Source organism: Pseudoroseomonas sp. WGS1072, assembly GCF_049340465.1.
Lineage (GTDB): Bacteria > Pseudomonadota > Alphaproteobacteria > Acetobacterales > Acetobacteraceae > Pseudoroseomonas.
This window is the reverse complement of sequence record NZ_JBMPSU010000001.1, coordinates 1,083,660-1,196,973: the sequence shown is the minus strand read 5'-3', so window position 1 is coordinate 1,196,973 and position 113,314 is coordinate 1,083,660. Positions and strand designations below refer to the sequence as shown.

General features: G+C 70.0%; 99 protein-coding genes, 2 tRNA genes and 1 other annotated feature (2 of these 102 only partly in view). Of the genes, 68 read left to right on the top strand and 33 right to left on the bottom strand.

Features of this window, described 5'->3' with window-relative positions; genetic code table 11:
• From ACF3NH_RS05695 to ACF3NH_RS05675, 5 genes are all read left to right on the top strand, one after another.
• On the top strand, positions 1-647 hold the 3' portion of the coding sequence (locus ACF3NH_RS05695; protein ID WP_422922176.1) for a hypothetical protein. It extends 574 nt beyond the left edge of the window; 647 of the gene's 1,221 nt are visible here — the last part of the coding sequence; the start codon falls outside the window, past its left edge; it ends in the stop codon at positions 645-647.
• 114 nt (positions 648-761) lie between these two features.
• Positions 762-2,243, top strand: a complete 1,482-nt coding sequence (locus ACF3NH_RS05690) for a calcium-binding protein (RefSeq protein WP_422922175.1) — start codon at positions 762-764, stop codon at positions 2,241-2,243.
• A gap of 81 nt (positions 2,244-2,324) precedes the next feature.
• The gene (locus ACF3NH_RS05685) at positions 2,325-3,023 is read left to right on the top strand and encodes a phosphoribosyltransferase (RefSeq protein ID WP_422922174.1); all 699 of its coding nucleotides are present in this window, start codon (positions 2,325-2,327) and stop codon (positions 3,021-3,023) included.
• Positions 3,024-3,032: 9 nt separating this feature from the next.
• Positions 3,033-3,404 (top strand): DUF423 domain-containing protein, encoded by a 372-nt coding sequence (locus ACF3NH_RS05680; RefSeq protein ID WP_198367693.1) that lies wholly within the window; start codon positions 3,033-3,035, stop codon positions 3,402-3,404.
• A complete protein-coding gene (locus tag ACF3NH_RS05675) occupies positions 3,401-4,318 on the top strand; it encodes an SAM-dependent methyltransferase (protein ID WP_422922173.1) in 918 nt (305 codons plus the stop codon). Before ACF3NH_RS05680 ends, ACF3NH_RS05675 begins: the two co-directional genes overlap by 4 nt.
• 6 nt (positions 4,319-4,324) lie before the next feature.
• On the opposite strand, the gene ACF3NH_RS05670 is transcribed toward ACF3NH_RS05675, so the two are convergent.
• Complete coding sequence (locus ACF3NH_RS05670) at positions 4,325-4,669, bottom strand: hypothetical protein (RefSeq protein WP_422922172.1); 345 nt, start codon at positions 4,667-4,669, stop codon at positions 4,325-4,327.
• Between the two features lie 58 nt (positions 4,670-4,727).
• Between ACF3NH_RS05670 and ACF3NH_RS05665 the strand changes: the two genes are divergently transcribed.
• Both ACF3NH_RS05665 and ACF3NH_RS05660 read left to right on the top strand, forming a co-directional pair.
• The gene (locus tag ACF3NH_RS05665) at positions 4,728-5,702 is read left to right on the top strand and encodes an SPFH domain-containing protein (protein WP_198367690.1); all 975 of its coding nucleotides are present in this window, start codon (positions 4,728-4,730) and stop codon (positions 5,700-5,702) included.
• On the top strand, positions 5,702-6,115 hold the full coding sequence (locus ACF3NH_RS05660; RefSeq protein ID WP_198367689.1) for an NfeD family protein: 414 nt from the start codon (positions 5,702-5,704) through the stop codon (positions 6,113-6,115). Before ACF3NH_RS05665 ends, ACF3NH_RS05660 begins: the two co-directional genes overlap by 1 nt.
• A gap of 22 nt (positions 6,116-6,137) precedes the next feature.
• Here the strand turns inward: ACF3NH_RS05660 and ACF3NH_RS05655 are convergent, their stop codons facing one another.
• Together ACF3NH_RS05655 and ACF3NH_RS05650 are read right to left on the bottom strand one after the other, a co-directional pair.
• Positions 6,138-6,380 (bottom strand): DUF2171 domain-containing protein, encoded by a 243-nt coding sequence (locus tag ACF3NH_RS05655; RefSeq protein ID WP_422922171.1) that lies wholly within the window; start codon positions 6,378-6,380, stop codon positions 6,138-6,140.
• A gap of 72 nt (positions 6,381-6,452) precedes the next feature.
• A complete protein-coding gene (locus ACF3NH_RS05650; protein ID WP_198367687.1) occupies positions 6,453-7,436 on the bottom strand; it encodes a Bug family tripartite tricarboxylate transporter substrate binding protein in 984 nt (327 codons plus the stop codon).
• A gap of 184 nt (positions 7,437-7,620) precedes the next feature.
• Here ACF3NH_RS05650 and ACF3NH_RS05645 point away from each other — a divergent pair, with 184 nt between their 5' ends.
• Positions 7,621-8,760, top strand: a complete 1,140-nt coding sequence (locus tag ACF3NH_RS05645; RefSeq protein WP_422922170.1) for a PA0069 family radical SAM protein — start codon at positions 7,621-7,623, stop codon at positions 8,758-8,760.
• Between the two features lie 3 nt (positions 8,761-8,763).
• Here the strand turns inward: ACF3NH_RS05645 and moaB are convergent, their stop codons facing one another.
• The 6 genes from moaB to ACF3NH_RS05615 form a co-directional block, all read right to left on the bottom strand.
• Entirely contained in the window at positions 8,764-9,297 is a 534-nt protein-coding gene (gene moaB, locus ACF3NH_RS05640) for a molybdenum cofactor biosynthesis protein B (protein ID WP_198367685.1), read from the bottom strand.
• Between the two features lie 23 nt (positions 9,298-9,320).
• Positions 9,321-11,048, bottom strand: a complete 1,728-nt coding sequence (locus ACF3NH_RS05635; protein ID WP_422922169.1) for a diguanylate cyclase — start codon at positions 11,046-11,048, stop codon at positions 9,321-9,323.
• Positions 11,041-11,433 (bottom strand): response regulator, encoded by a 393-nt coding sequence (locus ACF3NH_RS05630; protein WP_198367683.1) that lies wholly within the window; start codon positions 11,431-11,433, stop codon positions 11,041-11,043. The genes ACF3NH_RS05635 and ACF3NH_RS05630 overlap by 8 nt, the downstream gene beginning before the upstream one ends.
• Entirely contained in the window at positions 11,430-14,030 is a 2,601-nt protein-coding gene (locus tag ACF3NH_RS05625) for an ATP-binding response regulator (protein ID WP_422922168.1), read from the bottom strand. The genes ACF3NH_RS05630 and ACF3NH_RS05625 overlap by 4 nt, the downstream gene beginning before the upstream one ends.
• 213 nt (positions 14,031-14,243) lie before the next feature.
• Positions 14,244-16,028, bottom strand: coding sequence for a lytic transglycosylase domain-containing protein (locus ACF3NH_RS05620; RefSeq protein ID WP_422922167.1), 1,785 nt, complete (start codon positions 16,026-16,028; stop codon positions 14,244-14,246).
• A gap of 211 nt (positions 16,029-16,239) precedes the next feature.
• Entirely contained in the window at positions 16,240-17,145 is a 906-nt protein-coding gene (locus tag ACF3NH_RS05615) for a uracil-DNA glycosylase (protein ID WP_422922166.1), read from the bottom strand.
• 88 nt (positions 17,146-17,233) lie between these two features.
• Between ACF3NH_RS05615 and ACF3NH_RS05610 the strand changes: the two genes are divergently transcribed.
• The 9 genes from ACF3NH_RS05610 to ACF3NH_RS05570 all read left to right on the top strand — a co-directional run bounded on the left by ACF3NH_RS05610 (position 17,234) and on the right by ACF3NH_RS05570 (position 33,563).
• Complete coding sequence (locus ACF3NH_RS05610; RefSeq protein WP_422922165.1) at positions 17,234-18,859, top strand: electron transfer flavoprotein-ubiquinone oxidoreductase; 1,626 nt, start codon at positions 17,234-17,236, stop codon at positions 18,857-18,859.
• Between the two features lie 173 nt (positions 18,860-19,032).
• The gene (locus ACF3NH_RS05605) at positions 19,033-20,766 is read left to right on the top strand and encodes a tetratricopeptide repeat protein (RefSeq protein ID WP_422922164.1); all 1,734 of its coding nucleotides are present in this window, start codon (positions 19,033-19,035) and stop codon (positions 20,764-20,766) included.
• 2 nt (positions 20,767-20,768) lie between these two features.
• The gene (locus ACF3NH_RS05600; protein WP_198367678.1) at positions 20,769-21,677 is read left to right on the top strand and encodes a 4-(cytidine 5'-diphospho)-2-C-methyl-D-erythritol kinase; all 909 of its coding nucleotides are present in this window, start codon (positions 20,769-20,771) and stop codon (positions 21,675-21,677) included.
• Positions 21,668-21,742, top strand: a tRNA-Gln gene (locus ACF3NH_RS05595). The genes ACF3NH_RS05600 and ACF3NH_RS05595 overlap by 10 nt, the downstream gene beginning before the upstream one ends.
• 85 nt (positions 21,743-21,827) lie before the next feature.
• On the top strand, positions 21,828-23,498 hold the full coding sequence (locus ACF3NH_RS05590) for a DUF6538 domain-containing protein (RefSeq protein WP_422922163.1): 1,671 nt from the start codon (positions 21,828-21,830) through the stop codon (positions 23,496-23,498).
• A 144-nt stretch (positions 23,499-23,642) separates the two neighbouring features.
• Positions 23,643-26,000 (top strand): replication endonuclease, encoded by a 2,358-nt coding sequence (locus ACF3NH_RS05585; RefSeq protein ID WP_422922162.1) that lies wholly within the window; start codon positions 23,643-23,645, stop codon positions 25,998-26,000.
• Positions 26,001-26,540: 540 nt separating this feature from the next.
• Entirely contained in the window at positions 26,541-29,018 is a 2,478-nt protein-coding gene (locus ACF3NH_RS05580) for a helicase C-terminal domain-containing protein (RefSeq protein WP_422922161.1), read from the top strand.
• Between the two features lie 1,546 nt (positions 29,019-30,564).
• A complete protein-coding gene (locus ACF3NH_RS05575; RefSeq protein ID WP_422922160.1) occupies positions 30,565-32,592 on the top strand; it encodes a MobA/MobL family protein in 2,028 nt (675 codons plus the stop codon).
• Entirely contained in the window at positions 32,562-33,563 is a 1,002-nt protein-coding gene (locus tag ACF3NH_RS05570) for a HEPN domain-containing protein (protein WP_422922159.1), read from the top strand. Before ACF3NH_RS05575 ends, ACF3NH_RS05570 begins: the two co-directional genes overlap by 31 nt.
• 25 nt (positions 33,564-33,588) lie before the next feature.
• Here ACF3NH_RS05570 and ACF3NH_RS05565 read toward each other — a convergent pair whose 3' ends face one another.
• On the bottom strand, positions 33,589-34,524 hold the full coding sequence (locus ACF3NH_RS05565) for a DNA N-6-adenine-methyltransferase (protein ID WP_422922158.1): 936 nt from the start codon (positions 34,522-34,524) through the stop codon (positions 33,589-33,591).
• A gap of 125 nt (positions 34,525-34,649) precedes the next feature.
• Here ACF3NH_RS05565 and ACF3NH_RS05560 point away from each other — a divergent pair, with 125 nt between their 5' ends.
• Positions 34,650-35,726, top strand: coding sequence for an IS5 family transposase (locus ACF3NH_RS05560; protein WP_422922157.1), 1,077 nt, complete (start codon positions 34,650-34,652; stop codon positions 35,724-35,726).
• A 169-nt stretch (positions 35,727-35,895) separates the two neighbouring features.
• Here ACF3NH_RS05560 and ACF3NH_RS05555 read toward each other — a convergent pair whose 3' ends face one another.
• From ACF3NH_RS05555 to ACF3NH_RS05535, 5 genes are all read right to left on the bottom strand, one after another.
• Positions 35,896-36,264: a hypothetical protein gene (locus tag ACF3NH_RS05555; protein ID WP_422922156.1), complete on the bottom strand. Its 369-nt coding sequence runs from the start codon at positions 36,262-36,264 to the stop codon at positions 35,896-35,898.
• 2 nt (positions 36,265-36,266) lie between these two features.
• Complete coding sequence (locus ACF3NH_RS05550) at positions 36,267-36,569, bottom strand: hypothetical protein (RefSeq protein ID WP_422922155.1); 303 nt, start codon at positions 36,567-36,569, stop codon at positions 36,267-36,269.
• A gap of 3 nt (positions 36,570-36,572) precedes the next feature.
• A complete protein-coding gene (locus ACF3NH_RS05545) occupies positions 36,573-36,890 on the bottom strand; it encodes a hypothetical protein (RefSeq protein WP_422922154.1) in 318 nt (105 codons plus the stop codon).
• 182 nt (positions 36,891-37,072) lie between these two features.
• A complete protein-coding gene (locus ACF3NH_RS05540) occupies positions 37,073-39,526 on the bottom strand; it encodes a class I SAM-dependent DNA methyltransferase (RefSeq protein ID WP_422922153.1) in 2,454 nt (817 codons plus the stop codon).
• Positions 39,520-40,077: a type IIL restriction-modification enzyme MmeI gene (locus tag ACF3NH_RS05535; RefSeq protein WP_422922152.1), complete on the bottom strand. Its 558-nt coding sequence runs from the start codon at positions 40,075-40,077 to the stop codon at positions 39,520-39,522. Before ACF3NH_RS05535 ends, ACF3NH_RS05540 begins: the two co-directional genes overlap by 7 nt.
• 255 nt (positions 40,078-40,332) lie before the next feature.
• Between ACF3NH_RS05535 and ACF3NH_RS05530 the strand changes: the two genes are divergently transcribed.
• Positions 40,333-41,561, top strand: a protein-coding gene (locus ACF3NH_RS05530) for an IS3 family transposase (RefSeq protein ID WP_422921654.1) whose coding sequence is annotated in 2 segments (ribosomal slippage) — positions 40,333-40,630 and positions 40,630-41,561 — 1,230 coding nt in all. Because the reading frame shifts where the segments join, the coding sequence is not laid out codon by codon here.
• Positions 40,617-40,733, top strand: a sequence feature (AL1L pseudoknot). Its footprint overlaps the gene before it by 117 nt.
• A 586-nt stretch (positions 41,562-42,147) precedes the next feature.
• Positions 42,148-43,071 carry a manganese catalase family protein gene (locus ACF3NH_RS05525; protein WP_422922151.1) on the top strand — a complete coding sequence of 308 codons (924 nt, stop codon included), beginning with the start codon at positions 42,148-42,150 and terminating at the stop codon, positions 43,069-43,071.
• 179 nt (positions 43,072-43,250) lie between these two features.
• Here the strand turns inward: ACF3NH_RS05525 and putA are convergent, their stop codons facing one another.
• Positions 43,251-46,958: a trifunctional transcriptional regulator/proline dehydrogenase/L-glutamate gamma-semialdehyde dehydrogenase gene (putA, locus tag ACF3NH_RS05520; protein WP_422922150.1), complete on the bottom strand. Its 3,708-nt coding sequence runs from the start codon at positions 46,956-46,958 to the stop codon at positions 43,251-43,253.
• 141 nt (positions 46,959-47,099) lie between these two features.
• Between putA and ACF3NH_RS05515 the strand changes: the two genes are divergently transcribed.
• Positions 47,100-47,585: an Lrp/AsnC ligand binding domain-containing protein gene (locus ACF3NH_RS05515; protein ID WP_198367675.1), complete on the top strand. Its 486-nt coding sequence runs from the start codon at positions 47,100-47,102 to the stop codon at positions 47,583-47,585.
• A 94-nt stretch (positions 47,586-47,679) separates the two neighbouring features.
• Positions 47,680-49,137, top strand: a complete 1,458-nt coding sequence (locus tag ACF3NH_RS05510; protein ID WP_422922149.1) for an aminotransferase-like domain-containing protein — start codon at positions 47,680-47,682, stop codon at positions 49,135-49,137.
• Between the two features lie 9 nt (positions 49,138-49,146).
• Here ACF3NH_RS05510 and ACF3NH_RS05505 read toward each other — a convergent pair whose 3' ends face one another.
• Positions 49,147-50,424: a hydroxymethylglutaryl-CoA reductase, degradative gene (locus ACF3NH_RS05505; protein ID WP_422922148.1), complete on the bottom strand. Its 1,278-nt coding sequence runs from the start codon at positions 50,422-50,424 to the stop codon at positions 49,147-49,149.
• 71 nt (positions 50,425-50,495) lie between these two features.
• The gene (locus tag ACF3NH_RS05500; RefSeq protein WP_198367673.1) at positions 50,496-51,476 is read right to left on the bottom strand and encodes a Bug family tripartite tricarboxylate transporter substrate binding protein; all 981 of its coding nucleotides are present in this window, start codon (positions 51,474-51,476) and stop codon (positions 50,496-50,498) included.
• Between the two features lie 177 nt (positions 51,477-51,653).
• On the opposite strand from ACF3NH_RS05500, the gene ACF3NH_RS05495 reads away from it, so the two are divergent.
• The 3 genes from ACF3NH_RS05495 to ACF3NH_RS05485 all read left to right on the top strand — a co-directional run bounded on the left by ACF3NH_RS05495 (position 51,654) and on the right by ACF3NH_RS05485 (position 56,552).
• A complete protein-coding gene (locus tag ACF3NH_RS05495; protein WP_198367672.1) occupies positions 51,654-53,951 on the top strand; it encodes an FdhF/YdeP family oxidoreductase in 2,298 nt (765 codons plus the stop codon).
• A 148-nt stretch (positions 53,952-54,099) separates the two neighbouring features.
• On the top strand, positions 54,100-55,590 hold the full coding sequence (locus ACF3NH_RS05490) for an amidohydrolase family protein (protein WP_422922146.1): 1,491 nt from the start codon (positions 54,100-54,102) through the stop codon (positions 55,588-55,590).
• Positions 55,590-56,552 carry a CobW family GTP-binding protein gene (locus tag ACF3NH_RS05485; RefSeq protein ID WP_422922145.1) on the top strand — a complete coding sequence of 321 codons (963 nt, stop codon included), beginning with the start codon at positions 55,590-55,592 and terminating at the stop codon, positions 56,550-56,552. Before ACF3NH_RS05490 ends, ACF3NH_RS05485 begins: the two co-directional genes overlap by 1 nt.
• Before the next feature lie 17 nt (positions 56,553-56,569).
• On the opposite strand, the gene ACF3NH_RS05480 is transcribed toward ACF3NH_RS05485, so the two are convergent.
• Positions 56,570-60,307 carry a PAS domain-containing protein gene (locus tag ACF3NH_RS05480; RefSeq protein WP_422922144.1) on the bottom strand — a complete coding sequence of 1,246 codons (3,738 nt, stop codon included), beginning with the start codon at positions 60,305-60,307 and terminating at the stop codon, positions 56,570-56,572.
• A 439-nt stretch (positions 60,308-60,746) separates the two neighbouring features.
• On the opposite strand from ACF3NH_RS05480, the gene ACF3NH_RS05475 reads away from it, so the two are divergent.
• Positions 60,747-61,733, top strand: a complete 987-nt coding sequence (locus ACF3NH_RS05475) for a Bug family tripartite tricarboxylate transporter substrate binding protein (protein WP_422922143.1) — start codon at positions 60,747-60,749, stop codon at positions 61,731-61,733.
• A 61-nt stretch (positions 61,734-61,794) separates the two neighbouring features.
• Here ACF3NH_RS05475 and ACF3NH_RS05470 read toward each other — a convergent pair whose 3' ends face one another.
• Positions 61,795-62,736, bottom strand: a complete 942-nt coding sequence (locus ACF3NH_RS05470) for a 2-dehydropantoate 2-reductase (protein ID WP_422922142.1) — start codon at positions 62,734-62,736, stop codon at positions 61,795-61,797.
• 134 nt (positions 62,737-62,870) lie between these two features.
• Here ACF3NH_RS05470 and ACF3NH_RS05465 point away from each other — a divergent pair, with 134 nt between their 5' ends.
• From ACF3NH_RS05465 to ACF3NH_RS05430, 8 genes are all read left to right on the top strand, one after another.
• The gene (locus ACF3NH_RS05465) at positions 62,871-63,779 is read left to right on the top strand and encodes a LysR family transcriptional regulator (protein ID WP_422922141.1); all 909 of its coding nucleotides are present in this window, start codon (positions 62,871-62,873) and stop codon (positions 63,777-63,779) included.
• Between the two features lie 109 nt (positions 63,780-63,888).
• Positions 63,889-64,797 (top strand): NAD(P)-dependent oxidoreductase, encoded by a 909-nt coding sequence (locus tag ACF3NH_RS05460; RefSeq protein WP_422922140.1) that lies wholly within the window; start codon positions 63,889-63,891, stop codon positions 64,795-64,797.
• Positions 64,790-66,331, top strand: a complete 1,542-nt coding sequence (locus ACF3NH_RS05455) for an aldehyde dehydrogenase family protein (RefSeq protein WP_422922139.1) — start codon at positions 64,790-64,792, stop codon at positions 66,329-66,331. The genes ACF3NH_RS05460 and ACF3NH_RS05455 overlap by 8 nt, the downstream gene beginning before the upstream one ends.
• Positions 66,321-67,058 carry a serine O-acetyltransferase gene (locus ACF3NH_RS05450; protein WP_422922138.1) on the top strand — a complete coding sequence of 246 codons (738 nt, stop codon included), beginning with the start codon at positions 66,321-66,323 and terminating at the stop codon, positions 67,056-67,058. Before ACF3NH_RS05455 ends, ACF3NH_RS05450 begins: the two co-directional genes overlap by 11 nt.
• Entirely contained in the window at positions 67,055-67,966 is a 912-nt protein-coding gene (locus ACF3NH_RS05445) for a VOC family protein (protein WP_422922137.1), read from the top strand. Before ACF3NH_RS05450 ends, ACF3NH_RS05445 begins: the two co-directional genes overlap by 4 nt.
• A 97-nt stretch (positions 67,967-68,063) precedes the next feature.
• On the top strand, positions 68,064-70,574 hold the full coding sequence (gene ligD, locus ACF3NH_RS05440) for a DNA ligase D (protein WP_422922136.1): 2,511 nt from the start codon (positions 68,064-68,066) through the stop codon (positions 70,572-70,574).
• Entirely contained in the window at positions 70,571-71,431 is an 861-nt protein-coding gene (gene ku / locus ACF3NH_RS05435) for a non-homologous end joining protein Ku (RefSeq protein WP_422922135.1), read from the top strand. Before ligD ends, ku begins: the two co-directional genes overlap by 4 nt.
• 136 nt (positions 71,432-71,567) lie before the next feature.
• Entirely contained in the window at positions 71,568-71,792 is a 225-nt protein-coding gene (locus ACF3NH_RS05430) for a hypothetical protein (protein ID WP_422922134.1), read from the top strand.
• A gap of 56 nt (positions 71,793-71,848) precedes the next feature.
• On the opposite strand, the gene ACF3NH_RS05425 is transcribed toward ACF3NH_RS05430, so the two are convergent.
• On the bottom strand, positions 71,849-72,046 hold the full coding sequence (locus tag ACF3NH_RS05425) for a hypothetical protein (RefSeq protein ID WP_422922133.1): 198 nt from the start codon (positions 72,044-72,046) through the stop codon (positions 71,849-71,851).
• A gap of 85 nt (positions 72,047-72,131) precedes the next feature.
• Positions 72,132-72,596 carry an MgtC/SapB family protein gene (locus ACF3NH_RS05420; protein WP_422922132.1) on the bottom strand — a complete coding sequence of 155 codons (465 nt, stop codon included), beginning with the start codon at positions 72,594-72,596 and terminating at the stop codon, positions 72,132-72,134.
• A 313-nt stretch (positions 72,597-72,909) separates the two neighbouring features.
• Here ACF3NH_RS05420 and ACF3NH_RS05415 point away from each other — a divergent pair, with 313 nt between their 5' ends.
• The 4 genes from ACF3NH_RS05415 to ACF3NH_RS05400 all read left to right on the top strand — a co-directional run bounded on the left by ACF3NH_RS05415 (position 72,910) and on the right by ACF3NH_RS05400 (position 78,056).
• Complete coding sequence (locus ACF3NH_RS05415; RefSeq protein WP_422922131.1) at positions 72,910-73,425, top strand: RNA polymerase sigma factor; 516 nt, start codon at positions 72,910-72,912, stop codon at positions 73,423-73,425.
• Between the two features lie 105 nt (positions 73,426-73,530).
• Positions 73,531-74,478: a FecR family protein gene (locus ACF3NH_RS05410; RefSeq protein WP_422922130.1), complete on the top strand. Its 948-nt coding sequence runs from the start codon at positions 73,531-73,533 to the stop codon at positions 74,476-74,478.
• A gap of 180 nt (positions 74,479-74,658) precedes the next feature.
• Positions 74,659-77,076, top strand: coding sequence for a TonB-dependent siderophore receptor (locus ACF3NH_RS05405; protein WP_422922129.1), 2,418 nt, complete (start codon positions 74,659-74,661; stop codon positions 77,074-77,076).
• A 116-nt stretch (positions 77,077-77,192) separates the two neighbouring features.
• Positions 77,193-78,056, top strand: coding sequence for a glycosyltransferase family 2 protein (locus ACF3NH_RS05400; protein WP_422922128.1), 864 nt, complete (start codon positions 77,193-77,195; stop codon positions 78,054-78,056).
• Here the strand turns inward: ACF3NH_RS05400 and ACF3NH_RS05395 are convergent.
• Genes ACF3NH_RS05395 through ACF3NH_RS05385 form a run of 3 tightly spaced genes read right to left on the bottom strand, consistent with a single transcriptional unit; the run spans position 78,050 to position 81,357 of the window.
• Positions 78,050-79,084, bottom strand: a complete 1,035-nt coding sequence (locus ACF3NH_RS05395; protein ID WP_422922127.1) for a glycosyltransferase — start codon at positions 79,082-79,084, stop codon at positions 78,050-78,052. The two genes, ACF3NH_RS05400 and ACF3NH_RS05395, sit on opposite strands and share 7 nt — an antisense overlap.
• 24 nt (positions 79,085-79,108) lie before the next feature.
• Entirely contained in the window at positions 79,109-80,164 is a 1,056-nt protein-coding gene (locus ACF3NH_RS05390) for a glycosyltransferase family 2 protein (protein ID WP_422922126.1), read from the bottom strand.
• The gene (locus tag ACF3NH_RS05385) at positions 80,161-81,357 is read right to left on the bottom strand and encodes a glycosyltransferase (RefSeq protein ID WP_370592062.1); all 1,197 of its coding nucleotides are present in this window, start codon (positions 81,355-81,357) and stop codon (positions 80,161-80,163) included. The genes ACF3NH_RS05390 and ACF3NH_RS05385 overlap by 4 nt, the downstream gene beginning before the upstream one ends.
• 298 nt (positions 81,358-81,655) lie before the next feature.
• Here ACF3NH_RS05385 and ACF3NH_RS05380 point away from each other — a divergent pair, with 298 nt between their 5' ends.
• The 4 genes from ACF3NH_RS05380 to ACF3NH_RS05365 all read left to right on the top strand — a co-directional run bounded on the left by ACF3NH_RS05380 (position 81,656) and on the right by ACF3NH_RS05365 (position 85,859).
• On the top strand, positions 81,656-82,825 hold the full coding sequence (locus ACF3NH_RS05380) for a zinc-dependent alcohol dehydrogenase (protein WP_198367655.1): 1,170 nt from the start codon (positions 81,656-81,658) through the stop codon (positions 82,823-82,825).
• The gene (locus ACF3NH_RS05375; protein WP_422922125.1) at positions 82,822-82,977 is read left to right on the top strand and encodes a hypothetical protein; all 156 of its coding nucleotides are present in this window, start codon (positions 82,822-82,824) and stop codon (positions 82,975-82,977) included. The genes ACF3NH_RS05380 and ACF3NH_RS05375 overlap by 4 nt, the downstream gene beginning before the upstream one ends.
• A 240-nt stretch (positions 82,978-83,217) precedes the next feature.
• The gene (locus tag ACF3NH_RS05370; protein WP_422922124.1) at positions 83,218-84,456 is read left to right on the top strand and encodes a tyrosine-type recombinase/integrase; all 1,239 of its coding nucleotides are present in this window, start codon (positions 83,218-83,220) and stop codon (positions 84,454-84,456) included.
• A gap of 704 nt (positions 84,457-85,160) precedes the next feature.
• The gene (locus ACF3NH_RS05365; protein ID WP_422922122.1) at positions 85,161-85,859 is read left to right on the top strand and encodes a hypothetical protein; all 699 of its coding nucleotides are present in this window, start codon (positions 85,161-85,163) and stop codon (positions 85,857-85,859) included.
• A 413-nt stretch (positions 85,860-86,272) separates the two neighbouring features.
• Here the strand turns inward: ACF3NH_RS05365 and ACF3NH_RS05360 are convergent, their stop codons facing one another.
• Entirely contained in the window at positions 86,273-86,431 is a 159-nt protein-coding gene (locus tag ACF3NH_RS05360) for a ribbon-helix-helix protein, CopG family (protein ID WP_422922121.1), read from the bottom strand.
• Between the two features lie 142 nt (positions 86,432-86,573).
• On the opposite strand from ACF3NH_RS05360, the gene ACF3NH_RS05355 reads away from it, so the two are divergent.
• The 19 genes from ACF3NH_RS05355 (at position 86,574) to ACF3NH_RS05265 (ending at position 99,671) form a co-directional block, all read left to right on the top strand.
• A complete protein-coding gene (locus ACF3NH_RS05355; RefSeq protein WP_422922120.1) occupies positions 86,574-86,948 on the top strand; it encodes a hypothetical protein in 375 nt (124 codons plus the stop codon).
• Positions 86,949-86,968: 20 nt separating this feature from the next.
• On the top strand, positions 86,969-87,352 hold the full coding sequence (locus ACF3NH_RS05350; RefSeq protein ID WP_422922119.1) for a hypothetical protein: 384 nt from the start codon (positions 86,969-86,971) through the stop codon (positions 87,350-87,352).
• On the top strand, positions 87,349-87,567 hold the full coding sequence (locus ACF3NH_RS05345; protein ID WP_422922118.1) for a hypothetical protein: 219 nt from the start codon (positions 87,349-87,351) through the stop codon (positions 87,565-87,567). Before ACF3NH_RS05350 ends, ACF3NH_RS05345 begins: the two co-directional genes overlap by 4 nt.
• Positions 87,568-87,685: 118 nt before the next feature.
• Entirely contained in the window at positions 87,686-88,303 is a 618-nt protein-coding gene (locus ACF3NH_RS05340; protein ID WP_422922117.1) for a hypothetical protein, read from the top strand.
• Complete coding sequence (locus tag ACF3NH_RS05335; RefSeq protein WP_422922115.1) at positions 88,303-88,629, top strand: hypothetical protein; 327 nt, start codon at positions 88,303-88,305, stop codon at positions 88,627-88,629. The genes ACF3NH_RS05340 and ACF3NH_RS05335 overlap by 1 nt, the downstream gene beginning before the upstream one ends.
• Positions 88,622-88,882, top strand: coding sequence for a hypothetical protein (locus tag ACF3NH_RS05330; protein WP_422922113.1), 261 nt, complete (start codon positions 88,622-88,624; stop codon positions 88,880-88,882). The genes ACF3NH_RS05335 and ACF3NH_RS05330 overlap by 8 nt, the downstream gene beginning before the upstream one ends.
• 115 nt (positions 88,883-88,997) lie before the next feature.
• Positions 88,998-89,201 carry a hypothetical protein gene (locus tag ACF3NH_RS05325; RefSeq protein WP_422922111.1) on the top strand — a complete coding sequence of 68 codons (204 nt, stop codon included), beginning with the start codon at positions 88,998-89,000 and terminating at the stop codon, positions 89,199-89,201.
• Entirely contained in the window at positions 89,198-89,698 is a 501-nt protein-coding gene (locus ACF3NH_RS05320; RefSeq protein WP_422922110.1) for a hypothetical protein, read from the top strand. The genes ACF3NH_RS05325 and ACF3NH_RS05320 overlap by 4 nt, the downstream gene beginning before the upstream one ends.
• Positions 89,695-90,129 carry a hypothetical protein gene (locus ACF3NH_RS05315; protein ID WP_422922109.1) on the top strand — a complete coding sequence of 145 codons (435 nt, stop codon included), beginning with the start codon at positions 89,695-89,697 and terminating at the stop codon, positions 90,127-90,129. The genes ACF3NH_RS05320 and ACF3NH_RS05315 overlap by 4 nt, the downstream gene beginning before the upstream one ends.
• Complete coding sequence (locus tag ACF3NH_RS05310) at positions 90,126-90,992, top strand: DUF7146 domain-containing protein (RefSeq protein WP_422922108.1); 867 nt, start codon at positions 90,126-90,128, stop codon at positions 90,990-90,992. Before ACF3NH_RS05315 ends, ACF3NH_RS05310 begins: the two co-directional genes overlap by 4 nt.
• Complete coding sequence (locus ACF3NH_RS05305; protein WP_422922107.1) at positions 90,985-92,769, top strand: hypothetical protein; 1,785 nt, start codon at positions 90,985-90,987, stop codon at positions 92,767-92,769. The genes ACF3NH_RS05310 and ACF3NH_RS05305 overlap by 8 nt, the downstream gene beginning before the upstream one ends.
• Positions 92,766-93,245 carry a hypothetical protein gene (locus tag ACF3NH_RS05300; protein WP_422922105.1) on the top strand — a complete coding sequence of 160 codons (480 nt, stop codon included), beginning with the start codon at positions 92,766-92,768 and terminating at the stop codon, positions 93,243-93,245. Before ACF3NH_RS05305 ends, ACF3NH_RS05300 begins: the two co-directional genes overlap by 4 nt.
• A 119-nt stretch (positions 93,246-93,364) precedes the next feature.
• Positions 93,365-95,071 carry a phage portal protein gene (locus tag ACF3NH_RS05295; RefSeq protein WP_422922104.1) on the top strand — a complete coding sequence of 569 codons (1,707 nt, stop codon included), beginning with the start codon at positions 93,365-93,367 and terminating at the stop codon, positions 95,069-95,071.
• The gene (locus ACF3NH_RS05290) at positions 95,064-95,600 is read left to right on the top strand and encodes an HK97 family phage prohead protease (protein WP_422922102.1); all 537 of its coding nucleotides are present in this window, start codon (positions 95,064-95,066) and stop codon (positions 95,598-95,600) included. The genes ACF3NH_RS05295 and ACF3NH_RS05290 overlap by 8 nt, the downstream gene beginning before the upstream one ends.
• Complete coding sequence (locus ACF3NH_RS05285) at positions 95,600-96,784, top strand: phage major capsid protein (protein ID WP_422922101.1); 1,185 nt, start codon at positions 95,600-95,602, stop codon at positions 96,782-96,784. Before ACF3NH_RS05290 ends, ACF3NH_RS05285 begins: the two co-directional genes overlap by 1 nt.
• A gap of 13 nt (positions 96,785-96,797) precedes the next feature.
• Entirely contained in the window at positions 96,798-97,190 is a 393-nt protein-coding gene (locus ACF3NH_RS05280) for a hypothetical protein (protein ID WP_198367637.1), read from the top strand.
• Positions 97,191-97,192: 2 nt separating this feature from the next.
• Positions 97,193-97,663, top strand: a complete 471-nt coding sequence (locus ACF3NH_RS05275) for an HNH endonuclease (protein ID WP_422922099.1) — start codon at positions 97,193-97,195, stop codon at positions 97,661-97,663.
• Entirely contained in the window at positions 97,660-98,061 is a 402-nt protein-coding gene (locus tag ACF3NH_RS05270; RefSeq protein ID WP_422922098.1) for a phage terminase small subunit P27 family, read from the top strand. Before ACF3NH_RS05275 ends, ACF3NH_RS05270 begins: the two co-directional genes overlap by 4 nt.
• A complete protein-coding gene (locus tag ACF3NH_RS05265) occupies positions 98,058-99,671 on the top strand; it encodes a terminase large subunit (protein WP_422922097.1) in 1,614 nt (537 codons plus the stop codon). Before ACF3NH_RS05270 ends, ACF3NH_RS05265 begins: the two co-directional genes overlap by 4 nt.
• Before the next feature lie 78 nt (positions 99,672-99,749).
• Here ACF3NH_RS05265 and ACF3NH_RS05260 read toward each other — a convergent pair.
• Together ACF3NH_RS05260 and ACF3NH_RS05255 are read right to left on the bottom strand one after the other, a co-directional pair.
• A tRNA-Arg gene (locus ACF3NH_RS05260) sits at positions 99,750-99,826 on the bottom strand.
• 59 nt (positions 99,827-99,885) lie between these two features.
• On the bottom strand, positions 99,886-101,253 hold the full coding sequence (locus ACF3NH_RS05255; protein WP_422922096.1) for an amidase: 1,368 nt from the start codon (positions 101,251-101,253) through the stop codon (positions 99,886-99,888).
• A 184-nt stretch (positions 101,254-101,437) separates the two neighbouring features.
• Between ACF3NH_RS05255 and ACF3NH_RS05250 the strand changes: the two genes are divergently transcribed.
• The 6 genes from ACF3NH_RS05250 (at position 101,438) to ACF3NH_RS05225 (ending at position 107,174) form a co-directional block, all read left to right on the top strand.
• Entirely contained in the window at positions 101,438-102,433 is a 996-nt protein-coding gene (locus ACF3NH_RS05250; RefSeq protein WP_232477326.1) for a TRAP transporter substrate-binding protein, read from the top strand.
• The gene (locus ACF3NH_RS05245) at positions 102,434-102,961 is read left to right on the top strand and encodes a TRAP transporter small permease (RefSeq protein ID WP_422922095.1); all 528 of its coding nucleotides are present in this window, start codon (positions 102,434-102,436) and stop codon (positions 102,959-102,961) included.
• 13 nt (positions 102,962-102,974) lie between these two features.
• Positions 102,975-104,255: a TRAP transporter large permease gene (locus tag ACF3NH_RS05240; RefSeq protein WP_422922094.1), complete on the top strand. Its 1,281-nt coding sequence runs from the start codon at positions 102,975-102,977 to the stop codon at positions 104,253-104,255.
• Positions 104,256-104,306: 51 nt separating this feature from the next.
• A complete protein-coding gene (locus ACF3NH_RS05235) occupies positions 104,307-105,146 on the top strand; it encodes an NAD-dependent epimerase/dehydratase family protein (RefSeq protein ID WP_422922093.1) in 840 nt (279 codons plus the stop codon).
• A gap of 4 nt (positions 105,147-105,150) precedes the next feature.
• Positions 105,151-105,990: an aldose epimerase family protein gene (locus ACF3NH_RS05230; protein ID WP_422922091.1), complete on the top strand. Its 840-nt coding sequence runs from the start codon at positions 105,151-105,153 to the stop codon at positions 105,988-105,990.
• Positions 105,991-106,070: 80 nt separating this feature from the next.
• Positions 106,071-107,174 (top strand): FAD-dependent oxidoreductase, encoded by a 1,104-nt coding sequence (locus ACF3NH_RS05225; RefSeq protein ID WP_422922090.1) that lies wholly within the window; start codon positions 106,071-106,073, stop codon positions 107,172-107,174.
• A gap of 39 nt (positions 107,175-107,213) precedes the next feature.
• Here the strand turns inward: ACF3NH_RS05225 and ACF3NH_RS05220 are convergent, their stop codons facing one another.
• The 5 genes from ACF3NH_RS05220 to ACF3NH_RS05200 form a co-directional block, all read right to left on the bottom strand.
• Positions 107,214-108,626, bottom strand: a complete 1,413-nt coding sequence (locus ACF3NH_RS05220) for a TRAP transporter large permease (RefSeq protein WP_198367627.1) — start codon at positions 108,624-108,626, stop codon at positions 107,214-107,216.
• Between the two features lie 31 nt (positions 108,627-108,657).
• Positions 108,658-109,206 (bottom strand): TRAP transporter small permease subunit, encoded by a 549-nt coding sequence (locus tag ACF3NH_RS05215; protein ID WP_422922089.1) that lies wholly within the window; start codon positions 109,204-109,206, stop codon positions 108,658-108,660.
• Positions 109,207-109,279: 73 nt separating this feature from the next.
• Complete coding sequence (locus ACF3NH_RS05210) at positions 109,280-110,380, bottom strand: TRAP transporter substrate-binding protein (RefSeq protein WP_198367625.1); 1,101 nt, start codon at positions 110,378-110,380, stop codon at positions 109,280-109,282.
• A 174-nt stretch (positions 110,381-110,554) separates the two neighbouring features.
• Positions 110,555-111,943, bottom strand: coding sequence for an FAD-binding oxidoreductase (locus tag ACF3NH_RS05205; protein ID WP_198367624.1), 1,389 nt, complete (start codon positions 111,941-111,943; stop codon positions 110,555-110,557).
• The gene (locus ACF3NH_RS05200) at positions 111,940-112,824 is read right to left on the bottom strand and encodes a dimethylarginine dimethylaminohydrolase family protein (RefSeq protein WP_422922088.1); all 885 of its coding nucleotides are present in this window, start codon (positions 112,822-112,824) and stop codon (positions 111,940-111,942) included. The genes ACF3NH_RS05205 and ACF3NH_RS05200 overlap by 4 nt, the downstream gene beginning before the upstream one ends.
• Positions 112,825-113,070: 246 nt before the next feature.
• Here ACF3NH_RS05200 and ACF3NH_RS05195 point away from each other — a divergent pair, with 246 nt between their 5' ends.
• Positions 113,071-113,314 carry the 5' end (the start) of a PadR family transcriptional regulator gene (locus ACF3NH_RS05195; RefSeq protein ID WP_232477323.1) on the top strand. Its footprint extends 260 nt past the window's final position, so 244 of the gene's 504 nt are visible here — the first part of the coding sequence; the start codon lies at positions 113,071-113,073; its stop codon lies beyond the right edge, outside the window.

Below are 113,314 nucleotides of genomic sequence, written 5' to 3'. Positions count from 1 at the left end.
AGTCGCAGCGCGTCGGCGGCACCGCGCGGGCCTATGGCCTGCCGCTGGCCGCCTCCTACACCTTCGGCGCGGACGGGCCCGAGGCCTATCTGAGCCTGCCGCTCGCTCTCAACGAGCTGGAGGGCGCCCGCGCCTATATGGGCTCCGCCGCGCTCGGCCTGCGAATTCCGCTGATCCGCGGGGAGGCGGTGCGCTGGGCCCTCTCCCCTGCCTATCGCTACGGCGCCGCCGGCTCCTACGACTCCGGCAATGTGGCGGCGGCGCATGGCCCCTCGCTGACCAGCGACCTGCGCCTGGCGCTGCCCGCCGGCCTCACCTTCGGCATCGGCAACACCTACGCCTATGCCGCGACCCGCCCGCTGGAGGTGGGCAAGGCGCGGATCGACTACCGCCTCGACAACAGCTTCTACCGCAACGGCGTCTGGCTGGCGCGCGGCCTCGGCACGCTGGCGGGGCGCCCGGTGACGGTCTCGGCGGGCGTGACCGACACGCGGGTGGCCGGCAGCCGCTTCGCCGTGCCGAGCTGGCAGGAGTACCGGCTGAGCCTGAGCCTCGGGCGGGAGGCGCCGGTGAGCGCGACCCTCGCCTACACGGACGGCCGCGCCGGCTACAGCGCGTGGCATCTCGGCCTCGCCATCGCCTTCTGAAAACCCGGCCCCGGGACACGAAAGAATCCAGTCCAACGGGTCCGGAACAAACCTCCCGTCAACCATTCCGCTTCATCCTCGCAACCGCAGAGAACTTCAACGGAGGGCCAAAAAATGGCTCAGTTCATCACCGGGGCTTCCGGCTTCGACGCCAATGGCAGCCTGATCTTCAACGCCCTCGGCGCGAGCTTCACGATCGTCTCCGCCTCGGCGAGCACGATCCGCATCGGCATCAGCTCGGCCGCCGTGCCGAACGGCATGCTGGAGATCCAGGGCTCGAACCTGAACCTGATCTCCTTCGGCGGCACCGTCGAGCGCTTCATCGAGTGGCATGGCGGCGAGGCCTATCTGGACATCAGCGGCCTCGGCCTGACCTTCCGCGAGGTGCTGAGCAGCAACGGCCTGCGCGCCCTGGCGAACAGCCTGACCACGGGGGACGACCACCTGTACGGCGCCGCCGCCGCCGATCGCCTGAATGGCGGCCTCGGCGATGACGTGCTCTTCGGAGCCGCCGGGAACGACACGCTGTCGGGCGATGCCGGCAGCGACTTCATCGATGGCGGCGCGGGCTTCGATGTCGCCACCTTCGCCGGCAGCGCGGGCCAGAGCGTCGTCACCTATCGCGGTCCCGTCGTCACCGTGACCAACACCGCGACGCATTCCGTCGATCACCTGATCAATGTCGAGCAGCTGCGCTTCAGCGACAGCGTCATCGATCTCTCCCACCTGCCCGGCTTCGATCCCCTGGCCTACCTCGCCAGCAACCCGGACCTGATCGCCCCGCTGGGCGGCAGCGTCGAGGCGGCGGCGCTGCATTTCGCCGAGAACGGCGCGGCGGAGGGGCGCGCGGCGGCGAGCTTCGATGCGCTGCGCTACCTCGCTTCGAACCCCGACCTCGCCGTCTTCGGCGATGATGCCACGGCGGCGATGCGGCACTACATCCAGTTCGGCGCGCAGGAAGGCCGCCCGCTCGATGGCTTCAAGGCCATGGAGTATCTCGCCTCCTATGGCGACCTGATCGGGGCGATGGGCGCCGACACCACCACGGCGACGCGGCACTACCTCCTCTTCGGACGGAACGAGGGCCGCGCCGCCGATTCCTTCGACAACGCCGCCTATCTGGCCGCCAACACCGACGTGCTGGCCGCCCTCGGCCCCGACATGGACGCCGCCGCCGCGCACTATGTCCACTTCGGCCATGCTGAGGGGCGCGCCACCAGCTTCGATACGCTGAACTACCTGGCGGTCAACACCGACGTCATCGATGTCCTCGGCACCGATCCGCGTGTTGCCACGCTGCATTATATGCAGAGCGGGTTTGGCGAGGGGCGGAGCACTGGCGGCTTCGATGTGGTGGACTACATGGCCGCCAACACCGACCTGATCGACGTCCTCGGCCCCGACCTCCAGGCCGGCCTGCGCCACTGGGTGCAGAACGGCCATGCCGAGGGGCGGCTGACCGAGGGCTTCAACGCCGCCAACTACCTGGCCAAGTACACCGACCTCCAGGACGCCTTCGGCACCGACCTGGAGGCCGCGACGCTCCACTTCGTCACCATGGGGCATGCCGAGCACCGCGACGACATCATCGTCTGACCGGCGGGGGCATCCCCGCGGCGCGGCCGGGGCCGGAACAAGGCCCTGGCCGAAACCGCCGCGCCGTGCCATCCGGCCGGCATGGAGTACTGGCAAGACTTCGTCGCGGCGCCTCCCGCCACGGCGGCGCACGACACCGACTATCCGGCGCCCCTGCCGGATGGCCGCTTCCTGATCCTGCCGCTGCGGGATTACGGCGAGGTGGCGGTCGCCGGCTTCATCGCCAACCAGGCCGCCTTCTCCGTGCTGCATCCGGTCGGCGGCTGGATGGCGGAGGCGGCCGCCCCGCTCCGGGCCGAGGTCGTGGTGGGGCTGCCCACCCTCGGCCATGTCCTCGGCGGCCCCGTGGCGGAACGGCTCGGCCACCCGAACTGGGTGGCGCCCGGCTATTCCCGCAAGCGGTGGTACGACCCCGAGCTGTCCGTCCCGACATCCTCCTCCACCGCGCCCGAGGCGCGCCGGATGTGGCTGGACCCGCGCCTGCTGCCGCGCCTGACGGGTCGGCGCGTCCTGCTGGTGGACGATGTCATCAGCACCGGCAGCTCGGCCCTGGCCGGCCTGGCACTGCTGCGCCGGGCGGGGGTCGAGCCCGTGGGCCTCTGCGTCGCCATGGCGCAGGGCGACCGCTGGCGGGCGGACTGGCCGGCGGGGCTTCCGGTCGCCGCCGCCTTCGCGACGCCCCTGTTCCGGCGCCGGCCGGAGGGCTGGGTACCGGATGCGGCGACGCGGCCCGCGGGTCTGTTGTCGCCCTCGCTGGCCGCCGGGCCGAACGCAGGCTAGATCCACGCCATGTCTCGCATCTGGCTGTTCCTTGGCGCCCTCTCCGGCCTTGTCGCCGTCGGCCTGTCCGCCTGGGCCGCGCATGGCCTGGCGCCCCGGCTCGACGCCGCGCGGGCCGGCATGGTGCAGAGCGCCCTGACCATGCAGGGCTGGCATGCCCTGGCCCTGCTGGCCACGGGGCTGCTGGCCGAGCGGCGCGAGGGGCGTCTGCCGCATTGGGCCGGCGGCTGCTTCCTGCTCGGCATGCTGGGCTTCTGCGGCGCCATCTGGTGGCTGGTGCTGCGTGGCGCCTCGCTGGGCATCGCGCCGCTCGGCGGCACCCTCCTGATGCTGGGCTGGCTGCTGCTCGCCCTGTCGGCGCTGCGGGCCCCGCGGGGATGAGCGGCATCCGGGCTGCCTATCTCGCCGCCGAGGGCTTCGAGCCGGAGCTGGAGGAGGAGCTGCGGCGGGCGGATGTCGCCATCGCCGCCTGGCACGGCCGCCTGGCGCTGACCGGGGCGGCGCCGGTGGCCTCCGCCTGGGCGCTGGATGTCTGGACCGATCCGCGCGAGATCCCCGCCCCCTCGATCAAGGCGGCGGCCGGGGCGTTGCGCGCCATCCAGCGCAACTGGGCGCTGGAGCCGGTGCTGCACCACCGCCGCGCCACGCTGATCCAGCAGGCGCTGCCGCCGGTCAAGGCGCGGCCGCTGCGCTTCCCCGAGCCGGCGCCGGCCGGGCATCTCGGCGCCTGGACCCTGCTCGCGCCCGACCGGCTGCTGGCCAGCCCGACCAAGACCAGCCCCTTCGTGAACGGCGCCGTGCGCTTCGAGGAGGATCGCGAGGGTCCGCCCTCCCGTGCCTATCTCAAGCTCTGGGAGGCGCTGACGCGGATCGGCCGCTGGCCCGGCCCGGGCGAGACCAGCCTCGACCTCGGCGCCGCGCCGGGCGGCTGGAGCTGGGCGCTGGCGCAACTCGGCGGGGCGGTGACGGCGGTGGACAAGGCGGCGATGGACCCGGCCGTGGCGGCGCTGCCCAATGTCACCATCCGCACCGAGAGCGCCTTCGGCCTGGAGCCGGAGAAGCACCCGCCGGTGGACTGGCTGTTCAGTGACATCATCTGCTACCCGGCGCGGCTGCTGGCGCTGGTGCGGCGCTGGATGGAGGCAGGGCGGGCGCGGAACTTCGTCTGCACCCTCAAGTTCCAGGGCGAGACCGACCACGACACGGCGGCGGAATTCGCCGCCATCCCCGGCGCGCAGCTTTTCCATGGCGCGCACAACAAGCACGAGCTGATGTTCTGCCGCCTGGCCGGCTGAGCGGGATCAGCCGGGCGGCGCGCCGTTCCGCCGGTAGGCGTCGAGGCAGTCGTTGCGCACCCGCGCGCCGATCACCGCCGCCCGCATGCTGAGCGCGCCGAGCCAGGGCTGGGCGGCCTCGGCGGCCTCTCCCTGCCGGATGCAGGCCAGTTCGGCCGCCCGGTCGCGGGCCGCCTGTCCGGGGCTGAGGGACGCGGCGGGGGCGGGCCGGCCACCCGGATAGAAGCGGGGCTCGTCGTCATAGGGGCCGGGCGGCGTCGGAGCGCCGCAGGCCGCCAGCAGGATCAGGAGCGCTATCCTTCGCATGCCGCCATCCTCCTCCGCCGCGATGCGGGCGGGAGGCCGGTCCATGCTATGCTGCGGGCCGGCCGCCCCGGCCCCGGCGACGGCCCCGGAGGGAGAACGCTTCTTGGACACGCCCGTTCCCGGCGGCCTGATCGTCGCCGTCATCCTGCTCGGCCTCGCCATTCTCACAGCCTTCAAGGGCATCCGCACCGTCAGCCAGGGGGAGGCCTGGACGGTGGAGCGCTTCGGCGCCTTCATCCGCGTGCTGCAACCCGGCCTGAACTTCATCATCCCCTTCATCGACGGCATCGGCCACCGGGTGAATGTGCAGGAGACGGTGCTCGATATCCCCGAGCAGGCGGTGATCACGCGGGACAACGCCAATGTCTCGGTCGATGGCGTGGTCTACTACCGCGTCATGGACCCCGAGAAAGCGGCCTATCAGGTGCAGAACCTGACCCAGGCGCTGACCGCCCTCTCCATGACCAATATCCGCGCCATCATCGGCGAGATGGATCTCGATGCCGCGCTCTCCTCGCGCGACAAGATCAACACCTATCTGCTTTCCGTGCTGGACGGCGCCACCGACCCCTGGGGCGCCAAGGTGACGCGCGTCGAGATCCGCAAGATCGAGCCGCCGGCCAATTTGGTGGCGGCGATGAACACCCAAATGACGGCCGAGCGCGAGCGCCGCGCCATGGTGGCCCGGGCCCAGGGCGAGCGCGAGGCGGCGATCGCCCGCGCCGAGGGCGACAAGGCGGCGCAGGTGCTGGAGGCGGAGGGCCGGCTGGAGGCGGCGCGGCGCGATGCCGAGGCGCGCGAGCGGCTGGCCCAGGCCGAGGCGGAGGCCACGCGCGTGGTCGCCGCGGCGGCGCGGGGCGGCGGCGAAGCCGCGTTGAACTACTTCATTGCCGAGCGCTACATCCGCGCCTTCGGGGAGCTTGCCGCCAGCCGCTCGGCCAAGCTGGTGGTGGTGCCGATGGAGGCCGCGGCAATCGCGGGCGGCATCACCGGCGCGATGGAGATGTTCCGCAACGGCGCCGCCGCGCCGCCGCCTTCCCCGCAGGGCTCCGTGCCCCAGGCCGGAGGGCGGGGCTGATGCCCTCCTGGCAGGTCTGGACCGGCCTCGGCCTGCTGGCGATGGCGGCCGAGTTGCTGCTGCCCGGCGCCTTCCTGATCTGGATCGGGGCGGCGGCGGTGGGCACCGGCCTGCTGGTGCTGCTGGCGGCGCCTGGCCCCGTCGGGTCCCTGCTGGCCTATGTCCTGTTGCTCGCCCTCGGCATCGGCCTCTCGCTGCGCTTCCTGCGCCCCCGCCGGGCGCGGCCGGACCGGGCGCTGAACACGCCGGCGGCCGGCCTGGTCGGGCGCCAGGGCGTGATGCTCACGCCGGAGCGCGTTCGCGTCGGGGATTCCGACTGGCCGGCGCAGGGCACCGGCCTCGCGGCCGGGCAGCCCGTGGCCGTGGTGGGCGTGGAGGGGATGACGCTGCTGGTGCGGCGCCACCCCGGCTGAGGCGCGTCAGGCCTCTTCCCCGTCAGGCCTCTTCCTCGAAGGTCACCGCCACATCGCCATTGGCGGAGAGCCGGACCTGGTTGCCCTCGACCTCCGCCACCAGGCCGAGGGAGATGAAGTGGTGGTGGCCCTTGTGCGAGCCCTCGCCACTGTCCTGCTTGGTGAGCTTGATGCGCTCGCCCTCGACACGGTCCACCGTGCCGACATGGACGCCATCGGCGCCGATGACCTCCATGTGTTCCCTGATCGCGCTGGCATCCGTCATGGCGGGATCTCCCTTGTGCCTGATCCGGTCAGGAGAACGCGGCGCCGCCGCCGGGGATGCAGCCGATCCGCCTCAGCTCTCGGCGTAGAGGTTGAGCCGCTCCGTCACCTGCTTCCAGTCCTCCAGATAGGCCGCCATGTAGGCCCGGAACTCCTGCGGCCCGAGATAGTCCGGCACCACGTCGATCTCGATCAGCCGGCGCTGCAGATCGGGGTCCTGCGCCGCCTTGCGGAAGGAAGCGGCGAGCTTGTCCAGGATCGGCTGGGGCACGGCCGCCGGCGCCAGCAGGCCGTTGAAGGAGGCGGAGCCGAATTCCTTCGGGTAGCCCAGCTCCAGCATGGTGGGCACCTGGGGCAGGGAGGGGATGCGCCGCTCGCCGCTGCAGGCCAGGGCCTTCATGCGTCCCGCCTTGAGGTGACCGCCGACCACGCTCGGGCTGTGGAAGCCGAAGGCGATCTGCCCGTTCAGGATGTCCATCGCCATGGGCGCCTCGCCCCGGTAGGAGACATGCTCCATGCCGAGGCCGGCGGTCTGGTTGAACATCAGCCCGAAGGCGTGGCCGATCGAACCCTGGGCGTAGGAGCCGTAGCCCATCCGCTTGCCCTTCGCCCAGGCGACGAATTCCTCCAGCGTGTTGGCCGGGGTTTCCGACCGCGTCACCAGCGCCAGCGAGGTGGTGCCCAGCCGCCCGATCGGCATGAAATCCTTGATCGGGTCATAGCTCCAGCGGCGCAGCACCACGGGGGCCTGGACATGGGTGGTGATCGTGTACAGCAGGTTGTAGCCATCCGCCGGGGCGCGGGCCGCCGCCTCGGTGCCGATCATGCCGGAGGCGCCGCCGCGGTTCTCCACCACGAAGGGCTGCCCCAGATCCGCCGCCATCGCCGTGGTGGCAATGCGGCCCCAGATGTCGGTGCCGCCGCCGGCGGCATAGGGGACGATGACGCGCACGGGCCGCGAGGGATACTCCGCCGCCGATTCGGCTCTGGCCGTGGTCCAGCCGCTGGAGGCGGCGGCGGCGCCCGCCAGGCCGAAGAGAGTGGTCCTGCGCTTCATCGTCTGCTCCCCTTGCTGTTCCGCCGCCGCATTCCGGCGGCGCCCTTTCCGAGGCCGCCATCCAACACCGGATTGCCCCGGGATGGCAGGGGCCATGGCGGCCCGGGGGTTCCGTTCATGAAGTGTTCTTGACGGCGACGGCGAATCGGCCACAGAGTCCGGCCGAACGGAAAGGGAACTGACGATGCCGGAGGGCAGCATCCGCGCCACCGCCTCTCCCTTGCTGGAAGGCGCGCGCAAGGGCCGCGGGGCGACGCGGAACCCGGCGGTGCGCTTCGAGCGCCTGGCCACCGAGGCGTTCGACGACGGCTGGCAGACGCTGGAGGAGAGCTTCGCCGACCTGCCCCCGCTGGCCACCACCCTGACGCGGGACGCGGCCCGCAGCGCCATCGCCTGGAACAATTCGCCCGACATCGGCTTCGACCGCGCGGTGAACCCCTATCGCGGCTGCGAGCACGGCTGCATCTACTGCTACGCCCGGCCGAGCCATGCCTATCTCGGCCTCTCGCCCGGCCTGGATTTCGAGACGCGGCTGCTGTTCAAGCCGGAGGTGGCGGCGCTGCTGGAGAAGGAGCTGCGCCGGCCCGGCTATGTGCCGCGCCCGCTGGCGCTGGGCTCCAACACCGATCCCTACCAGCTGGTGGAGCGCCAGCTGAAGCTGACGCGCGGCGTGCTGGAGGTGCTGGAGCGCTTCGGCCATCCCGTCACCATCGTCACCAAGTCGGCCGGCGTGCTGCGCGACCTCGACATCCTGGAGCGGCTGGCGGCGCGCAACCTGGTGCGCGTCTGCCTCTCCGTCACCACGCTCGATCCTGCCCTGGCGCGCATCCTGGAGCCGCGCGCGGCGGCGCCGGGGCGGCGGCTGGAGGCGATCCGGCAACTGACCGCCGCCGGCGTGCCCACCGCCGTCCTCGCCGCGCCGATGATCCCGGCGGTGAACGACATGGAGCTGGAGCGCATCCTCGAGCGGTCGGCCGCCTCCGGTGCCACGCGCGCCGCCTATACGCTGCTGCGCCTGCCGCTGGAGATCGCCGGGCTGTTCGAGGACTGGCTGCGCGAGCACATGCCGGACCGGGCCGAGCGGGTGCTGGCCCTGGTGCGGCAGACGCGGGGCGGCCGGGTCTATGACAGCGACTTCGCCCAGCGCATGTCGGGGTCCGGACCCTATGCCGAGATGCTGGCCAACCGGTTCCGCGTCGCGGCGCGCCGCCTCGGGCTCACGGCCCGGGGCGAGGCGCGCGGCGCGCTGGATTGCGGCCAGTTCAGCCCGCCGCCGGGTCCCGGCGGCACGCCGGCCGAGGCGCGGCAGCTGGCCCTGTTCTGAGCCTCAGCGCAGATGCTCCTGCAGCCGCGGCATCAGCTCGACCAGGTTGCAGGGCCGGTGCCGGGCATCGAGCTGGAAGCGCAGGATGTCGTCCCAGCCGTCCTTCACCGCGCCGGAGGAGCCGGGCAGGGCGAAGAGATAGGTGCCGCCGGCGACGCCGCCGATGGCGCGGGACTGCATCGTCGAGGTGCCGATCTTCTGGTAGCTCAACATGCGGAACAGCTCGCCGAAGCCCTCGATCCGCTTCTCCAGCACCCGCTCGAAGGCCTCCGGCGTCACGTCGCGGCCGGTGATGCCGGTGCCGCCGGTGGTGATGCCGACATCGACCTCCGGATCGGCGATCCAGCCGCGCAGCACGGCCTCGATCGCCGGCGTGTCGTCACGGACGATCCGCCGCGAATGCAGGCGATGTCCCGCCGCCTCGATGCGCCCGGCCAGCAGGGCGCCGGAGCGGTCCTCTGCCATGTCGCGCGTGTCCGAGACGGTGAGGACCGCGATGGAGACGGGCAGGAAGCGGAGCGATTCGTCGATCGGCATGGCGGTGCCCTTTCGGCTGCGGGTCAGTCGCCGGCCAGCATCACCCGGTTGCGGCCGGCACGCTTGGCCGCGTAGAGCGCGGCATCGGCCGCCGATATCATCGCCTCGGGCTGCGCGCCACCATCGGCGCCGGCGATGCCCGCGCTGAAGCTCGCGGTGAAGCAGCCCCCGGCGGCCTCGAAGGGCGCCTCGGCGAAGCGGGCGCGGATGCCGTCGATCGCCGCCAGGGCCGCTTCCGGGCGCGTGTTCGGCAGCAGCACGGCGAACTCCTCGCCCCCGTAGCGGCCGATCACGTCCGTGCGCCGCAGCCGCTTCTGCAGGGCGCGCGAGAGGGCGCGGATCACCCGGTCTCCCACCAGGTGGCCGAAGCGGTCGTTGACGCTCTTGAAGTGGTCGAGGTCGAGGATGGCGAGGCTGAGGGGGCTGCCGTGCCGCTCGGCGCGCGCCAGTTCCAGCGCCACGCGCTCCTTGAAGCGGGCATGGTTGAGCAGGCCGGTCAGGCTGTCGGTCTCCATCACCGCGCGCAGCGCCCGCGCGCGCTCGGCCCGCATCCGCACCTGCGAGACCAGGCGGTCGAGGTCCACCGGCTTGGGGATGAAGTCATCGCCGCCGAGGCGCCGGGCCAGCATCTGCCGCTGCTGGTCCTGCTCGGCGGAGAGGAAGAGGATCGGCAGGGAGAGGTGCCGCCGGGTCTGGCGGATCACGCGCGCCAGCTCGATGCCGTCGGTCTCCGGCATCTGCATGTCCATCAGGATCAGGTCCGGGCCGGTGGCGGCGATCGCCTCGATCACCTGCGAGGGGTCGGCCACGGTGGCGACCTGCATGCCGGCGCGGCGCAGGGCGAGGGCATAGGTCTCGGCCAGCAGGCGGTCATCGTCGACGATCAGGATCGAGAAGCCCGGATCGGAGCGGTGGCCGGCGAAGTGGTCGAGCCAGTCGGCCAGCTCGTTGACCTCGAGCGGCTTGGCCACCACGGCATCGACGCCCGCGCGGGCGGCGGCGAGGCGGGCCGGGAAGCCGATGTCGCCGGTCAGCAGCACCACCGGGCAATGCCCGGCCAGGGTCTGGCAGACCTCCAGCGGGGCCTCGAGCTCGTCATCCACCACGGCGGCGCAATGGCGCCGGCCGGGGGGGCGCTGCAGCGCCGAGGGCTCCCCCCCGACCCGCTCGATGCTGTAGCCCAGGCTGGTGATGACGGCGGAGAGCAGCGCCTGGTTGCGCGGCGTGGCGAAGAGGAAGATCGGCTCCGCCGTCTCGACGGGATGATGCGCGCCGCCCTCCGCCGCCTCCGTCATCTCGCCCTGCGGCCCCGCCTCCCAGGCGGCGCGGAGGGCGGCGATGAGCTGTTCCGCCTGGAGCAGATGGCCGGGCCGCGGGGCGGGGTCGTCGCGCAGGCCGAGCAGGATCAGCTCCAGCGGCGCGGCGGCGGCGGAGATGGCGGGGAAGCCGAAGGTTCCCCCCGAGCCGGACAGGCGATGCGCCGCGCCGGCCAGTTCGCCGAGGGCCTCCAGCAGGGTCTCCCCCGGGGCCTCCCCCAGGGTTTCCCCCAGGGCCTCCCCCGGGGCCCCCATGGACGCCTGCCCCGCCAGGAGGGGGGGGCGGACATCCTGCTCCCAGGCCCGGGCCAGTTCCTGCACCCGCTCGCCCAGGCGCTGCACGGCATCGGCGCGCAGCCGGCGCAGCGCGTCGCGCAGCTCGGCCTCGCCCGCCGGCATCTCGGAGGCCGGCATCCCGCCGGCGCGCTCAGCCATGCCGCCCCTCCCAGATCCGCCGCACCTGATCCGACAGCGTCATGGGATCGAAGGGCTTGGAGATGACGTCGAGCCCGCCGAGGTCGCGGTAGCGCCGAACCTCCTGCGGCTGCACCTTGGCGGTCATGAAGATCGCCGGCGCATCGGCCAGGCCCGGCAGCTCCCGCAGGCGCTGCAGGGTGGTCGGGCCGTCCATGCCCGGCATCATCACGTCGAGCAGCAGCAGCTGCGGCGCGAAGGCCGCGGCGCGGTCCAGAGCCTCCTGACCGGAGGCACAGGGCTCGATGGTGAAGCGGCCGAGCGCCTTCAGCGCCAGGCCGGTCACCTTCCGCACGTCCGGATCGTCCTCGACGTAGAGGATCCGCTGCAGCGCCGCCCCGCTCATGGCCGCCTGTCCGTTCGGTCATCGCCCGCCAGGGCGTGGGAAGAATCGCCCGCCAGGGCGTGGGAGGAATCGCCCGCCGGCGCGTGGGAGGAATCGTCCGGCGCCGGGGCGGGGGAGGGGCGTTCGATCAGGTGTCGGATGGTGTCGTGCAACTCGCGGTTCCCGGTACGGCTCTTGACCAGCGTGGCGGTGACGCTGCGGCTGGCCTCGGCATCGGCGTCGCTGGCGGAGAAGATCAGCACCGGCGGCGGGTGGCGCAAGGCGCGGAGGTCCTGCATCAGCGCGAGGCCGGGACCATCCGGCAGTTCGAGGTCGATGATCACCAGGGCGAAGCCGCCCTCCCCGGCCAGCCTCGCGCGCGCCTCGGCCAGACTGCGCGCCGGCACCATCTCGGCCGCGTCGCCCATGACGGCGGAGACGACGCGGCGGATGTCCTGGTCGTCCTCGACATGCAGGATGCGGGAGCTGCCGGCCTGCATGGCGTGCCGCAGGGCGTGGCGCAGCCGGTCCTGGTCGATCGGCTTCTCCAGCCAGTCCACCACGCCCATGGCATCGCCGTGCAGCGTGTCCTGCGCCGGGCCGCCTGCCCGATCGACCGCCTGGGAGGCGACGGCGGACACCACCACGACCGGCAGGGCCCGCCCGTCCTCGCGGGCGCGCAGGCGCCGCAGCAGGGAGAAGCCATCCTCGTCCGGCAGCATGAGGTCGAGGGTCAGGGCGTCGAAGCGGTCCGCGTCCAGCGCCGCGAAGGTCTCGGCGGCGCTGTGCGCGATCCGGCTGTCCCAGCCATGGCGGTCCAGCAGCATCTGCAACAGGCGGGCGACGTCGGCGTCGTCCTCGACGATCAGCACGCGGCGGCGCTCGCCTGGCCCGCGGGCGGGGGGTGGCGCCTGTTCCGGGGCGGCGAGACGGGGGAGGGTGAAGTGGAAGCGGGTGCCGCCCCCCTCGGCATCCTCGAAGCCGATGCTGCCGGCGTGGTGCTCGACGATGGAGCGGCTGATCGACAGGCCGAGACCGGTGCCGCCCTTGCGCCGCACGTCGCTCGAATCCGCCTGAGCGAAGCGCTGGAAGATGCGCGGGCGGAATTCCCTCGGCACGCCCTTGCCGTGGTCGCGCACGCGGAAGGTGACGTTGCCGGCATCGACCAGCAGCGAGGCCTCGACCCTGCTGCCCTCCGGCGAGAACTTGGCGGCGTTGGAAAGCAGGTTGGCCAGCACCTGCTGGATGCGCTGGGCATCGGCGAAGACCATCGCGTCGGCGCCGCCGTCATCGGTCTCCTCGAGGCGGACGCGGAACTGCTCGGCATAGGCGCGGTTGGCTTCCACCGCCTGGTGCAGCAGCGCCCGGGCGGAGACGCGCTCGCGGCGGAACTCCAGGCGCCCGGCCTCGATCTTCTCGATATCCAGGATGTCGTTCACCAGCATCACGAGGCGCTCGGAGTTGCTGTGCGCGATCTCCAGCAGCTCGCGCATCTCCTCCGGCAGGTCGCCGGCCACGCCGCCCAGCACCAGGCCGAGGGAGGCGCGGATCGAGGTCAGCGGCGTGCGCAGCTCGTGGCTGACGGTGGAGACGAACTCGCTCTTCATCTCGTCCAGCCGGTGCCGCTCGGTGACGTCGCGCAGGACGCAGACGGCCCGGTCCTCGCCGCCCTCCTCGTAGTGGCCGACCGAGAGCTCGGCCGGGAAGCCGGTGCCGTCGGCGCGGTGGGCGCGCACCTCGCCCGAGCGGGCGCCATAGGCCGGCACCAGGCTGCGCATGGGGCTGCCGATGATCTCGGGCAGGCTGAGCTGGAAGGCGCGCGCGGCGGCGGCATTGGCGATCTGCACCCGGCCGTCGCGGTCCACCAGCAGGATCGGGTCCAGCGCGTGGTCGAGCACCGAGAGCAGCCGGCGACGGCTCTCGGCCAGGGCGGCATTGACCTCGTCGCTGATGCGCTTGGCCTGGGCCAGGGCGTTGTAGCGGCCCGCGCTGCTCTGCAGGAACCGGAACAGCCCCCAGAGCGCCGCGGCGGCCAGGAGCAGCACGGTGCCGAGCAGCGCCAGGAAGAGTTGCCGGACCGCCTGCACCCTGGCCAGGTAGGCCGTGTTGTAGCCGGCCAGGAGATCGCGCTGCCGGTCGATCAGGGCCTCGGCCTGCCGCAGCAGCAGATGCCGCTCGGCGGCGCTCTCGCGCACCAGCATGGGCAGATCCAGCCCCTGGCTGCCCTGGAGACGCAGGGTGGCCCCGAGCCGCCGCCCCAGGCTCAGGGCCGAGGCGGACAGCCCCTTCGCCGCCGCATGGAAGACGTTGTCCTCGGGTAGCATCAGCAGGAGGCGGTCCACGCCGGCCTCGATCTCCTGACGTGCCCGCGCGAGGGAGGCCGCATGCTCGCCGGGCACGCCGAACAGGGCCTGGTTGCGCGAGGAGATCGCGTCATGGAAGGAGGTCCGGAGCTGCAGCAGCGCCTCGATCACCTGATGACTGTGATCGAGCGACTCGCGCTGGCCCTGGGCGTCGCGCAGCACCTCGCGGATGGTGGCGCCACCGGTCAGGAAGAGGGCCAGGAACAGCACGCCGGCGAGGGCGGCGAAGCCGATCTGGCGGGAAGAGGTGGCCATGGGACCGGGAAACCTGGCGTGCTGGACACGAAGGGCGAGGCCTTCGGGCCGCGGAATGCGACCAGGCGCAGTTGGCACAACCCTTGTCGCTCTTGCAACCAGCAAGCGATATTCTGAAACTGATAATCAATTCACGAAAAGATTTATAAGGCGTTAACCACCCTCGGTGGTGCTTCCGGGCGCGTCTTGCCGCCCGCCCCGCCAAGGCTGGCCTCAGCGCGCCGCCATCCGGCCGGCACGCTGAAGCGGCGGCTGCTCGGCCAGTTCCAGCGGCGTGGCGTTGAAGCGGGGGAAGCGCCCGGCGGCCATGGCGTCCAGGCTGGGGGCGGGCAGGCCGAGGCGGCTGGCATAGATCCAGGAATAGGCCAGCACGCGCTGGACATAGACCCGCGTCTCCGCCACCGGGATCGATTCGATGAACAGGAAGGGGTCGTCCTGGTGCCGGACCGCGGGGGCCCAGCGGCCGACATTGCCGGGCCCGTTGTTGTAGGCGGCGAGCATGCGGATCAGGTCGCCATCCACCACCTCGCGCGCGCCGAGGTGGTGCAGGTAGCGCTGCGCCAGCTCCATGGAGAAGGCCGGGTCGTCCAGGCGCCGGAGCCCGCCGACGCTGCGCAGGTTCGGATCGCCCAGGATGTAGCCGGCGGTGGCGGGCATGATCTGCATCAGCCCGCGCGCTCCGGCCGGCGAGACGGCGCGCGTCTCGAAGCGGGATTCCTGCAGCGCGATGCCGTAGAGCAGGGCGGGGTCGACCCGGAAGCCGCCGAGCGGCTCCAGCCGGGGCAGGGGGAAGCGGTCGTAGTCGCGCGGGCGGCCGTCGGCGGTCTGCACCAGGGCCGCCACCTGGGCGGCGAGATCGGTCAGCCCCGCCTGGCTGGCCACCGCCAGCATGGCACGCGACAGGGCCGGGTTGCCCCGGGCGATCGGCCAGAGGCGGCGGAGTTCCTGCTCGGCCCGGGCCCGCTGGTCGATCTGGAGCAGCGCCAGGGCGCGCCAGCCCGGCGCCGTCTCGGCCAGGGCGGCCCCTTCGGCGGCGCCGGCCGGCTCGCGCTCCCAGGCGAAGCCGGGCGCCAGGCCGAGGGCGCGCCGCGCCACCAGCCCGTAGAAGGTGCGCGGCTCCTGCGCCGCCTGCAGCATCCAGGGCACGTAGAGCTGCGGCCGGCGGGTTCGCACCGCGGCGCGCGCGGTCCAGAAGGCGGCGGCCGCGCGCTGGGCGGGGGTGGCGTTCTCGGCCCGCGCCGCCTGCTCGAACTGGGCCAGCGCCAAATCCGCCCGGCCCATGCCCCAGGCGGCGAGGCCGGCGACATAGGCCGGCTGCGCGAGCTGGGGCTGGCCCCGCGCGGCGGCGGCGGCGATGCGATAGGCCTCCTCGTCCTGCCCGCGATGGAAGGTGGCCAGCGCCACCTCGCTGCGCAGCAGGGCGGCATAGCTGCCACTGGCCCCGCGGCCGACGGCCTGCAGCGCGCCCTCGGCATCGCCCTCGGTGGCGCGGCCGCGCACCAGCCGGTCGAGCCGCGCGTCGCGGCTGATGTCGCGGGAGGCCGGGTCGCGCTCCTCGGGCACCACCTCGGCATCGGCGGCGAGGGAATCGTCCTGCGGCGGCGGCGGCTGTGGCGCGTCGCGGGGCAGGCGCCGGCTCAGCAGGGCATGGATCGCCGTGGCATCGGGATGGTCGGCGTACTGGGCGAGCCAGCCGTGGAGATCCGGCAGGCCCGGCTCGGCGAGGCCCGGCTCGGCAGGACCCGGCCGCAGCCAGCGGTCGGCCAGCACATGGCCCATCAGCCGGCGGTCCTCCAGCCGGGCGGTCTCCTCCAGGGCGGCCGGCATCTGGCCGGCGGCCTGCAGGGCGAAGATGCGTCTCAGCCGGGCCGCGTCGGTGGCCGCCAGAGGTTGGGGAAGCCCCGGGCGTGCCGGGCCGCCCACCGCCGTTGCCGGGATGGCATGATCGACGCTCAGGGCCCGCTCGATGGGGGCGGTCTGTCCGGCCCCTTGCGCCATGGCCGGGACCTGAGCCCCGAGACACAGCGACGCCGCCCATCCCAGGCCGAGCGCCAGGGCGGGTGAGCGAAGGGCCATGGTGCGGATCGCTCGCATGGCCTTCCGGCGTTAACGAAATGGTGAGGTGACGGCAAGCGCCAAGGGCGGGACGGGTCTCGCCCACTGAGACCGGGCCTGGAAACGGCCTGGCTTTCGTCAGGAACAGAAATCACTATTCCGTGATATCGGACTCCGTCGCCCCATCCGCCGAGGAACCGGCGCCATCCAGCGCGCGACGCAGCATCAGCAGATCGGCCCAGGCCTCCCGCTTGGCCGCCGGGTTCCGCAGCAGATAGGCCGGATGCAGGCTGGGCAGGGCGGGCATGCCTCCCGCCTCCGGCGGCAGGTCGCGCCAGCGGCCCCGCAGCCGGGTGATTCCCTCGCGCGCGCGCAGCAGCGCCTTGGCCGCCGTGCCGCCCAGCATGACCACCCGCCGCGGCCGCACCAGGGCGATGTGTCGCAGCACCACCGGCAGGAACAGCGCGATCTCGGCATCCGTCGGCGTGCGGTTGCCGGGAGGGCGCCAGGGCAGGATGTTGGTGATGTAGAAGCTCCGCTCCGGCGCCTCCGTCTGCCGGTCCAGCCCGATGCTGGCCAGCATGCGGTCGAGCAACTGGCCGGACTGCCCGACGAAGGGCCGGCCCAGCCGGTCCTCCTCGGCCCCCGGCGCCTCGCCGATCAGCATCAGCCCCGAGGCCGGGTTGCCATCCGCGAAAACCAGGTTGGTCGCGGTGTCGCGCAGCGGCGTGTCGATCCGGCGGATGGCCTCGCGCAGCGCCTCCAGGGTGTCCGCCGCCGCCGCCAGGGTGGTGGCGCCGAGCACGGGCGGGGCCATGGGCAGCAGCGATGGCGGCGCGGGCGAGGCGGCGGGGGCGGACGGGGCACGCCGCGCCGGAGCCGGCCGGGGATCGGATGGCGGCTCGGGCGGCGGCTCGGGCGCGGCCTGCGGCGGCGGGGCGGCCAGGCGGTCGAGCGGCAGCTCGGCCAGGGCCTCGTCGGCGCCCCAGTCGCATTGCAGACGCAGGGCGGCCAGCAGCAGGGCGGCCTCGGGAAAAGCGGTGGGTGGGACGGGGCTCATCGGCACCCGCCATATCGCGCCCGCGCGGGGTTCCGCGCAACCCGCGATCGGGTTAAGGCGCTGGGCGGGAACCAAGGGAGAGTAGGACGTGAGCGAACGCGAGAGCATGGAATTCGACGTGCTGATCGTCGGCGGCGGGCCGGCCGGCCTGGCGGCGGCGATCCGCCTCAAGCAGCTCTCCCCCGAGGCCTCGGTCTGCCTGGTGGAGAAGGGCAGCGAGATCGGTGCCCACATCCTCTCCGGCGCGGTGATCGAGCCGCGGGCCCTGGACGAGCTGCTCCCCGACTGGCGCGACGACCCGCCGGAGCTGGCCACCCCGGCCGCCGACGACAGCTTCATGTTCCTGACGGAGACGAAGGCCTACAGGCTGCCGACGCCGCCGCAGATGCACAACCACGGCAACTACATCGTCAGCCTCGGCAATGTCTGCCGCTGGCTCGGCGCCAGGGCCGAGGCGATGGGCGTCGAGATCTATCCCGGCTTCGCCGCCTCCGAGACCATCGTCGAGGACGGCATCGTCCGCGGCGTGGTCGCCGGCGTCATGGGCATCACGCGCGAGGGCGAGGAGGGGCCGAACTACCAGCCGGGGATGGAGCTGCGCGCCCGCTACACCCTCTTCGCCGAGGGCTGCCGCGGCTCGCTGACCAAGAAGCTGATGGCGCAGTACGGCCTGCGCGACGGCGTGCAGCCGCAGACCTATGGCCTCGGCATCAAGGAACTCTGGGAGATCCCCTCGGCCGGCCACACGCCGGGCAAGATCTGGCACTCCGTCGGCTGGCCGCTCGCCAGCGACACCTATGGCGGCGCCTGGCTCTACATGTTCGGCGAGAACCTGGTCTCGATCGGCTTCGTCGTCGGGCTGGACTACCCGAACACCTGGCTCTCCCCCTTCGACGAGATGCAGCGCTTCAAGACCCACCCCGAGGTGCGGAAGATGCTGGAGGGCGGCAAGCGCATCGCCTATGGCGCCCGCGCGCTGAACGAGGGCGGCTTCCAGTCGATCCCGAAGCTGGTCTTCCCGGGCGGCGCGCTGATCGGCGACACGGCGGGCTTCCTCAACGTGCCGAAGATCAAGGGCACCCACACGGCCATGAAGTCCGGCATGCTGGCCGCCGAGGCGGTGGCCGCCGCCATCGCGGAGGAGGTGTCGGAGCCGGTGCTGACGGCCTATCCCGAGGCGCTGGAGAAGAGCTGGGTGTGGCAGGAGCTGCAGGCGGTGCGGAACATCCGCCCCGGCTTCGCCAAATGGGGCCTGTGGGGCGGCATGGTCAACGCCGCGCTGGAGACCTACCTCACCCGCGGCAGGTCGCCCTGGACCCTGGCGCATCACGCCGACAACAAGACGACCCGGCCGGCGGAGCAGAGCCGGAAGATCGCCTACCCCCGGCCGGACGGCAAGCTGACCTTCGACCGGCTCTCCTCCGTCTTCCTCTCCAACACCAACCATGAGGAGGACCAGCCGGCGCACCTGAAGCTCAAGGACCCGGCGAAGTGGCGGCCGGTGAACTGGGATGTCTATCGCGCGCCGGAGGCACGCTATTGCCCGGCCGCCGTCTACGAGGCGGTGGGCGCCGAGGAGGGCGAGCCGCGGCTGGTGATCAACGCGCAGAACTGCGTCCACTGCAAGACCTGCGACATCAAGGACCCGGACCAGAACATCGACTGGTGCACGCCGGAAGGCGGCGGCGGGCCGAACTACATCGGCGGCATGTGAGGCGCCGGCGGGACTTCGTGACAAAAGCTGACGGCGTGTAAGCCCCGGCCGGCCTTCTTTTCAGGCCCGGCCGAAAGGTGCCGGAAAACAAAGCTTCCAGAAGGGCTTGTGTCCGACCGGCGGGAATCGCTCGGCGGTTCCCTCCGGTCGGGCGCTGCTCTAGGCTCCGCCGCATGGTCATGTCCGCCCCCGTGCCGCGCCCCGCCGCCCGCATCCTCCTCCTGGCCGCCGCGCTGCTGGCCGCCGGCGCCGGCCCGGCCCCCGCGGCGGCGCCCCAGGCGGCCGCGACGCAGGCGCGCGGTCCGGCCGCGGGGCCGCGCGTCACCGCCGCGGGCGCCTATCTCGCGGGCCGCCTCGCCGCCGCCGAATCCGATACGGCGAATGCCGCCCTCCAGTTCCTCGAAGCCTGTCGCCTGGCGCCGGACGAGCCGGAGGTGGTCAGCCGCGCCTTCCTGGCCACGGTGATGGATGGCCGCGCCGAGGCGGTGCGCCTCGCCCGCCGCCTGCCGCAGAACGAGCTGGCAGGGATCGTGCTCGCCGGGGCCGACGCCATGGCGGGGCGCTGGGAGCGCGCCGAGGCCCGGCTGCGCCAGCTGCCGCCGAACGGCGCGGCGCAGGTGCTGCAGCCGCTGCTGCTGGCCTGGGCGCAGGCGGGGCGTGGCCAGACGGACGCGGCTTTGGCCACGCTGCGGCCGCAAATCGAATCCGGCCGGCTGCGCGGCCTCGCCGCCCTGCACGCGGCGATGATCGCCGACCTTGCCAACCGTGGCGCCGAGGCCGAGCGGCTGGTGCGCCTCGCCCTGGCCGGCAGCCCCGAGGTCAATCTGCGCATGGTGCAGATCATCGCCGGGATCCTCGACCGCGCCGGCCGGAAGGAGGAGGCGGGGCGGATGCTGCAGGCCCTGGCCGAGGGCGCGGACGACCTGTCCCTGCTCGGCACGGAGGCGGCGCGGCGGGCGCTGCTGCGCGGCCGTGCCGTGGCCTCGGCGGTGGAGGGCATGGCGGAGGCCGAGCTGGCGCTGGCCGGCGCCATGCGGGGCCAGGGCGCGCCGGAGCTGACCCTGCTGCTCTCCCGCATGGCGCTGCGGCTGCGGCCCGACTTCACCCCCGCCTTGCTGGTGGCGGCCGATGCGCTGGCGGAGCAGAAGCGCCCGGAGAGCGCCCTGGCCCTGCTGCGCGGCGCGGCCGAGGACGATCCGCTGGCGCCGGTGGTGGCGCTGCGCCGGGCCACCCTGCTGGATCGGGCGGAGCAGCCGGAGGCGGCGGTGGCGGCGTTGCGGGCCCTGGCCTCGGCGCATCCGGAGTCCGTGCTGGTGCCGGCCCGGCTGGGCGACCTGCTGCGGGGCCGGGAGCGCTATGCCGAGGCGGCGGAGGCCTATTCCACCGCGCTCGCCCGCGTCGGCATGCGGCCGGCCCCGTCGCACTGGGTGCTGTTCTACGCCCGCGGCATCGCGCTGGAGCGCTCGGGCGACTGGAAGGGCGCCGAGAGCGACCTGCAGCAGGCGCTGCGCCTCGCCCCGGAACAGCCCTACGTCCTGAACTATCTCGGCTACACCTGGGTCGAGAAGGGCGAGAACCTCGCCGAGGCGCGCGCCATGCTGGAGCGCGCCGCCGCGCTGCGCCCGCAGGACGGCAACATCGCCGACAGCCTGGGCTGGGCGCTCTTCAAGCTGGGCGACCTGCCGGCCGCCACGCAGTGGATGGAGAAGGCGGTCGAGCTGGAATCGCGCAACAGCGTCATCAACGACCACCTGGGCGATGTCTACTGGGCCAGCGGGCGCCGTATGGAGGCGCAGTATCAGTGGCACCGCGCCCTCACCCTGGGACCGGAGGACGGGGAGGGGCCGCGCATCGCCGCCAAGCTGCGCGACGGCCTGCCCGACGCGGCCGCCCCGGTCGCGCGCTGAGCATGCCGGCCGTGCTGGCGGGCACCGAGATGGCGCCGGCGAAGATCAACCTGCACCTGCACGTCCTGGGGCGGCGGCCCGATGGCTACCATCTGCTGGACAGCCTGGTGGTCTTCGCCGGCGCCGCGGACCGGCTGGATGTCGCCCCGGCCGAGGCGCTGAGCCTGGAACTGGCCGGCCCCGAGGCGGCGTCGCTGGCGGCCGAGCCGGACAACCTGGTGCTGCGCGCCGCGCGCCTGCTCGCCGAGAAGGCCGGCCTGCCACCCCGTGGCGCGCTCCGCCTGGAGAAGCGCCTGCCGGTCGCCTCCGGGATCGGCGGCGGCTCGGCCGACGCGGCCGCCGCCCTGCGCCTGCTCAACCGCGCCTGGGGGCTGAACTGGCCGCTGGCCCGGCTCGCACCCCTGGCGGCGAAGCTCGGCGCCGACGTGCCGGTCTGCCTGGACGGGCGCCCGGCGCGCATGGGCGGCGTGGGCGAGCGGCTGGAGGCGGCGCCCCGCCTGCCGCCGGCCGGGCTGGTGCTGGTCAACCCCCGCCAGCCGCTGTCGACGCCCGCCGTGTTCCGCGCCCGCGCCGCCGAGGCCTTCGGCGCCGCCGCGACCCTGCCCGCGGGCTGGGCCGATGCCGGCGCCATGGCGCAGGGGCTGGCCTCCTGCCGCAACGACCTGCAGGCCGCCGCCATCCGCCTCTGCCCGGCGGTGAGCGAGACGCTGGCCGCCCTGCGCGCGCTGCCGGACTGCCTGCTGGCGCGGATGAGCGGCTCGGGCGCCACCTGCTTCGCGCTGCTGCCCGATGCCGCCGCCGCGCGCGCCGCCGCGGCCGGCCTGCCGGAGGCCTGGTGGCGCTGGGGTGGGGGCTTTACGAATGGCCCGTCCGGCCTTTATTCAGCCCCACGCGGCGGCGCTGGGGCGTAGCCAAGCGGTAAGGCAGCGGTTTTTGGTACCGCCATTCCCAGGTTCGAATCCTGGCGCCCCAACCAGCCTGATTTTCCCTTCAAAATCAAGGCTCTGGATAGTTTTAAGCAGCCTTTGTGTAGCACCTCTGTGTAGCAAGAGGGGTGCCTTTTGGAGCATGTCCAGCGGCGGAACGGGCGCTATTTCTGGCGCTCCCGAGTCCCGACAGCACTAATTCCGATTTTGAGGCGCCGGGAAATTGTCCGGGCGCTGGACACCGCAGACCCCAATGTGGCACGCGAACGGGTGGCCTGGATGCATGCCGTGGTGGCTGGGATCTGGGCGGAGGCGCGGCGGATGAGTGGTACGGCTGAGGATGTTCGGCAATTAGTCGAAGAGCTTCTTACCGCACTCGGCAGCGCCATTGACGCCGAAGCGTCGGCGGCAGGCAATAGACGGCGCACCATGGTGCAAATGGCGGCCATCGGCGACCGGATTGATACACACACGAGGACACTGGTCAGCCTTCCCCGGCTGACGACAAAAATCGAGGAAGCGGAGACAGCGGCCGGAACGACTGCCCAGGCAGCAGCCGTGGCTAAGGCGTTGGATCCTGCCGCCCTAGCGCAACTGCAAACGATCCTCGGAAGCATGGGTGTGCGGTCGGCGGTGGTGCCGACACCGAAAGCCACGGCTTTTCTCCGCGACAAGTACATGGCGGAACGGCAATTGCGTGAGGATGCACACCGGCATGTGGTGGGCTACGTGGTGCTGTTCGCGCGGGCAACCGGAGACAAGCCGCTAGCCGATTACAAACGCGAGGACATTATTAGGTGGGTTCGAGTCCTTGAGCGACTAAGGACGAGCTATGGCAAGCGGAAGGGGGATGACACCAAGACCATCCCGCAGCTTCTCAAGGAGTCCGAGGGGGAGAGGACCCTCAACCGAACCACTATCGAAAAACACCTTACCCACATCAAAGCCTTCTTCGTCTCCGCTAACCGGCACCACAAATGGACCTCCGTCGACGATATCGGAGACCTGTTCCGAGATATTCCGCTCAGCCGACATGTCCCAAAAGCCCAACTCCGGAAGTCGTGGACTATTGCGCAGCTTGGCGAACTTCTCGCCTCGCCAATCTGGTCTGGAACGCGCAGCCGTCGTCAAGACGTAACGCGACGACATGAAGCGGGACCACAACTCCACAGAGACGCTTATTGGTGGCTCCCCATCGCTGCTCTGTGGTCGGGAGCGCGGCTCGAGGAACTTGCGCAGCTCCAGCACACTGACCTCGCTCGTGACCGCGATGGCATTGCCTATTTACGCATCCACGACGAGGGCGATCGGAAGGTCAAGACTACCCACAGCGTGCGCAATGTCCCAGTACACCCCTTCCTCTGCGGCCTCGGATTCCTGGATCTCTTCAGGCCCGGCGGTCGCGGTAGGGTCTGGCCAGAATTGAAGAAGCATGGCCGACCGCCCTCCTGGGGCGCCCTCTACAGCACCCATTTTACAGATTACCGGCGCGCCTGCGGGCTCTACGAGACCCTGCGGGACTTCCATTCCCTGAGACGTACCTTCGTGACGATGCTGCGGACCCGCGCGGGGGTGGATGCTCTGACCGTCGCCGCCATCGTCGGCCATGATGATTCTGAACCGGAACTGCGCCGGGTGCAGCAGACGAATGACTACACCGATTACAGCATCAGCGCCTTGGCGGAGGCGATTGGACGACTGGACTACGCGGCCTATGGCTTGGACCTTGGAATCCTGACAGCAACTGCGGCGGTCTGCGGACCACGCGACAGCACAAGGATCAATGAGGTCCGAGAGAATTCTTGATCCGGGCCATGGGCTGACCTCAGAATGAAAGACGGCGCGGATCTCGGCCCTGCCAGGCTCCCCGCGCCGCCTTTCAACATTGGTAATCCAAATGATGCGGCGCTGCTGCGCAGATATCAAGGATTGCCCGCGCGTCCGTAGTCGGTGAGCGCGGGGCTGCGGAAAACCCCGGTTTTTCCAGCAGCCCAAGACACTTCGAGAAATGTTGACACTGTTGACAAGGGCGATGCAGCGGCGCGTGCCTTTGCATTGCCTGCTCCGCGAGCCGCTCAGCGGCGCCTAAGGCACCTTGCCGACACGCGCACCGACACGGACGACATCAAGGCTCTTTTCGCCGCACAGGTTTTGCGCGCGGATGCCGGAGCCCGCGCAACCCGCGGCGCCGCGATCGAGGCGGCTGTAGAGCGGCACCGCGCCACGGCCGAGGCGCTGGACGAGAAGGCCAAGGCGCTGCGGGCGGTGCAGGCGGGGGCGCAGTCCGTCACCGATGCGCTCGTCCATCTCCCTGGGACGTATGCCTACGCCATCCTCCAGGCCACGGCGGCGCGCGAGCGATGGGGCTGCGTGCCGGACCTCGCCGACCTGGTGGCAACGGTGGCACGGCCGATCGACCATCGGAGGGACACCGATAAGGGCCTGCGGAGCCGCTACGCCCGAGCGCTGGCGGCTGGCGAGACGCTGCGCACGCTGGGGGTGCTTCCCGCCGCCGATGGTGAGGACCGCATTATTGAGGGCGCGAGTGAAATCGGCATGCGCCTTGCCCTGGGGGATGAGGGGCAGATCCGCGCGGTGGCGGAGGAGCGGGCGCGGGCATGGCTGGAGGCGTACGCTGTTTCGCCGGACTGGCGTGAGGCAGAGCGCTACCAGCCTTGGCTCCAAGCGGAGCGCGAATGCCCGCGGTGGCAGCGGCGACAGATCCGAACGGAGGTGCGTCGGGCACAGGCGTGGCTTGATTGCGCCCTGCGACTGGTGGGACCGACCTCCCCCGCCGTGAGCCGGTTCACCCTCGGGGCATGGCGGCAGGTACAGGCCAGGAGCCTGGCCTGGGCGAGCGCCACCGTAGTCCGCTTCGAGAGCGGTGACGAGGTGCCGCTGGTGGAGGTGCAGGCCCGCTCGCGCAAGTCTCGTCGCGCCCAGATGTACGCCGTGGTGAAGGGGATGGAGCACCATGGCGACGAGCACGACATGCAAGCATTCTTCATCACGTTGACCTTGCCTGGCGAGTATCACCCGTTCATAGCCGGAGCACGTACGGCGGACGGCAGCTACCCGCACGCCCGCGTCAACGATGATTGGAATCCCACCCTTGGGCCGCAGGCACAGTGGACGCAGCTACAGAAGCGGTGGGAGCGGATACGGGCGCGCCTGGCGAAGTACGAACCTCTCCGCGAGTACTTTGGCATTGCTGTTCCGGAGCCGCATAAGGATGGCACTCCGCACCTCCATGCCATGGTCTGGCTCCCGAAATACGTCGAGCACGATGGTCGGCGGCTCGGCACGGGGATGGTCCTGCATGGCATCCTGCGCGACCTTGCCCCCGATCGACAGGCTAAGCTGGAGATCGTGCGGAAGCGCGCCGACCGGTGTCGTCCCGACGGCACTGTGAAGCGGTACGCCTCTCCCGCCAGCTACGTAATGAAATACGTGCTCAAGAGCCTCGACGATGAGGAGACGATGAACGCGGGCGGCGAGGGTGCGGAACGGCATCGGGCCTGGGCATCCTCGCGCCGAATCCGTCGCATGCGCCTGGTCGGCGTCCACGGCAGCCTGCGGATCTGGCAGCGCCTCTGGACCTCGCCGGACGACGAATTCGTGCCCCGTCGTGCGGCAATGGCACGAGCGGCGATGCGGCGCTGCGAAGCCTATGGCGCAGCGGCGAAGGCCGCTGAGGTGGACTCGCCAGAGCGGGAGGTGGCGCGGCGCGGCCAATCAGAGGCCGCGGCGGAGGCACTTCGCCTAATCGGCGGGCTGCCCGGTGGAAGCGGCCGCCTGCGCCTTGGCTATGACGATGCGACGACGGAGTACGGACGGCCGACGAAGCGACCGACCACCATTCGGGAGGAGGTGCGGGAGACGGTACAGGAGGAGTACGTCACGAAACGCGGGCAGAGGCGCACCCGTACTGTGATGACTTGGACCGATACCGACAGGACCATGCCACTGAAGCGGCAGGAAGCAGAACTTGTGCCTGCCGCAAGGGGTGCTGAAGTACCGTCGCCGCCGGATATCGGGAATCAAGTTACAGTTGCGGCAATTGGTCCAAGGAGCGCGCCTACGGCAGAGCCCTCGGACGCCGATCCGGAGGACTTAGCTGCGGCCGAAGCGCTCGAAGCCCTAATCGCATGCCGCCGAGACGCAAGAACATGGACAGTATATTGGCAGGAACGGGGGTTTAGCATGGACGAAGCGGCTAGGCGCGCAGTGGAAAGCGTGCGGACTTGGCAACCATGGTGCGAGAGAGCGGCTGGCTGGGTGAAAGGTCTGCGGCAATCACACACCTGAGTGACAGAAAGGTGGCAACAGGACCGCTCCATATGAGGAAACTAAGGGTAAGACAGGGGCGGTTAAGATGAACGCACACAGAGGCCATTCCCCCTCCCGATGCTAGCCCCTCCCCAGCGGGGAGGGGCGTCGCGTGCCGGTCCACGCCGCTAGCACGGCGTAGCCCGGCCGAGATAAATCTCTGTGACGGCTTAGAATAGCCGCTCAGGGCAGGCAGCGCTTTTAGACGATGTACCCCGGAGATCTGTTTCACCCTCCTGAAGAGGCGTAAGAACAGGTTGTCTGGCCTGCTCCTGAGCGCCATGATCGAGCCGATGGCTGCCTAGCTGCCCCTAAGCCCTGATGCCGCGAAGCGGACACGTGGCTGGTGCGTTGGCCCTATAGAACAATTCACGGCTGTACAGCTTTAGAAGTCTGAAATTGTTTGATTAATCTGCAAAAATAGAAGTGCATTTCCTATTGCCATCGTTGACGCGTACCGGCCCCAGTGGCTTAGATGTCGCCTAACGCCTCTGAAACGTCGGCGATGAAGGGTTGAACGTGGCTCTAGATTTCGGAAAGCTGAAGGCAGGAAGCGCCTCTAAGAAGCAAACTGATCCACGTCGCATTTTTACGACACTCAAGCGCGACCTCCGGTTGAAGCGGCCTTCGGACGAACAGGGCGATGTGCTCGATGGCTGGTTCACCAACAAAGACCAGGCAAGCATCACTGTCAAGATGAATACGGGGTCAGGCAAGACCATTGTGGGATTGCTCTGCCTACAAAGCAGCCTTAACGAGGGTAAAGGACCGGCAGTTTATGTGGTCCCAGACAATTTCCTCGTCAGTCAAGTAATTGCCGAGGCAAAGGCGCTCGGTGTCGCTGTGACTGAAGATCATGCTGATGGTGCTTTTCTTGCAGGCGACGCCATCCTCGTCATCAACATCTGGAAGCTGGTGAACGGCAAGTCTGTTTTCGGTGTTGGCAATGAGGGAGCGAAAATCCGGATCGGCACTGTCGTCGTCGATGACGCGCACGCCTGCCTCGCAACTGTGGCGGACCGGTTCAAGATTAGGCTAACTTCTCTTCATGACGCGTATGGCAAACTGCTTGCCATCTTCGAAGATGATCTCAGACAGCAGTCACCCTCCATGCTGCTCGACGTGAAGGCCGAAGACCCGACCGCGATCATGAACGTCCCCTTCTGGGCATGGAAGGACAGGCAAGGAAAAGTAGCCGAGATCCTCCATCCTTATCGGTATGACGACGACCTTAAATGGCCCTGGCCGCTCATTCGCGATGTCCTGCCGCTTTGTCAGGCCGCTTTTGGCGGAGGATTCGTCGAAATTGCGCCACGTTTCCTCCCGATTGACAACATCCCGGCTTTCACGGAAGCCAACCGGCGCATCTATATGACGGCGACGCTTGCAGATGATGGGATCCTTGTTAGCCATTTCCAGGCCGATCCGGAGGATATCCGCCATCCCATTAGACCCAAGAGCGGCGGCGACATCGGCGATCGCATGATCCTGGCGCCGCAGGAGATCAATCCGAAGATCACTATCGACGAAATCAAGAAGCTTGCGGCGAAGAAAGCCAAGAGCGTCAACGTCAGCGTCATTGTGCCTTCCACGGAACGTGCCAAGTATTGGGCGGATGTCGCTGCCCAGACACTGACGGCCGAAAATATTGAGAAAGGAACAGAAAAGCTTAAAGCCGGTCATGTTGGGCTTACGGTGTTTGTCAACAAATACGATGGTATCGACCTGCCGGGTAAAGCCTGCGAGCTACTGGTTATTGATGGCCTGCCGGAAGTGGAAGGTCTTCTTGCGCGTGCAGAGAATATCCCGCTCAATGAAACTCGCCGCCTCCTGATCCGCCAGATCCAGCGCATCGAACAGGGCATGGGGCGAGGCGTGCGTTCGAGCGAGGATCACTGCGTCGTCCTGCTCATCGGTTCGCGTCTGACCCAGCGTGTCCACAATCCGGCCTCACGTTCGCTCTTCTCACCCGCAACTCGAGCACAACTCAAGCTCGGCCGTGAGGTGACCGAGCAACTCAAGGATAAGCCACTTGCCGAACTTGAGGAGGTTATGGATCTTTGCCTTAACCAAGATGAGGATTGGGTCTCTGCGAGCAAGGGCGCGATCGCCAATGCCGACGACGCCGATTCTGGGCATGTCGACGACTCCACAGTCCTGCTGCGCAGAGCCTTCGATGCCGCGAGACTAGGACGTTTTGATATCGCACAGGGTCTAGCGCAGGACGCCGTTAACACAACGTCGGAAAAGCGTGCCAAAGGTTATTTCAAGCAGCAGTTGGCGGAATATCTCCACCACACCAATCCAGCGCAAGCGCAGCAGATGCAACTTGCAGCCGTCGAGTTGAACCGCGCGCTGGTACGTCCGCTACAGGGCATTACCTACAGCAAGCTTGACGTGCCCAAAAACAGCCAGTCTGTTGCGGCGGCGGCATTCATGAAGCAATTTCTGGAGAAGAATGATCTCATTCTCTGGGTGAACGCGCTGGTCGAAGCGCTGGAATGGGGCGAAGAAAATTCAAAGCGCTTCGAACGCGCAGTGCGCGATCTTGGCGCGTTCCTGGGCTTTGGCTCGCAGATGCCTGAGGAAGACTTCGGTAAGGGACCAGACAATCTCTGGTCTGTCGGAAATCTTAATTATTTCGTTATCGAATGCAAAAGCGGCGCTGTCAAAGCGGCGGCGATCAGCAAGCATGATTGCAATCAGCTTAATGGGTCGATGCTGTGGTTCGGCAATCAGTATGACAAATCCTGTTCGGCTACTCCGATCATGGTCCATAAGAAGACTAAGCCTGAACATGCCGCGACGCTTCATCCCGAGGCGCGGATCATCACCGAGGACAAACTGGACCGCCTGATCGAAGGGCTAAAAGCATATGCCATCGCCGTCGGAGAAGACCTTGGCTTTACCAAGCCGGTTATCATTACTAAGCAACTAGACCACTTTGGACTGACTGCATCGAAGTTTGTTGGTTTGTTTACGCAGAAAAGTAAGTAGCTCTGAGGGGCTTTTTTGAAACCAGCGAGGCATGAAACAGGTCTCCGCGTATGTCCTGCTTCTACGGATGAAGGCGGAGATCTGAATGTTTGGAAAGGGCGCAATGCCGCAGGGCCATACTCTCCGCCCGCATACCCGCTTCCGCCCGAGAGCCAGGACATAGCTGCGCTGCATCGCAGCCCTGAGAAGAAGCGGATGCGAGTAGTGATAGGCAATCAAGGGGGGTGATGGCGCCGTAAGCAGGCGCCCATAGAGACAGTTCAGTTACGTGATCGTCTCTACGGGCTGCAATTACCGCATTTTACCAAATAGCAGCTTGGTCAGGGACGCCGCAGCGGCGCATTAGGGGACTCTGGCTCGCCATCCCCCTCGGAAGGCAATGGCGGTTGAGGCAGTGGCCATATGGATCGAGAAGGCCCAGGGGCCGGGCGACAGAGATCCAACTCGGGATACGCCCGGCATGCCGCGGTCCCCTCGGCCCGCAGCCGACGCAGGAGGTGAGGCCGCGTGGCTGGCGCGCGGCGTGCGGCGGAGAGCCGGTCGCGCCACTCGGCCAATGCCTCTGGGGTCATCGCGTTCAGCGCCGCCACGGCGTTGCTAGGCAGCGCATACGCCGGGTCCAGCCCGCTGTGGAGCGCGCGCCCATGCGGTGCCGCCTTCTCATCTGCATACTGCCGCAATCCCTCAATGTTGGCCCGAATGTCTCGGTCCAGAACGCGCTCCCTAAGCATGCCGTCGTAGAGCGCCTGCGCCTGTGTATCGAGCAACTTGGCCACCGGCGAGTGCCCCGCCCAGAGCAGCGCGATGACCGCCTGCGCTTCCGGCGAGGCCAGCAGGTCAAGTAGGACGCTGGAGGCGGCGAGCGCAGCGCGATCTTGCGGTGGTAGGGGCGGCAGGCCGAGGCGACGCCGCGCAATGCGTGCCCTCTCACGCTCGATGGCGCGACGCCATGCACGAAGGTCGATCCGCGCCTGGGGCCATCCAGTGATCCGCATGACCAGGCGCAGTAGATCTGGGTCGGAGATCCAAGGAGGTGGAAGTGAGGGCATGGCTCAGGCCTCCTGTACAGCGGGGGCGGCGAATGGAGTGGTCTCCAGAGCACGAGCGTTCGATGAATGGGGAGGGTGGGCAGCGAGGAACTGGCAGACGAAGGTAACGAGCCGTCGGTCCGCCTCGGTGTCTCGCGCGGCAATTGCGAGCAGCACACCGCCGAGCGCGCACTTCCGCTGTGTGAGCGCGCGCCGAGACGCGGTTCCAGCGGCGCGCTTGAGCCGCGCGACCCGCGCCCGTGCCCGACGCTCCGCATCGCGCGCAACCAGTAGGCGGCGCTCTATCTCGGTATCCGTCAACAATTTGGTCGTCATCTCGGAAGTCTCCATCTCCTTAGACGAGGGTGAGATCAAGTCGATCGCAGGTTCAATGATCTTGAAGATCTTATTTTCGGAAGACGATACTTGATGGAGAGCAGCCAAAGGGCAGCGGAGCCGCAGTCTCGCCTATACATTCCTGCGGAACGTCGGCTCGCCTGCGGCAGCGGAGACACGTGATGAGCCAGCTATTCCACGTCCAGTTTGGTGTCGTGCAGCGCAGCGGGGGCCAGGACGCCCGAAAGGTGTCGGCGTACCAACGGTGCGCCCGCGTGGAGAGGCGGGATGGCAAGCCCTACGACTTCCGTCGGAAGAGGGCTGAGCATATCGGGCATGCCATGCTACTGCCCGAAGGTGCACCGGCCTGGACCGCCGACCCGGCGGCCCTTTGGCAGGCGGCGGAGGATGCAGAGCGCCGCGGCGATGCGCAGGTGGCCCGTTTGGTGGAGATCGCCATTCCGCGTGACGTCCCGGCCGACCGACGCATGGATTTGGTGCGTGCGGTGGTCGCGCCTTGGGTCGCGGAGGGGATGGTAGCGCAAGTGGATCTGCACTGCCCTGCGGCGTCGGACGGCGCCGAGCAGCCCCATGCCCATGTGCTGCTGACCCTACGCCGCCTCGACGGCGCCGGGTTCGCCGCAATGAAGGAGCGAGCCTGGAACCAGGCGTTCCGCACCGAGGATGGTCGGACGATGCGCGGCCGCGTCGCGGCGGCGATGAATGCTTGGCTGGAGGCCAACGGCGTCGCCCTAAGGGTGGACCACCGCACCCACGAGGCGCGGGGCATCCTCGGCCCGGCGCCTGAGGCGAACGTAGGGCGGGCGGCCTGGGTCGCGCACCGGACCGCGCCGGAGAGCGCAGCAGCCGGACCGGTGCGGAAGGTGCTGACGTCGCGGCCAGAGCGGACGGCGGCGCAGCGGGAGATCGCCTGGCAGGAGGCGCGGGCGGCCTACGCTGCGGCTGCCGCCCAGCACTACGCCGCGCTCCGCGTGCGGCGTCAGACGGTCCGGGCGGCTCAGCAGCGGCGGCATGTCGCTGAGCGGGATTCGCTCTGGGCCGGACAGCGGCACGCGCGATCACTGACCTATGCCGTGACGCGCGGCAGCCGGACGATCCGCACCATCGCCGTCGGCGTGCAGGTACACCGGCACGCCGGGCAGCGGCAGGCGCTCGCCGTGGCGCAGCAGGCGGAGCGCATGTCCAGCGTGGCGGCCGAGCCGATCTTCCAGACCTTCGACGGCTGGATCGAGGAGCGCGCGGCCGCGGGCGACGCAACCGCACGGGCGGCGCTAGCGGTGCGGGAGGCCCGCCGGGCTTGGCTCGCCCTCAAAGATCCGGCGGCCGCGGCTCGACGCCGGGTGGAGGAGGTCGTCAGGGCCGCCGACTGGGTTCTCCGCAGGCGGCCGACCGCGTCCGTGGACGCTGGTGCGCTGGCGGCGGAGGCGCGGGGGCGGCTCACCCGGCGCCGGGACGAAGCGCTAGAGCGGTCGCGGGCGGCACAGCATGCGGTTTGGAACCACAGATGCGGGTCACGCTGGTGGACACGCCTGGCGGATGCCCGATGGCGGGCGGAGCATCGGCGTTTGGCGGCTGTCGCGCTGGCCGCCCGGCAGGACGCCGACCGCATCGGTCGCCGGTACGAGAGCGATGTACGGACGGCCCGTGCGGCGGCAGAGCGGGCGGCCCAGGTGAATCGCGATGCCCTGGTGGCCTGGTTGGCCCGGGCCGAGACCCAGGCCGCCCAGCGGATGCGGAAAACGGCCGAGGTGCTGATGGCGGCCATTGCGGAAGGCGACGAGGCGACGATCGCGGCCGTGGCGCGCGCGGACCTCCCGACGGCCACAGCTCGGGCGGAGGGGTGGCGGGCCGAGCGGCAGGGAGCCGTGTCGGAGGCGGCGGTCGCCGGTGCATTGCCGCGCGATCCCCGCGCGGCGGCCCTGCGGGTGCTGTTAGCGGCCGAGCGACAAGTGGAGGCCGATCCGACTCGGCTGACGGCGGCACAGCGGGCCACGGCCGCCGCGTTGGGGGGCGACGAGGCGACGATCGAGGCCGTCCAAGCCGGGCGGATGTCCGACGCGGAAAAGGCCGCAGCCAAATGGCATCGATGCCAAGATAGGGTGGCCGAGAAGAGGCGCGCGATGGAAGATGGGCGACGGAGGCGGGAGCAGCAGCCTGTATGCCGGTCAAAATGGCGACCGAGAGCCTGACCGGGACGCTGTCATATAGAGTAGGAGCCAAACGCAACATCTATCTCGACAATGGCGCTCCCGTTGTCTTGGCTGCCACAAAGATAAATCTGGAGCTTGAGGCAGACATGCGGCTTAGAGCACTGAAAACTGCTGTTGTTCATGAAATATTCGTGCACACCGCTGATGAGAACTACATTGCAGCACGCTGGTGCTGCGCTAACGCTCTTACCACGGACTTCCTCTGGCTAGCCCTGCACGCGACGGAGAAATATTTGAAGGCTGTCCTGCTGATGAACGGCAAGTCAGCCAAGGGGTTCGGGCACGATATTGAACGCCTCTATGCTGAGGTGAAGAAACTCGCCGGGAGCCTTCTGCCTGAGCGCCTACCGAAGCCAGAAAAGCTTGCGATTTCCACATGGTTCGACCGCACGACGGAGGAGTTTATCGAGCACCTCGTGCGGTATGGCAACGCCGATAACCGCTACCTGATTTACGGCTACAATACGTTCTCGCAGGACCTGCACATGCTGGACCAGCTCGTTTGGGCCGTTCGCCGGTTGGTCCTTCCCCTCAGTGAGCGGATCGGCCCCGATTGGCCCGAAGGCGAGCGGCTGCCGACATTCAACGAGGTCCTGGTCGCACAACCGGACTTCCGCTTCGCCCTTTATGGCTTGCCCTTGGACATTCTCATCCTCGCCAAGGATAACACCCCGCTTCGGCTTGCCGCTCTGAACTTGAACCTCTCATTCGCACCCCCCGACTTTCGGCACATGTCGATGCAGGGAGGATCAGCTTCATTTAACTCGGTCATCTTCCGGCATATCTTCGAGCCCCTGGCCGAGGGGCAAGCCGATGCGGTGGAGGAGGCCGCTGAGTTGGCAGGCTGGCTCATTCGGAACATCCAACTTCCCACCGGAAGAAACGGCTCACCCGACGTCGTGGGTGAGATCAAGAAGGCGGTCGCAAGCGCAAAGCAGAGGCTATCTTGAGCGCCTCCCGAGCGCTCGCCCGGGCCTATCCGGCAGGACGGTTAATGTACCATGCATCCTGGAACGCCTGCTGTAGACCGAGTCTCAACGTGTCATCGCCGCCCCAAATGCTCAGGGCCGACGGGAAAGGCGCGGGTGCCATAGAGTTACCGAATTTCAGGCGTCCCCGCAGCATCAGAACATCGGCATGCCCTGCCACGTCGGTCCACCATCGGGTATCGGGTCGTGCAGGGAACAGTCCCAACACGGCTCCCACGTTGCCAGCAGATACCTCTATCCGGGCCTTCGTGGTCCAAGAGCCGATACCGCGGCCGTAGGGTGGATTCAGCCAAACGGTCCGTCCGCGCCACGGGAGCGACAGTCCGTCGTCCTCCGCCGTGTAGTGTAGCATCGCGCGCACCGGCGCCCGCCGTTTGTCCGCCGTCGGGGAACAAGGATCTAAGCAGAATCGGCCTTCAGGCAGCAGGGGATAAATCCGCGCAAGGAGGTCCGGCGGCGTGGTCCATGCCTCGTGCGCTGATGAAGCCGCTGCATTCGTCCAGAACCCAGGTGATGCGCCTCGTGGCACCAGACGCAGGCTAGCGCCCAAGGCAATGCCAACTCGCTCCACCGCGGCCAGGTGGCCCAAGCTCCCGCCTTCCATGGAAGCAAGGGTGGTTGGACTGACATCTGCCTGTCGTGCCAGGTCCCGGCGGCTGGTACCCCGGCGTGCCCTAAGCGCAGCAAGCCGTTCAGAGAGAGTTGCTCCCGGAGGCAGCGAGCGACCGCCGATCTCGTGCTCCAGCTCCAATGCCAGGGCCAAGTATGCAGACGCAGTGCCACGCCCAGCCTCGGCCGAGATGACCGTTGTTCGAGCGCAACCGGAACGCTCGGCTACTTCGACCTGTGAAAGGTTGGCGCTCCGGCGCAGTGTTGCCAGCGCTGGGCCGAGCACGGATACATGTCGGTGGTTTTGTTGCATGGGACGTCGTCAGAGGAGAGAAATTGTCGGAGGTTTTGGCGCAAGAAAGTTGGACGCCTCCAGAAACCCCTCGCCTTGATGCCGTTCGGCTGATTCACTGACGCGGATCAGCGCGAGGGAAGGCGATGGTTCGGCAGCCTGGGTTCTTCGATGTGGAGGAGCGTTTGCGGGAGCTGTCGGCCAAGGGCGATGACCTCGAGCGGATCGTCGCGCTGGTTGATTTCACGATGTTCCGCGCCGAGCTGGAGCAGGCCGTGCCGCGCGCGGACGGCACGAAGGGTGGCCGCCCCGCCTTCGATCACGTGCTGATGTTCAAGATCCTGCTGCTGCAGGCGATGCACGGGTTGTCCGACGAGCGCTGCGAGTACCTCATCAAGGACCGCCTGTCCTTCATGCGCTTCCTCGGCCTCGCGCTGGCCGACCCGGTGCCGGACGCCAACACGATCTGGGCGTTCCGCGAGGCGCTGAAGCGGGCCGGCGCGGTGGAGCGGCTGTTCGCGCGGTTCGACGCCACGCTGCGTGCCGCGGGTTACCTGGCGATGGGCGGGCAGATCGTGGATGCGACCATCGTCGCCGCACCGAAGCAGCGCAACACCGAGGCCGAGCGGGCGGCGATCAAGGCGGGCAAGATCCCTGAGGGCTGGGCGGAGATGCCTGCGAAGCTGCGCCAGAAGGACCGCGACGCGCGCTGGACGGTGAAGTTCTCCAAGGCCAGGCCGCGCGAGGATGGCACCCCGCAGGTCGATCTCGCGGTTCCGGCCTTCGGGTACAAGAACCACGTCGCGATCGATCGCCGGCACGGCCTGATCCGCGGCTGGACCGCGAGCCATGCGGCCGCCCATGACGGGGCGCGGCTGGCGGAGGTGGTCGATGCCGGCAACACCGCCAGCGATGTCTGGGCCGATACCGCCTATCGCTCAGCGAAGAACGAGGCCTGGCTGGCTGAGCGTGGCATGGTCTCGCGCATCCACCGCAAGAAGCCCCCGGGGCGGCCGATGGCGGCAAGGACGCGACGGGCCAATGCCCGCAAGTCGGCCGTGCGCTCCGCGGTCGAACACGTCTTTGCCCGGCAGAAGGGGCCGATGGCGCTGGTCGTGCGCACCATCGGCATCGCCAGGGCACGGGTGAAGATCGGCCTCGCCAATCTCGCCTATAACCTCAAGCGGTTCGTCTGGCTCAGCAGCAAGCCCGCGACGTCGTAGCGGCACGCAAGTAGGCAAGCCGCCGCCATCGACTGAGCGGCTCCGTCCACCAGATGGGCACGCGCATCCGCATCCCTGAAGCACCGGCAGCCTCAAACCAACATCATCCGCCGAAGCCGCAGGGTTTCTGGAGGTATCCAGTTGGCCGGAGGTTGACCTCCGGCCTCTGTCACCCAGGAATTTCTTCGTCGCTTGATGACAGCGAGTCATCGCGCCGGACGAGGCAGGCGAGCACGGCATCGCGGTGGGGACCGCCGACGATCGACATGCGCCACCATGTTCGACCGTCCGCCAAGTCATCCGCGACCGCGTCGAAGTCGAGGGCGTGGAGAAGGGCATGCAAGACGACCCGCTCACCAGAAGCCAGAACGCGGTCGAGACGGGCAGCCTCTTCGACCAGGGCACCATCACGGTTCCGTCGGAGCGCAGCCAATGTGAGGTCATTCCAAGACCGGCAGGTTTCGATCTGGATGCCCAGGCGGCGGCAAAGGTCGCCGCCTGGGCCGCGCCCGAAGGCGGAGAAGGGGAGCACGAACATGCTCAGACCTCCCCCTCTGGCAGGACCGTACCGCCCGCCTCCGCAGCAAGACGCTCCAGATCGGAGGCAAGCGAGTTGTAGGTCGCTCGGTAGCTGCTGCGCTCGCCCTGATAGCGCGAGTCGGCCCAGGCGCGTCGGAAGGTGCGCAAGACACCCTTGCCGTTGCGGCGAGTGTACGGCGTCCCGTCCGTCATCACGAGGGAGAGCCAGACAGGGCGCGCCCAGTGGCAACCGTTGGTGGTGGTCGACACGAGGAGCAGCCGCCGCCTAGTGGCCAGAGCGGCAGCCTTGAGGATGAGCGGCATGAGTCAGCCCTCCTCGCCCGAAATGGAGCTAATCGCGGCCGTGTCTTCGGCAAGCGATGCCAGCCAGACGTCGAGATCGACGCGAAGGTAGATGACCTTGCGGCCGATGCGACGGAAGCGAGGACCTTGGGGCAGGCCGGGCCGACGCTTATCGCCTCGCTGGCGAAGTTTGGCGAAATGGCTCGCGGACGAGCCGCAGAGCGCCGCTGCGTCGCGAGTGTTGAAGGCTTCTGGTGGGTAGGTAGGCACGGCAGGATCTCCGGCATCAAGCCGAGGAGCGTCCAAGCCCGGTTCGATTTCTTCCGTGATCACAAGGACCACGGCCTCTCCGCTGACCTCTCGGCCCGCGGCTCCCTCTGTCCCTCGCGGACAGAGCCTTGCGTCAAGCTCTCGGTCGCAAGACGCTCCCCAGGTTAGTGCGGGGAGAGTAGAACCGGGCTTAAATCAACTATAGGGGGAATTTCTGGGCGCGATCAAGCTTTTTCGTGCACCAGTATGAACGATCAGGCATCAGCCTCGGCGGCAGGTATCGTCACGGCAGCAGGACCGCTGGCCCGGGCGTGGTTCAGGGCTAATAGGCGGGAGAGCGCATCCGGCTCGGTGATGTCGGCGGGCCAGCCATAGGCTTCGGCCACGGCGGCGTCGAGGGCGCGGTGCAGGTTGTCCAGCCAGGCGCCTTCGGGCGTGCCTCGCGTGTTGTAGAGCGCGGTCAGGGTTCGCTTCTTCAGCAGGGCGGCGGCAGCGGCGTCCTTTGGGGTCAGCCGGTCGGGGAAGCCGGGCACGACCTCCGGCACACGGTCGACCAGTTCCGGCGGGTTCAGCCAGCGCTCGCGCGCCTCCACCAGCGCCCGCGCGGCGGCGGCGATGCGTTGGGCGCGCGGGTCTCCGGCATAGGCGGCGGCCGGGATGTTCGGGGTCAGCCCGCCCGGAAAGGGGAACGTCCTGAAGGTGGTCGACGAGGTGTAGCGCGGCCGGTCCTCCAATGAGGTACCAAGGTGCAGCGCCCACGCCCGATGGAAACGGCTGTGTAAAATTCCGAAGGCAGTGTCGTCGTCTCGCGCAACCACAACCAAGTTCTTGTCGGGGGTGACGCCCGAGGCGCACCAAGCAAACACACGGTGCTTTGAAACTTCCGGGGTGACGATGAAGCGAGACAAAGGTGCGATGGCTTGGATCATGGCCGGGGCACGCCGAGCCAGTTTCCACCATTCACGCCGCTCCGCTGGCGACCCCGACACCTTGCGAACCGGGGAAACCTTCTCCTGCACCAGCGCGAACGGTTGAGCGAAGAACGCAGCTTCTACCTCTGTTCTTTCCCCGAAATTGACGATCCACATATCACGAAAACGGCCCATCAAATCATCGCCGTTCATCCACGGTGCCAACACATCCGAGTTCAGTCTGCCGTTGGCGTTGGATGGCATACTCAGCCACAAGCGGGCGACATTACCAGGAACATCGAAGGACCCTTTCTTCGTGATGCCGCTGAAGGCCGTCCCCTCGTTTTCGGCTAACGGGCGGGCAGTCGTCAGATCAGCACTACCTGCCGTGAGGTCAGGGAAAATCGCTTCAACACTAGAGCCGTTCAGCCGAGCGGGGCTGGTATGTTCAGAAGCGAAGCAGACGAGCGACACGCGAACGGCGGCGCCATCGAGGGTCCACGGCTCATCTGACCATGCTGCGTAGATGGTGCTCTCGCCGCTGATGCGGTCGAGAACGCGTCGGTTCGCGCCGCCCCGGATGCTGTTGGTGGCAACCAACCCCACCCTCTCAGCACGACCAGTTTGCAGGGCTTCCCGTGCCTTCTCGAACCAGTAGCAGACAAGATCGGCGCCACCCGGCACCCGGCCTGCATAGGCAGCGCGAAGGCGGGTCGTGTATTCCTCGCCCAGGGCGCCGATCATCGCCTTATCGCCCAGGAAGGGCGGGTTGCCGACGACAGCAGTCGCCGTAGGCCAGTCTGCGACCGCGCCCTCCGGCGTCAGCACCGCGTTCCGGCATTCGATGGTGTCCAGGGTCCGCAGCACCGGATCGGACGGCGCAGGGTAGCCGTTGCGTCGCGCCCATTGGATATGGCCGATCCAGACACTGACCCGAGCCAGCTCCGCCGCATAAGGATTGACCTCGATACCAAGCACCGTCTCCGGTCCGATCATCGGCAACGAGGGTTCCAGGCCCAGCACCTCCGCCTCAATGCCCACGCGCTGCTCCAAATCCTTGAGCGCGAGCAAAGATAGATAGAGGAAGTTCCCCGAGCCGCAGGCCGGATCCAGGACCCGGAAGCCCCGCAGCCGGTCCAGGAAATCCCGGTGGGCGCCCTGGGCCTCGGCTAACATGGTGGCCATCTTCCGCGTTCGCCGGTCCGCGGCGCGGCGCAGGCTGGTGCGGGCGGCGCGGCTCTCGGCGGTAATGCCGTCCGCCCCGGCCAACACCGCTGCTTCCGCCCCTATAGGCGCCCGCGCCTCCTGCACCAGCGCCGTCCGTGCTTCCAGGGCCGCGGCGATGCGCTCCTTGGTAGCCAGCCACTCCGCCAGCAGAGGCTGCACCACGACCGCATCCACCAGCAGGCCGATCTTGTCGCGGTCCGTGTAGTGGGCGCCCAACTGGCTGCGCTTGTCAGGGTCGAGCCCGCGTTCGAACAGGGTGCCGAGGATGGAGGGGTCGATCTCTGCCCAGTCCAACGCCGCCGCGCTGGTCAGCAGGGCAATATCGGGGGCCTCTAGCGGCAGGGCGGTGTCATCGTCAAACAGCCCCCCGTTGAACCATTGCACGGGCTGGAAGCCGATCCGGCCACCCCTGGTTCCCATGGCGCGGAATAGTTCGGAAGCGGCATCCGCGAAGCTGGCGGGCGCCTTGGTGGCATAGGCCAGCATCTCGGACAGGAGGCGATCGGGCAGCAGGCCGACGTCATCGGCGAAGAGGCAGAAGATCAGCCGGTTGACGAAATGCGCTACCACCTGCGGGTCATGCCCGCGTGCCCGCGTGCCCGCAGGCGCCGCGCCAACTCGGCGAACTCACCTGCTGCCTGTTCGGTCAGCGCCTGGCGCGTGGTGGCCGGGCGCCAGCGGTCCGGGTCCGTCCAGCACGCCTTGAGCAGCACCCGCACGGTCGGGTCCCGTAAATCCTCCAGGCCGAAATCGCGCCGGTCCGACACCGCGTTGGTCCAGTTGGTGCGGACGATGATGCGGTCCATATCGCTGCTGATAAGCAGAGGCGGGTTCTCCAGAGCCCCGGCGTATCGGAGAAGCTGGTCATGCGCCTTCTCCAGGTCGCCGCCGCGGGACTTGTATTCCCAGCCGAAGCAGCCGCGCTTCCACACATCAGCCCAGCCGCCCCCGCCCGCGGCCTTCTTCACCCCCTTCTCAAAGGCATACGTCGTGCCGGTGGCGTCCGAATTGGGCGTCGGCACGCCCAGCAGAGCGCATAAGTCTAGGAAATGTTCCTTGGACGCGGCGGCCTCATTGCGGGTGTTCGCCTGCCACTTGGCGATAAAGGCATCAGGGGTCATCGCGGAGATGCTAAGGCGATTCGTGAGTGAGGGGGAGGGAGGTGCCGCGTGGTCCACGTCCGAAGCGGGATACGTTCCAGTGATGCTGCTCGCCCATTCTCAACCTGATGCTTGGCCCTCTTCCGGAAGAGGCTTAGCTGCTTGCTGAGCCGAACCCGGCTTCGTGCTCGAAGGCCGCGCCACAGGTTCGTGACTACCCCCATATTGAACCGCCCCGGGTTCCCCGGAGGCTCCAACTCTTGAGAAGGTGGAGCCATGACGAAGAAGACTTCGAACCGATATTCGCCTGAGGTCCGGCAGCGGGCGGTACGGATGGTGCTGGAGCATGGAGGCGACCATGCCTCGCAATGGGCGGCGATTGGCTCGATCGCGCCCAAGATCGGCTGCACGGCGGAGACGCTGCGCGGCTGGGTGAGGCAGGCCGAGCGCGACCAGGGGCTGCGGCCTGGCCCAACCAGCGCGGAGGGGGAGCGGATCAAGGCTCTGGAACGCGAGGTCCGCGAGTTGCGGCAGGCCAATGAGATCCTGCGCAAGGCGTCGGCATATTTCGCGTTGGCGGAGCTCGACCGCCGCTCGAAGCCATGATCGCCTTCATCGACGATCATCGCGAGGTCTACGGTGTCGAGCCGATCTGCAGGGTGCTGCCGGTCGCCCCGTCGACTTACCACGCCCATGTCGCCCGGCGCACTGATCCGGCCAAGGCCTCGCCCCGCACCCGGCAGGATCGGGTGCTCATGGAGAGCATCCGACAGGTGCATGCGGCCAATTTCGGGGTCTATGGCGCCCGCAAGGTCTGGCGGCAGCTCGGCCGCGAGGGCATCGTGGTGGCCCGCTGCACGGTGGAGCGGCTGATGCGTGCCATGGGCCTACGGGGTGCGGTGCGCGGGAGGGAGATGAGGACCACCGTCTCTAACCCGGCCACGCCGTGTCCGCTGGATAAGGTGAACCGGCAGTTCCGGGCGTCGGCGCCGAACGTGCTGTGGCTGTCGGATTTCACCTACGTCGCGACGTGGCAAGGGTTCGTCTACGTCGCCTTCGTCATCGACGCCTTTGCCCGCCGCATCGTCGGCTGGCGGGTGTCACGGGCGGCCAGTGCAGGCTTCGTCCTCGACGCACTGGAGCAGGCCATCCACGACCGGCGTCCCGTGAAGGGCGGCCTGACCCACCACAGCGACCGCGGGTCGCAATATGTCAGCATTCGGTACACGGAACGGCTGCTCGACGCCGGGATCGAGCCGTCCGTCGGGAGCGTTGGTGATTCCTACGACAACGCACTGGCCGAGACGGTGATCGGACTGTTCAAGACCGAGGTCATCCGCCGCCGCGGCCCGTGGCGGTCGCTGGAAGCCGTCGAATACGCCACCCTCGAGTGGGTGGCCTGGTTCAACATCCACCGCCTCCTCGAGCCGATCGGAAACGTCCCTCCCGCCGAAGCCGAGGCGCGTTACTATGCTGCGGGGGATGCACCAGCCCTGGCCGCTTAACCCAAACCAACCAGCCTCCGGCAAACCCGGGGCGGTTCATATTTGCCTGCTGGCTTCCGCTTGAGGCGAGCCGTCGGCCGTCTTCGCAGGCACCTATCGCTCCTATGGGCGGCACCCATTCAGGAGGCCTACGGACTTCAGGACCGCTCTTGTATGGACAAGGTTGCCAATTTTCGCCCTGCGCAGCCCTTTCGGAAGAGGTCCTAGGCTCGCGCGCATGCTGATGCTATGTGTAGCAGGTTCGTGCTACACAATGGGTCTGAAGACTGTTTCCGGGCGATGATTCATGCTTTGGAATCAAGCAGTTAGGGCAATTCAGGACGTAACGCTCCTGGCGCCCCAACCAGCCTGTTTCCCCGCATGAGATCAGAGCCGTGTGGCAGAAGCGATGCGGCCTGGAGCAGCGGCAGCCGCGATGGAGGCGGACGGGCCATCGCCTTCGCGCTGGCGACCGGCCAGGCGCGACCTCGGTGGCGTCTGGAGGGGGGATGTTCGCCCCGGAAGCGCAGGAGATAATTCTTGAGAGCCAAACTCATGCAGCCCTGAACGGTTCTTCCAACGGGAAACTCCCCGAAGGAACACCGCGATGTTCATGAGAATAGACAAACTCCAGGCTGAGCTTCCATCGCCCAAGAGAGCGGATCCCAACGCAGCGGCAGCTTTAAAGGAGCTGTTGGGCGGCAAGTACGGCGAGATGTCCACCCTGGGCAACTACATGTTCCAGAGTTTCAATTTCCGCAGCAAGGACAAGCTCAGGCCATTCTATAGCCTGGTGGCCAGCATCACGGCGGAAGAGCTTGGGCATGTGGAGCTGGTGAGCAACGGTGTCGCCATGCTCGCCAACGGGCCCGACAACAGCGGTGATCTGGCCGATGGCGGTGACATCTCCGGCGCGCCCTTCGAGGCCATGAAGGATATCCGCTCCTTTGCGTCGTTCGCTTCCAACGGCGGCGGTGCGTTGCCGGTCAACAGCAACTCCATGTCCTGGAATGCGGATATGGTGACGACGACCGGCAATGTGGTCGTTGACCTGCTGCACAACTTCCATCTCGAATGCGGCGCCCGCCTGCACAAGCTGCGGGTCTATGAGACCCTGTCGGATCCGACAGGGCGCGAGGTCTGTGGGTACCTGCTCGTCCGGGGCTCCGTGCATGCGCATGCCTATGCCCTGGCTCTGAAGCAGATCACGGGGGTGGAGTTGGAGAAGTTCCTGCCCACGCCGAACATTCCCCTCGACAAGATTCCGGAATGTCAGAAGTACCTGCAAGAGGGATCCCACCGCCGGCTCTACACATTCAGCCCCGCCGACTACAAGGAGATGGCCGGCATCTGGGGCAATGGAGAGCAGGCGCTTCCCGATGATCCGCCAGGAGAACTGACGGTGGTCGACGGCCTGCCGGAAGGTGGGAAGATTCACCAGCTGACCGGCATACCCTCAGCCTTCAGCCCGGACTATTCGCCCGAGGAAATGTTCGAGATTGCCACCAAACTCTACAAGGCATCTCGATAGGGAAGCCAGAAGCCTTCTGGATATCCTCGTATCCGACGGCAGGGTCAGGAGCATCCCGGGCGGGCGGTGGGCGATGACCGCGCGGAGGGGGCAGGGACGAGCGACCCTGTCCTGCCCGCCGCGGTGATCGCCTTCGGCTTTGCGAGGGTGTGTTTCTTCGAGAACCGGGAAACGCGCCGTCAGCCGATGTTCATCAGGCTGGCATTGCCGCCCGCCGCCGCCGTGTTGGTGCTGACCGAGCGTTCCCGCAGCAGCAACTCCAGCGGATAGTCCCCGCCTCCGGCCAGTTCCGCGGGCGTGGCCGCGAGGACAGGGCGCAGCGGTCCGTCCAGCGCGGCCGCGTGGGCGCAGAAGGCCTGCAGCTCCGCCGCCTCTCCCTCAAAAAGCGCGACGGCGCAGCCCGCCAGGGCCTCCGCCTCCACCAGCGTGACATGATCCGACAGATCGGCGGGCAGGGCGCCGGCGAGCCAGCCGCGCAGGTCGTCGGGCACCGCCAGGCGGGCGCGGTTGCCGGTGGCCAGGGCGGCGCCGACCTGCAGCATCAGGCCGAGCGGCGTGGCGGGGCGGCAGAAGACGGCGCCGCGCGGGTCCAGCATGTAGGTGTTGGTCTCGCCCACCGGCCCCGGCAGCGCCAGCCGCAGGCCGAGGCGGGAGGCCCGGGCCATCGCCGCGCAGCGGGCCGCCGCCTCGTGCTGGCCCCGGGCGGAGAGGTGGCCGTGCCAGGCCAGGGCGGCGGGAGCGGGGGAGGGGCCGGGCGGCAGGGGGGGCTCCGGCGCGGCGGCCAGCAGCCGGCGCAGGTAGAGCGGCCCGCCCGCCTTGGGGCCGGTGCCGGAAAGCCCGTGGCCGCCGAAGGGCTGCACGCCGACCACGGCGCCGATGATGTTGCGGTTGACGTAGATGTTCCCGGCCGGGGCGCGGTCGGTCAGCCGCGCGATGGTCTCGTCGATGCGCGAATGCACGCCGAAGGTCAGCGCGTAGCCGGTGGCGGCGAGGTCGCGCAGCAGGGCCTCCAGGCCGTCGCGCCGGAAGCGCAGCACGTGCAGCACCGGGCCGAAGACCTCGCGCTCCAGCATGGCCGGCCGCTCGATCTCCACCAGGGCTGGCGAGACGAAGTGGCCGCGCGCGGCCTCCCCGGGCAGGGGCAGGGCATGAACGGCGCGGCCGGCGGCGCGCATGGCGGCCAGATGGCGCTCGATGCCCTGCCGCGCCTCCCCGCTGATGACCGGGCCGATATCGGTGGCCAGGCGATCCGGGCGGCCGATGCGCAGCTCCGCCATGGCGCCCTTCAGCATGGTCAGCACACGGTCCGCCACATCCTCCTGCAGGCAGAGGAGGCGCAGCGCCGAGCAGCGCTGGCCGGCGCTGTCGAAGGCCGAGGCCAGGACATCGGCCACCACCTGTTCCGGCAGGGCGGAACTGTCCACCACCATGGCGTTCTGGCCGCCCGTCTCGGCGATCAGCGGCACCGGCCTACCGTGGCGGCCGAGCCGCGTGGCGAGTTGGCGGTTGATCAGCCGCGCCACCTCGGTCGAGCCGGTGAACATCACCCCCTGCACGCGCGGATCGGCGACCAGCCGCGCGCCGACCTCGCCATCGCCCGGCAGGAATTGCAGCGCGGCGGGCGGGATGCCGGCCTCGCGCAGCAGGCCGCAGGCCAGGCCGGCGATCAGCGGCACCTCCTCGGCCGGCTTGGCCAGCACCGGGTTGCCGGCGGCCAGCGCCGCCGCGACCTGCCCGGTGAAGATGGCGAGCGGAAAGTTCCAGGGCGAGATGCAGACCACCGGCCCGAGGGGAGGGTGCGTGGCGGCCTCGAGGCCGCGCGCCTCCGCGGCATAGTAGCGCAGGAAATCCACCGCCTCCCGCACCTCGGCGACGGCGTTGGGCAGGGACTTGCCCGCCTCGCGCACGATGGGGCCGAGCAGGGCCTCGCGGCGCTGCTCCATCAGGTCGGCGGCGCGGTCCAGCAGGGCGGCGCGCTCGGTGGGGGCGGTGGCGGCCCAGGCGGGGGTGGCGGCGGCGGCCCGGGCGAGGGCGGCCTCCACCGCCGCCTCGCCCGCCTCCACGACATGGCCGACGAGATCGGCGGCATCGGCGGGATTGCGGACCTCCCGCGAAGGGCCTTCCGCCCCGTCCTGGCCAAGCTCTGGCGCGCTGTGCAGCGGCACCGCCGTGCCCTCGCCCAGCAGCTCCGCCAGCCGCGCGATCTGGTCCTCGTCGGCGAGGTCGAGGCCGGCGGAGTTGCGGCGCGGCGCCAGCAGGTCGCGCGGCGCCGCGATGCGCGGATGCGGCCGGCCGGGCGGGTCGAGCGCGGCGGCGGCCTCGGCGGGGTCCTCCAGCAGGGCCTCGACCGGGATGCCGAGGTCGTTGATGCGGTGGACGAAGGAGGAATTGGCGCCGTTCTCGAGCAGGCGGCGCACCAGATAGGCCAGCAGCGTCTCATGCGTGCCGACGGGCGCGTAGATGCGGCAGGGACGATCGAGCCTCGAGGGCCCCACCACCTGCTCGTAGAGCGGCTCGCCCATGCCGTGCAGGCACTGGAACTCGTACTGGCCGGGCAGGTAGCGCTCCGGCCCGGCCATGCTGTGCAGGGCGGCCAGCGTCATGGCGTTGTGCGTGGCGAATTGCGGAAAGACGGCGTCGGGCGCGGCGAGCAACCGGCGGGCACAGGCGAGATAGGCGACATCGGTGTGGATCTTGCGGGTGTAGACGGGGAAGTCGGCGAGCCCCTCCTGCTGCGCGCGCTTGATCTCGCTGTCCCAGTAGGCGCCCTTGACCAGCCGCACCATCATCCGCCGCCCCGTGCGCCGCGCCATGTCGATGACGGCATCGACGACGAAGGGCGCGCGCTTCTGGTAGGCCTGGATGACGAAGCCGACGCCGTCCCAGCCACGCAGCGCCGCGTCGCCGCAGAGCGCCTCCAGCAGGTCGAGCGAGATCTCCAGGCGGTCGGCCTCCTCCGCGTCGATGTTGAGGCCGATGTCGTGGCGCCGCGCGCGCCGCGCCAGATCGAGCAGGACGGGCAGCAGCTCCGCCATCACCCGCCCGCGCTGCGCCCGGCTGTAGCGCGGATGCAGCGCCGAGAGCTTGATCGAGATGCCGGGCCCGTCGAGGAGGCCGCGCCCGGCCGAGGCGCGGCCGATGGCCTCGATCGCCCGCTCGTACTCGGCGCGGTAGCGCGCGGCATCGGCCGCCGTCATCGCCGCCTCGCCCAGCATGTCGTAGGAGTAGCGGAAGCCCTTCGCCTCCATGGCGCGGCTGCGCGCGAGCGCGTCCTCGATGGTCTGCCCGGTGACGAACTGCTCGCCCATCATCCGCATGGCGAGATCGACGCCGCGGCGGATCACGGGCTCGCCGGCGCGGGCGATCAGCCGCGTCAGCGCGGCGCCGAGCCCGGCCTCGCTGCTGGTCGCGGCCAGCTTCCCGGTCACCACCAGCCCCCAGGTCGCGGCGTTGACGAAGAGCGAGGGTGAGTGGCCGAGATGCCGCCGCCAGTCCAAGGCCTGGCCGCCGCCGCCGATCTTGTCGCGGATCAGCGCGTCGCGCGTGCCGGCATCGGGGATGCGCAGCAGCGCCTCGGCCAGGCACATGAGCGCCACGCCTTCCTGGCTGGAGAGGGAGAATTCCTGCACCAGCGCCTCCACGCCGCCGCGGCGCGCCTGGGCGCGCAGGCCGAGGATCAGCCGCCGCGCCAGGGCGCGCGTCGCCTCCCGCTCGGCCGGCGCGAGGCGGGCGGCCTCGATCAGCGGCGGCAGGCAGGCGCTCTCCGGGCGGCGGCAGGCGGCCGTGACGGCCCGCCGCAGGGCATCGCGCGGCACGGCCTCGCGCGCCAGCCCGGCGAAGGGCGGTTCGGCGGGCGGCATCGCGCCGGGGATCTCGGACGGGGGCATGGCGGGCTCCGGGGCTGCCCGCCGGAGGGCGGCGGGACGGCGGGATGCTAGAGCAGGCGCGGGCGGATCAGTACGGGACATCGGGCCGGTTCTGCCGCATGATTCTCCGTCTCAGCCCAGATTGCCGCGAAAGATACGGCCATGGACCGGATTGACCTCAGGATTCTGGACATCATCCAGCGCGATGGCCGGATCACCAACCTGGAGCTGGCCGAGCAGATCGGCCTCTCGCCGACGGCGACCAGCGAGCGGTTCCGCCGCCTGGTGAAGGAGGGCTATGTCACCGGCTTCGCGGCCCGCCTCGATCCGCGCAAGCTCGGCTTCGGGCTGCTCGCCTTTGTCGAGGTGTCGCTCGACAAGACCACGCCGGATGCCTTCAGCCGCTTCGCCCGCGCGGTGAACCGCGCGCCGCAGGTCCTGGAATGCCACATGGTGGCCGGCGGCTTCGACTATCTGGTGAAGGTCCGGCTGAAGGACATGAACGCCTATCGCCGCTTCCTGGGCGAGGTGCTCCTCAGCCTGCCGGGCGTGAAGGAGACCCGCACCTACGCGGTGATGGAGGAGGTCAAGGAGGACGCCCCGCTGTCGCTGCTGCGGAGCGTGGAGCCGGCGGGAGAGGCGGGCTGAGGCGGCGGCCCTTCGCCCTTCCGGGCGGGCCCCGAAGGCGTCACCATCCGTGTGGCCTGCCTCCGCCCGGAAGCGGAGGCGGCGGGAGGGATGCATGCGCGAGGGGCCGGACGGGCAGCCTGACATTCGGCCGATGGCGGAGTTCCGCCAGGGCGGGCGGAAGGCCCTCTCCAAGGCCGGGCGCATCGCCGCGCGGCTGGTGGCGGCGATGGAGGGGCGGCAGCTGCGGCCGGGATCGCGCCTGGCCTCCATCCGCCAGGGCGCGCGGGAGCAGGGCGTGTCGAAGAACACCATGGCGGAGGCCTATGAGCGGCTGGTGGCCTCGGGCCATCTGGAGGCGCGGCGGGGCGCCGGCTATTTCGTCAGCGGCCGCCCGTCGCGCCCGGCCGGCCTGGTCCCGGCGGCGCGCCGGGAGGTGGCGGAGGCGCTGAACCTCGTCTCCCTGCTGCGCGAGCAGACGGAGGAGCATTATCTGGTCCGCCCCGGGGAGGGGCGCCCGCCGCCCTCCTGGATGGAGGGCTCGGAACTGGCCCGTCACCTCACCCAGGCCAGCCGGGCGCTGTACCGGGGCGAGGCGCATGGCTATGGCAGCTCCTGGGGCTATGCGCCGCTGCGGGAGCGGATCGCCCTCTCGCTCGCCGAGCGTTCGCTGCCCTGCGGGCCGGAGCAGGTGCTGCTGACGCAGGGCGCGAACCATGCGCTTGATCTCGTCATCCGCCACCTGATCGCGCCCGGGGACCGGGTGCTGGTCGACGATCCGGGCTACTACCCGCTCTTCGCCAAGCTGCGCCTGGCCAAGGCCGAGATCCTCGGCGTCCGCCGCACGGCCGCGGGGCCGGATGTCGAGCATCTCGCGGCGCAGCTGGCGCGGCGGCCGGCACGGGCCTTCTTCACGCAGTCCCTGGCGCACAACCCGACCGGCGGCACGCTGACCCCGGCGGTGGCGGCGGCGGTGCTGCGGCTGACCGAGCGGCACGGCTGCCTGCTGGTGGAGGACGATCCCTTCGCCGATCTGCTGCCGGCGGCCGGCCCGCGCCTGGCGGCGCTGGACGGGCTGCGGCAGGTCCTCTACGTCGGCACCTTCTCCAAGACCCTCTCGGCCTCGCTCCGCGTCGGCTATCTGGCGGGGCCGGCGCCGCTGGTGGCGGCGCTGAACGACCTCAAGCTGCTGACGGTGGTCTCCACCTCGCAATATGCCGAGCGGCTGGTCTGCCGGCTGATGGAGGCCGGGCACTACCGGCGCCACCTGCGCCGCCTGGCGCGCCGCGTGGAGGCGGCGACGGCGCAGGCCCTGCGGGATCTCGCGGCCATCGGCCTGCCGCTGGCGCGCCCGCCGGGAGGCGGCTTCTATCTCTGGGCGCGCCTGCCTCCGGGCCTGGACGAGGAGGCGCTCTGCCGCCGGGCCGCGGCGCAGGGCATCTTCCTGGCGCCCGGCGCCGTGTTCAGCCCCGAGCGCGGCGCGGGCCCCGCGGCGCTGCGCATCAATGTCGCCCATGCCGGCGATCCGCGCTTCCTCGACTTCATGGCGCGGGCGCTGGCGGCGGGGGCGTAGCGGCTGGCCTCAGCCGGCGCGCATCCGCGCCAGCTCGGCCGTCGCCACATCCTGCCGGACCTGGCGCCTCTCGACCAGGATGGCGGCCAGCCGCGCCACCTCCGCGCCCACCGCGCCGGCGGCGATGGCCACGTTGTTGGCGTGCAGCGCCATGTGGCCTTTCTGGATGCCGGTGGTGGCCAGGGCCTTCATCGCGCCGAAGTTCTGCGCCAGGCCGACGGCGGCGATGATGCGGGCGAGCCCGGCCGCCGTATCGACGCCGAGGATCTTCAGGCAGGCGCGGGCGGTGGGATGGATCCGGGTCGCGCCGCCGACCAGCCCGACCGGCATCGGCAGCTCGATGGAGCCGGCGAGATGCCCTTCCGCCGTCACCTCCCAGTGGGTCAGGCTGGTGTAGCGGCCGCTCCGCGCGGCATAGGCATGGGCGCCGGCCTCCACCGCGCGGGTGTCGTTGCCGGTGGCCAGCACCACGGCCGAGACCCCGTTCATGATGCCCTTGTTGTGCGTGGCGGCGCGGTAGGGATCGGCCTCGGCGAAGTGGTAGGCGGAGATCATGCCGTCCCGCACCTCGGGCCCGCCGATGGCCTCCACCGGCCAGAGGGCACGGGCGCGGGCCAGGCGGCGGTCGGCGAGGTTGGAGAGGATGCGCAGGAAGACCTTGCCGCCGGTCCAGGCCTCGATCCGGGGCGCCAGGGCCTCGGCCATGGTGTTGACGGTGTTGGCCCCCATCGCATCGCGCGTATCGACGATCAGATGCGTGACGACCATGGGGCCGCCGAGGGATTTCACGATCCGCACCTCGAGGTCGCGGAAGCCGCCGCCGAGCGAGACCAGCATCGGGTCGCAGCCATCGCACAGCTCGGCGATGGCGGCGCGCTGCTCCAGGATGGTGAGGCGCGCATTCTCTGGGTCGCTGACGCCCACGAGCTGGATCTGCGCGATCATCAGCGTGCCGGAGACGGAGGTGGTGAAGCCGCCGGCGTCGTGGCACTGCCGGGCCGAGTTGCAGACGGCGGCGACGACGGAGGATTCCTCGGTCGCCATCGGCACCAGCACGTCCCGGCCATCGACGCGCATGTTGGTCGCGACGCCGATGGGAATGGCCAGGGTGGCGACCACGTTCTCGATCATGTGGTCGGCCAGATGCGGGTCGATGTTGCCGGGTGCCGCGAGCTGCGCCCGGCTCGCCTCGTCGAGGCCGGCGAAGGCCGCGACAGCCTCCAGCCGCTCCGCCGTGCTCATGCGGTGAAAGCCGGGAATGCGCGAGGTGAGGTTGCTCAGGGACATGCGGGAGATCCGTGTAAACGGCTGGGCGGAGAAAGGCGGGCGGGCCGGGCGGTTCGGGGCGGCGTCCGCGCCTATTCGAGCCGGATATTGCCCTCGCGGATCACCTCGCCCCATTTCCGGGTGTCGGCGATCAGCGTCTCGCGCAGCGTCCGGCCGTCGCTGCTGACCAGGGAGACGCCCTGCTCGGCCAGGCGCGCGCGCAGCCCGGCATCCTCCGTGGCGGCGCGCAGCGCGGCGCCGGCGCGGTCCAGGATCGGGGCCGGCGTGCCGGCGGGCGCGAACAGCCCCTGCCAGAAGAAGACCTCGAAGCCCGGCAGCGTCGCGGCCACGGGCGGCAGGTCGGGGTAGTTCGGGATCGGCGCGGTGGCGGTCACCGAGAGGCCGCGCGTGCCGCCGTCGCCGAGCGTGGTGGCGGCCTCCTGGATCGCCTGGAAGACGGCATGGATGCGGCCCTGCCGCAGGTCGAGCGCGGCCGGCGCGCCGCCGCGGTAGGGCACGTGGACGATGTCGATGCCGGTGCGGGCGCGGAACAGCTCCAGGCAGAGATGGCTGACCGAGCCGGTGCCCGGCGAGCCGAACAGCACCTTGCCCGGATTGGCCTTGCAATGGGCGATCAGCTCCGCCGTGGTCCGCGCCGGCACGCCGGGATGGACATGCAGGATGAAGGGCGTGCGGAACACCATGCCGATCGGGTCCAGCTCGCGCACGGGGTCCTTCGGCGTCAGGTTGGGCTGCAGCGTCTGGTTGATGGCGAGCGTCGTGGTGCCCATGACCAGCGTGTAGCCATCGGGCTTCGCCCGCGCGCCGTAGGTGGTGGCGACGGAGGTGGCGGCACCGGGGCGGTTCTCCACCACCACGGGGACGCCGAGCCCGCGCGACATCGGATCGGCCACGGCGCGGGAGGCGAGATCGGTGACGCCGCCGGGCGGGTAGCCCTCGACCAGGGTGATGGCGCGGCTGGGCCAGGCGGCCTCGGGTTGGGCCAGGAGGGGACGGGCGGCCAGGAGGCCGGGTGCCGCCAGGCTGGCGGCGAGCAGGCTGCGACGGTGCATCGGACGTTCCCCGGATCTTGTTGCTTTATGGCGACAGGCTGTCCCTGGAACCGTGCCCGGGAAAGGGACAGTTGGCGGCAGAATCGCTGGCACAGTCGGGACCCGCGGGCGCCGCCGGCGCAACTCTTCCCGGCACCGATCGGTTGATTCCAGAACAGCGTGCGGGAGATCTTGGGCGTGACCGAGGACGTCGAATACCGGCCCTATGACGGGCCTTCGGGGGGCTGGGGGTCCGTCAAGTCGCTGGGTCGCATCCTCCGGCAGGAGGGCCGGGCGGTCAGCACCGGCCTGGCGTTGCGCCGCCAGAACAAGGATGGCGGCTTCATGTGCGTCTCCTGTGCCTGGGCCAAGCCGAACCCGCCGCACCTCTTCGAGTTCTGCGAGAACGGCGCCAAGGCCAGCGCCTGGGACCTGACCAGCGCGAGGGTCGAGCCGGACTTCTTTGCCCGGCATCGCGTGACGGAGCTGGAGGCCTGGAGCGACCACGACCTGGAGATGGCCGGCCGCCTGACCGAGCCGATGAAATGGGACGCGGCGACGGACCGCTATGTGCCGGTCGCCTGGTCCACGGCCTTCCAGGAGATCGGCGCGGCGCTGCGGGGGATGCGGCCGGACGAGGCGGTCTTCTACGCCTCGGGCCGGGCCTGCAACGAGGCCTCCTACATGTACCAGCTCCTGGCGCGCATGTACGGCACGAACAACCTGCCCGATTCCTCCAACATGTGCCACGAGAGCACTTCCGTCGCCCTGCCCAAGTCGATCGGTGTGCCGGTCGGCACGGTGACGCTGGAGGACTTCGCCCAGACCGACCTGATCCTGATCTTCGGGCACAACACCGCCTCGAACAGTCCGCGCATGCTGCATCAGCTGGATGAGGCCCGGCGGCGCGGCGTGCCCGTCATCACCATCAATCCCCTGCGCGAGCAGGGCCTGGCGGCCTTCACCAATCCGCAGGATCCACTGCAGATGACGGTCCAGCCGTCGACGCGGATCTCCTCGCTCTTCGTCCAGCCCCGCGCGGGCGGCGACCTCGCCCTGCTGGCGGGCCTGTGCAAGATCCTTCTCGAATGGGAGGACGAGGGCGGGGAGCCGGTCCTGGACCGGGCCTTCATCGAGGGCCACACGCATGGCTTCGAGGACTTCGCCCAGGCGATGCGGCGCCAGGACTGGGCGGAGATCGAGCGGCATTCGGGCGTGGCGCGCGGGCAGATCGAGGAGGTCGCGCGGGCCTATCGCGGCGCCGGGCGGGTCCTCGGCGTCTACGGCATGGGCCTGACGCAGCAGCGTGCCGGGGTCGAGATCCTGCACATGCTCGTCGCCTTCCTGCTGCTGCGCGGCAATATCGGCCGCCCCGGCGCCGGCATCTGCCCGGTGCGCGGCCATTCCAACGTGCAGGGCCAGCGGGCCGTCTGGATCACCGAGAAGCCGGAGCTGGCGCCCCTGGACAAGCTCGGCGAGATGTTCGGCTTCAGCCCGCCCCGCCACAAGGGCACCGATGTGGTGGAGGCGGCGGAGCGGGTGATCCAGGGCCGGATGGGGGCCGTCATCCAGCTCGGCGGCAACCTGGTGCGCTCGCTCCCGGAACACCGCCTGCTGGAGCCGGCCTGGCGGAAGCTGCCGCTGACCGTGATGATCACCACCAAGCTGAACCGCAGCCACGTCATCCACGGGCGGGCGGCCTATCTGCTGCCCTGCCTCAGCCGCATCGAGATCGACCGCCAGGCCAGCGGGCCGCAGGAGGTCTCGGTGGAGGACAGCACCTCCTATATCCATCCCTCGCGCGGCATCCGCGAGCCGGCGGGCCCGCATCTCCTGTCCGAGCCCGCCATCATCGCCGGCATCGCCAAGGCGACCCTTCCTGCGAACCCGAAGCTCGACTGGGATGCCTGGGTGGGCGATTACGGGCTGGTCCGCCAGGCCATCGCCGAGACATTCCCGAAATGGTACGACCGCTACAGCGAGCGCATGCGCCGGCCCGGCGGCTTCCATCGCCCCAATCCGGCGCGGGAGCGGAACTGGGAGACGGAGACCGGCAAGGCCAATTTCCTGCCGCCCGCGAGCCTCGATGCCAATCCCGACATCTCGGTGACGGGAGCCGGCGTCTTCGCCCTGATGACGGTGCGCAGCAACGACCAGTTCAACACCACCATCTACGGCTATGACGACCGCTTCCGCGGCATCCATGGCAGCCGCGACATCGTCATGATGAACCGGCGGGACATGGATGTCCTGGCCCTGGCCCCGGAGGACCGGGTTTCGCTGCTCACCGTGGCCGGGGATGGGGTGCATCGGGAGGTGGACAACCTCCAGGTGGTGCCCTTCGATCTGCCGGAGGGCTGCGTCGCCGCCTACTATCCGGAATGCAATCCGCTGCTGCCGCTCTGGCACCACGCGAAGGAGAGCCACGTTCCCGCCGCCAAGGCCATTCCCGTCCGCATCCGGCGCATGGGCGAGGGAGGCACCGCCGGCGACTGAGATCCGGCCGGTTGTCGTGGTCCGGCTGTTGCGGCCTGGGCGGTTTGCGCCTCTATTGACCCGTTCCGGATCTCCGCCGGGTGGACATGGCACGCGGCCGTGACGGGGTCCGGCGTGGTTTGAGGTCATGGCAGGCGGAGTGGCGAGAATGGGTGCCTTGATGATCAGCGGCGGCCGGGTGGTCGATCCGGCGAGCGGCCTGGACGGTGTCGCGGATGTGGCGATCGGCGATGGCCGCATCCTCGCCGTCGGCACCGGCCTCGGCGGGGCGGAGCGGGTGATCGATGCCACCGGCCTGGTGGTCGCTCCCGGCTTCATCGACCTCCATGCCCATGGCCAGTCCATCCCCGCCGACCGCATGCAGGCCTTCGACGGCGTGACGACGACGCTGGACCTGGAGGCCGGCGTGTTGCCCGTCGCCTCCTGGTACCGGCGGCAGGCCACTGAGGGGCGCGTGCTGAACTACGGCGCCGCCACCAACTGGGCCTTCGCGCGCATCGGCGCCATGGTCGGCACCAACGAGGAATCCTCGCTCGAGGCCTTCGGCCGCGCCATGCGGGACCGGCGCTGGATGGACAACATCGCGACGGAGGCCGAGCAGGCCGGGATCATCGAGCGCCTGGCCCAGGGACTGGACGAGGGCGGCATCGGCATCGGCATCCTCAACGCCTACGCGCCCGGCGCCGGCGTGCAGGAGCTGCTCGAGGTCTGCAAGCTCGCCGCCGCCCGGACCGTGCCGACCTTCACGCATGTCGCCTACATGGCACGGATCGATCCGCAGAGCGCCGCCGAGGCCTATATCCGCCTGATCGGCTATGCCGCGGCGACCGGCGCGCATATGCACATCTGCCACTTCAACAGCTCCAGCAAGACCGACATCGCCCGCTGCTACGAACTGGTGCGCAACGCGCAGCTCAAGGGGCTGAACATCACCGTCGAGGCCTATCCCTACGGCACCGGCTCCACCGTGCTGGCGGCGGCCTTCTTCAGCGACCCGGACTTCGAGGCGCGCAACGGCCTCGGCTACGATTCCGTGCAGCGCGTGACCGATGGCCACCGCTTCCGCGACCGGGAGGAGCTGCTCTCCGCGCAGGCCGAGGACCCGTCCCAGCTGGTGCTGTGGCATGTGCTGGACACCGAGCACAACCAGCGGCACCGCGAGTTGCTGGACATGGCCGTGCTGTACCCGGACGGCGCCATCGCCTCCGACGCCATGCCGTGGTCCATGCCGGATGGCAGCACCTATACCGGCGATGCCTGGCCGCTGCCGGAGGAAGCGACGTCCCACCCACGGTCCGCCGGCTGCTTCACCCGCTTCATCCGCCACTGGGTGCGGGAGCGGCAGGCGGTGTCGCTGCTGGAAGGCATTCGCAAATGCTCGTTGATCCCGGCGCAGATCCTGGAAGCCAGCACGCCGGCCATGCTGGGCAAGGGGCGGCTGGGCGTCGGCGCCGATGCCGATGTGGTGGTGTTCGACTACGACACGCTGAGCGACAAGGCGGAGTTCAGCGCGATGAACCGGCCGTCGGAAGGCGTGCGCCACCTGATCGTCAGCGGCGTGCCGGTGATCGCCGATGGGGTGATGGACGTCGCCGCGCGGCCGGGCAGGCCGGTGCGCCGGCCCAGCATCGCGCGCTGATGGCCGGCCCGACCGTTCCCGTCCTGCCCGTTCCTGTCCTGCTCGTCACCGGCTTTCTGGGGGCGGGCAAGACCACGGTGGTCAACCATATCCTGCGTGAAGCGGGCGGGCGCCGCATCGCCGCCGTCGTCAACGATTTCGGCGCCATCAACATCGATGCCGAACTGATCGCCGGTGCCAGCGACGGCGTGGTGAGCCTGGCCAATGGCTGCATCTGCTGCACACTGGAAGGCGACCTGCTGCGGACGCTGGCCACGCTGCTGCGGCGCGCGCCGCGGCCGGAGGCCATCGTCATCGAGACCAGCGGCGTCGCCGACCCCGCCGACATCGTGCGCAACCTGATGGACCCGGTGGTGTGGAAGGAAGCGCCGCTGGAGACGGTGTTGTGCGTGGTCGATGCCACCGCGCCGCCCACGGCCTTCGAGGATCCGCTGCTGCGCGCGCAGCTGCGCATGGCCGATGTGGTGGCCTTGAGCCGGACCGACCTGGGCGACGCGGCGGCGCTGGAGCGTGCCCGCGCCGCCCTGGCCGCGCTTCGCCCGGCGGCGACGCTGGTGGAGGCGCCGGACGGGCAGGTGCCGCTGCCCCTGGTGCTGCCGGACGACCCGGCCCGCCCGCCGGTGCCGCGCGAGCCGGGCCGCCGCCGCCCGCAGGCCGACCGGTTCGAGACACTGAGCTGGACCGCCGAGGCACCCCTCTCGCTGCCCCGTTTCCAGGCGGCCATCGGGCGGCTGGCGCCCGGGCTGGCGCGCGCCAAGGGAATCTTCGAGGCGGTGGAACAGCCCGGGCGGCGGCTTCTGTTCCAGCTGGCCGGCGGCCGCGCCACCCTGGCGCCGCTGGCGGGCGGGACGGCCGGGGAGGCTCCCCGCAGCCGGATCGTGTTCATCGCGGAGATCGGCCGGCTGTCCGAGGCCCGGATCGGCGAGGCCATGCGGACCTGCCTGGCGGACCGGGAGGGATAGGGCCGCCGTCCTGTCCCTTACGAAGCCTTGTCGGTGATCAGCCTTCGGATCCGGCCGGCCAGGTCCTCCATGGTGAAGGGCTTGGTCATCACATGCATGCCGGGGTCGAGGTGCCCGTCGCCCACCACGGCGTTCTCGGCATAGCCGGTGATGAACAGCACCTGCAGGTCGGGGCGGCTAAGGCGGGCGGCATCGGCCATCTGCCGCCCGTTCATGCCGCCGGGCAGTCCGACATCGGTCACCAGCAGGTCGATGCGGACATCGGATTGCAGCACCTTGAGGCCCGTGGCGCTGTCTCCCGCCTCGATGGCGGCATAGCCCAGCTCCTCCAGCACCTCCATCACCAGCATCCGGACGGTCGGCTCGTCATCCACCACCAGGACGGTCTCGCCCAGCCCCGCCCGGGGGGCGTCGGCCAGCTCGGGCAGCGCCTCCGGCGGCTCCGCCTCGCCCAGGTGCCGCGGCAGGTACAGGCACACCATCGTGCCCTGGCCGGGCTCCGAATAGATGCGCGTCTGCCCGCCGGACTGCCTGGCGAAGCCGTAGATCATGGAAAGGCCGAGCCCAGTGCCCTGGCCCAGCGGCTTGGTGGTGAAGAACGGATCGAAGGCCTTGGCCACCACATCCTGGGTCATGCCCGTGCCGGTATCGGACACGCAGAGCGAGATGTACTGCCCGGGCCCGAGGTCGCGGTCCCGCGCGGTGCGGCTGTCGAGCCAGCGGTTGGCGGTCTCGATGGTCAGGCGTCCGCCGCGCGGCATGGCATCGCGCGCGTTGATGCAGAGGTTGAGCAGCGCGTTCTCGAGCTGCGGCGGATCCACCCGCGTGGGCCAGAGGCCGCCGGCCCCCACCACCTCGACCTCGATCGCCGGCCCGACCGTGCGGCGGATCAGCTCCTCCATCCCGGTGACCAGCCTGTTCACATCCGTCGGCCGGGGGTCCAGCGTCTGCCGGCGGGAGAAGGCGAGCAGGCGGTGCGTCAGCGAGGCCGCGCGCGTCGCCGCTCCCTGCGCCGCCGCGACATAGCGATCCATGTCCGTCACCCGGCCCTGCGCCACGCGGGCGCGCAGCAACTCCAGGCTGCCGGTGATGCCGGTCAGGAGGTTGTTGAAGTCATGGGCGAGGCCGCCGGTCAGCTGGCCGACGGCCTCCATCTTCTGGCTCTGGCGCAGCTGCTCCTCCGCCTGCAGCAGCTCGGCCGTCCGCTCGGCGATGCGCTGCTCCAGCGTCTCGTTGAGGGCGCGCAGCGCCGCGGCGGCGCGGTCGCGCTCCGCCTCCACGGCGCGCCGTTCCTCCACGCCGATCAGCACGCCGGGGAAGCTCAGCGGCGTGCCGTCCGGCGCATGGTCGACACGGCCATTGGCCTCGATCCAGTGATACCGCCCATCGGCGCGGCGCACCCGGTACTGGTGGGCATAGGCGCCGCCACGGGCGATCGCGGTGTTGATCGCGGCGACGAGGCCGGGCTTGTCATCGGGATGGACAGTCGCGACGACCTGCTGGAGGCTGAGGCCGATATGCCCGAGCGCGGGATCGAGGCCGAAGCTGCGGGCGAAGGCTTCGTCCACCGTGAAGCGGTCGGTGGGCAGGTCCCAGAGCCAGGTGCCGATGATGGCGCCCGCCGCCAGCGCGAGCTGCACGCGCTGGATGTTCTCCCGCGCCAGGGCCTCGCTTTCGCGCAGCGCCGCCTCCGCCTGCTTGCGGGCCGTCACGTCGCGGAACAGCACCGAGACCTGTGGCCGGCTCGCCTGCTCGACACGGGCGGACGAAACCTCGATATGGCGCCCCGCCGCGGCGAAATACCGCTCGAAGCGGATGGGCCGGCCGGTGCGCAGCACGCTGCCGTAGAGTTCGAGCCAGCCCTCCGCCTCCTGCGGCGCGAGGCCGCGGATGGTCTTGCCGACGATGTCGGGAATGCCGGTGTGCCGCTCATACCCGGCATTGGCCTCGACATGGACGTAGTCGCTCAGGGGGCCGTGCGGCCCGTCGATGAACTCGATGATGCAGAAGCCTTCATCCATCGAGTTGAACAGGGTCTGGTAGCGCGTCTCGCTTTCGCGCAGCGCTGCCTCGGATCGCTTGCGGTCGGTGATATCGAGCACGGTCCCGACCAGCCGCGCCGGTCTCCCGTTCTCGAAATGGGTCTCGCCCTGCGCCGAGACCCAGCGCTCGATCCCGTCCTGCAGGCCGATGGTGCGATACTCGGCGGCGAAATGCCCCGATCCGGCGGGATCCATGGATTGCCGCACCGCCTGCTCCGCCCGCGCCCGGTCCTCCGGATGCAGCCCGGCCACGAAGGTGTCCTCATAGCTGACGGACGCGCCGGGCGGCAGGCCGAACAGCGCGCGGCAGCGGTCGTCCCAGGTCAGCTCGCCGGAGGGGATGTGATAGTCGAAGGTACCGATCCCGGCGGCGCTGGTCGCCAGGCGCAGGCGGTCGTCGGCCTCCTGCAGCGCCGCCCTGGTGCGCTGCCGCTCGCTGATGTCGAGCATGGCGCCGATCATCCGGATGGCCTGGCCGCCGGGCGCGCGGATGACGTAGCCGCGGTCCAGCACCTCGGCATAGCTGCCATCGGCGCGAAGGAACCGGTACTCGCCGGACCAGCTCGTCCCGGTGCTGTCGATCGCGGCGTGAATCTCCCGGTCGATCCGGTCCCGGTCCTCGGGATGGATGTGGGAGAGCCACCAGCCGCCGGTCGGCTCGACCTGCTCGGGCCGCCATCCGTAGGCCTCTTCGAGGGCCTCGTTCCAGAGGACGCGATCGTCCTCGAAGCTCCAGTCCCAGATCGCGTCCCGCGTCGCCCGCTGCGCCAGCCGGAAGCGTTCGTTGACGACCTCCAGGGCCTGTCCGGCCAGATGCTGCTCCGTGCGGTTGCGCAACACCTTGAGGTAGCCGGTGTGCGCGCCCCGCTCGTCCCGGAGCAGCATCATCTCGCCCGAGCCCCAGAAGCGGGAGCCGTCCTTGCGCTGGTACCAGCGCTCGTTGGAGGCCTGGCCGTTCCGGACGGCGAGCGCCACCTCGGCGTCCGGGAGGCCGGCGGCCTGCTCCTCCGGCACGAAGATCAGATCCGCGGAGCGGCCGAGCATCTCGGCCTCGCTCCAGCCCAGGATGTTCACGGCGCCGGTGTTCCAGCCGGTCACCCGGCGCGCGAGGTCGAGGCTGATGATGGCGAAGTCCGTCGCGCTGTTCAGGACCTGCCGCCGCAGGGCCTCGGAGCGGGCCTGCTCGGCCCGCAGAAACTCCTGCTGCGCCAGGCTGCGGCGGAGGTTCAGCTGGCTCATGACCTGCCGCGCCAGCGTCCTGAGCACGAAGTGCTGCTGGGGCGTCAGCCCGCCGGGGCGCGGCGCCGTGTCGAGCACGCAGAGGGTGCCGAGGGGCAGCCCCTCCGGTGTTTCCAGCAGGGCGCCGGCATAGAAGCGCAGCCCCGGCTCCGCGGTGACCAGCGGGTTGCAGCGGAAGCGGGCATCCTCCCGCAGATCGGGAATGACCATCTCGCCGGGCTGAAGCATGACCCGGGCGCAGATCGCGTTGTCGAGCGGCATCTCGCGCATGTCGAGGCCGACCTCGGCCTTGAACCACTGGCGGTCCCGCGCGATCAGGTTCACCGCGGCGATGGGCGCCTCCAGCAGGGTGGAGGCCACGCGGACGAGATCGTCGAAGTCCTGCTCGCGGGGCGTGTCGAGAATGCCGTAACGGTCGAGAGCCGCAAGCCGGTCGGCCTCGGTCCAGCCGGGAGCCTGAATCCTGTCATCCATCGCGCTCGGCTGCCTTCAGTCAGTCATGCACCGGAAGCCGGCACGGCGCCGATGCGTCGGGGCGGGGCCTCGCCTCGTGAACAGGGTCAGGAGCGACCGGCCGCCCCGGTCCGCCCGATGGCGGCCGGCGACGGTGCCGCCTCGCCGGGGTGGCGGGAAGGACGCGTGATCAGGGCCGGGGCGGGGGAGCGGGCGGGCATGCGGCGAGGATAGCAAGCCGCGCCGCGCGAGGGAAATACTATACCGGACCCTCGCCCGGCGGGCCGGGCCGACACCCGCCCGGCCCGTCCATGAAGGTTTGCAGATGGCGGCCGTCTGGGCGAACCTTTCACGCGCCACGCCAGGTCCCTCCGGCCTGCGCGGAACGCCAGAAGGGCGCCGCCGCCCACGGGGCAGAGATCCCGGGCCGGTCGCGCGCTCCGTCACCAGGGAGAGCACGATGTCCAAGTTTCCTCGCCGCGACCTGCTGCGACTGTCCGCCGCGGCCGGCCTGCCGGCCGCCTGGCCGGGGCAGGCCGCCGCCGCCTGGCCCGACCAGCCCATCCGCCTCATCTGCCCCTTCGCCGCCGGCGGTCCCACCGATGTCGCGGCCCGGCTGGTGGCCGAGGCTCTGGGAAGCCAGCTCCCCCAGCGCGTGGTGGTGGAGAACCGGACGGGCTCGGGCGTCGTGGTCGGCACCGAGGCCGTCGCCAGGGCCCCGCGCGATGGCCACACGCTGCTCTACAACACCATCGCCCATGCCGTGCTGCGCGCGCTCTTCCACAATCTCAGCTTCGATCCCGTGGCGGACTTCAGGCCGGTCGCCCTGGTGGGCACGGTGCCGATGCTGCTGATGGTGAACAGAGATTTTCCGGCCCGCACCCTGCCGGAGCTGGTGGCGCTCTTCCGCGACAAGCCGGGACAGTTCAACTACGGCAGCTCCGGCAATGGCGGGGCGGTGCATCTGGCGACGGAGCTGTTCCTGCGGCAGGCCGGCCAGCTGAGGGTCAACCACATCCCCTATCGCGGCTCCGCCCCGGCCATGCCGGACCTGCTCAACGGCAATCTGACCATGTTCCTGAACGTCGCCTCGGACGGGATCGAGAGCGTGCGCAGCGGCGCCACCCGGGGCCTGGCGGTGAGCGGCGACCGGCGCCTGCCCCAGCTGCCGGATGTTCCCACCTTCGCGGAGGCCGGGATGCCCGGCTACGAGGCCTACACCTGGCACATGGTCCTCGCGCCCGCCGGCACGCCGGCGGCGGTGGTGACGCGCCTGAACGAGGCGATCAACGCCGTCCTGCGCTCCGATGCCCTGCAGCAGCGCTTCGCCGAGCTGTCCGTCCAGCCCCGCCCCGGCGGCACGCCGGAGGACGCCGCCGCCTGGCTCAAGGCGGAGATGGAGAAGTGGGAGCCCGTGGTGCGCGCGGCGGGGATCGTGGTGAACTAGCCTGCTGCCCGCCGCGGCGAGGAGCCGCCCGCCCTCCGCCCCGGCGGGCGGGGAGGGCCGGTCAGGCCGCGCCCGGCAGGCGTCCGGCGGCGCGCCGCTGCTCATAGGCCCGGGCGTGGGTCCAGGCGAGGGACAGGATCTCGTCCGGCAGGCCGTGGGCGCGGCACCGCTCCAGCATGAAGCCCAGGATGTGATCCCCCTCGATGGGCCGCCCCTGCTCGAGGTCCCGGAGGAGGGAGGCCTCATAGGTCGAGGCAGGGTCGGAGAACAGCGCGCGGTAGGAGGCGAGGAAGGCCTCGTCCGGCGGAAAGCCTTCCCGGGCCGCGATCCCGGCATGGAGGTCGAGAAGCCGCTGGAACAGCGCCCCGCCCTCGGGCGTGCGGACGATCTCGCCGACATTCGCGCGCAGGACCACGGTGAGCGCGGCGACCGTGGCGAGATGGACGAGCTTGAGCCAGAGCTCGCGCCGGATGTCTCCCGACAGCCGGGCATCGACGCCGGTGCCGGCGAAGGCGTCCAGGAGCGCCCGGCACCGCGCGGTTCCGGCGCCGTCCTGCTCGCCGAAGGTCAGGCTGCACCAGTCGTTCAGGTGCCGGATGACGCCGTCCGGCCCCAGCGTCGCCTGGATCTTCGCGGTCCCGCCCAGGACATGGCCGGCGCCGAAGCGCTCGTTCAGCCGCTGGAGATGGGCGATGCCGTTGAGGATCGGCAGGACCGCGGCGCCGCCCTCCATCGCCGCCCCGATCGAGGCCATGGCATCGGCCAGGTCGTAGGCCTTGCAGGTGAGCAGGACCAGGTCGTAGCGCCGGCCCGGCTCCGGCCGCGGCACGGCCCTGACCGGGACGGTCGCGTCGCCGAGCGGGCTCTCGATCCGCAGGCCGTCGCGCTGCAACTGCGTGAGGCGGCGCTCCCGGACGAGGAAGGTCACATCCGCCCCGGCCGCCGCCAGCCTGCCGCCGAAGTAGCCCCCCGTGCCGCCGGCACCCAGTACGAGAATCCTCATGGCCGCTGTCCTCCGGATGGCGTGGCGTCCGGCCAGTGTCGCATATCCCGGCCCTTCGCGGACCGGGGGGAGCGCGGCGTCGCCGGGCGGCGCCGCTTGCCAGCGCCATGCCCCGCCGGCACCCTGCGGAGGTGATGAATGGCCGGGCCCTGCGGTATTTCCTGGCGGTCGTGCGGGCCGGTTCCGTGCGCGGCGCGGCCGCGCGGCTGAATGTCGCGGCCTCGGCCATCAGCCGGCAGATCATGGAGCTGGAGGCGGAGTGTGGCCAGCCGCTGCTGGAGCGCCTGCCGCGCGGTGTCGTCGTCACCGAGGCCGGGCGCATCCTCGTCGACCACGCCCAGCGCCAGATGGATGAGCTGGACCTGTTGCGGGACCGGCTGCGCCGCCTGCAGGGCGCGCAACAGGGCACGGTGCGGCTCTGCTGCGGCGCCGGCTTCCTGGCCGACCTGATGGATCATGGCCTGGCCGGCTTCTCGGCCGCCCATCCCGGCATCGCCTTCCGCGTCTCCACGGCCACCAGCGACGGCATCCTGGCGGCGCTGGCGCAGGGCGAGGCGGATATCGGCCTGGCCTATACGCCGCCCTCCCATGCCGAGGTGCGCAGCCTGCTCTCCGCCAACCAGCCACTGCAGGCCATCCTGCCGCCCCGGCATCCGCTGGCCCTCGCCGGCGCTCCCCTGCCGCTGCGCGGCTTCGCCGCCGAGCCGGTCGCGCTGCTGCCGGCCGATCACGGCGTGCGGCGACTGCTCGCCCGCGTCGAGGCCGATGGCGACTTCCGGCTGGTGCCCCGGCTGGAGAGCGCCTCCTTCGGACTGCACCGCCGCTTCGTCATGGCCGGGATGGGCTATGCCTTCCTGCCGCCCTTCACCGTCGCGGCGGAACTGCGCGATGCCAGCCTGGCGGCCCTGCCGCTCAGCGACGCCATGCTCTCCGAGGCACGCGCGCATCTCCTGGTGCGGGCGGGGCGCCGCATGCCCGAGGCGGCCGCGCGACTGATCGACTGGCTGGCCGGGCGGATGGTGGCGTTCCGGCAGGGGGGCTGAGGCGGGGCCAGGCTCCGGTCGGGTGTTGCCGGAATCAGCACGGGATGTACGGAATGTTCTGATTGTGATGACGGGCCGTCTCTGTAACGTCCTGGGCCAGGAGGGCCGCATGTCTCAGCAGATCGCAACCCTGGGCGTGGTGGGGCTCGGCAATATGGGCCTGGCCATGGCCACCACCCTCGCCGGCAAGGGCTTCGCCGTGCGGGGTCACGACATCAGCCCGGCGCGGCGCGCGCTGGCCGCCGGCGCCGGCATCGCCGTCTCCGCCACGCTGGCCGAGGTGCTGGCCGGCGCTGACGCGCTGGTCTTCTCCCTGCCGCTGGCGCGCGACGTCGAGGCGGTGGTGACCGCGCCCGGCGGGCTGCTGGACCGGCGGGACCGCAAGGTGGTGGTGATCGACACCTCGACCTCCGACCCCGGCACCAGCCGACGCCTGGCCGCGCAGCTCGCGGCGGCGGGGCACGGCCTGCTGGACGCGCCGGTCAGCGGCGGCCCGTCCGGCGCCGCCGCCGGCACGCTGACCATGATGATCGGCGGCGCGGTGGAGGACTACGCGCTGGCGCGGCCGGTGCTGGAGGCGATGTCGGCGCGGGCGCCGCATGTCGGGCCGTCGGGGGCCGGCAATATCGTCAAGCTGGTGAACAATCTCCTGGTCGCGGCGCATCTCGTCACCACGGGCGAGGCGATGCGCCTGTCCGAGGCCGCCGGCCTCTCGGCCGCGGAGGCGGTCGCCGTGGTCAACACCGCCACGGGCCGCAGCGCCGTCAGCGAGGTTATGCTGCCGCGCTGGGTGCTGCCCGGCACCTTCGACAGCGGCTTCTCCGCCGGGCTGATGCGCAAGGACGTCCGCCTCGCCCTGGAGCTGGCCGCCGAGACCGGGCTCGACCTGCCGCTTTCGGAGCATGTCGCCCGGATCTGGCGCGATGCCGCGGACCGCCTTCCCGACAGCGCCGACTTCACCCGCATGGCCGATTACCGTGAGACCCCGGAGAGCCAGGATGAGAGCCAGGATGACTGACGCGACCCTTCCGAGCCAGGCCGCCCCCCGCGTCGCCGCGCTGCTGGACGGCCTCCTGCCCGGTGGCGCGGCCGGCAGCGTCGTCGGCGGCGCGGTGCTGCCGGGCGGTGGCGCGGCGCTGGAGCTGGTCAACCCCGCCGATGGCCGCCCGCTCCTCTCCTACGCGGATGCCGGCGGCGAGGTGGTCGAGGCCGCCATGCAGGCGGCCGCCCAGGCGCAGCGCCAGTGGTGGGGCATGACCGCCGCGGCGCGCGGCCGCGCGATGTGGGAGGTGGCGCGCCTGGTGCGGCAGCAGGCCGAGGCCCTGGCCGAGCTGGAGACGCTCTCCGCCGGCAAGCCGATCCGCGACACGCGCGGCGAGGTCGCCAAGGTCGCGGAGATGTTCGAATACTATGCCGGCTGGTGCGACAAGCTGCATGGCGAGGTCATCCCGGTCCCGACCAGCCACCTGAACTACACGCGGCACGAGCCCTTCGGCACGGTGGTGCAGATCACCCCCTGGAACGCGCCGGTCTTCACCGCCGGCTGGCAGATCGCCCCGGCCATCTGCGCCGGCAACGCCGTGGTGCTGAAGCCTTCCGAGCTGACGCCGCTCACCTCCCTGGCGCTGGGCTGGCTCTGCAACACCGCCGAGGGGATGCCGAAGGGCCTGGTCAACGTGCTGGCGGGCGCCGGGCCCACCACCGGGGCGGCGGCGGTCGCGCATCGCGGGACGCGGCTCGTGGTCTTCGTCGGCTCCGCCGGGGCGGGGGCGGAGATCGCCGCCGCGGCGGCGCGCAACATCGTCCCCAGCCTGCTGGAGCTGGGCGGCAAGTCGGCCAATATCGTCTTCGCCGATGCCGATCTCGACCGCGCCGCGATCGGCGCGCAGGCGGCGATCTTCGGCGGCGCCGGGCAGAGCTGCGTCGCCGGCTCGCGCCTGCTGGTGCAGCGCGCCGTGCACGCCGCGCTGGTCGAGCGCCTGGCGGTCGCGGCGCGGCACATCCCGGTTGGCCCGCCGGCCGATCCGGCGACGCAGATCGGCCCGATCAACAACCGCCGCCAGCACGACAGGATCGCCGCGATGGTGGCCGAGGCCGCCGCGGCGGGCGGCCGCATCGCCGCCGGCGGGGGCTGCCCGCCGGCGCTGCGGGAGACGGGCGGCTTCTTCTTCGCGCCCACCATCCTCGACGGCGTGGCGGCCGATGCCGCCATCGCCCGCGAGGAGGTCTTCGGCCCGGTGCTCGCCGTGCTGCCCTTCGACACGGAGGAGGAGGCGGTGGCCCTGGCCAATGCCACGCCCTACGGCCTGGCGGGGGCGGTCTGGACGGGGGATGTCGGCCGGGCGCACCGCGTCGCCGCCGAGGTGCGCGCCGGCACCTTCTGGGTGAACGGCTACAAGACCATCCATGTCGCCTCGCCCTTCGGCGGCTTCGGCCGCTCCGGCTTCGGCCGCTCCTCGGGGCGGGAGGCGCTGATGGCCTATACCCAGACCAAGAGCGTCTGGGTGGAGACCGCCGCGCGGCCGGGCGTCGCCTTCGGCTATGTCGGCTGAGGCCACCTGGCGGCGGCTCGCGGCCCAGGCCGGCCAGGCGCCCGCGCCCCTGGCGGCGGCGCTGGCCGCCACCGCCGGGGCGGCGACGCCGGTCGCCGGCATCGCCGCCCTGCTCGGCCGACTGCTGACGCCGCTCTGGCTGGAGGCCGGGCCGCTCGCCGCCGCCACGCTGACCGAGGCGGACGCGGCGGCGGTGCTGTCGGATCTCGAGGCCATCACCGCGCGCAACTTCGAGCCGTCCGGGCTGCTCGGCACCTGGGTCGGCCACCGCGGCTTCCAGATGCTGGCGTCGCACCGCCTGGCGCATCGCCTCTGGACCGGCGGCCAGCCCGCGCTGGCGATGGCGGTCCGCAGCGCGGCGGGCTACCTCGGCTGCGACATCCATCCCGCCGCCCGCATCGGATGCGGCATCTTCCTCGACCATGGCCTCGGCCTTGTGGTGGGCGAGACGGCGGTGATCGAGGATGACGTCAGCCTCTGGCACGGCGTCACCCTGGGCTCGACCCTGATGCAGGCCGGCGCCGACCGGCATCCGAAGATCCGGCGGGGGGCGGTGCTGGGGGCCGGGGCCACCCTGCTCGGCAATATCGAGGTCGGGGCCTTCGCCGTGGTCGCCGCCGGGTCCGTGGTCCTGGCCGACGTGCCGCCGCGCACCACCGTCGCCGGCCATCCGGCCCGGCCGAAGCCGCGTCACCGCCACCCTTACGGCCTCGGGGAGACACCATGAGCCGCGCGACCGTCCCGCTTCCCGGCATCGACCATCCGCTGATCCTGATGCGCGACATCGAGGCGGGGCGGGCCTTCTACGCGCGCCTCGGCTTCACCGTCACGCCGGTGGGCCGGCACCCCTGGGGAACCAGCACCGCGCTGGCCGTGCTGGAGCGGTCGGCGCTGGAGCTGATGGGGATCTACGACGAGAGCCTGATCGACGGCCTGGAGGCCGGCGGCTTCCGCTTCGGCCGGCACATGCGCGACGCGCTGGCCGAGCGCGAGGGCATGGCACTGGTCGCGCTGCACAGCCGGGACGTGTCCGGCGACGGCGCCGCCATGGCGGGGCGCGGCATCGCCACGCAGGGACGCATCGACTTCCGCCGCAAGGTGAAGCCGCCGGGCCTGGACTGGGACGAGGCGGTGGTGTCGCTGCAGATCCTGCTGGACCCGGCCCTGCCGCGCGTCTCCCATTTCCTGGCGCAGCAGCACAAGCCGCACCTGCTCTGGGTGCCCGACTGGATGCGGCACGCCAATGGCGCCACCCATGTCGCCGCCGTGACCTATCTGGCGGAGGAGCCGGCGCCCGTGTGCGCGCGGCTGGGGCGCATGTTCGGCGGCGGGCCGGCGGCGTTCGCGGCGGAATTCCCCACGGGCCAGGGCCATTTCCGCGTGCTGCGCCCGGCCGACTGGCCGGCGGCGTTCGGCGCCACGCCGATGCCCCGGCTGACGCCCGGCGAGCCTGGTGGCGCGGCGATCGACGTGGCGGTCCGGGACCTGGCGGCGGCGCGGGCCATGCTGGCGGGGGAGGGTGTCGCGACCGTCGAGACCGCGGCCGGCCCCGCCATCGCCGATGTGGCCGGCTGCGGCAATGTCGTGATCCGCTTCGTCCGGGCCTGCGCCGGAGCGGCGGGGCGCGGGGCCTAGCGCCCCCCCCCTCCGGCGGCGCCGAGGAAACCACCATCCCGCGCCGGCTTTTCCCGTCCGATGAAGGCGCCGCCGTGCGGCGTCGGAGGGACAGGCCATGCCCGCCCGGGACCAGGACGCCTCGCTCGGCCGCTACCGCGCCCGCCGCGACTTCACCCGCACCGCCGAGCCCGCCGGCGAAAAGGCTCCGCGCCGCCGCGCGGCGCACCGCTTCGTGGTGCAGAAGCATGATGCCACCCGCCTGCATTACGACTTCCGCCTGGAGCTGGGCGGCACGCTGAAAAGCTGGGCCGTGACGCGCGGGCCGAGCCTGGACCCGGCGGACAAGCGCCTCGCCGTGCAGGTGGAGGATCATCCGCTGGACTATGGCGGCTTCGAGGGCACCATCCCGCCGGGCCAGTATGGCGGCGGCACCGTGATGCTCTGGGACCGGGGCCGCTGGCGCGGCGAGGATGCCGACCCGGAGGCGGCGCTGGCGGAGGGCAAGCTGAAGTTCCGCCTGGAGGGCGAGCGGCTGCGGGGCGGCTGGACCCTGGTCCGCATGCGTCCGCGCAAGGGCGAGAAGGCGCCGCAATGGCTGCTGATCAAGGAGCGCGACGAGGAGGCCCGCCCCGGCGAGGGCGATGCCCTGCTGCGGCGGGAGACCCGCTCGGTCAGCTCGGGCCGCAGTCTCGAGGAGATCGCCGGGACGGCGAAGCCGGCGCCGAAGCCGAAGCCGAGGCCCCGCGCCGACACGGGCGCCGAGGCTCCGGCCGGCTTCCTGCCGCCGCAGCTCTGCGCCGCCGCCGCCGCGGCCCCGGCCGGCGAGGACTGGGTGCATGAGGTGAAGCTGGACGGCTACCGGCTGCAGGCACAGATCGCCGGCGGCCGGGCACGGCTGCTGACCCGCAACGGGCTGGACTGGACGTCGCGCTTCCCCGACACCGCCGAGGCCCTGGCCCGCCTGCCCGACGCCATCCTGGATGGCGAGCTGATCGCCCCCGACAAGGACGGCCATCCGGACTTCGCCGCGCTGCTGGCCGCCATGGAGGCGGGACGGGGCGGCGCGCTGCGGTACATGGCCTTCGACCTGCTCGGCCTCGGCGGCCGGGACATGCGGGAGGAGCCCCTGCTGCGGCGCAAGGCGGCGCTGGAGACGCTGCTGCGCCAGGCGCCGGCGGCGATCGGCTATGTGGAGCACTTCACGGCGCCGGGCCGGGCCATGCTCGACTCGGCCTGCCGGATGGGGCTGGAGGGCATCGTCTCCAAGCGGGCGGAGGCGCCCTACCGCGCCGGGCGCGGCGAGGACTGGGTGAAGACCAAGTGCCGGGGCAACGATGAATTCGTCATCGGCGGCCACGGCACCGGGCCCAAGGGCAACATGACCCTGCTGCTGGGGGCATGGCGGGACGGGAAGCTGATCTATCTCGGCCGGGTGGGCTCGGGCATCTCGGGCCAGCGGGCGCGGGCCCTGGCGCGGCAGCTCAGGCCCCTGGCGCGAAAGACCTCGCCCTTCGCGACGGCGGCCGATCCGTCGGACCGGCGGCGCGCCCATTGGGTGGAGCCCCGGCTGGTGGCGGAGGTGGATTATGCCGGCTGGACCGGGGAGGGGCGGATCCGCCAGGCCTCGTTCAAGGGGGTGCGGGAGGACAAGCCGGCGGACAGCGTGACACCACCCGGCCCGATCGCCGGGCAGGATCCGCCGCCGGAGCCGGGTGCGCGCCGGCCGGCCGGGGGCGGCGCCCATACGGTGTCGGGGGTGCGGCTGAGCCATCCGGACAAGCTGCTCTGGCCGGAGGAGCGCATCACCAAGCACGACCTCGCGCAGTACTACGCGGCGGTGGCGCCGCGCCTGCTCGCCTATGCCGGCGGCCGGATGGTGGCCCTGCTGCGCTGCCCCGACGGGATCGCCGGCCCCCGCTTCCTGCAGCGCCATCCGGGGCGCGGCACCTCCGCCCTGCTGGCGCGGGTGCCGCTGGCCGGGGAGGAGGATCCCTACCTGGCGGTGGACAGCGTGGAGGGGCTGGTGGCCCTGGCCCAGGCCGGGGTGCTGGAGATCCATCCGGGCGGGGCCCGGGCCGACGATACCGAGCTGCCGGACCGGCTGGTCTTCGACCTCGATCCGGATGAGGGTCTCGACTTCGGCGCCGTGATCGACGCGGCGCTGGCGCTGCGCGAGAGGCTGGAGGCCCTCGGCCTCGTCGCCTTCGCCAAGACCACGGGCGGCAAGGGCCTGCATCTGGTCGTGCCCCTGCGGCCCCGCGCGGGATGGCCGGAGGCGCGGGATTTCTGCCAGGCCCTCTGCGCCCTGATGGCCGAGGACCAGCCCCGCCTCTACACCACCAACCTCGCCCGGAAGGCGCGCAAGGGCCGCATCTTCCTCGACTACCTGCGCAACGACCGGACGGCGACGGCGGTCTCCGCCTGGTCTCCCCGCGCGCGGCCCGGCGCGCCCGTCTCGATGCCCCTGGGCTGGCAGGAGGTGGCGCCGGGGCTGGACCCGAAGGCCTTCACCCTGCGGACGGCGCCGGCGCGTCTGAGCAAGGATCCCTGGGCGGGCCATGAGGCGGCGGCCCGCCCCCTGCCGGTGTTCCGGCGCGGGGCCGCCCGGAAAGGCGGAGTGGCATGAAGGCCCGTCCGATCTGGCGCGGGACGCTGCGCCTGGCGCTGGTGTCCTGCCGCGTCGCCCTGCTGCCGGCGCGCCAGGAGCGCAACAACCTGCACTTCAACCTGATCAATCCGAAGACCGGCCATCGCATCCGCAATCGCACCGTCGATGCGGAGACGGGGAAGGCGGTGGAGCGCGCGGCCCTGGTGCATGGCTACGAGGTGGCCAAGGGGGAATATGTCCTGCTCACGGAGGAGGATTTCGAGAGCGCCCGCGTGGAGAGCAGCCGAACGCTCACCATCGCCAAGTTCGTCAAATCGGGCAGCATCACGCCGCTCCATTTCGAGAATTCCTACTATCTCGTGCCGCAGGAGGACGAGGCGGCGGATGTCTACGCCGTGCTGCGGGAAGCCCTGCGCCGGAGCGACATGATGGCGCTGTCCCGGCTGGTGCTGTTCCGGCGGGAGAGGGCGGTGGCCATCCTGCCGCTCGAACGCGGGCTGGTGCTGCACACGCTGCAGGAGGAGGGCGACCTCCGGGATGCGGAGGAGGCCTTCGCCGAGGTGCCCCGGGGCGCGCCCGACGCGGAGATGGTGAAGCTGGCGAGGCAGCTCATCGCCCGGCAGGCCGGCACCTTCGACCCGGCCGATACGGAGGACCGGTACGAGGCGCGGCTGCGGGAGGTGATCGAGGAGCGGCGCCAGGGGAAGACCATTACGCCGGAGGTGGAGGACGAGACGGAAGGGCGGGACAATGTCGTGGATCTGATGGCCGCCCTGCGCGCCAGCCTGAAGGGCACGAAGCCCTCGCGCGGCAAGGCGAAGCGCAGGACGCCCGCCGGGGACAAGGCCGCACCGGCCCGCCGCAAGCGGGCCTGAGGCCGCGCGCCCTGGGCATCGGGGCTCCGACGCCGCGGCTTCGGTTGAATGACAGTTCTGCATGCAACTCAGGGGGCGTGGACTTCCCTTGTCACGGCGCACTAGACAAGCGCGAAACTTGTCTAGGGCTTCGGACATGGCGTACCGCGAACTGACGTATTACCGACGCTATCCTCTGGAGATCCGCGAGTATGGGGATACCGGCTGGGCGGTTCATGTCTATCCGCCGGCCGACGTCCGGAGTGGCCACAAGGTCGCCGTCCTGACGACGCCGATGCCCGCCAGACTGGCGGAGGTCCTGGCCGACGCCCGCAGGACGGTGGACCGGCATGCCATGATGCCCAACACGGGGCAGGCATAGGCTTTCCGGCCGCCGTTATCCCAAGGGCCCGCGGTGCCGGCGGGCCGGCATGCCCTTCAGCGTGCCCTGGCCGATATCCGCAGCAGGACCGCCGCCGACAGCAGGACCGATGAGACCAGGATCGCGGCGGCGATCAGCCCGGCCGGTGTCGCGCGGGCGGTGGCGGTCAGCAGCCTGCCATGGCCCAGGTCCAGATGAAGGCTGGCCTTCATCTCCTCGGGATGCGCAGGGGCGGGCGGGGGAGGCGGGGTCATGCGGTCGGAGGTTCCTCGGATCATGGCGCGGGCGGCGGCATGCCGGCCCGTGGCGTGGCCGTTCTCGGCAGCATGCCACAGGGCGTCATTTCCCCTCCGCCCTGTCGCGGCCCGGCAGATGGCGGGTGCCAAGCCGGACCATGACCATCAGGATGAGTCCCAACCCGGCGGCGATCAACGCCATGCGCCAGTGTCCCGCGCCGCAGCTCATGCCGATGGCGCCGGTGAGCACGAGGCTGCTGGCGCTGGTCAGGTTGCGCACCTCCTCCCGCCAGGCGAAGACCATGCCCGCGCCGATGAAGCCGAGGGCCTGGAACAGACCCTGCGCGATCCGCAGCGGATCCGATTCTCCGCCGCTCTGCAGCACCGTCGCGGCGATGGAGGTGGCGGAGAGCATCAGCAGCGCCGCGCTGAGGGCGATCAGGCCATGCGTGCGAATGCCCGCGTCGAAGCCGCGCCGCTCCCAATCCAGGCCGAGCAGCATGCCGAGCCCGGCCGCGCCGCCAAGGCGCAGGAGAATGTCCTCGGTCGATGGGTCGGTCATCATCATGGTTCGGGGCCGGCCTCCGGGCGCTCGGACAGGTGCGGCGCGCGGGTTCCGCTCGCCGTCCCACCCAACGGCCGCCGGACCAGCTTCCCTGCCCCGCAGTGACGACTCAAGCGCGAATCGCCGGAAGGCCGCCCTGTTTCGCGCCCCGGCATGAACAGCCGCGCCGGGGACGGGCTCGCCGGCCTCCCCCGCCCGGCCGCGGCACATGGAGTTGCGACGCATTCTCAAGTCTCTTATGCTGGCCGCCGGCTGGCATGGCGGCCGGGGTCACGCGCCGCGTCAATGGCCCCGGCGAGGGTCCGGGGGAGTTGACTTGGGCGACAGGGAAGGACTTTCGCTCCTCCGGCATCTGTCGGAAGGCTATGAGGATCTCCTCGGCCGCCTGAGCCGCCGGCTGGGATCGGCCAGCCGGGCCTCCGAGGCCCTGCAGGAGACCTGCCTTCGCGTCGGCCGGGCCGTGGCGCTGCCCGAGGTGCGCGACCCGGAGGCCTTCCTGCTGCGGATCGCGGCCAATGCCGCGGCCGATCAGTCGCGGCAGGAGGCGCGGCGCCGCCTCGAGCCCCTGGAGATCGAGGCCCTGCTGGCCGTCTCGGACGATGCCCCGACGCCCGAGGCCATCGTCCAGGGCCGGGAGGAAATGCGGCATCTCCAGCGCGCGCTGGAGGCCCTGCCGGCCCGGCGCCGGGCCATCCTGGAGGCCGCCCGGCTTCAGGGCCTGCCGCATGAGGCGATCGCCAGGCGCTTCGGCGTCTCGGTCCGGACCGTGGCCTACGAGATCGAGCGGGCCCTGGATCACTGCTCCGTGTGGATGGAGCGAAAGCCTTCCTGACCTTGCAGTCCGCTTCGCGACGGCGCGTCTACCCGGTATGAAGCGGAGGGAAGGAGCCCTGTGCGGGATGTGGAACCCGGTCTGCTGCCATGCCGGTCTGCCGCCATGACTGACGCGCCGCCGGACCGGGACGCGCTGCGGCGCGAGGCCGGCGCCTGGCTGGCCCGGCTGACCTCCGGCCAGGCCACCGACGCCGATGCGTGGCAGGTGGCGAGCTGGCGGGCGCGCAGCCCGGCGCACGAGGCCGCCTTCCAGGAGGCCGCGCGGCTCTGGCGGCAGTTGGCGCCCGTGATGGCGGAGGCGCCGGCCGCCGCCTTGCCGCGCCTGGCGGCGGGACGGCGCGGCCTGCTGATGGGCACCGGCCTGGCGGCGTCGCTCGCCGGCCTCCTGGTGGCGGGCCGGAGCGGCGGCTGGCTGCCGGACCTGACCGGGCCCGGCGCCGATCACAGGACCGGCACGGGCGAGCGCCGGACCCTGACCCTGGCGGATGGCAGCATCGTGGAGATGAACACGCTGACCAGCCTCTCCGTCCGGTTCACCGAGGCAGAGAGGCGGATCCTGCTGATGGGCGGGGAGGCGGCCTTCACCGTGCCGCGCGACCCGTCGCGCCCCTTCATCGTCGCCTCCGCCGGCGGCGAGACCCGGGTGCTCGGCACCGTCTTCACGGTCGCCATGGCGGCGGGCGCCGTGTCGGTGACCGATCTGGAAGGGCGGGTGGCCGTGCGCTCCTCCGGCGAGGTGCAGCTCCGGCCGGGGGAGCAGGTGACCTACGACAAGGCCGGCCTGGGGCCGGTACTGCGGGTCGATCCGGTGGTCGCCTCCGGTTGGCGGCAAGGGCTGCTGGTCTTCCGCGACCGCACCGTCCGGGAGGTGGTGGCCGAGCTGAACCGTTACCGCGCCGGCCATATCCTCCTGTTGAACGACGAGGCCGGGCAGCGGCGCGTCAGCGGCGTGTTCCATCTCGACCGGCCCGACCAGGTGGTCGCGCATCTCCAGCGCATGACCGGGCTGCGGGACCGCGCCCTTCCGGGCGGCCTGTTGCTGCTGCGGTAGCAGCGGGCCCGGCATCGCCGCCCCGAAGAAATTCGGAAAATTCCACCGTCGGCCTTGCAGTTCGTCTGCCCCGGAAGCGTCCCCCCTAAGAGGACATCCGCTTCCGCCGCGCAAAGGCGGAGCCAGATCGAGGACCGGAACGCCGTGTCGATAGGAAGTATGCGAGGAAGCCGCTGCCTGATGGCGGCCCTGCTGGGCAGTGTGGCATGGATCGCGCCGGCCGCCGATGCGGCGGCGCAGCCGGCCGCGGCCTCCGGCGAGGAGATCGCGCGGGTCGGCTTCGATATCCCGGCCGGACCGCTGGATCAGGCGCTGCTCCGCTTCGCCTCGGCCAGCGGCATCCAGCTCCTCTATGACAGCAGCCTGACGCGCGGCCGGCAGAGCCCGGGCGTCACCGGCGCCATCCCCGCGCGGCAGGCGTTGCAGCGCCTTCTGGCCGGCTCGGGCGTGGAGGCCCAGTTCACCTCGCCGCAGACCGTGCTGCTGCGGGCCTCGCCAGAGTCGGGGCCGGCGCCGGGGCCGGAGGGGGCCGTGGTCCTGCCGGAGGTCAATGTCACGGCCGGCCTGCAGCGGCGCGCCTGGATGCCGGTCCAGGGCTATGTGGCGGATGTGGCCGTCACCGCCACCAAGACCGACACGCCGATCATCGAGACCCCACAATCCATCTCCGTCGTCACGCGCGACCAGATGGACGACCAGCAGATCCAGAATGTCGGCCAGGGGCTGCGCTACACCGCCGGGATCGAGGGCGAGTATCTCGGCGCCTACGGCAGCAACGACGAGGCCTATGCCCGCGGCTTCGCCATGGACTACTATCTCGATGGCATGCGCGTCCTGCACAATGCCGCGGCGGGCGCCGGCAACCAGATCGAGGCCTTCAACCTGGAGCGCATCGAGGTGCTGCGCGGCCCCTCCTCCGTGCTCTATGGCCAGGGTTCCCCGGCCGGCATCGTCAACCTCGTCAGCCGGCGGCCCGCGGAGCAGGCGGGCGGCGAGGTGCGGCTGCAGGCGGGCAGCCATGGCCGCCTGCTGGGTGGCTTCACCATGACGGGCCCGCTGAACGAGGAGCGGACGCTGCTCTACCGCGTCACCGGCCTGGCCTCGCGCGGCGGCACGCAGGTCGAGGATTCCGCCCAGCAGAGGGTGTCGATCTCGCCCGCCATCACCTGGCGCCCGGACCAGCGGACGAGCTGGACCATCCTCGGCCAGTACCTGCATGACCCGCAGGGCGGCCTCTACAGCTACATCCCGGCGCAGGGCACCATCCTCTTCAATCCGAACGGCGATCTCGACATGCGCCGCAATTACTCGGATCGTGACAGCTACAAGAACACGCGGACGCAGTACGGCATCACCTCGCTCTTCGAGCACAGCTTCGACGAGGTCTTCACGGTCCGGCAGAACTTCCGCTACTTCCACACGCGCAGCACGCTGGACGGCTACTACCCGCAGTTCTTCGCGGCCAACCTGCGCGATCTCCAGGGCATGTATTCGCGCCGTGGCATGATCTATGACGGCTACACGGCGGACACCCAGTTGCAGGCGCGCTTCCGCACCGGCCCGCTGGAGCACACCATGGTGTCCGGCTTCGACTACCAGGGCGGCACCGGGCAGAACGACTGGTACATGGACCGGACCCTCTACAGCTGCGACGTCTTCGCCAGCAATCCCTGCCCGGCGACCGGCGGGCCGCGCTACGCCGCACCCATGTTGCGCAACACCCAGACCATGCACCGCTACGGCGTTTACCTGCAGGACCAGATCGCCTGGGGCGGCTGGCGCCTGCTCCTGGGCGGCCGGCATGACTGGAACGAATCCGCCACGCGCAACCACCTGAACCGCACCACGACCAAGCTCTACGACGATGCCTTCACCGGCCGGGCCGGCCTGCTCTACGCCTTCGACTTCGGCCTCTCGCCCTATGTGAGCTACACGGAATCCTTCAATCCGCAGACCGGCAGCGACGCCCGCGGCCGCCCCTTCGAGCCGACGCGCGGGCGGCAGTACGAGGCCGGCATCAAGTTCCAGCCGCCGGGCCACAACCTGCTCATCACCGCGGCGGTCTATGAGCTGACCCAGCAGAACGTGCTGACGCCCGATCCCGTCAACACGCAGTTCAGCGTGCAGACCGGCGAGGTGCGCTCGCGCGGCGTGGAACTGGAGGCCAAGGCCAGCCTGAACCGGCAGATCAGCCTGTTGGCCTCCTACAGCTACATGGACAATGAGGTGACGCGCTCGAACACCGCCAATCTCGGCAAGCATCCGGTCCTGCAATCGGCGCATCGCGGCTCGGTCTGGCTGGACTATGGCTTCACCGACCGTCTGTTCGAGGGGCTGCGCCTGGGCGGCGGCCTGCGCTATCTCGGCGCCAGCTGGGGCGATGAGGCGAACACCCTGCGCGTGCCCGCCGCCACGCTGTTCGACGCCCGGGCCTCCTACGACCTCGGCATGCTGAGCGCCGAGCTGAGGGGCATGCAGTTCAGCGTGAATGCCACCAACCTCGGCGACAAGCAGTTCATCCGGGGCTGCTACACGGAGGCGCAGTGCTTCGTCGGTCTGGGCCGCACCGTGGTGGGCACGCTGAGCTATCGCTGGTAGGCATGAACCCCGCCCGGCCGGGCCCGCCGGCCGGGCGGTCCGCTTGACGGGGCGGCGCCGCGCGCGTCAGATCCGCCAGGGCGCTATCGGGCGCGCCATCGCGCCACGGAAGGTCCATGCCCTTGCCCGCCGCCAGCGTCCTGACCATGGCCCGCGGGCGGGAAGGGCATCTCCGCCATCTCCTCGGCGGGCTGGCCCGGAACACCTGCCTCCCCGAGCAATGTGTCGTCGTGGACCTCGGCGACACGGCCCTCGAGATCCCGCCGCTGCCCTTCCCCGTCCGGCACCACCGGATGCCCTCGGCCGGCCTGCCGCTGGCCCGCGCGCGCAATGCCGCGGCGGCCCTGGCCACGGCGCCGGTCCTGATCTTCCTCGACGTGGACTGCATCCCCGCCGCGAGCCTCGTCGCCGGCCTCGCCGCCGACGCCGCCGCGGAGGAGGCGTTGATCTGCTGCGAGATCCTCTACCTGCCCGCCGGCGCGCTGCGGGACGGGTCGGACGAGGCGCGGCTGCGCGCGCTGGGTCGGCGGCACGCGGCCAGGTCCTTTCCGCCGCGCGGCCTCCGGACCGAGCCGAATGCGGGGCTGTTCTGGTCCCTGGCCTTCGCCGTGCGGCGGGACACCTTCCTGCGCCTTGGCGGCTTCGACGAGACCTATGACGGCTACGGGGCGGAGGACACCGATCTTGCCTTCCGCGCGCGTGAGGCCGGCCTCCCCCTGCTGTTCACGGCCAGCACCCTGGCCTTCCACCAGCACCACACGGTGTACGACCCGCCGCTGCAGCATTTCACCGACATCGTCGCGAATGCCCGGCGCTTCCGGGACCGGCACGGCTTCTGGCCGATGACGGGCTGGCTGGACGCCTTCCACCGGCAGGGGCTGATCGCGCCCTATGCCGCGTCGGACCGGATCGTGGTGCTGCGCCCACCCTCCGCGGCGGAGATCGCGGCCGCCGCCTGCCCGCCGGAGCGCGCCTACTGACCCAGGCGTGCGGCGCGGTCCGCTTCCGCGTCGATGAAGGCCGCGCACCTCGCGAGGGCGCCGGGATCGTGGAGCGCGGCGATGCGGCCCGGGTCCAGCGCCATGGCCTGGGCGAGCAGCGCGGGCCAGTCCGCCGCCGCCGGCCAGGCCTCCCGCACCACCGCGGCGCCCAGCGTGGCGAGGCGGCGGGCCTTGTGGTGCTGTTCCCCGAAGGGCCGCGGCTCGGGCAGGCAAAGGAAGCGCTTGCCGAGCGCGGCGACCTCGGCCAGCAGGCCGTCCCCGGCGCCGCCGATGACCAGATCCGCCCCGGCCAGCAGCGCCTGGGCGTCCTCCCGCCAGCCCAGCAACTCGAGATTGCGCGGCGGCGCCGTGCCGCCGTGCAACAGGCCGATGGCGCGCCATCGCCACTGCGGCGTGGCGCGGGCCGCCAGGGCCAGTGCTGCCGCATCACCGCCGCTCCCGCCGCGCCCGAAGACGGTAAGGATGCCGCCCCCCTCCGAGGGCCGGATCGACGGCCCCGTCAGGAAGCCGGCGTGGAACGTCCTCTCTAGAACCCAGTCCGGGACCCCCTCCGCCTCCAGCGAGCGGGGAAAGGGGGAGAGCAGGGCCGCCGCCGCGTGGAAGGCGGCGAGGTGCGGCGGATCGTCCCGCAGCCCCGCCAGGCGGACGTAGAGGAAGGGCGTGGACATCAGCCGCGACAGCAGCGCGACCTCCACCGAGACATCCACCACCATCAGCGCCGGGCGGGCCTCGGCGATCCAGCCCGCCATCCGCGCGACCCGCCGGCGAAGGCCGTCATGCCCCAGCGGGGCGTAATGCAGCCCCGGCACGCCCGCCGGATCGGGCGGTTCCGCGCCGCTGGGCGCGTCGTCCGGCAGGGGCACCACCGGACAGGGTGCCGCGCGCGTGACGCTGTCGGGGAAGGTGCCGAGCAGGGTGCAGGGCCGCCGCAGCATGCGGGCCAGGGCGACCGCGCGTTGCCAGTGGCCGAAGCCGTGATGGTGCACGTAGTAGCCGATCGGCCTCATGCGGCCCCCATCATGCGGCCCCCATCATGCGGCCCGTGTCTCCGGGGCCATCGCCTCCAGCGCCGGGATGACGGCCTCGATGGCCTCCCAGCGCGGCGCCAGCGGCGGCAGCAGGGGCTCGGCCCGCGCGACGAAGGCGATCCCGTTCACGCTCTCCCACGCGACCGCCGCCAGCAGGGCGGGATCGGCCCCGAGCCGGGCGGCGACCGCCCCGGGGCCTTCGATGAAGCCCTGGCGCAGGGCGCGGCGGCGGCGGAACACCGCCCGCCAATGGGCGGCGTCGGGCAGGAGGTGCGCCTCGGCGCCCTCGGCCACGCGCCGCCATTTCCGCATCTCCTCGGCCATGCCGCCCGGCGCCCGGCCATCCTCGCGCGCCGAGACCCGCACCCAGGCCTCGGGCGCGTGGCGCAGCCGGCCGCCCATCCGCTCGATGGCGGCGACGAGGGCGAGATCCTCCTGCCTCTCCAGCGGCGGCACGCCGCCCGCGGCACGGTAGGCGGCGGCCGTGACCGCCAGGCTGGCGCCGGTATGGTCGCCATGCCGGGGCGGCGGATCATGCGGCAGGGGGTCGATCCGGTGGGCCAGGCCGCGCACGGCGGACCAGTAGCGCGCGACGCGGGCGCGCGCCTCCGTCAGCCAGGCCGGCAGAGGCCGGTCCGGATGCTCCAGCAGCCGGAGCTCGCCGCCGACGGCCTCGGCGCCCCGCGCGAGCGCGCCGAGCTGGGCGGAGACCCAGCCGGGCGGCGGCACGGCATCGGCATCCGTGCTGATCAGCGCACCCTCCGCCAGGCCCTCCTCCCGCAGCCAGGCCGCGCCCGCATCCATCGCGAGGCCACGGGCCACGCCGACCCGGGCACGCGCAGTGGGCAGCGTGATCTCGAGCACGCGAAGCGACAGGCGTGGCGTACGCCCCGCCAGCGCGCGCAGGAGGTCCGCCGTGCCGTCGGTGCAGTTGTTCGCCGCCACCACGACCCGGAGGCGCCCCGGCGTGTCCTGGCCGGCCAGCGCGGACACCAGATCCGGCAGCGCCTTCGCCTCGTTCCGCGCCGGCACGCAGACGACACAGGGCGGGCCGCTCACGACACGGTGCCGCCGACAAGGCCGTGGCGGCCGGCCCCGCAGGCGATCTCCCGGCGATACAGCGCCTCATAGGCGTCCACCATGGCGAGGGCATCGCAGATCGCTTCCGCGCGGGCCCGGCAATCGGCGCGCGAGAGGGTGGCGGCGGCGGGAATGGCGCGGGCCAGCGCGCGGACGTCGTCGGCGGGGGCGAGGCGGCCCGTGGCGGCATCCGTCAGCTCCGGCAGGGCGCCGCGCGAGAAGCCGGCGACGGGCGTGCCGCAGGCCAGGGCCTCGGCCACGACCAGGCCATAGGGTTCCTCCCAGCGGGGGGTGATGACCGCGACGGAGGCCGCCGCGACGGCCCGCGACAGGGCGGCGTGGTTCAGATGGCCCAGGTAGGTGACGTCCGCGCCCAGCATCGGCGCCACCTCGGCCCGCCAGTAGTCCGGGTCGCTCAGCGGTCCGGCGATCCGCAGCGGCATGCCGGCCAGGCGGGCCGCGGCGATGGCGAGATGCGCGCCCTTCTCGGGGACGAGGCGGCCGGACCAGATGGCATGCCGCTCCGGCGCCGGCTCCAGGCGGGGCCGGAAGCGGTCGAGGTCGATGCCGTTCGGGATGACGGCATCGACCGGCAGGAGGCTCCGCCACATCCCGCGCACCACCTCGGACACGGCGACGAAGCGAAGGTCCGGCCTGACGCGGCCCCTCACGCCCTTCTCCAGCGCCGGGAAAGGCGGGCAATGCAGGGCGGTGACGAACGGCACCGGCAGCCGGTGCGCCGCGAGCAGCGGCAGGGCGTGCAGGGAATTGTTATGCACCACGTCGAACCCGCCCCGCGCGATGCTCGCCATGATCTCCGCATAGGCGCGGCGCTCGCGGAGGGCGGTGAGCCTGGCGGCGAAGGGCGTGGCCGGCGTCCCCGTCGCGGGGCAGACGCAGCAGGGCTCGAGCGCCACGTCCGAGGCCTCGGCGGCGAACAGGGTGACATCATGGCCCCGCGCCAGAAGATGGCGTGCCAGGAGATGGGTATGCATCTCCAGGCCGCCGGCGAAGGGCTCGGCGATCGGATACTTCAGGTGCGCGATGAGCGCGATCCTCAGGCGCGGCGGAAGTCCGTCGAGGCTTTCCATCATGACGTCGGGAGGGGGTGGCAGGGATTCGCAGGGGAGGAGGGGCGCTGGCCCGTCAAGGGAGGGGGGCGCGTCAGTCACGTGGGGAAGGATCCCGCCGGATGGCGCGCCAGGCGCCTGAACCAGCCTGCTTCCATGGCGGCACGTCCTGTCTGGGCACGCTTTGTCTCCTGCGGAACGGCGTTCCCATGCTCAACGCCGCAGGGTGGAGGAGGTTATTGCCGCGCCAGAGCCCGCCACGCCGCGCAGCCAGGGAGAGCGGCCGGCCGCTCATGGTCAGGCCCAAGCCACAGCGGGATGTGATGACGGAACGGCGTCGATCTCCGTCGGGGTCGCGACGTTATGGTCCGGCGGCCAGATCCAGATGGAGGCGAATCCCATGAAGGCACTGACTTGGCACGGGAAAGGCGACATCCGTTGCGAGAGCGTCCCGGACCCGAGGATAGAGGATGGGCGTGACGCCATCATCAAGGTCACTTCCTGCGCCATCTGCGGCTCGGACGTCCATCTCTACGACCACGTCATTCCTTCGATGGAGAAAGGGGATGTCCTCGGGCACGAGACGATGGGCGAGGTGGTCGAGGTCGGCCGCGACAACCACAAGCTGAAGGTCGGCGACCGCGTGGTCGTGCCCTTCACCATCGCCTGCGGCGAATGCTTCTTTTGCCGGAAGGGCTTCTTCTCCGGCTGCGAGCGTTCCAACCCGAACCGTGAGAAGGCCGCCAAGCTCTGGGGCAACTCCCCCGCCGGCCTGTTCGGCTACTCGCATCTCCTGGGCGGCTTCGCGGGCGGACAGGCCGAGTATCTGCGCGTGCCCTATGCCGATGTGGGGCCGATCAAGGTTCCGGACGGGATGACGGACGAGCAGGTCCTGTTCCTCTCGGACATCTTCCCGACGGGGTACATGGCCGCCGAGTTCTGCGATCTGCGGGGCGGTGAGACCGTGGCCATCTGGGGTTGCGGGCCGGTCGGCCAGTTCGCGATCCGCAGCGCCTTCCTGCTGGGCGCCGAGCGCGTCATCGCGATCGACACGGTTCCGGAGCGCCTGGAGATGGCGCGGCAGGCCGGCGCGCTCGTCCTCGATTTCAAGCAGGATGACGTCTACGACCGGATCATGGAACTGACAGCGGGCCGCGGCGCGGATGCCTGCATCGACGCGGTGGGCACGGAGGCGAGCGCCACCGGCTCGCTGGATGCGGTCCTGGACCGCGTGAAGGTCGCGACCTTCATGGGCACCGATCGTCCCCATGTGCTGCGGCAGGCCATCCATTGCTGCCGCAACTTCGGCATCGTCTCCATCGTCGGCGTCTATGGTGGGTTGCTGGACAAGATCCCCATGGGATCGGCCATCAACCGCGGCCTGACCTTCCGCATGGCGCAGACACCGGTGCAGCACTACCTGCCCATGTTGCTGGAGCGGATTCAGAAGGGCGAGATCGACCCTGCCTTCGTCATCACGCACACCGCGCCGCTGGAGGAGGGGCCGGGCCTCTACAAAACCTTCCGCGACAAGAAGGATGGCTGCATCAAGGTTGTCCTCAAGCCGTGAGGTCCGCCGCCTGTCCGGCGCTCGATGCCATCGGACAGGCCCGCCTCACCTGCCGCTTTCTGTCCGAAATCACCACGATCAAGTTCATTCGGCGGCTGATGAAAAGCCGTGGGACTGCTGGCTGGGAAGCCGCGGTCGGGCAGGGCGGCTGAAAGCTAAATGCTTGAAAAGACTGGCGGACCCGATACGATTCGAACGTACGACCTTTGCCTTCGGAGGGCGCTCGAAAGGGGCTTTCTGGAGTTTTCCTGAGATGGCCGGAGCTTTCTAAGACGCTGATTCCGAACGGGAATGGTATCACGCGCCATCTCGGGAAATTTCCCGCCTATTCCCCGATTTCCGTTTCCGTGGTGACTCCCTGGTGACACTAGAAGCCCAGGGCAAAGGTCGTCATGGCGAAGCTGACCAAGCGTATCGTGGATGCCGCCGAGCCGCGGGATGCGGCCTATTTCATCTGGTGCAGTGATCTGCCGGGCTTCGGCGTGCGGGTCTTCCCCTCCGGCCGGCGGGTCTATTACGCCGACTACCGCCCTCAGGCCGGTGGCCGGAAGCGTATGTCCCTCGGGGTGCATGGCAAGCTGACGACGGAAGAGGCCAGGAGACTGGCCGTGATTACCCTGGGCAGCGTGTTGCAGGGTGAGGACCCCGCCGAGGAGCGCGCCACCCGCCGCAAGACCCTGACCATGCGGGAGTTGTGCGAGCGCTACCTGGAGGCGGCAGACAAGGGCCTGATCCTGGGCAAGCGGGGCGCGGCCAAGAAAGCCACGACGCTGGTCTCTGACCGGAGCCGGATTGCCGCGCATATCCTGCCGCTGCTGGGCAATCGGAAGGTGTCGGACCTGACCCGGACGGACGTGACGCGGTTCATGCGGGACGTGGTGGCCGGCAAGGCGGCGCGGGACATCAAGACCGGCAAGCCGCATGGGCGCTCCATCGTGGAGGGCGGGAAGGGGGCCGCCACCCGCACCATGGGCCTGCTGGGCGGTATCCTCTCCTTCGCCGTGTCCGAAGGAATCATCCAGGCCAATCCTGTGCATGGCGTGAAGCGGCCCGCCGACAACCGCCGGCGCCTGCGGCTGACCCCAGAGACCTATCGCCAGCTCGGCAAGGCGCTGGAGAAGTGGGAAGCCGAGGGTGGCAGCGGGGTTGCCATCCTGGCTATCCGCCTGCTGGCCCTGACCGGCTGCCGCAGAGGCGAGATCGAGAACTTACGTTGGGCGGAGGTGGACCTGCCCGGCCAGGCGCTGCGGCTCGCGGACAGCAAGGAAGGCGCCTCAGTGCGCCCGATCGGCAAGGCGGTGGTGGATCTGCTGGAAGGGCTGGGCCGGAGCGGGCCCTACGTCTGCCCCGGCCGGGAGCCTGAGAGACCCTATGGCGGACTGACCGGGGCATGGCGCCGGCTGGTCAAGGAAGCCGGGCTGGAAGGGGTGACGCCGCACACCCTGCGGCATGGCTTCGCCTCCATGGCTGCCGACCTCGGGTACAGCGAGCCGACCATCGCCGCGATGATCGGGCACTCCTCCGGAACCATGACCGGACGGTACGTGCACCACCTGGACGCCGTGCTGGTGGCAGCCGCCGATCGAGTGGCAGGAGAGGTGTGGTCAGCGATGGGGGGTGCGGGAGCCTAGGGTAGACGAATCAGCGTTCCAAGCGTTCCCAGCGTTCCATATCAGCAAAATCAATGCGTTACGCGGAACGCTAGCGATCCGCGGCAGCGTTCCGGGAACGGTGATGAGCGTTCCGGGAAGGGGCTTTTGCTAGTCGCTTAAGGTCGCGCTACTTTCCGGGAATCAGGATTTTGCAAAACGGTCTTGCAGATCATTCGGGCTACATTCCCTCTCATGGCAATCTCGTTCGCCAATGAAGCTCGCGCACATTTTGTACGTAAATCTGCTTTCATCGGTGGATTAAAGCGCTAGATTCTAATTCCAGCGGTGCGCTGCGCACTGCGCACCGCTGGTTAACCGCTCCCCCCTATCGATGGGGTGGCAGGAATCGGGAGCAAGACACGGTGGCCATCAACCTTAGTAGTACGAACCGAGCCTACGAAAAACTTCTTGAGTTGGCTGGCGGACGTATGGATTTGGTTGAGCGGGCGCTCATTGCTGCTTCTCGAAGGAATGCAGGCCCTCCTCGGCTCTCTCAGGTAGAGGCCGAGCTACAAACCCTGATGCGTAAGGAAACGCCTGCGCATGCAGCCTGACGGACGATGGGTGGGCTTTCTCTTCAAGCTTTAGCATTATTCTATGTCCTTGCTCCGGGCTGTATAGTATTCCTAAGCTTTCACTACCGCAGCGGTCTAACTCGCCTTGATATGCAACGTGGCGTCCTCATGGACACAGCCTTGTTTGTGCTTGCCGCTGCCATACTTCATGGCGTGGTTGGTCTGGTGGTGCTTTATGTCGCCGAGTGGTTCGCTGAATGCAGGGTTGTAGCCACCGCCGCTGCACTTGCTTCCGGGACCTTTGAAACTTTTCCTAAGAATCAGGCCTGCAGCGTGCACTTCGGGCTGGGATTGGGCGTTGTTGAATTTATGGGCGTATCAGCCCTCGCTCTTTATGTCGGATCTCGGCTAGCAAAAATCACGACGAATGCTCGTATTGCTAAGGCTGTCTTCGGGCCATACTACGAGCAAAGAAACGGCGATAGCATTGTGATCGCCAACATTATGACAAAAATAACTCATTCCGGCTGTGTCGTGATGTATGAAGGGAAGGTTGATGAGATTTCGATCGGAGCATCTCGGAAGATCAATTATGTATGTATCATCAAACCTCAACGATTTTTGCTGAAGATTAACGAGAAGACTGGACTTAGCAGCACTACGCATCGAAGCCGATTTGTTTCGATTGATAGAGATGGGTATCCTACATCTCGAATGACGATTTCCGGCGAGGATATCGCCAATCTCTTGACCCGTACCCACCCTGTGATTCTAGAAGATGATGAGCAGGCAGGCGATCGGTCCTCACGACGAGAACTGTTTCAGGGCATCATCAACCCTTGGAAATGGTTCAGGCGGCGCCCGTGACAAATTTACCATTTGACCCGACGAAGGTGCCGTGATTCAAGGCCTTGCAAGCGGTGGTGCCGCCGTCGCGAGCGATGACTAGGTAGCGACTACACTAAAACGGCAGTTCGAGCTGCCGTGGCAGGGACCGCCAATGAGCCACTACGTGCTCATGGCGCCCTAGCCGGAAGCGCACGTAAGGTCTTACGTGCACAACCTTCTCTCTATGAGAGGCCATTGCCTTTCTCCCAATCCAAGGTGGGAACGAGCCCACCGCTCCGGGGCGCCGGTTGCAGCCCCCGGCCATAGGGCTGGCAATCGTTCCGGATGATCGGTTGAAGTGCGACGGCGGCACCGTCGCCAAATCTGTCCAAAATTACCGCTGAGTCAATCGATTCGCTGCCAATGCGCGCAGAAGGCGAGGCGTCGTCTAGTTACCCTTGACTGGGCAGGTACCCCTTCTCCGTCAGCCAAGCCTTCAAGATCCGCTCCACCAGCGACGAGACGGAGCGGTCGTCGTCTTTGGCGGCCTTCTCTAGTGCAGCTTTGATCTCGGGCTCGACCCGGAACCCTAGCGGATGGGTCTTAGCCATGTTGTGATTTCTCATACAATGTTGTTGACATGCGCTGAACATTGTATGAGGTTGTCGCCGCTTCCACAACAGAAGCGGCTGAAGGTGCGGCGGCAACCGCATCCCTCAGCCTAACCACGACCGATCCTCAGGAGATCAGGCAATGGCTACGCGCGCCGATAGCACACTCGCGCCTACCCGCAGAAGACAGCCTGCCAGGGGTGTGCACAGTGAGCACAGCCTTCTCGTGCTGGCCGAGCGGGTGGTTCTGAACCGCAGCGGTTCCAAACCCTTCCGCGCTGCCCCGGCGCAAAAGCCCTACCGCCCCGGCTTCCTGCGGCGCTCCCTGGCCTATATCGCGAACGGCGACCGGCCGCCGCCGCTGTTGCGCTTCGGCAGTGCGCCGTCCTGCAACGTGCTTGGGAACCAACGGCAGGGTGCCGTTAGTTCCCAGCGCGCAGACACCGCCCTCCGCGCCAGCCTCGCCGCCTGCTGCATCATCTTCGCGGCCTGTGCCGGATGGGCGGTGACGCTGTGAGCCGCGGGAGAAGAGGCGTCATGATCGCCGCAGCCCTGGCGCCGGTGGCCGCCGCACCGTCCGTCATCCTGGGAAATTCCCACCATGACCACCTGCCCCACGCCGACGCCGAACTGATCCGCCTCTGCGGCGCGTACATCGAGGCGCTGGACGCCTACACCGACTCGGGCAGCCAGCTCGATTGCGAAGACGATCCGCTCTGGCAGGCCATCGAGGCGCTGGAAGAGCAGCTGGACGGCCTCACCGCCCGCACCCTGGACGGGGTTGCCGCGCTGGGCAGGGTGGCGCAGCGGTGGGCGCTGCAACAGGATGGATCGGAGAACTTCGACACCTCCTTCACGGGCGACTGGCCGGAGCGGGTGGTGCGGAACGTGCTGAGGCTTCAGGCGGAGGGCCGGGCATGAAGCGCCTCCGCAAGCTTTGGCTCCGCGTCCGCATCCGCTGCCTGGAATTGGAACTGGCCTGGCGCGAGGGGCGGAAGCAGGCGCTGGCCGCCGAGATCGAAGAGCGGTTTGGCTATCCGGACGGCTGGCTCTTGGAGCCAGGGAATGCCGAGAAGCATCTCGGATGGCTGGAGCAGCGGCAGAGGTGGCATCGGGGGCGGAGGGCAGCGCCATAGGCCTCCCTCAGCATCCAAACTAAAATCTCTGGGATGATGCCATAGTTATTGACCGCAGCCGATGCCGCGCTGTAGAACTAACCATGGCATCATCCCAAAGTTTGCTGCGGAGATTTCTGTGAAGCTCAACACCTTCTGCGGCCACCTCGTGCCGCTCCTACGGCTACCCATGAGTGACTTCACGGAGTTGCAGCGTGCTCTCAAGGAGCAGTCCGCTCACTTCGATCCCGAGAACGAATTGAACGCCAGCGTCCATCGGTATGCTGAGACCGCTGGCGTCGGCTTCGATCCGAATCTGTTGAAGGGAAAGGCGGGGCCGGGCGGGGGGATCGAGATGGATTCCTTCCGGGCCGCCTTTTTCGTGCTGGCGGTGGCCTTGAACGGGCCGCGGAAGGAGAGCGCGACCGCGACCTGGCAGACGTGGCACCTCAATCAGGAAGGTTCCATCCTCAGCGGCATGGGCGAGGACTTTCAGGGCCACTTCGCGATCTGTCCGCTGACCAAGCAGCATCTCTTCGGCGAGGCTTTGAAGGCGATCATCGAGGATGTCGAACTGGCGGAGCGTGTGAAGGAAGTTCGCGTGGCCTCGAACCGCACTGCCGAGATCCGGTATGACGCGGAGAGCATCTCGAAGTTCGAGAAGCCCCACTCGGAGTATACACCGCTGTATCGTGTCGCGGTGGTCGATGGGCGTGTCTGGCGGCAGATCGCGCGCCTGATCGAGAGCGGGCGGTGATGTCCCACGACCTCCACCCCTTCCACATCACCGACGTCGCGATTTATTGCCCGCCGCGCATGGCTGGCAGCCGGGCGCTGCTGGCGACGATGACCGTGGAGATTGGCCCCGTCACTTTGAGCGGCTGCCGCCTGCTGCGCCCCTACGTCGGCGGCAGCGCCTACCTGACCCTGCCCGGGCAGAGCCGCTCCGTCCGCGCCGCCATCAGGTCGCCGCGCCTGGCCGCCGACCTTAACGCCGCCGCCGTCAAGGCCTTCGCCGCCGCTGGCGGCAGTCTCAAGGCCCGGCTCGACTTCAGCACCATCCTGGAGAATGCCGATGACTGATCAGCCTGCCGAGCCTCGTCTTACCGGGAGCCTGCGCAATCCGAATCTCCGTCGCTGGGAAGCCTCGGAGTATCTGTACCTGACGCGCGGCTGGAAGATTGCCCCGGCGACGCTCGCGAAGCTGGTGACCGAAGGCGGCGGCCCACCCTTCTTCAAGGTGAACCGCACGCCGCTCTATCCGAAGGTGGAGCTTGATCGCTGGGCCGATGAAAAGCTTGGCAAGCTGCGCACCAGCAGCAGCGACGCGGGGTAGGGAGGGTCTAGGCGGAGAAAAGCAGGCAGATCGACTGGACATCGATCTCCTACACGCCTCCGCCGGTCTCGACAACTACCGTTTTTGAGACACGAAAGTCGGAGAAAATCAAAACATGAGCCATCGGCTCTTGGCGCCCGAAGTGCGCCCTGATGACAAGCGCATCCGCTTGCTTGAAGTGCCTTGCGCGAACGATCCGGACACGCCGCGCGCGGCCTTGTTGATCCCCGATGCGATGAACCGGCGGCCGGCGCTGCGGTTCTTCGCCTCCGTGGCCGCGGCGATCAGCCACAAGCGCATGCTGGAGGGTGGGCGATGAACGCACCCGTCAACATCCGCAAGCGCGCCGAGATCGAGTTGACCATCGACAAGATGATCCAGGCAGGCGAGGGCTTTCGTGCGCCGCTGTTGCGTGCCGCCGCTGACGGCCTGATCGCGGTCACAATCTCGACGCGCGGCTCGCCGGTTCCGGCGAATCTGCTGAAAGCGAAGAAGGCGACCTGTGTCCTGCTCGCCGACGATCATCCTTTGGCCACCGGGCCGGATCGCTGGGAACAGGCGAAGACGCTGCTCCGGTGGTCGGAGATGGTGATCCTGCACGCTGCCGGTGGCCAGGACCGGCACTACATCCTGGCCGCCATGCTGACCATGATCAGCGGGCGCGTGGTGCTGGTTGAAATGCAGGGACAGCACCATGACGCGTGGCGGGCCCTGGCACTGACCATGATGGATGGGCGCCGTATTCTCAGCATCGTGGTGCCGCCCGGTGATGTGCATCCCCGGCCCGGCGCGCCTGAGGGAGTGACGATCCAGTGAGCGCACTCACTCCCGCCACCCGCGAGCGGCTGGTGAAAATCCTTGCCTTGCTCGGCAGCGATGTCGATGGCGAACGTGCCGCCGCGGCACTGGCCGCGCATCGGCTGATCCAGAAATCCGGCACGACCTGGGAGGCGCTGTTGGCAACGAGCTTCGTGTCCGTCGCTCCGGTACCGCCCCCGCCGCGCCCGTCGTCGCGAAAGCACCGCGGCTTCTCGGAGAGCGGCCTGCGCGATGCGCTGCGTGACGTTGCCGTGCAAAGCCTGAGCAAGCACCTGCATCTGTTGAATGCCGAGGAACAGTCCATGGCCCGCACGGTCATCGATGCCGCCTGGGGTGTCGGTTCGGGCCGATGGAACAAGCACTGGCAGCAGAAGCTCGACTATCTGAATGGCATCACTCGGCGACGCAGGGAGGAGGCGGCGGCATGATCAGCGCGCAGGATCTCGCCGGCCGCCTCGCCCTGCGGAAGTATCGCCGCTCCTGGCGCGGCGACTGCCCCGCCTGCACTTATCACGGCGCGTTCAGCCTGCGCGGCGATGGCGACAAGATCCTCGTCCATTGCAGCAACGGCTGTGACCGCGAAGCACTGGCCGATGCGATCAGCCGCGTCGCCGGCGGCGACTGGCAGCGGCCGGAGCCGGAAACGCAGACGGACGCGGAGAAGAAGCTCAAGCGGCAGGAGGCCGTGCTGCGCCTCTGGAGCAGCAGCATCTCCGCCTCCGATACGCTGGTCGATCGCTACCTGGCCGGCCGCGGGCTGCCGGGGCTGGCCGCCTCCGCCGCCCTGCGATTCCGCCAGGACGTGCATCACCCGGAGGGCGGCAGACTGCCCGCCATGGTCGCGGCGGTGATGGATGCCGGCGGGGCGATCATCGCCGTCCACCGGACCTTCCTCAATGTGGAATCCGGCGGCAAGGCCAGCGTCACCCCTAACAAGGCCAGCCTCGGCCCGGTCTGGGGCGGCGCCATCCGCCTTGATCCCGTGGCGCCGGATCTGGTGATCGGCGAAGGCATCGAATCCTCGGCCTCCGCCGGCCGGCTGCTGCACCTGCCCGCCTGGGCCGCGATCAGCGCCGGCAACCTGGAGAAGGGCCTGGTGCTGCCGCCCGCGGTGCGCAGCGTGGTCATCGCCGCCGATCGCGACCTGCCTGGCCAACGGGCCGCCTGGGCCGCGGCGGAGCGCTGGCGGGCCGAGGGCCGCACCGTGCGCGTGGCCCTGCCGGACGAGCATCCCGACTTCAACGATCTGCTGCGCGCCCACCAGCCGGCGCAGGAGGCAGCACATGCCTGAAGGGTTCACCATCCTGACCGACAAGCCGCAGCAGGACGAGGAAGAAGGCCGCACCGGCCAGCGACAGCAGATTGTTGATGCGGTGCTGGATGCCGGCGTTCTGTTCTGGCGCGATCCGGACTGGAACACCTTCGCCACGGTGAAGGGGCAGCGCGGCGAGATCGCCCGCTTCCGGGTCCGGACCAAGGCCTTCGCCATGCTGGTCCGCAGCATCTATGCCAAGCGCCACCCAACCCGCAGCGGCCATCCCGGCAGCGTCAGTGACAAGGCCCTGTCCGAGGCCCTGCCAGCGCTGGAGGCCATGGCGATCAATGAGGCGCCACGGCTGCACGAGGTGCGGGTGCTGCGGGACAAGGGCGTGATCTGGCTCGACCTCGGCAACGAAGACTGGCAGCTCGTCCGCATCGATGCCAATGGCTGGCGGATTGTCGCCTCGGCCGATGTGCCGCTGGTCCGCCCGGTCGGGGTGCGGGCGCTGCCGGTGCCGTCGGCCGATCCTGATGCGCTGGCGAAGCTGCGACGGTTGCTCAATTTGTGGGTGCCGCGCGATGCCGCAGGACAGGAGGATCTGGCCGACCTGCGACTGGTGACTGCCTGGCTGCTGGCCGCGCTCTACCCATCCGGCCCCTATCCGGTGCTGGCGCTCGATGGTGAGCAGGGCAGCGGCAAGAGCACAGCTAGCAAGATGCTGCGGCGCCTGGTCGATCCGAACATGGCCGAGCACCGCGCCACGCCGCGCAGCGAGGATGATCTGCTGATTGCCGCGCAGAACGGCCGCATCGTGGCAATCGACAATGTCAGTTACCTGGACCCCGACATGGCCGATGCGCTGTGCCGGCTGGCCACGGGTGCGGGCTTCAGCAAGCGGCGGCTGTATTCGGACAGCGAGGAGGTCATTGTCTCCGTTGCCCGGCCGGTGCTGTTGAACGGCATTCCCTCGCTGCTGGCCCGCGGTGACCTGGCCGACCGGGCCCTGGCCATCGCCCTGCCGCCGATTCCGGATGCCGCCCGCAAGCCGGAGGATGAGGTCTGGAAGGATTTCGAGGCGGCGGCGCCGGGTATCCTGGCCCTGCTGCTGGACGGACTGGCCCTGGCGCTGAAGCGGCTGCCGACCCTGCGCCTGTCGCGCCTGCCGAGGATGGCCGACTTCGCCCGCCTGGCCTGCGCCGCGGCCCCGGCCTTCGGCTGGACCGAGGAGGAGATGCTGGAGGCGATCGAAGGCAACCGCGCCGCCGCCGTGGCCAATGTCATTGAGGCCGATCCGATCGCCGTCGCCATCCAGTCCATCGCCACCAACCATGCCAGCCACACCGCCTGGACCGGTAGCGCCACCCGGTTGCTGGAACTGGTGAACGAGGCCGTGCCGATCGAGATCCAGAGGGAGCGGGGCTATCCGAAGGACGCCGCCCGCCTCTCCGCCCGCCTGAAGCGGGTCTCGCCGGCGCTGCGCCGGGCGGGCGTGACGGTCACGCTGCCGACCTCCGGTGGCAGGGCCGGTCGGGAGATCCGCATCTCGTTGTGGGAACAAGAGGGCGAACAGCGTTCCGAGCGTTCCCAGCGTTCCACCCCTGATAATCCAGACACTTACTTCACCGAAGCGGGGACGGCGCAGCGATCCGGGAACGCTGCGGAGCGTTCCGGGAACGCTGACGAAAGTGGCCAGTGTTACGATAAGCCATTGAATAATAAGGACCGGAACGCTGGGAACGCTCGGAACGCTGATTCGTCTACCCTAGGCTCCCGCACCTCGCCTCCGGTCTGGGAGGAAACCCTGTGACTGCCGCGGCGACCCTGCATCGGCTGGAGGAGGCCGGCGTTGAGATCGTGGTACAGGGCGATCAGCTCCGGTTGCGGGGGCAGAAGCCGGCTGACGACCTCCTGGCTGAGGCCAGGACCCGGAAGGTCGAGATCATCCAGCTCCTGGCGGAGCGGGACGCCCGCGACACCGCCGCCGAACGCGCCGCCATCCAGGAGGAGCCGCCCGCACCCCAGCCGGCGCCCGAACCCCGGCGGCTGATCGACGGCCTGCTGAGCGCGGGATTGCAGCGCCCGCCGTCCTGGCCCGATCCGGCGGCTCGCCCGGCCCCCGGCGCCTGGTGCGGCTGCTGCGGACGGTTCGATCCGCGTCAGGGTGGCCGGTGGTGGCGGGATCTGCGGAACGAGTGGGATGGTGGCGCGCCGGGCTGGTGCTGCGCGACCTGCCATCCGCCTGACCATCTCGCACCGGACCAGTATGAGACGGTGCGGAGCTAAGGCCGGCGAGATTGCCCGCCTAACCTCGCTGCCTCCCGAGATTTCCTCCTAAATTCAATCGATTGCGTCGCTCTATTCCGCTTGGTGCTGCCACCTGAGAACGCGTAGCGCTGCCGGATATGGCGCGCGCTTCCTCCCTGCTGGGCTCGATCAAGGCCCTATTCTCCGCCCCCGAAAGCCGGGCGGCTTCCGGCACCCTTCGTGATCCCTGGACCGCGATCCTGCTGGGTGGCGCGGGCCCCACCGCTTCCGGGATCTCCGTCTCCGCCGAAACTGCGATGCGCTGCACGGCTGTCTACGGCGCCGTGAAGGTCCTGGCCGAGACCGTGAGCCAGCTACCCCTGCACCTGTATCGTCGTGCTGCCGATGGCGGGCGCGAACGGGCCGACGACCATCCCCTGGAATCGCTGCTGTCCGATGTGGCCAATCCCTGGACGCCGGCCAGCGAGTTCCGCCTGATCCTGCAAACCCAGCTCTCCTTGCATGGGAATGCCTATGCCTGGATCGGGCGTGGCGAGGGCGGTGTCTCCGAGCTGATCCCGCTGGCGCCCTCCAGCGTCTCCGTTGCCCCACACGTGCTGACGCGGGAGCCGATCTATACCGTCACCGAGGCGGACGGCACGCGCCGCAGCTACGGCCGCGATCAGATCCTGCATATCCGCGGCGTCGGCACCGGGCTCTATCAGGGTGACAGCCCGGTGGTGCAGGCCCGTGAGGCCATCGCCCTGTCGCAGGTCCTGGAGCAGTACGGCGCCAAGCTGTTCGGCCGGGGCGCGCGGCCCGGCGGCATCCTGAAGTCGCCCAGCTTCTTGACGCATGAGCAGCGCGAGGTGCTCCGCAAGAGCTGGAACCAGGACAACACCGGCAAGACGGCGATCCTGGAAAGCGGCCTGACCTTCGAGCCGTTGCAGATGTCGTCCGTGGATGCGCAGTACCTGGAGGTGCGGCGCTTCCAGCTGCAGGAGATCGCCCGCATCTGGCGCGTGCCGCTGCATCTGCTGGCCGATCTCGATCGCGTCACGCACAGCAATGCCGAGGAGCTGGGCCGCCAGTTCCTGACCTTCACGCTGCTGCCGATCCTGCGCGCCTGGACGGATTCCATCCGCGTGTCGCTGCTGACGCCGGAGGAACGCCGCGGTGGCCTCTACGTCGAGTTCCTGGTGGACGACCTGGCCCGCGCCGATCTGGCCGCGCGCTTCACCGCCTACTCCCAGGCCATCGCCGCCGGCGTGTTCAACCCGAACGAGATCCGCGCCATGGAGAACCGAAGCCCCTATGACGGCGGCGAGGTCTTCACCCGTCCCGTCAACTCCGCGCCGGTCGATCGGCAGCCGGAGGATCAGGACCAGCAGCAGCGCAGCGCGCCGCGCATCACTCTGGTCTCGGGCGCGCCTCGGGCTGGCAAGACCAGCTATGCGCTCAGCCGCATGACGGGCCCGGCCGACGTGATCATTGATCTGGACCGGATCACGGCCGCCCTGACCATCCGCGCCCCTCATGACCGCAAGGGAGGCGTCCATGGCGTTGCCACCAGCGCGTTCGACGCAGCCGTTGCAGCCCTGAAGTCATTGGACGGAAGGGCACATGCCTTCGTTGTGGCCACGCTTCCCCATGCGCGGGATCGAGAAAGCCTGGCCGCGTCACTGAATGCGAAGTCGGTTCTGCTGCTGACAGACAAGGCCACCTGCGCGGCACGGCTCGCGAATGACGCAAGCATGTCACCCGATCTCAAGGGCGAGCTTTCGGCGGCGATTGATCGTTGGTTCGCCAGCTACACGCCGTCCGCTGGTGATGAGGTTATCCCCGGAGATAGCGCCGATGCTTGAGAAGTCCGCCGGCGTCGAGACACGCTTTGCCCCTGAGGAGAGCGGCCAGATCGGCGGTTACGCCGCCGTCTGGGGCCGGCGCGATCTCTTCGGCGATGTCGTGCAGCGCGGTGCCTTCGCGAAGTCCCTGGCGGCACACAGGGCCGCCGGCACGCGCCCGCTGATGCTCTGGGCCCACGATCCGGCCCGCCCTGTCGGTGTCTGGACCGAGATCCGCGAGGACGACACCGGCCTGCATGTCACCGGCACGCTGGTGATGGACAGCACCGCCGGCCGCGACGCCCACGCCATGCTGAAGGCCCAGGCGCTCGACGGCCTCAGCATCGGCTTCAGGACGATCCGCGCCGCACCGGCCACCGGCGGCGGGCGTGTCGTCTCCGAGATGGAGCTGATCGAGATCTCGCTGGTCTCGCGTCCGGCGCAGCATGCGGCGCGCGTGGCCAGTGTCCGCTCCGCTCCCACCCCTCCCGCGGCGGCCGGGCTTGCCGCCTTCATCCGCCAGTGCGCGGGCAAACTGAGGAAACCGTGATGCCAAACTTCGCATCGCCGGGCGTCGATCCGCGCACCGGCTGGGAAACGCGTGAGGCCCCCGACGGGCAGGAGCAGGGCGAGGTCAACGACCTGGCCGAGATTCGCTCCGCCGTGCAGGGCTTCACCACCAGCGCCGATCAGCGCTTCGGCCAGCTCGACAGCGCCATGACCGAGATCCGCTCGCGCCTCGACCGCACCGAGACCGTGCTGCGCCGCCCCGGCATCGGGCTGGAGACGCGGCAGGAGCCGGAGGTCGAGACGCGGGCCTTCGCCACCTTCTTGCGCCGTGGCCGCGAGGCCCTGGAGGCGCCGGAGCTGCGCACCCTCCGCGTCAGCGACGACACCGCCGGCGGCTATCTCGCCCCCGACCAGTTCGTCACCGAACTCCTGCGCAACGTGGTGCAGTTCTCGCCCGTCCGCTCCGTAGCTCGTGTGGCCAGCACGGCGGCCGGCGCGGTTCTCCTGCCCAAGCGCACCGGCGGGATGACGGCGCAGTGGGTCGGCGAGATCCAGCCCCGACCCGAGACCACCGTGACCTTCGGCCAGAACCGATACGAAGTGCGGGAGATCGCCTGCTGGGTGGATGTCTCGAACGCCATGCTGGAGGACAGCGCCTTCGACGTGGCGGCGGAGCTTTCCTTCGAGTTCGCGGAGGAGTTCGGCCGGGCCGAGGGTGCGGCCTTCGTCAACGGTGACGGCGTGCTGCGACCCTTCGGTTTCATGGCGGACCCCGCCATCCCGACCGTGGCCAGCGGCAGCGCCGCGACCTTCAGCGCCGACAGCCTGCTGGATCTCTACCACGCTATCCCCTCCGCCTACCGGGCGAATGCGGTGTGGGCCATGAACAGCAACACCCTGGCCCAGGCCCGCAAGCTGAAGGACACGACGGGCAACTACCTGCTGGCCACCGCGGGCATCGCCGGCGCCATGGCCACCACGCTGCTGGGCCGCCCGGTGGTGGAGATGCCCGACATGCCGGATGTGGCCGCCGGTGCCACGCCGGTCGTCTTCGGCGATTTCGGCCAGGGCTATCGCATCTTTGACCGCGTCGCCCTGTCCGTGCTGCGCGACCCGTACAGCCAGGCGACCAACGGGATGACCCGCTTCCATGGCCGCCGTCGTGTGGCGGGTGGCGTGGCCAAGGCCGAGGCCCTGCGCAAGCTGCGCATCGCGGCGAGCTGAGAGGAGAGCGACCATGCGTGACCTGTCCCACAACATCAGCCCCGCCCTGGCCCTGCCGCCCGCGGCGCGCACGGCCACGGCCAATGGCACGGCCGTGGATCTGCTGGGCTTCGGCACGGCGGCGGTGCTGGTGGCCTTCGGCGCCTGGACCGATGGCACCCACACGCCGAAGCTGCAGGAGAGCGACAACAGCAGCAGCGGCTGGACGGATGTCGCGGCCATTGATCTGGCGGGCAGCCTGTCCGCCGTCTCCGCCGCGCCGGGCGGCAACACGGTGCAGCGCGTCAGCTACATCGGCAACAAGCGCTACATCCGCCCGGTGCTGACGGTGGCCAGCGCCACCACCGGCGCCATCGCCAGCGTGCTGGTGGTGCGCGGCAACCCGGCCGCGGCCCCGGTGGCCTGACCATGCCCTGGGCAGCGCCGCGCTTCTGCAAGACGCCGGGCCACCCGGCCTTCACGGGGCGGCGCTGCCCGCAATGCGCCAAGGTCTGGAACCGCCACCAGGAATCCGCTTCCGCCCGCGGATACGATCGCCATTGGCGCCAGCTACGCGAGGCGGTGCTGGCAGCGGAACCGCTCTGCCGGCTCTGCGCGGCGCAGGGACGGGTCACGGCGGCGACCGAGGCGGACCACATCCAGCCCCTTCGCCTACGGCCCGACCTGCGGCTGGTGCTCAGCAACATCCGACCCCTCTGCACCCCCTGTCACCGGCAAGTCACCGCCGGGTTCAACCGCGAGCGAGGGGGCGGGGGTCGGTCGCAAGAGGGGATAGGGGGGTGCCGATCTGGCCTGCCTGGGCCCGAGACCGAGCCCCCCAGTCTTTCGTGCGACGCCGCCAAAAATGGGCCACCCCAGGAAAATGAGGTCCCCCGATGAAGGGTCGTAAGCCGAAACTGGCCGTCGTCATGGGTGATGCCGCCCCGTCCGGATGCCCTGGCGCGCCGTCCTGGTTGGCACCGCACGCCGCCGCCGAGTGGAATCGCGCTGCTCCTGAGCTGCATCAGCGCCGGCTGCTGGCCCGCGACACCCTGGCCACGCTGGAAAATTACGCCGTGGCGGTCGGCACCGTCCGCGAGTGCGAGGAGACCATGCAGCGGGATGGCCGGATCATCGAGACCGAGAAGGGTCCCACTGCGCACCCGGCCTTCCGCATCCAGGCCGCTGCCATGCGCGAGGCCCGGCTATTGGCCACCGAGCTGGGCCTGACGCCGCACCGCCGGGGCAAGCATGAGGAAGCCCCCAAGGCCGACCCGTGGGAGGGCATGCTGGCGTGAGTGCCGCTGGCTGCCTAACCGGCTCCCGCTTCCTGGCCGGTGAGATCCCCGATCCGCTGGGCCATGGTGAGCGGGCGGTGCGCTTCGTCGAGAAGCTGCGCCACACCGAGGGCCCGCTGGCCGGGCAGCCCTTTGTTCTGCACCCCTGGCAGGGGCGCATCGTCCGCAAGGTCTTCGGCGACGTGCATCCTGGAACCGGCCTGCGGAAGATCCGCACCGTCTTCCTGCTGCTGCCTCGTGGCTCGGGAAAGACCACCCTGACCAGCGCCCTGGCCCTGCTGGGGCTGCTGGGCCCGGAGCGGGACGCCGCCGGCCAGGTGATCAGCGCCGCCGCCGACCGCGAGCAGGCCAGCATCGCCTACAATGGCGCCTCCCGGATGATCCGCGCCGATCCGCATCTGATGGCCGCGACGCGCATCGTCGATAGCCGCAAGCTGATCAGCCACCCGCGTTCGGACAGCACCTATCGGGCGATCAGCCACGAGGCCTACAGCAAACACGGCCTCAGCGTGTCGATGCTGCTGGCCGATGAGGTGCATGCCTGGCCGACGCGGGAGCTGTGGGAGGTACTGGTTTCCTCCATGGGCAAGCGCCTCTGCCCGCTCTCCATTGTCACCACCACCGCCGGCCATGGCCGCGGCGATCTGGCCTGGGAGCTGTACGAGTATGCCCTGAAGATCGAGCGCGGCGAGGTGGAGGACGAGACCTTCCTGCCGGTGCTCTACCAGGCGCCGCACGATTGCGACTGGCAAGATGAGGCGGTGTGGCAGGCGGTGAACCCGGCCCTGGCGGCGGGCTTCCGCAGCCTGGACGAGATGCGCATGACGGCCCGCCGGGCGGCCGAGATCCCGAGCCAGCGGGAGATGTTCAAGCGGCTCTACCTGAACATCTGGGGCGACAGCGCGGCCGTCACCTGGGTGGACATGGCCGTCTATGACCAGGGCGACTGCCGGCCGGTAGAGCTATCCGACTTGGCCGGGAAGCCGGTCTTTGTCGGCGTGGATCTGGCCAGCGTGTCCGACCTGGCGGCCGTCTATGCCGTGGCAGCGGACGGGGAAGGGGGCTGGCTGGTCTGGGGCAAACAGTACTGCCCGGCCGAGCAGTTCCGCCGTCGGGTGGCCGACAACCAGCCCTATGCCGCCTTCCAGGAATCCGGCCGGCTGGTGGTGACCGAGGGCAACAGCATCGATCAGGATCAGATCCTGCGCGACCTGGTGGAGCTGTGCGCCGAGCTATCGGTGCAGGAAATCGCGGTGGACCGCTGGGGCGCGCTGAACTTCCTCCAGAGGCTGCAGGAGCGTCAGCTCCCCGTGGCGCAGTTCGGCCAGGGCTTCGCCTCGATGTCGGCGCCCTGCAAGGAGATCGAGCGGGCCATCCTGGGGCGGCAGTTCCAGGCCGGGCGCGATCCGGTGCTGCGCTGGAACTTCGCGAACATCCGGGTGGAGCAGGACGCGGCCGGCAACATCAAGTTCAGCAAGGCCAAGGCGATGGGGAAGATCGACGGCGCCGCGGCCGTCGCCATGGCGATCGGCCGGGCCATGGCCAACCAGTCCGGGCCGATGATCTATCAGGTCGAGGGGGCGAGGCCCGAGGGGTTGCTGTTCGTGTGACAGTCCCGCCGCTGGTGACTCTGTGGTGACACCAGCCTTACCGAGAAGACTGTCTAAGCGGCTAAGTTATTGAAAACATGGCGGACCCGAATGGATTCGAACCATCGGCCTTTGCCTTCGGAGGGCAACGCTCTATCCAGCTGAGCTACGGGTCCTCGCCAGGGCCCCTGTTTAGCGACAGCCGCCGCTCAGGGGAAGCCCTCAATCCACAAAGTCAGGCGGCCGTCACCGCGCGAAGCGCCTCCTCGGCGGCCATGGCGGTCTCGAACAGCGCCCGGTCGCCGTCCCGTGCGCCGGTCAGCATCAGCCCGACCGGCGCCTCGCCCGGTGCGTGGCAGGGCAGGCTGATGCTGCAGCGGTCCAGGAAGTTGAAGGCCGAGGTGTTGCGCAGCAGGAGCATGTTGATGCGGTGGTACTCCATCTCGTCGGCCACGGCGGAGACCGGCGGCGGCGTCAGCGCCGTGGTGGGGCAGAGCAGCGCGTCATAGGCGGCGGTGCGGGCGGCGGTGGCGGCCATGATGCGGGCGCGGTCCTCCCGGAGGGCCAGGTAGTCGGCCGCGCTCATGCCCCCGCCGCGCTGGATGCGGGCCAGGATGCGCGGATCGTATCGCCCACCCGCCTGCCGCATCAGCGACCGGTGCACGGCATAGGCCTCGGTGGCGACGAAGCCGCCGGTCGCGTTGGCCTGGGGAATCTCGGCGAGTTCCGGCAGGGCGATCCGCGTGATCCGCGCGCCCGCCGCTTCCAGCCGCGCCACGGCGCGGTCGAAGGCAGCGGCCACGGCGGGTTCCAGCGACTCGAAGAGATAGGTGCCGTCGGGGATGGCCAGGTTCAGGCTGGCCACGGGCCGCGGCACGGGCTGGGCCTCTGCCTCCTCTCCGGCCATCAGGGCATGCAGCACGGCGCAGCAGGCGGCGCTGCGGGCCAGCGGGCCGATGCTGTCGAGGGTGGGGGAGAGCGGGAAGGCCCCCTCGCGCGGCACGCGGTGGGCGGTCGGCTTGTAGCCGACGACGCCGCACAGCGCTGCCGGAAGGCGGCAGGAACCGCCCGTGTCCGAGCCGAGGCCGGCCAGCCCCATGCCATCCGCGACCGCCACGGCGGCACCGGAGGAGGAGCCGCCGGGGAGGCGCCCCGTGGCGCGGTCGAAGGGCGAGAGCGGGGTGCCGTGATGCGGGTTCACGCCCAGGCCACTGAAGGCGAATTCGACCATGTTGGTGCGGCCAAGCACGACGAAGCCGGCGCGTTCGAGCCGTGCCACGGCGGGGGCGGTGCGACGCGCCGGCGGGGCGTCGGCCAGCGCCGTCGAGCCGGCGCGGTTCGGCACGCCCGCCTGGTCGAACAGATCCTTGATGGAGATCGGGATGCCGGCCCAGGGTGAGGGGGCCCGGCCGGCGGCGCGCAGGGCATCCATGGCGCGGGCGGTGACCAGGGCCTGCTCCGCCTGCACGGCGACGAAAGCCCGGGCGCCCTCCCCGGCGGGATCGGCGATGCGGGCCAGCGCCGCCTCGGCCATCGTCACGGCGGAAAGGCGGCCCCGGGCCAGCTCTTCGGCGGCGGCGCAGAGGGTGGCGGGCTCGGGCATGACGGGCGGTCTCCTGAAGGCAAGGCGGCGGGGATGCTGCGGCGTCAGGCGGGCGGCGGCAAGGGCCGTGGAAACTATTGACAGGCCGCGTCGCGTGGTTTCACCCTGCGCCTGCAACGCCTGTCATCAGTCATATGATGACCGAACGTCATACAAAAATTCAGGCTAACAGGGAACGTTCACGATGAGCAAGCTCATGCTGCCCCGCCGGGCGCTGCTGGGTGCCGCCGCCCTTTCGGCCCCCGCCCTGATCGGCTTCCAGGCCAGCGCCCAGACCATCACCCTCCGCTCGGCCGACGTCCATCCGGACGGCTACCCGACGGTGGAGGGCGTGAAGGCCCTGTCGCGCCTGGCGGAGGAGCGTTCCGGCGGCCGCCTGCGGGTCCAGGTCTTCCATTCCCGCCAGCTCGGCGAGGAGAAGGACACGCTGGAGCAGACGCGCTTCGGCGTGATCGACATGAACCGCACCAACTTCGCCACGCTGACCAACCTGGTGCCCGCCACCGTCATCCCGGGCCTGCCCTTCCTGTTCCGGGACGAGGCGCACATGCATCAGGTGGTGGACGGCCCGCTCGGCCAGGAGATCTCGGCCGGCACGGAGCGGCACGGCATGATCACCCTCTGCTGCTACGACAGCGGCGCGCGCAGCATGTACATCCGCAGCCGCCCGGTGAACACGCCGGCCGACATGAAGGGCCTCAAGGTCCGCGTGCAGCCTTCCGACATGTGGCTGGCGATGATCCGCGCCCTCGGCGGCAATCCCACGCCGCTGCCGACCGGCGAGGTCTATTCGGCGCTGCAGACCGGCGTGGTGGACGCGGCCGAGAACAACTATCCCACCTATCACTCGCATCGGCACTACGAGGTGGCGAAGTACTACTCCGCCACCGAGCATTCCATGTCGCCCGAGATCCTCGTCGTCTCCAAGCGCAGCTACGACAAGCTGCCGAAGGACCTGCAGACCATCCTGCGCGAGGCGGCGAAGGACAGCGTTCCCGAGATGCGCCGGCTCTGGCAGGCCAGGACCGAGACGGCGCGGCAGGCGGTGGTCGAGGGCGGCTCGCGGATCAACGAGGTCGACAAGGCGCTGTTCGAGAAGGCCATGCAGCCGGTCTACGACCAGTTCGTGCGGGACGCGCAGATGAAGTCGCTGGTGCAGCGCATCCGGGAAACCGCCTGAATGGCCGTGGCGCGCGGCCTGAACCTGCTGCTCGAGCGGCTCTGCACGGCCTGCCTCGGCATCGCCGGCCTCTGCCTGGTGCTGATGACCGTCGTCGTCGCCTGGGGCGTCTTCGGCCGCTTCGTGCTGAACGACACGCCCTCCTGGGCCGAGCCGCTGGCCCTGCTGCTGATGGGCTGGGTCATCCTGGGCGCCGCCGCGGCCGGCGTGCGGGAAGGCTTCCACATGGGCTTCGACACCCTGAAGGCACTGCTGCCCAGGCCTCTCGCCAAGGTCTGCGACGTGCTGTCGGACATGGTGGTGACGCTGTTCGGACTGGGCATGGCCTGGTTCGGCGGCGATCTCGCGCTCGGCGTCTGGGACGCGGTGCTGCCCGGCCTCGACCTGCCGGGCTCGGTCGAATATCTGCCGCTGGTCTTCGGCGGCCTGCTGATCGGCCTCTTCGGGATGGAACGGCTGGCGGCGCATCTGGCCGGCGGGGAGGCGCCCTCGGAAGCGATGGTCGTGCCCCTGGTCAGCGACGCCTGAGGAGCGCGGAATCATGGAGATTACTGTCCTGCTCGGCAGCTTCGTGCTGCTGCTGCTGATCGGCACGCCGGTCGCCTTCGCCCTGGGCGCCAGTGCCTTCGTCACCGTGCTCTATATGGACCTGCCCGCCGTCGTGGTGTTCCAGCAGCTCTATTCGGGCATGAACGTCTTCTCGATGCTGGCCATCCCCTTCTTCGTCTTCGCCGGCGACCTGATGCTGCGCGGCCAGATCGCCGACCGGCTGGTGGCGCTGGCCGCCGCCATGGTCGGCCACATGCGGGGCGGGCTCGGGCAGGTCAATGTGGTGGCGGCGACGCTCTTCGGCGGCGTCTCCGGCTCGGCGGTCGCGGATGCCTCGGCCGTCGGCGGCGTGATGATCCCGCAGATGCGCGCGCGCGGCTACGCGCCGGACTATGCGGTGAACGTCACCGCCAATGCGGCGCTGATCGACCTGCTGATCCCGCCCAGCCACAACATGATCCTCTATGTCATCGCCGCCGGCGGCGCGATCAGCGTGGCGGACCTCTTCACCGCCGGCATCATCCCCGGCATGCTGCTGATGGTGGCGCTGATGTTCACCGCCTGGGCGGTGGCCGTGAAGCGCGGCTATCCGCGCGAGCGCTTCCCCGGCTGGTGGGTGCTGGCGCGGCTGCTGGCGGCGGCGCTGCCGGGCCTGATGCTGATCGTCATCATCTTCATGGGTGTGCGCAGCGGCATCTTCACCGCGACCGAGAGCGCCGTCGTCGCCGTGATCTATGCGCTGCTGGTCACGCTCCTGGTCTATCGCAGCCTGGGCTGGATGGGCTTCATCCATGCCGTGCTGGGCGGCGCGCGCACCACCGGCATGGTGCTGCTGATCATCGGCTGCGCCGGCGCCTTCGGCTGGCTGATGGCGCTGCTTCAGGTGCCGGCGATGACCGTCACGCTGATGGAGGGCATCACCGACAATCCGCTGCTGCTGCTGCTGCTGATCAACATCATCCTTCTCCTGCTCGGCACCTTCATGGACATGGCGCCGCTGATCATGATCGGCACGCCGATCTTCCTGCCGGTGGTGATGAAGCTCGGCATGGACCCGGTGCAGTTCGGCGTGGTGCTGATCCTCAACCTCGGCATCGGGCTGATCACGCCGCCCGTGGGGCCGGTGCTCTTCGTCGCCTGCGCCGTCGGCAAGGTCTCGATGTGGGACGCGACCAGGACCAGCCTGCCCTTCTACGGCGCCGCCTTCGCCGTGCTGCTGGTGGTGACCTATGTCCCCGCCGTCTCGCTCTGGCTGCCGCGCCTGTTCCACTGAGGCCGGTTCCGCCGGATACTCGTGCCGCGAATCGCCGTCCAGGAGTGCATCATGCCCGCAGCCAAGCCCGTCCTCGTCACCGGAGCCTCCGGCAACCTCGGCAGCATGCTGGCGCGGGAACTGGCCGCGCGCGGCTACCGGCTGCGGCTGACCGACATCAAGCCCTTCCCCGGCGACCTGCCGGAAGGCGCCGAGTTCACCACCGCCGACCTGGGCGATGCCGTCGCCATGCAGCACCTGGCGGATGGCTGCGGCGCCATCCTGCATTTCGGCGGCATCTCGGTGGACCGGCCCTTCGAGGAGGTGCTGGACCCGAACATCCGCGGCATCTACCACATCTACGAGGCGGCGCGGCGCGAGGGCGCGCGCGTGCTCTTAGCCTCCTCGAACCATGCGATCGGCTTCCATGAGCGGCCGGGCCCGGGCGAGCCGAAGCTCGATGCCGACTGCGCCTTCCGCCCCGACAGCTTCTACGGCCTGTCCAAGGCCTATGCCGAGCTGATGGGGCGTCTCTACTGGGACAAGCACGGGGTGGAGAACCTCAACGTCCGCATCGGCAGCTCCTTCCCCGAGCCGGTCGATGCCCGCATGCTGTCCACCTGGCTGTCCTATGCCGACCTCGCCCGGCTGTGCGCCGCCTTCATCGAGGCGCCGAGGATCGGCCACGCCGTGGTCTGGGGCGCGAGCGACAATCCCGCCACCTTCTGGGGCCAGGACCAGCGCGAGCGCATCGGCTGGGCGCCGCAGGACACGGCCGAGGATTTCCGCGGCCAGATGGAGGGCAAGGTCTCGGGCGATCCGGTCACCGAGCGCTACCAGGGCGGCGCCTATTGCGCCAGCGCCTACAGCCGCGAGAGCCCGAGCCCGCGCGATCCCTTCGCGCTCGACTGACGCCGTGCTGGCGCTGCGGGGCGGCGGCTGGGAGGCGGAGATTCTGCCTGATCGGGGTGCCGCCTTCGCCAGCCTCGCCCATGAGGGGCGAGCGGTGCTGCGGCCGCTCGACGGCGGCGATCCGAACCGCGACAGGGCCGGCGCCTTCTGGATGCTGCCCTGGACCAACCGGCTGGATGGCGGGTGTCTCCGCTGGCGGGGCGTGGTCCACCGCTTTCCCCTCACGCACCCGCGGGAGGGCAACGCGCTGCACGGCCTTGGCCGCGCGGCGCCCTGGCAGGTCGAGGCGGCGGCGCCGGAGCGTGCCGTGCTGGCCCAGCGGCTGGTGCATCCGCCCTTCGACTACGCGGCCCGGCTGGAGATCGCCCTCGGCGCCGCCGGGCTCGATCTCCGCCTGACGCTGCGCCATCTCGGCGCCGCGCCCTGCCCGGCGGGCTTCGGCTGGCATCCCTGGTTCCTGCGGCCGGAGGGCTGCCGCCTGCGCTTCGCCGCCACGCACCGCCTGCTCCGGGGCCCCCGCAAGCTGCCGGTCGGCGCCGTGCCCTGCCCGGGCCTCGAGGGCGACGCCGAGGCCTGGCTCGGCCAGGATGACCACTATGCCGGCTGGAGCGGCGCGGCGGTGCTGCGGCGGCCCGACCTGACCCTGAGCCTCGTGGCGAGCGGCGACTGGGCGGGCAACCTGCAGCTCTTCGCCCCGCCGGAGACGCCCGTGCTCTGCCTGGAGCCGGTCAGCCACCTGCCGGATGTCGTCAACCGCCCGGCCCTGGCGCCGCTCGGCGCTATGCGGGTGCTGGCGCCCGGCAAGGCGCTGTCCGGCCGCCTCGTCCTGGCCGTGGCGGGCTAGGGCGGATCCCGATCGGAAGATGCTCCAGGGACCCGGCGGAAAGGCTGGCTCCGCCGGCGCGGGCACGCCATCCTCGCACCATGCCAAGCGCGCTTGTCCTCGGGGCCGGGATCATGGGCCTCTCCGCCGCCTGGGGCCTGTCCCGGGCCGGCTGGTCCGTCGCGCTCGTGGAGCAGGACCCGGTGCCCAATCCGCGCGGCGCCAGCGTGGACGACCATCGCCTGATCCGCCACGCCTATGGCGCCGCCGCCGGCTACATGCGGATGGTGGACGAGGCCTATGCCGCCTGGGACCTGCTCTGGGCCGATCTGGGCGAGGTGCTCCACGTGCCGACAGGCGTGCTGGCGCTGGGCGAGTCCGGGGAGGGCTGGCTGGCCGAGAGCCGCGCCGGCCTCGCCGCCGCCGGCCATGCCTTCGAGGATCTCGCGCCGGGCGAGCTCGCCGCCCGCTACCCGATGCTGCGGCCGGCCGGGGGTGGCGAGGCCTTCCACATGGCGGCAGGCGGCGTGCTGCTGGCCCGGCGCATCGTCGCGGCGCTGGCGCGGCACCTGCGGCGGCGCGGCGTCGCGATCGAGCCGGGCCGCGCCGTGGCGGTGGATCCCGCCCGGGCCTCGCTCCGCCTCGCCGATGGCGCGACGCGGCAGGCCGACCTGCTGGTGCTGGCCGCCGGCCCCTGGGCGCCGCGCCTCGTGCCGGGCCTGGCCGGGCGTGTCGTGCCCTCGCGTCAGATCGTGGTCTATCTGGAGCCGCCGCCGGCCTGGCGGGCGGCCTGGGCCGCGGCGCCGATGCTGCTCGATCTCTCCGAGGCCGGCGGCTTCTACGCGGTGCCGCCGGTGGCCGGCACGCCGCTGAAGATCGGCGACCATCGCTTCTCCCGCCAGGGCGATGCCGAGGACGCGCGCGAGGCCGGCGCCGCGGAGGCCGAGGCCATCCTGGCCCTGGCCCGGCCGCGCCTGGCCGGGGCCGCGGCCTATCGCGTGCTCGGCGCGCGCGCCTGCTACTACGACGTGACGGGGGATGAGCGCTTCATCGTCGCGCCGCTGGGGCTGCATGCGGTGGTGATGAGCGGCTTCTCGGGGCACGGCTTCAAGTTCGCGCCGCTGCTCGGCCTGGCCGTGGCGCGCGAGGACCGGAGCGGGCTGGCGGCCTGGGCCGCCGGCGAGGGCGGCCCGCTGCCGGGATGAGAGGGGCGGGAGGGGAGGACGCGCCTTCCCGCCCGCCGGCTACTTGAAGATGATCGGCGCGTCCTCCGCCGGAAGGTCCGGCATCGGCACCTCGATGCGCACTGAGGCGGGATCGACGCCGGTTCCGGTGTCCAGCCAGTAGGTCACGCTCTCCGGCCAGAAGATGACGATGGCGACCAGGATGAGCTGCAGCCCCACCCAGGGGATGGCACCCCAGTAGATGTCGCTCGACTTCACCGTCTTCGGCGCGATGCCGCGCAGGTAGAAGAGCGCGAAGCCGAAGGGTGGGTGCATGAAGCTGGTCTGCATGTTCACGCAGAGCAGCACGCCGAACCAGACCAGGTTGATGTCGAGCTTGGCGGCCACCGGCGCCAGCAGCGGCACGACGATGAAGGCGATCTCGAAGAAGTCGAGGAAGAAGGCCAGGAAGAAGATGAAGATGTTGACGAAGATCAGGAAGCCGGTCTGGCCGCCGGGCAGGTGCGAGAGCAGGTGCTCGATCCACAGGCTGCCATCGACGCCCTGGAAGACCAGCGAGAAGACGGTGGAGCCGACCAGGATGAAGATGACCATGCAGGTGATGCGCATGGTGTTGTCCATCGCCTGGCGCACCAGCGCCCAGGTGAGGCGCCCGTTGATGGCGGCGAGCGCGACGGCGCCGACCGCGCCCATGGCGCCGGCCTCGGTCGGCGTCGCCAGGCCCATGAAGATCGTCCCCAGCACCAGGAAGATCAGCACGACGGAGGGCACCATGCCCTTGAGGACGCGCCAGTAGAGCGGCCAGCCGCGCGGCGCCAGCGCCTCGGGCGGCAGCGGCGGCACCTTGTGGGGCTGGAAGATCGCGGTGGCGAAGATGAAGGCGACGAAGAGCAGCACCTGCAGGATCGAGGGGCCGATGGCGCCGGCATACATGTCGCCCACGCTCTTGCCGAGCTGGTCGCCCAGGATGATCAACACCAGCGAGGGCGGGATGACCTGGGTGATGGTGCCGGAGGCCGCGATCACGCCGGTGGCGATGCGCATGTCGTAGCCATAGCGCATCATGATCGGCAGGCTGATCATGCCCATGGCGATGACCGAGGCGGCGACCGTGCCGGTGATGGCGCCGAGCACCGCGCCCACCAGGATGACGGCATAGGCCAGGCCGCCCGGGATCTTGCCGAAGAGCTGGCCGGTGCCCTCCAGCAGATCCTCGGCGAGGCCGCAGCGTTCCAGAATGGCGCCCATCAGGGTGAAGAAGGGGATCGCCAGCAACAGGTCGTTCGACATGATGCCGAAGACCCGGAAGGGCAGGTTGCCCAGATAGGCCGGGGTGAAGAAGCCCAGCTCGATGGAGAGGAAGCCGAAGAACAACCCGACGGCGGCCAGGGAGAAGGCCACGGGGAAGCCGATCAGCAGGAATACGACAAGGCCGCCGAACATCAGCGGCGGCATCATCTCGAGGGTCAGCATGGCAGGTGCGGGTCCGCGTCTCGGAGAAAGGTCACTGCTCGGGGCGATGGTACTCGACCACCACCTCCCCCTCGGGGCGGAGGCCGCGCAGCAGGGCGATGCGCTTGATCAGCTCGGAGACGCCCTGCAGGCTGAGAAGCAGAAAGCCGACCGGCAACAGCAGCTTCACCGGCCAGCGGATCAGCCCGCCGGCGTTAGAGGATTCCTCCATGCGCTGCCAGCTGTCGAGGAAGAAGGGCCAGGTCATCCAGGCCAGCAGGCTCATCGCCGGCAGCAGGAAGAAGATCAGGCCGAGCACATCCACCCAGAGCCGCGCGCGCGTCCCGAGATTGCCGAACACCAGATCGACCCGCACATGCTCGTTCTTCAGCAGCGTGACCGAGGCTCCGAGCATGACGATACCGGCGAAGAGATACCACTGCACCTCCAGCCAGGCGTTGGAGGAATAATTGAGGCCGTAGCGAATGGTCGCGTTGCCGGCGCTGATCACGCAGGAGAGCAGCACCATCCAGGAGGCGATCACGCCGAAGGCGGCGCTGACCCGGTCCATCGCCCGGCTGAAGCCAAGCAGGGCAGCCATGCGGGGAAGATTCCTTATCTCGGGTTACCGGTGGAAGGCCCGGCGCGCCATGCCGTCGGGCCGGAGGTTCGGGTCAGCGGCGCTGCTGCGCCTCCTGGCCGTACATGGCGTAGACGAACTGGTCGAAGCTGTTCTCGGCCACGCGGAACCAGCCATACTCGGTCTCGCGGAAGGCTTTCCAGTGGTCATAGACCTTCTTGAAGTCGGCGTTCTTCTGCGCGATCTCGTCATAGAGCTCGAAGGCCGCCTTGTAGGCGGCCTGCATGACATCGCGCGGGAAAGGCCGCAGCTGGGTGCCGGCGGCGATCAGGCGGCGCAGCGCCACCGGGTTCTGCACGTCGTACTTGGTCATGGATTCGATCGTCGCGTCGCGGCAGGCGCTCTCCAGCGCCTCCCTGTAGAGGGGCGGCAGCTCCTCGTACTTCGCCTTGCTGACATAGAGGGAAAGGTTCAGGCAGCCCTCCCACCAGCCCGGATAGTAGTAGAAGGGGGCGACGCGGTTGAAGCCGAGCTTCTCGTCGTCATAGGGGCCGATCCATTCGGCGGCGTCGACCGTGCCCTTCTCCAGCGCCGGATAGATGTCGCCGCCGGCGATCTGTTGCGGCACCACGCCGAGCTTCTGCATGACGTTGCCGGCGATGCCGGCGATGCGCATCTTCAGCCCGTTCAGGTCCTGGACGGTCTTGATCTCCTTGCGGAACCAGCCGCCCATCTGCGCGCCGGTGTTGCCGGCCGGGATGGAGACGATGTTGTAGCCCTCGAAGAAGGGCTTCAGCACCTCGCGTCCGCCGCCCTGATGCATCCAGGCGTTCATCTGCCGGGTGTTGAGGCCGAAGGGCACCGTGGCGTCGAAGGCGAAGGTCGGGTCCTTGCCGACGAAGTAGTAGGAGGCGGTGTGCGCCGCCTCGACCGTCCCGCCCTGCACCGCATCGGCGACCTGCAGGCCGGGCACCAGCTCGCCGGCCGGGAAGACGCGGATCTGGAACTTGTTGTCGGTCAGGGCCGCGACCCGCTTCGCCACATGCTCGCCCGCGCCGTAGATGGTGTCGAGCGAGCGGGGGAAACTGCTGGCGAGCCGCCAGCGGATCTCCGGAGCCGGCTGGGCGATGGCCGGGGCGGCGAGAGCGGAGGCGCCGAGGAGACTGCCTCCTGCCAGCAATTGACGACGGATCATCGGTGGACGGCTGCTCCCTTGGACAGAGCCGGCGGTTCTGTGGTGCCGGGCGAGCCGCATTCTGGCGGCAGAGGGTCGCGTCTGTCATCCACCGTTGGTCACGCCAACGGCATAATATGATGTACGGAATTTAATCTCGCGCGGGCCGGCGGCGGGTGCCGGCCCGCTGCCGGCTCAGTTCAGGAACAGCTTGCCCGGATTGAGAATGCCGCGGGGGTCGAGCGAGGCCTTCAGGCCCCGCATCACCGCCAGCACCTCCGGCCCGTGCTCCTGCTCCAGGAACTCGCGCTTGCCGAGGCCGATGCCATGCTCGCCCGAGCAGGTGCCGCCCAGCGCCAGGCCCTGGGCGACGATCCGCCGGTCCAGCGCCCAGGCCTTCTCCAGCCCCTCCGGGTCGTCGGCGGGGAAGAGGATGACGCAGTGGAAGTTGCCGTCGCCGACATGGCCGACGATGCAGGTGTTCTGCTCCGCCGCCACCGCCGCCTCCTTGGCGCTGACGATGGCCTCGGCCAGCTTCGAGATCGGCACGCAGACATCGGTGGTGATGCCGCGGCAGCCGGGCCAGAGCGCGTTGGCCGCCCACCAGGCGTCGTGCCGCGCCTTCCACAGCCGGTTGCGCGTCTCGGCATCCTCGGCCCAGGCGAAGCCCTTGCCGCCCATCTCGCTGGCCAGCGCCTCGACCGCTCCGGCCTGCTCGCGCACGCTGCCCGGGCTGCCGTGGAACTCCAGGAACAGGGTCGGCAGCGGCTCGTAGGGCAGCCTGGAATAGGCGATGGAGGCCCGCATCTGGTCGGCATCCGCCAGCTCGATGCGGGCGACGGGGATGCCGGCCTGCATGGTCATGATGACGGTCTCGACCGCGGCGGCCAGGCTGTCGAACTGGCAGACGGCGGCGGTGGTCGCCTCCGGAATGCCCTGCAGCCGCAGCCGGATCTTGGTCACCACGCCGAGCGTGCCCTCGGAGCCGACGAACAGCCGCGTCAGGTCGTAGCCATTGGCGGCCTTGCGGGTGCGCCCGCCGGTCTGGATGACGCGGCCATCGGCCAGCACGACCTCGAGGCCCATCACCGCCTCGCGCATGGTGCCGTAGCGCACGGCATTGGTGCCCGAGGCGCGGGTGGCGGCCATGCCGCCCAGCGTGCAGTGGCTGCCGGGATCGACCGGGAAGAACAGGCCCTGGTCGCGCAGGTGGTCGTTCAGCTGGTGGCGGGTGACGCCGGGCTCCACCAGGCAGTCCATGTCCTCCGGATTGACCTCCAGGATGGCGGTCATGCGCGACAGATCGAGGCTGATGCCGCGGCGGACGGGCACGACATGCCCCTCCAGGCTGGTGCCGGCGCCGAAGGGCGTGACCGGCACGCCATGCGCGTTGCACAGCGCCAGCAGGCGCGAGACCTCCTCCGTCGTCTCCACGAAGGCGACCGCGTCGGGCAGCACCGGCGGGTTGGCGTCCTCGCCCTTGCTGTGCTGCTCGCGGATCGAGGCATTGGTCGAGAGGCGGTCGCCGAGGAAGGCGCGCGCGGCGGCCAGGACGGTGTCGAGGGGGTGGGTGTCGATGGTCATGGGGTGTCCTCCTCCCGCGAGAGCGGGCAGGTCAGGCAATGGGGGCCGCCGCCGCCCAGGGTGAAGAGCGAGAGTTCGGGGTCCAGCACCGTCAGCCCCTCGGCGCGCAGGGCGGCGTTCAGCGCCGTGCTGTCGCGTGAGGAGACGACGCGGCCGCCGCCGAGGGCCACGATGTTGCAGCCGAGCCGCATGGCCTCGCGATAGGAGACGGGCAGGCAGCGGATGCCGTGCCGGCGCAGCCAGGCGAGGAAGTCCTCGTCCAGCACCTCGGTGCAGGCGACGGCGAGGCCGGGGGCGGCCATGCAGAACAGCACGTCGAGGTGCAGGAAGTGCTCGTCGAAGGGCTTGAGCCGCACCTCCCAGCCCTCGGCGCGCAGCCAGCCGGCGAGCTGCTCCGCGCCCGCCTCGTCGGTGCGACCGCCGGAATGGCCGATCACGGCGAGGCCGGGGCGGAGGATGTGGATGTCGCCCCCCTCCAGCGTGCCGGCGCTGGACTTGCGCCAGAACTCGCTGCCATGGGCGGCATGGAAGTCGATCAGCCCGGCATATTCGCCGCGCCGCTGCGGCCGTTCCAGCTGGCAGAGCACCGGCCCGCGATGGGTCACCACCACGCTGTCCCGCGTGAAGACCATGTAGGGCAGGTGCGGTTCCGGCGTCAGGCGGTGCACGGTGGCGCCGCCCTGCTCCAGCGCCGCGACCAGCTCGGCATGCTGGGCGGCGAGGTGCGCGCGGGCCGGGGCCTGGCGCGCATCGGCCAGGGTGCGGCGCACGATGCTGTTGGTCGGCACCCAGCGATAGTAGTCGGGCGGGCAGACCAGCACCTCCCTCAGAAGCCCGGTCTCGGAAGCGAGGCGCCAGCGCGGCGCGGTGGTGGGGGACATGGCGGGGCAGGTTACGCTCCGCCGGGGCGGTCGGCCAGGGGGCGTGGAGCTTCGTGCGGGACCTCTTGCGAAGTTCCTATCTAGATATATCTTAGATGTATCATGAGCGATCATATCCCGGGGCGCCACAGGCCCCACCGCCATCATCATTCCTTCCATCCCTGCCGTGGCCATGGCCGGTCACACGACGCGGGCGACCGGCCGCGCCGGCAGCGCCCCGACCACCCCTTCGGCGAGACGAGGGGAATGCACGGCCCGCATCGCGGCGGCGGCGGCCGGCGGCGGCGCTTCGACCAGGGCGAGCTGCGCCTCCTGGTGCTGTCGCTGATCGCCGAGCAGCCCCGGCATGGCTATGACGTGATCCGCGCCATCGAGGCGCAGTTCGGCGGCGAGTACAGCCCGAGCCCCGGCGTGATCTATCCGACGCTGACCCTGCTGGAGGAGATGGGCCTGGCCAGCGTGACCGAGGCCGAGGGCCGCAAGACCTATG

Excerpts from the sequence above, each read along its gene's own strand:
- ACF3NH_RS05690 (WP_422922175.1), top strand. The coding sequence starts at position 762 with ATGGCTCAGTTCATCACCGGGGCTTCCGGCTTCGACGCCAATGGCAGC.
- ACF3NH_RS05685 (WP_422922174.1), top strand. The coding sequence starts at position 2,325 with ATGGAGTACTGGCAAGACTTCGTCGCGGCGCCTCCCGCCACGGCGGCG.
- ACF3NH_RS05680 (WP_198367693.1), top strand. The coding sequence starts at position 3,033 with ATGTCTCGCATCTGGCTGTTCCTTGGCGCCCTCTCCGGCCTTGTCGCC.
- ACF3NH_RS05675 (WP_422922173.1), top strand. The coding sequence starts at position 3,401 with ATGAGCGGCATCCGGGCTGCCTATCTCGCCGCCGAGGGCTTCGAGCCG.
- ACF3NH_RS05670 (WP_422922172.1), bottom strand. The coding sequence starts at position 4,669 with ATGGACCGGCCTCCCGCCCGCATCGCGGCGGAGGAGGATGGCGGCATG.
- ACF3NH_RS05660 (WP_198367689.1), top strand. The coding sequence starts at position 5,702 with ATGCCCTCCTGGCAGGTCTGGACCGGCCTCGGCCTGCTGGCGATGGCG.
- ACF3NH_RS05655 (WP_422922171.1), bottom strand. The coding sequence starts at position 6,380 with ATGACGGATGCCAGCGCGATCAGGGAACACATGGAGGTCATCGGCGCC.
- ACF3NH_RS05650 (WP_198367687.1), bottom strand. The coding sequence starts at position 7,436 with ATGAAGCGCAGGACCACTCTCTTCGGCCTGGCGGGCGCCGCCGCCGCC.
- ACF3NH_RS05645 (WP_422922170.1), top strand. The coding sequence starts at position 7,621 with ATGCCGGAGGGCAGCATCCGCGCCACCGCCTCTCCCTTGCTGGAAGGC.
- moaB (WP_198367685.1), bottom strand. The coding sequence starts at position 9,297 with ATGCCGATCGACGAATCGCTCCGCTTCCTGCCCGTCTCCATCGCGGTC.
- ACF3NH_RS05635 (WP_422922169.1), bottom strand. The coding sequence starts at position 11,048 with ATGGCTGAGCGCGCCGGCGGGATGCCGGCCTCCGAGATGCCGGCGGGC.
- ACF3NH_RS05630 (WP_198367683.1), bottom strand. The coding sequence starts at position 11,433 with ATGAGCGGGGCGGCGCTGCAGCGGATCCTCTACGTCGAGGACGATCCG.
- ACF3NH_RS05625 (WP_422922168.1), bottom strand. The coding sequence starts at position 14,030 with ATGGCCACCTCTTCCCGCCAGATCGGCTTCGCCGCCCTCGCCGGCGTG.
- ACF3NH_RS05620 (WP_422922167.1), bottom strand. The coding sequence starts at position 16,028 with ATGGCGCAAGGGGCCGGACAGACCGCCCCCATCGAGCGGGCCCTGAGC.
- ACF3NH_RS05615 (WP_422922166.1), bottom strand. The coding sequence starts at position 17,145 with ATGAGCCCCGTCCCACCCACCGCTTTTCCCGAGGCCGCCCTGCTGCTG.
- ACF3NH_RS05605 (WP_422922164.1), top strand. The coding sequence starts at position 19,033 with ATGGTCATGTCCGCCCCCGTGCCGCGCCCCGCCGCCCGCATCCTCCTC.
- ACF3NH_RS05600 (WP_198367678.1), top strand. The coding sequence starts at position 20,769 with ATGCCGGCCGTGCTGGCGGGCACCGAGATGGCGCCGGCGAAGATCAAC.
- ACF3NH_RS05575 (WP_422922160.1), top strand. The coding sequence starts at position 30,565 with ATGAGCCAGCTATTCCACGTCCAGTTTGGTGTCGTGCAGCGCAGCGGG.
- ACF3NH_RS05570 (WP_422922159.1), top strand. The coding sequence starts at position 32,562 with ATGCCGGTCAAAATGGCGACCGAGAGCCTGACCGGGACGCTGTCATAT.
- ACF3NH_RS05565 (WP_422922158.1), bottom strand. The coding sequence starts at position 34,524 with ATGCAACAAAACCACCGACATGTATCCGTGCTCGGCCCAGCGCTGGCA.
- ACF3NH_RS05560 (WP_422922157.1), top strand. The coding sequence starts at position 34,650 with ATGGTTCGGCAGCCTGGGTTCTTCGATGTGGAGGAGCGTTTGCGGGAG.
- ACF3NH_RS05555 (WP_422922156.1), bottom strand. The coding sequence starts at position 36,264 with ATGTTCGTGCTCCCCTTCTCCGCCTTCGGGCGCGGCCCAGGCGGCGAC.
- ACF3NH_RS05550 (WP_422922155.1), bottom strand. The coding sequence starts at position 36,569 with ATGCCGCTCATCCTCAAGGCTGCCGCTCTGGCCACTAGGCGGCGGCTG.
- ACF3NH_RS05535 (WP_422922152.1), bottom strand. The coding sequence starts at position 40,077 with ATGACCCCTGATGCCTTTATCGCCAAGTGGCAGGCGAACACCCGCAAT.
- ACF3NH_RS05525 (WP_422922151.1), top strand. The coding sequence starts at position 42,148 with ATGTTCATGAGAATAGACAAACTCCAGGCTGAGCTTCCATCGCCCAAG.
- putA (WP_422922150.1), bottom strand. The coding sequence starts at position 46,958 with ATGCCCCCGTCCGAGATCCCCGGCGCGATGCCGCCCGCCGAACCGCCC.
- ACF3NH_RS05515 (WP_198367675.1), top strand. The coding sequence starts at position 47,100 with ATGGACCGGATTGACCTCAGGATTCTGGACATCATCCAGCGCGATGGC.
- ACF3NH_RS05510 (WP_422922149.1), top strand. The coding sequence starts at position 47,680 with ATGCGCGAGGGGCCGGACGGGCAGCCTGACATTCGGCCGATGGCGGAG.
- ACF3NH_RS05505 (WP_422922148.1), bottom strand. The coding sequence starts at position 50,424 with ATGTCCCTGAGCAACCTCACCTCGCGCATTCCCGGCTTTCACCGCATG.
- ACF3NH_RS05500 (WP_198367673.1), bottom strand. The coding sequence starts at position 51,476 with ATGCACCGTCGCAGCCTGCTCGCCGCCAGCCTGGCGGCACCCGGCCTC.
- ACF3NH_RS05490 (WP_422922146.1), top strand. The coding sequence starts at position 54,100 with ATGGGTGCCTTGATGATCAGCGGCGGCCGGGTGGTCGATCCGGCGAGC.
- ACF3NH_RS05485 (WP_422922145.1), top strand. The coding sequence starts at position 55,590 with ATGGCCGGCCCGACCGTTCCCGTCCTGCCCGTTCCTGTCCTGCTCGTC.
- ACF3NH_RS05480 (WP_422922144.1), bottom strand. The coding sequence starts at position 60,307 with ATGGATGACAGGATTCAGGCTCCCGGCTGGACCGAGGCCGACCGGCTT.
- ACF3NH_RS05475 (WP_422922143.1), top strand. The coding sequence starts at position 60,747 with ATGTCCAAGTTTCCTCGCCGCGACCTGCTGCGACTGTCCGCCGCGGCC.
- ACF3NH_RS05470 (WP_422922142.1), bottom strand. The coding sequence starts at position 62,736 with ATGAGGATTCTCGTACTGGGTGCCGGCGGCACGGGGGGCTACTTCGGC.
- ACF3NH_RS05465 (WP_422922141.1), top strand. The coding sequence starts at position 62,871 with ATGAATGGCCGGGCCCTGCGGTATTTCCTGGCGGTCGTGCGGGCCGGT.
- ACF3NH_RS05460 (WP_422922140.1), top strand. The coding sequence starts at position 63,889 with ATGTCTCAGCAGATCGCAACCCTGGGCGTGGTGGGGCTCGGCAATATG.
- ACF3NH_RS05455 (WP_422922139.1), top strand. The coding sequence starts at position 64,790 with ATGACTGACGCGACCCTTCCGAGCCAGGCCGCCCCCCGCGTCGCCGCG.
- ACF3NH_RS05450 (WP_422922138.1), top strand. The coding sequence starts at position 66,321 with ATGTCGGCTGAGGCCACCTGGCGGCGGCTCGCGGCCCAGGCCGGCCAG.
- ACF3NH_RS05445 (WP_422922137.1), top strand. The coding sequence starts at position 67,055 with ATGAGCCGCGCGACCGTCCCGCTTCCCGGCATCGACCATCCGCTGATC.
- ligD (WP_422922136.1), top strand. The coding sequence starts at position 68,064 with ATGCCCGCCCGGGACCAGGACGCCTCGCTCGGCCGCTACCGCGCCCGC.
- ku (WP_422922135.1), top strand. The coding sequence starts at position 70,571 with ATGAAGGCCCGTCCGATCTGGCGCGGGACGCTGCGCCTGGCGCTGGTG.
- ACF3NH_RS05430 (WP_422922134.1), top strand. The coding sequence starts at position 71,568 with ATGGCGTACCGCGAACTGACGTATTACCGACGCTATCCTCTGGAGATC.
- ACF3NH_RS05425 (WP_422922133.1), bottom strand. The coding sequence starts at position 72,046 with ATGACCCCGCCTCCCCCGCCCGCCCCTGCGCATCCCGAGGAGATGAAG.
- ACF3NH_RS05420 (WP_422922132.1), bottom strand. The coding sequence starts at position 72,596 with ATGATGATGACCGACCCATCGACCGAGGACATTCTCCTGCGCCTTGGC.
- ACF3NH_RS05410 (WP_422922130.1), top strand. The coding sequence starts at position 73,531 with ATGACTGACGCGCCGCCGGACCGGGACGCGCTGCGGCGCGAGGCCGGC.
- ACF3NH_RS05405 (WP_422922129.1), top strand. The coding sequence starts at position 74,659 with ATGGCGGCCCTGCTGGGCAGTGTGGCATGGATCGCGCCGGCCGCCGAT.
- ACF3NH_RS05400 (WP_422922128.1), top strand. The coding sequence starts at position 77,193 with ATGCCCTTGCCCGCCGCCAGCGTCCTGACCATGGCCCGCGGGCGGGAA.
- ACF3NH_RS05395 (WP_422922127.1), bottom strand. The coding sequence starts at position 79,084 with ATGAGGCCGATCGGCTACTACGTGCACCATCACGGCTTCGGCCACTGG.
- ACF3NH_RS05380 (WP_198367655.1), top strand. The coding sequence starts at position 81,656 with ATGAAGGCACTGACTTGGCACGGGAAAGGCGACATCCGTTGCGAGAGC.
- ACF3NH_RS05370 (WP_422922124.1), top strand. The coding sequence starts at position 83,218 with ATGGCGAAGCTGACCAAGCGTATCGTGGATGCCGCCGAGCCGCGGGAT.
- ACF3NH_RS05365 (WP_422922122.1), top strand. The coding sequence starts at position 85,161 with ATGGACACAGCCTTGTTTGTGCTTGCCGCTGCCATACTTCATGGCGTG.
- ACF3NH_RS05360 (WP_422922121.1), bottom strand. The coding sequence starts at position 86,431 with ATGGCTAAGACCCATCCGCTAGGGTTCCGGGTCGAGCCCGAGATCAAA.
- ACF3NH_RS05355 (WP_422922120.1), top strand. The coding sequence starts at position 86,574 with ATGGCTACGCGCGCCGATAGCACACTCGCGCCTACCCGCAGAAGACAG.
- ACF3NH_RS05350 (WP_422922119.1), top strand. The coding sequence starts at position 86,969 with ATGATCGCCGCAGCCCTGGCGCCGGTGGCCGCCGCACCGTCCGTCATC.
- ACF3NH_RS05345 (WP_422922118.1), top strand. The coding sequence starts at position 87,349 with ATGAAGCGCCTCCGCAAGCTTTGGCTCCGCGTCCGCATCCGCTGCCTG.
- ACF3NH_RS05335 (WP_422922115.1), top strand. The coding sequence starts at position 88,303 with ATGTCCCACGACCTCCACCCCTTCCACATCACCGACGTCGCGATTTAT.
- ACF3NH_RS05330 (WP_422922113.1), top strand. The coding sequence starts at position 88,622 with ATGACTGATCAGCCTGCCGAGCCTCGTCTTACCGGGAGCCTGCGCAAT.
- ACF3NH_RS05325 (WP_422922111.1), top strand. The coding sequence starts at position 88,998 with ATGAGCCATCGGCTCTTGGCGCCCGAAGTGCGCCCTGATGACAAGCGC.
- ACF3NH_RS05320 (WP_422922110.1), top strand. The coding sequence starts at position 89,198 with ATGAACGCACCCGTCAACATCCGCAAGCGCGCCGAGATCGAGTTGACC.
- ACF3NH_RS05310 (WP_422922108.1), top strand. The coding sequence starts at position 90,126 with ATGATCAGCGCGCAGGATCTCGCCGGCCGCCTCGCCCTGCGGAAGTAT.
- ACF3NH_RS05305 (WP_422922107.1), top strand. The coding sequence starts at position 90,985 with ATGCCTGAAGGGTTCACCATCCTGACCGACAAGCCGCAGCAGGACGAG.
- ACF3NH_RS05295 (WP_422922104.1), top strand. The coding sequence starts at position 93,365 with ATGGCGCGCGCTTCCTCCCTGCTGGGCTCGATCAAGGCCCTATTCTCC.
- ACF3NH_RS05290 (WP_422922102.1), top strand. The coding sequence starts at position 95,064 with ATGCTTGAGAAGTCCGCCGGCGTCGAGACACGCTTTGCCCCTGAGGAG.
- ACF3NH_RS05285 (WP_422922101.1), top strand. The coding sequence starts at position 95,600 with ATGCCAAACTTCGCATCGCCGGGCGTCGATCCGCGCACCGGCTGGGAA.
- ACF3NH_RS05280 (WP_198367637.1), top strand. The coding sequence starts at position 96,798 with ATGCGTGACCTGTCCCACAACATCAGCCCCGCCCTGGCCCTGCCGCCC.
- ACF3NH_RS05275 (WP_422922099.1), top strand. The coding sequence starts at position 97,193 with ATGCCCTGGGCAGCGCCGCGCTTCTGCAAGACGCCGGGCCACCCGGCC.
- ACF3NH_RS05270 (WP_422922098.1), top strand. The coding sequence starts at position 97,660 with ATGAAGGGTCGTAAGCCGAAACTGGCCGTCGTCATGGGTGATGCCGCC.
- ACF3NH_RS05255 (WP_422922096.1), bottom strand. The coding sequence starts at position 101,253 with ATGCCCGAGCCCGCCACCCTCTGCGCCGCCGCCGAAGAGCTGGCCCGG.
- ACF3NH_RS05250 (WP_232477326.1), top strand. The coding sequence starts at position 101,438 with ATGAGCAAGCTCATGCTGCCCCGCCGGGCGCTGCTGGGTGCCGCCGCC.
- ACF3NH_RS05245 (WP_422922095.1), top strand. The coding sequence starts at position 102,434 with ATGGCCGTGGCGCGCGGCCTGAACCTGCTGCTCGAGCGGCTCTGCACG.
- ACF3NH_RS05240 (WP_422922094.1), top strand. The coding sequence starts at position 102,975 with ATGGAGATTACTGTCCTGCTCGGCAGCTTCGTGCTGCTGCTGCTGATC.
- ACF3NH_RS05235 (WP_422922093.1), top strand. The coding sequence starts at position 104,307 with ATGCCCGCAGCCAAGCCCGTCCTCGTCACCGGAGCCTCCGGCAACCTC.
- ACF3NH_RS05225 (WP_422922090.1), top strand. The coding sequence starts at position 106,071 with ATGCCAAGCGCGCTTGTCCTCGGGGCCGGGATCATGGGCCTCTCCGCC.
- ACF3NH_RS05220 (WP_198367627.1), bottom strand. The coding sequence starts at position 108,626 with ATGCTGACCCTCGAGATGATGCCGCCGCTGATGTTCGGCGGCCTTGTC.
- ACF3NH_RS05215 (WP_422922089.1), bottom strand. The coding sequence starts at position 109,206 with ATGGCTGCCCTGCTTGGCTTCAGCCGGGCGATGGACCGGGTCAGCGCC.
- ACF3NH_RS05210 (WP_198367625.1), bottom strand. The coding sequence starts at position 110,380 with ATGATCCGTCGTCAATTGCTGGCAGGAGGCAGTCTCCTCGGCGCCTCC.
- ACF3NH_RS05205 (WP_198367624.1), bottom strand. The coding sequence starts at position 111,943 with ATGACCATCGACACCCACCCCCTCGACACCGTCCTGGCCGCCGCGCGC.
- ACF3NH_RS05200 (WP_422922088.1), bottom strand. The coding sequence starts at position 112,824 with ATGTCCCCCACCACCGCGCCGCGCTGGCGCCTCGCTTCCGAGACCGGG.